Origin of the sequence: Paenibacillus sp. FSL R5-0908 (assembly GCF_038006245.1) — a bacterium.
In the GTDB taxonomy this organism is placed as follows: Bacteria; Bacillota; Bacilli; order Paenibacillales; family Paenibacillaceae; genus Paenibacillus_AQ; species Paenibacillus_AQ odorifer.
This window is the reverse complement of record NZ_JBBOUV010000001.1, coordinates 5,708,291-5,823,633: the sequence shown is the minus strand read 5'-3', so window position 1 is coordinate 5,823,633 and position 115,343 is coordinate 5,708,291. Positions and strand designations below refer to the sequence as shown.

Here is a 115,343-nt window from a genome sequence, read left to right as displayed (position 1 = left end):
GACGACGACACGGGTGTCTTGTTTTGCTTTTGTCATCGTAATCACCATTTCTGTACCCAAAATACCGGTCATTCATGGAACACCCGGCTCAAAATGTATTATAACATACCTGTCTACTCTAAACCTCTGAAATAAGAGACTGGAAACAACAAAATGTCCACCTGGGGTGAACATTCTCGTAAAATGTTTCGTTTACCATTTCATTTGTGACTTCGGATATGATAACATAAACTGAGAGTAATTATCGGAATACCTTGATATGACAATCCAAATGACTTGCCGAATCAATAGTATACAATAATCAGACATTAAACTGAAAGAGGTGCCCCTTTGAAAATATCAACTAAAGGTCGTTACGGACTAACAATTATGATGGAGCTTGCACTGAAATTTGGTGAAGGACCAACTTCACTTAAGAGTATCGCTGAGAAAAATGGTCTTTCCGAGCATTATCTGGAGCAACTAATTGCTCCTCTGCGCAATGCAGGGCTTGTAAAAAGTATTCGTGGAGCATATGGCGGTTACATTTTGTCGCGTGAGGCGAATGCTATCACTGCCGGTGATATCATCCGTGTGCTGGAGGGCCCAATCTCTCCTGTAGATTTCACGGAAGAGGACGATGCAGCGAAACGGGATTTATGGTTGCGTATTCGCGACAGCATTGCCGATGTGCTGGATTCCACAACACTTTATGACTTGATTAACTACAAAGAAGAGAGTTTGGCCGATAATTACATGTTTTATATTTAGATCTCCAATGAAAGATAACTCAACAGTATTATGAATCAACGTTTAGGCTCCCATTTGGGAGTCTTTTTTTATCTGTGATTCTATTTGTTCTTACGTTTATTAAGGTGCGCGATCCAGCAGCAAAAGGCTCCGATGAACGCTGCGAGAATCGGTATCCATTGATTAGTAGTTAAGTTAGCACCTCCACAGTACTTATAATTCTTTCGTCATAAAAACACTATAGGGGTCTTCAATGTAATCTGCAAACGGACTACAGTATTCAAAACCATATTGTTCATATAATTTTCTAGCCGCTTCGAACCCTTCAGTGGATCCGGTTTCCAAGCTCAGACGCCGATAGCCTTGTTGTTTAGCTTCTTTAATGATATGGGCAAGCATTTTAGATGCAATGCCCTTCCTAAGATGCTTGGTAGAAGTACGCATGGATTTGATTTCACCATGATGGCTACCCAGGTCTTTAAGAGCACCACAACCTAAGAGTTCGCCCTGCTCCCAGGCACTCCAAAAGGTGATTTCAGGTGTTTTTAATTTATCTAAATTCAATGCATGCACACTCTCTGGTGGAGATTGCTCAAACATGCTCTGAAGATGTTCACTGATCAATGCTATGATTTCGGTTCCGGTTAAGTTATCGATTCTAATCTCCATATTATTCACTCCCATTGATAAGATTATGGTTTGTTGTATATATCAGGTTTCTTTAGCGGAGTTCGCTGTTGTAAGTTGTAGCAATCGGTCCAAGGCTTTCTGTGTAAGGGGCATAAAGTAATTAAGAATTAAGCCGCCTAAACAAATGGTAAGTAGAGTGCCAATCCCAATGGGCCCATTGAAAATAATAGCGGCAAATAAGAAAACAAGATAAATGATTGTTCTAGTAAATAGTATACTAAGCTTAGTTATCGTTTGCAGTACTAATGTTAGCCGGTCCACTGGAATCGGTGCGAAATTTGCGTATAAATAAATGGATGTACCTAATCCAATTGCGATTAAGCCTAAACCATAAAAAGCAATTTTACTGATCCACAGATTAGGCTCGATCAGATGGTTAAACAAAAAAAGCCACATATCGATACCTATGCCTGCTATGAATGCAGTTACCAGCCCTAATAATTCCGGTCTTTGCTTGGATAAACATGAATTACATCCAATCAACAGGCATGCGATCAGCACTTCCCAACTGCCTACTGTAAGACCGACATTTTTGGATAGCCCGACTAAAAGTGCATCAAAAGGAGAAGCTCCAAGGTCAGAGATTATTGTTAGTGAAACGCCTAGGGTTAAGATGAAAATTCCGCAAGTGAAAATGGAAAACGTAGTTACACTAACCTTCTTCATTCTTTTGAAGCAGAAAGATCTTTAGTCATTAAAAGATGAGGGATGCCATCCTCCATAAATTCAGTAGATGAAGCCCGATAACCAAGTTTCTTATAGAAGCCCTCTGCCTGAGTTTGCCCGTGCAATTTAGCCTTTTGATATCCCTTTTCAACCACGATCTCTTCCAACGCGGAAATAATTTTTTTCCCAATTCCAAATTTACGGTAAGGTTCTAGGATGCAAATACGCTCTAACTTACCCATACCATCAAGAACGCGGATCCTTCCTGTGGCAACTGGTTGCCCATCATAATAGGCCAGGACATGTTCACATTCTCCATTCAGTGTATCGAATTCATCAAATTCATCATTAAGGGGTACGCCTTGTTCCTCAACAAATACTTTTTTTCTGATTGAAAATGCAGCTTCAAGTTCCTCGATTAGTGTAATTCTTTTAAGATTCATTCTTGCTTACTCCATTCTGTATTTGTTTTTTTTAGGAAAAACGTCATAATGAATTAACGACAATTATTAGTATATATATAATCAATATTGTTGTAAATACAACATTATTGGAACTGGCAGGTGATTGAATGAAGGAGATCCTTCGTGAAGTTGGAATGATAGCGAGGGCATTAGATTCCATAAGTAATATAGAGTTCAAGGAATTAGAGCTTACAAAGGGGCAGTATTTATATCTGGTCCGGATATATGAGAATCCGGGCATTATTCAAGAAAAGCTGTCGGAAATGATAAAGGTGGACCGAACAACAGCAGCGCGTGCGATTCAGAAGCTTGAAATCCAAGGTTTTATTGAAAAGAAAGACGATGAAACAAACAAAAAAATAAAAAGGTTATTCACAACTGAAAAAGGTAAACAAGCCTACTCTTTTCTGAAGAGAGAAGGGGACCATACCGACTTGGTTGCATTAGCAGGATTATCTGAAAAAGAAACGGAAGTCTTGTTTCAACTTTTGCAAAGAGTTAGGAAAAATGTTGAGGTTGAGTGGGAATACGTAAAGAAGGGAAATAAAAGAGAGTACTAAAATCAGCAATTGTTATTGAACTAACCCAACACGATCGCATAAAAAAATGCCTTGCTAGTGATATACTGGCAGGGCATTTTAATGAAAACGGAGCCGTGGAAATTGTGCGAGCGGAGAATAAAAAAAGAACACCCTAAAGTGTTCATTAAGGTTAATTAATGTTAATTATTGCTCTGCAGGTGTATTTCCCATTGCAATAGAAATTCTGTTCCAACTGTTGATTTGATTAATAATCAGCACAAGATCAACATATTGTTTCTCATCGTAATGTTCACGTACTTGTTTATATAGCTCATCCGGAACTCTTTTGGAAGGGATCAGCGTAATATGCTCAGCTAGTTCGAGAGCAACCTTCTCTTCAGATGTATAAAAAGTACATTCCTCCCAAACATTTAAACAATAAATTCGTTGTTCGGTTTCACCCATTTTACGAGCTTCAGATGTATGCATATCTATGCAGAAAGCACATCCGTTAATTTGAGAAACTCTGATTTTGATAAGTTCTCTTGTAGTCCGATTAATTGTAGATTTTTTGGTGTACATCTCCATATCCATCATGATTTTCATACCCTCAGGTGCAACTTCATTGTAGGCAACTCTTTGACTCATTAGGCAAGACTCCTTAGGCTTTAGTTTAGGAATAGTATAACTTTATTTTAACACTATTATTCTTTATATGCGAACGTTTGTACTTGTTTATTTGCTTGTGAGAAGGCAGAAATCACCCGATGACCTCTGCATTGGTTATTCCACGAGTTTCCCCGTCCTCTTGCCTCACAACTATCGGCTTCCTGGTGAATAAGTTGATAGAAACCAAGAGGAGGAGTGAGGAAATGCCTTATACAACAGGCCTTATTACAAATACAAGAGCCACAGGTACTGCAGCAAGTAATGTAGTAGTCAGTGTTCGTAACACAAGTAATGCGAGTGCAATGATGATCGTTGAAGTTTTTGGTGTTCCATATTCGATGCCAGCTCTTACCCCGATTTATGTCACAGGGTATTACGTTCCTGCTAAGAGTTCTGATATTAGAGAGTTTTTCATTGGCGGCAATTTGGCTTATGAGGTACAAATTAGTAGTCCTTTTCCTTTGGCAGAAGTAGTTACCTCCGTGTATGGGCTGGACGAGTTCGGAAATCTAGTTACTGATCAGCGAGTGCTTCAATCTGAATTGACGCAGATTACCGCATTATCTATCCCTATATAATAGTAACGTTTAGACCATTAAGCAGCAGTCGCTGAAAGAAATAGGGCGATTGCTGCTTTTTTAGGCGCAATAAAGTATTTTAGGGCATTCACACAATCATATGAGAGGAATCAAAATATACTGATTTTATACTCCAATGTAGAGAGAGGTAAAAATCATGGCGGATGTAGGGGTAGTTATGCCTGTGTATACCCAAAAGCCGGAGTTTCTGCGGCAAGCTCTGCAGTCTGTTCTGCACCAATCTTTTACCAATTTTCGGCTGGTTGTTGTGATCGATGGAGCACCAGATATGGAACCGCTCGTGAGATCCATTATAGTCGAAGATCCGAGGGTAACGGTTATCTCTTACGCACAGAACAGGGGTATAGCACATGCACTGAATACTGGCTTTGATCTTTTGTTTAGTGAGCCCAGTATTCAATATTTGAGTTGGGTTTCCAGCGACAATGTTTATGAACCCCGTTTCCTAGAAATCCTTCGTGGGGCGCTAGTTAGAGGTCCTCAGGAGTTAGGCATCGTGTACAGTTCTTTTCAAAGCATCGATAACGAGGGAAAGTTTCTTCACAACGAACATCAATTGGCTACGCAGCGTAATTATCAGTCACAGCCCAAAGAGAGATTGCTGGATTATTCACTCATTGGCGTATCTTTTATGTACAAAACACAGATTGCGAAGCTTGTTGGAGCTTATGGAATGGAACCGGTGGAGGATTATGATTACTGGCTGAGACTGGCTGAACATTGTGAGATTCGTTTTATACCGGTGGAACTGGTGAATTATCGTGTGGATTCTACCTTTAGTGTATCTGCCCAGTTACATTCGGTTGAAAATCATCGTAGATGGAGATATGCCTATCATTTGACCCGCCATCAGGCGCGGTTTCGCAGAGGGATTCCGGCGATGATTACCGTTTTATATCCTGTAGTGAATGCTTGTGCGGATGAAATAACGAGGATAGAGAATCTGTACGAACAAACGTATAGCAATTATGAATGCCGGGTGTTGGATTTATCAACTACACGTCAGCCATCAGCTCTATTGGAAACCATACCTCATCCTGCGACAGCGTTCGCTTGGCTGCCTGGAGCTGTGGAGTCACACGCGATTTGCAGTGCTATTGAGCAGCTATCCACCCCATTTACGATAGTTTTAGGTCCAAAGGTTTTTATAGGAGCGCTCGATATTGAGTACATGCTGGAAGCTTTGATTACTACGGGTGGGGATACGATCTCCAATTACTATACGGATGATCATAGCCTGATTGGATTTCGGCACAGACATGTCCCCTCAACTAAAGACCACTATTATAATGAGCTGTTTCGCAGCGCAGATTTGTATAATTTGTTGAAGACCTCTTTTACCTAAAATAATTTGCGAATGAGTGATCATGATGAAGATTTTGTTCACTTTTTATAACCCGAGTGGTGGTATGCAAACTCTGAACCGAGTTCGCTGCCAAGCTTTATATGCTCGCGGTGTAGAGTGCCATTTACTGTATACACACCATGGAAAAGGACAGCAGAATATCCGTAACATTCAAACACATATTACCAATAGTGATGACGAGATCAAGGCAATGCTTGCTCGGGAAGCTTTTGATTTAATTGTAGTGTGTACGGATATTAACTTAGCAGAGCGGATTCGAGGGTTTGGTTATAAAGGACCGCTTGTTTTTGAAGTGCAAGGTTTAGGTACATTAGATGAAGCTGAGCAGGTCGTTAATAATTTTACAGAGCGTATTTACAAGCTCACTGATGCACTACTGTATCCGGAAACAACCCATTTGCAGGCGCTTTTCAAAGGCGGATTTCCAACCATTCCACAATATTGTTTTGATGATCCGATCGATTGCGATCAGTTTGGATATACCAATTATCCCGCGAAAAGTTTCCCTATTCTCGGTTGGGTAGGACGCATTCAAACGAATAAGAATTGGCGGGAATTTCTGCAAATCGGGCAAAGGCTGCTGGCGATCCATCCCGAGCTTTATTTATGGATTTTTCAGGATGATACGTTGTTTGATCCAGAGCAAAAAGAAAGCTTTAATCAATTTGTAGCTGAGACGGGGATTTCTTCACGGCTAATTTCGTATTCCAATATCCCACATGAGCAAATGGCAGATTATATGAGCATTATTGGTGATTCGGGAGGATTGCTTCTTTCGACCTCGATTTTGGAAGGATTTGGATACGCGGTTGCTGAGGCGATGTTGTGCCGTTGTCCTGTACTTACTACAGATTCAGACGGCGTTCGAAGACTCGTCATTAACAATCACACTGGAAAAATATACACTAGAGGGCAGCTGGATGAAGCTGTGAATGCTGCTCTATCCTTGATGGATGATCCGGCACTGCGGGCCAGAATCAGGATGAATGGGGAATGGCATATCCGGACTAACCTGTCCTCCGAGCTGTATGCGGACAGATTTCTGCAGATGTATCATCAATTGATGAGACGCAGAATTCATATTGAGCGACGCTGGTCTTAACTCTGCGGTTAATCCGCAGGGTTAAGATGTTTTTTCATGGATTAACAACGAGGTCAGAATTAGTGTCAAAAACAGGGTGACAATCATTCCTACCATTTTGAATAATATTGTTTTCTATATCTCATTGATTAATTCCTTCGAATTATTCCGGACATTTCCCACAGCAGTGGAAACCGGATAGGCTCTCATTTGATGTTGATCATAGGGTTTAAGAAGCTTTATTAACGAAGTTGCGTCCTGATTGTTCCGGCTTAGCCATTCAGGCTCATCCTCAGGCTTCAAAATAACTGGCATACGGTTATGGATTTCAGCCATAAGTTCATTTGGGGTAGTCGTTATAATCGTGCAGGTACTTAATTTATTACCATCAGGGTCCATCCAAATATCATATAATCCGGCCATTGAAAAAATACCCCCATCGCGCATCACGATTCGCATGGGCTGTTTACTGCTGCCCTGTGCCTTCCATTCATAGAAACCATCAGAAGGGATGATGCAGCGGCGGGAGCTTACTAATCGCTTGAAAGAAGGCTTCTCAAGGAGTGACTCTGCCCGGGCATTGATCATTTTACTGCCGATTTTGTCATCTTTGGCCCATGAAGGAACCAGACCCCAGCGCAGTTCCCCAAGTTTATTGCTGGACCCGGTGTTAATGACTGCCGGAATTTGCTGCATGGGTGCTGCGTTATATGTTGGAGCATAGTGGATAATGGTAGAATCATTAGCAAAATATCTGACCATCAGCTCTTCCATGGTGACGGTTATCGTATATCGTCCGCACATTTTATACACTTCCCATTCGGTCGTTTTTGAGGCTAGATTTGTTTACAGCTTGTAATCAGCATGTTATGCTCGAAATATTTCTTGCAGGAACGGTTGTTGAGGGTTGTATCTTATTATAAACGAAGCACAATGAATGAAGAAAGCGGTGCATATAGGTGATTTTGGTAAGCTCTTGTTTAGCTGGCATGAAGGTAAGATATAATGGTACGGATTGTTTGGATGAGAAAATTCAGAAGCTTTTGAATGAGAATCAAGCTATTGCTGTGTGTCCGGAATTATTAGGGGGATTCTCTACGCCTAGAGAGCCAGCTGAAATTGTTGGCGGGGACGGTGAGGATGTGCTTGCAGGAACGGCAAAAGTAGTAGACCGGTCGGGCATAGATGTAACAGAACTATATTTAAAAGGGGCTTATATTACGCTTGAAAAAGCTCAAGAAGTTTCAGCCACGATGGTAGTCCTCAAGGAAAACAGTCCTTCTTGCGGCAGCACCATGATTTATAACGGAGAGTTCAAAGGGAAGAAGATCGCTGGCAACGGCGTGACTGCGGCTTTACTTAGAAAAAACGGCATAGAAGTTACCTCTGAAGAGAATTGGCTGTCATTATCCTAGCCTATGTAGGGAATTGATTACAATATTGTGTTCTTTAGTTTGTGGAAAACTAACTTCTCGCGCGGTATAATTTAATAGTTCTTAAAAACGAACTATTGTCCTATACCCTAGAAGTGGAGAAATGAATGATGAAAACCATCTATTTGGACCACGCCGCATCAACTCCGGTTCATCCCGAGGTGGCCAAGGTCATGCTGAATATAATGACAGAACAATATGGAAATGCGTCCAGTGTACATCAGTTCGGACGTTCAGCCAAGAAAATATTAAATGGGGCGCGCGATACTATCGCCGCCTTTTTAGGCTGCTCGCCGGAAGAGTGGGTGTTCACTGGAGGCGGAACCGAAAGCGACAATCTAGCCCTCTATGGAGCTGTCGCTGCTGTTGCCCAGAAAGGCAATCATATTATCACCTCTGCGATAGAGCATCATGCAGTGCTACATACCTGCGAAGAGCTGGAGAAGGAAGGCTATAAGGTTACTTATCTTCCTGTCGATTCTACAGGCCGAGTATCCGTTGCAGACGTAGAAGCAGCGGTGCAGGAAGACACGGTGCTAATCAGTATAATGTATGCCAACAATGAGGTAGGAACGGTTCAGCCGATTCAGGAAATTAGCCAGCTTGCCAGAGAGCGGGGAATTCTGTTCCATGTTGATGCTGTACAAGCTCTTGGTGCCTTACCGATCACACTGCGGGAGCTTCCGGTAGATTACATGAGCTTTACAGCTCACAAAATCAATGGACCCGGGGGGATCGGTGGCCTTTATGTGCGGAGTGGAGTACCGCTGCATCCAAGACTCCACGGTGGCCTTCAGGAACGCGGCAGACGAGCCGGAACAGAAAATCTAGCAGGTACTGCTGGATTTGCCAAGGCTGTTGAAATAGCAGTTACAGGTCTATCAGAACGTCGACAAAAAGTGCAGCTCCTGCGCAATAGACTACTTGAAGAGCTGGATGCGCTGATTGGCCGGGAAAGTTATTCGATTAACGGGAATACCGAGCATTTTTTGCCAAGTATACTGAATTTGAGCTTCCCGGGAGCTAGAACAGATGTTATGCTGATGAACCTGGATATGGACGGGATTGCGGCAGCAAGCGGTTCAGCCTGCACGTCAGGATCACTGGAAATATCCCATGTTCTGAGAGCAATGGAGCTTCCAGAAAATATTTTAGGGTCCGCGATTCGATTTAGCATGGGTTTGGGTAATACTACTGAAGAAATTGAGTACGTTGCTCGAAAAGTTGAAACCATTCTGAATCGGCTGCGTATCAGAGACTAGTTACTTCTAGGCTATGATAGGTATCCTGATCATTCGGGCTTTCACTTTTTGAGAACTCGTAATTACACTCAAAGTGAGGAGACCGAGCAGCCATGAAACTTCAAGATCTGATCGGCTTGGCTGTATATGAAGTTGAAGAGGGTAACGCAATCGGCAAAATTGTCGATATTTTGCTCGATTCAAACTGGAATATTACGGGTATAGAACTGGAAAGCAAATCTTTTTTTGGTGGCCATGTGAAATTTGTGGCATGGGAAGATATTGTGGCCTACGGCGAGGATGCTGTCATGATTCGTAGTAAAGAGTCGATTGATAAGATAGACGCCGATCATATACCTTGTACTTTTCTACTTGGAAAGAACAAACTTAAGGATTTAAAAGTGCTAACTACAACTGGAACTATACTCGGACGAATATCTGATGTTTATTTTGACCAAAAGTTGGGAAACACAATAGGAGCGCTGGAAATTAGTGACGGGCTTGTCACTGATTTGATCGAAGGCCGCAAATGGCTGCCTTGTTCTGACGAGATGTCCATTGGTGAGAATGCATTAATGGTTCCTGCGATGAGCGAAGAACGGCTACAAAAAGCCATTAATATTGTTAACGGATAGGTGGAATGTATTATATGAAGTGTCCAAACTGCAACTCCAAAGATATCGGAAAGATCGGTTCCCACCAGTTTTATTGCTGGGGCTGTTTCATCGAATTGACGGTAAATGGCGAAAAAATGTCGGTTTATCAAGTTGAAGAAGACGGCACACTAAGCTCACTAGACGACCTGTTCTCCGGGGATGATATGACTCAGGATTTCCCGCAAATTCATGCGTCTTCTTAACTATGAATCTTGCTATGTAAGCAAGACTGCTCTATGTACTTAAGCGTCAATTTCCTTTCAGCTGAAATCAGTTGCAAGGTTATTGACGCTTTTTTGTGTGTTTGATGGTTATTTTGCTGCGGCCATACATATACTTATTTACGAAGCTAGTCCAGGCTCTACCGCAGGAGGGTACTCTCATGGAACAATGGTCCCAAAGTAAATGGTTCCGCTGGATGATCGGAGTGCTGCTATCCCTGATCATTTTGTATTTTGTTTGGTTGCTTCGTCCGATGCTGCAGGGGATTTTTGTATTCTTAAAGGCAATCCTCGCTCCATTTCTGGCAGCTATGATTATTTCCTATGTGCTGAATCCCGTGGTTAGTATGCTGGCCGGACGGAAGATGCCGCGTAGCGTAGCTGTTCTACTTATATATGCAGTGTTTCTAACGGCGATTACTGTGATCGCCATCAACCTAATCCCGATGTTTATTGAGCAGCTTGAAGAGTTAAATGAACATCTCCCTGAGATCACACTGCAAGCCCAGGGGCTGATGAGCCATATGAATACAAGACTAATACCGCCTGGGGTTGAAATGGGGATGAACAACTGGTTTTTTCAACTGGAGAATCGTCTGGCCGAAGGGATTTCTCATTTTCTCGATAACATAGGGACCACGATTAACTTGCTGTTCAATGCTTTTATCGTGCCGTTTCTGGTGTTCTATATCCTGAAGGATTTTGACGTATTTGAACGGACGGTGGTCTCTTGTCTGCCCCGCGCACGCCGCAAGTCAATTGTTACTTTGTTAAAAGATATTGATGCCGCGCTCGGCAATTACATTCGCGGACAATTTCTGGTCTGCATCATTATAGGTGTGCTCGCCTACATCGGCTATGCCATCGTCGGAATGCCTTATGCCTTACTGTTCGCCAGTGTGGTGGCAGTGTTTAATATTGTTCCGTATATGGGTCCATTTCTAGGGGCTGCACCTGCCATTGTGATGGCTTCGACCGTCTCTTTTCGACTAGTTCTACTGGTTGCTGTGGTAAACACTTTATGCCAAATTGTGGAGAGCAATATTATTTCTCCACAGGTAGTAGGCAGGACGCTACATTTGCATCCGCTGCTTATTATCTTTGCATTGCTGGTAGGTGGTGAACTGGCAGGGATGATTGGACTGATCCTTGCTGTACCGTTCTTTGCAGCTGCAAAAGTCGTTATTCAACACTTTATGGCGTTTTTAATCAAACGAAAGCCTGTATAAAGGGATAATCATTGACTATTGATAACAGTTTTGTATATAATGTTGGGGAATATTACTGATGACTCAGTATATAGTTGTTCGATGATGAGGAGTATTAATTCTATACCGTTATTGCAGAGAGCCGGCACTAAGGTGCGAGCCGGTTAACGGAACAGAGTGAACTCACCTCGGAGTAACGGTGCAAGTTTACAGGATATCCATAAGAGATAATGGATGTCATGAATGAACCGCCGTCGCCTCACCCCCGCTAAAGGGTGCAAAGTGAGTGGCAGAATAAAGTATATTCAGCTGCTAACTAGGGTGGTACCACGGGAATTATAACCTCTCGTCCCTAGCGATAATACGCTAGGGATGGGAGGTTTTTTTGTAAATATAAGAGAGTATACGTTTCACGCAATACTTCATGTCTTATATTTCCCGCATAAACGCTTACCGTCCTTATAAGGACACCGAGGGCGTATATGCTTGGTTAAGAAATAAGAAATAAGAAATCTAAGAAGTAACACTCCAAGGAGGAGCAGACAATGAGCGACAATCAAACAAATAGCATACCGGCTACTGGTTACCGGGCGCAGGCTATTGAGCCGAAATGGCAAAAATTCTGGGATGAGAACAAAAGCTTTAAGACAGGAGAAGATCCTGAAAAACCCAATTTTTATGCACTGGATATGTTTCCGTATCCTTCAGGTGCAGGACTGCATGTAGGTCATCCAGAGGGTTACACAGCGACGGATATCGTTTCTCGCTACAAACGGATGCGCGGTTTCAACGTATTGCATCCGATGGGCTGGGATGCTTTTGGACTTCCGGCAGAGCAGTATGCGATGGATACCGGCCAGCATCCACGTGATTTTACCGATAAGAACATCGATAATTTCCGCCGTCAGATCAAATCGCTGGGTTTCTCCTACGATTGGGACCGCGAGATCAGCACGACAGATCCGGATTATTATAAATGGACACAATGGATTTTTATCCAGTTGTATAACAAAGGCCTGGCTTATGTAGCAGAAGTACCTGTTAACTGGTGTGAGGCACTGGGTACGGTACTTGCCAACGAAGAGGTTATCGATGGTAAAAGTGAGCGCGGAGGTCACCCGGTCGTGCGCAAACCGATGCGTCAATGGATTCTGAGAATTACAGAATACGCTGAGCGTTTGCTGGAGGATCTGGAAGAGCTGGATTGGTCCGAAAGCATCAAGGATATGCAGCGCAACTGGATCGGGAAATCAACAGGTGCAGAAGTGAACTTTAACATTGAAGGTCATGAAGCTAATCTGACCGTGTTTACTACACGTCCAGATACACTGTTCGGAGCAAGTTACTGCGTATTGGCACCAGAGCATGAGCTTGTTGATGTGATTACAACTGAAGCACAGCGTGCTGCTGTGGCAGAATATCGTGAAAAAGCTTCTCGTAAGAGCGATCTGGAGCGTACGGATTTGGCGAAAGAGAAGAGCGGTGTCTTCACAGGCGCATATGCAATTAATCCTGTGAATGGTGCGAAGGCGCCAATCTGGATTGCAGATTATGTGCTTGCTGGTTACGGAACGGGAGCAATTATGGCAGTTCCGGGTCACGATACTCGCGACTGGGAATTTGCTAAACAATTCGGCCTGAATATCGTGGAAGTCGTTCAAGGCGGCAACGTTGAAGAAGAGGCTTATTCCGGAGATGGCCCGCATGTCAATTCTGATTTCCTGAATGGACTCAAGAATGAAGAAGCGATTGCGAAGATGATTGCTTGGTTGGAAGAGAAGGGCGTAGGGAAAGGCAAAGTAACCTATCGTCTGCGTGACTGGCTGTTCAGCCGTCAACGCTACTGGGGAGAGCCCATTCCAATTCTACATTTGGAAGACGGCACAATGAAGACTGTTCCGGTTGATCAGCTGCCGCTGGTACTGCCAGATGTAGAGGCAATCAAACCTTCGGGTACAGGGGAATCTCCACTTGCGAATGTAACAGAGTGGGTGGAGACTATCGATCCTGAGACGGGCATGAAGGCTCGCCGCGAGACGAACACCATGCCGCAATGGGCGGGCAGCTGCTGGTATTACCTGCGTTATATTGATCCGAAAAACGATCAAGAGCTTTGCTCCCCTGAGAAGCAAAAAGCATGGCTTCCAGTAGATCTGTACATTGGTGGAGCGGAGCATGCCGTGCTTCACTTGCTCTATGCACGTTTCTGGCACAAGGTGCTTTATGATCTCGGCGTAGTTGAAACAAAAGAACCTTTCCATAAGCTGGTTAACCAAGGTATGATTCTTGGAAATAATAATGAAAAAATGAGTAAATCACGCGGAAATGTCATCAACCCTGATGAGATTGTAGAAGCTTTTGGTGCAGATACGCTGCGTGTTTATGAAATGTTTATGGGCCCTCTGGAAGCAACCAAACCTTGGAATGAAAAGGGTGTAGAAGGAGTTCACCGCTTCTTGTCCCGTGTATGGCGCCTGTTCGTGAGTGAAGAGGGTAAGCTGAGCACTAAAATCACAGCAGACGGTGGCACTGACGAGTTCAAACGCACTTGGCACAAGACCATTAAGAAGGTCACTGATGATTTCGAGCATCTGCGTTTCAATACCTCAATTAGCCAGTTGATGATTTTTATTAACGATGCTTATAAGCAAGAAACTTTGTCCCAGGAAGCTGCTGAACACTTCGTACAAATGTTGTCACCACTGGCGCCTCACATCGCTGAAGAGCTGTGGCAGCTGCTCGGTCACGAAGGAAGTATCAGCTACGTGGCTTGGCCAACATATGATGAAGCATGGACGGTGGATGCTGAGGTTGAAATCGTTATTCAGGTAAATGGTAAAATCGTACAACGTGCATTGATCCCGCAGGATATGGGTCAAGAAGAGATGCAAGCTCATGCGTTGTCACTCCCGAATGTGAGTGCAGCAGTAGAAGGTAAAACCGTACGCAAGATCATTGCGGTTCCTGGCAAGCTTGTAAATATCGTAGTGGGTTAAGCGAAGAACGCAATATTGCCCGCAGCAACGGAGAACTCCGTGCTGCGGGTTTTATTGTTTTCTAACGGTCTACGGGACTTTGAGTAATACCGTCATGCCCAAATAGCGCATCCAGCTTAGTGACATCTTCATCGTATTTATCATGCGTAGTCATGATGAGACGTTCGAATACGCCCTCAAGGCTAATGCGAAGATGGTTCAGTGCCTCTGCGGTAATCCCACCACGGACAGCGACACGTTCTTGGAGCTCTTGCGGGGTGAATTCTCCTTCTGTTAGCAGCTTACCTGTTCCAAGCAGCATTTCACCTGCAAGCCGGCTGATTAACGTCTCTTCAATCCCGGTAACCTCCACCGCAGCTTCAATCCAGCGTTCAATGAAATAGCTCAAGAACGCAGGTCCGCAGCTGGAGAAATCAGAAGCGATTCGGGTATGGGCCTCTTGAATTTCCAAAGGAACACCTATGAAAGACAACAGCTGCAGCAGCACAAGCCTGTCTTCTTTATTAAGCCTGCTGCCAAATATGCACAGTGATGTCCCGCTTTTGACACAGTGTGTAATGCTGGGGATAATCTTGGCTATTTTGGACGGCAAAGCGGATTCCAGATGTTGCAATTGAACGGGACTTGTAATGGATACGACGATTTGATCGCTGCGGAGATAAGGGCCGATCTCATCTGTTAAGGTTTTGAATTCCAGCGGTTTTACACATAAAAAAACAATGTCACTTCCAGTCGCTGTTTCACTATTGCTTCCGCATAAGTTTATGCCGGGATGACGATCTTCCAGCTCCAGCAGTTTATTCAGACTGCGGTTGCTGGCGAGTACATCGCACGGATTCAGGGCTCCGGAAGAAAGAAAGGCGTCAATCAGCAGGCTGCCCATGCTGCCTGTTCCGATAAATCCAACTTTCACCTGTGGTTCCTCCTTTCTAGCGTTGCTTATTTACTAACTGACATGAATGCTCTTCGTTATATGTATGCAGGATAGACTTGGACAGATGACAGGTTTTGTATGAATTATTAAAGGAGTTTCCAGCCGCAGGAATGTATGAAGATTCACAAAAAGGCATAAGAAGAATTTTTGTGAGGAGGAAAGTAATATGAATAAAGGAAGTATCGTACTCGGAGTGGCTGCTGCTGTAATAGGAAGTGGGCTTTTATGGGCGGCAGGGAGTAAAGGCGATTCCGGGATTGCCGGGTGGGAGACTTTGAATGTTGGTATGGAGCAAGCAGTTGGAATCGCTGAGTCTGGTGACGCTCCAGCTGCTGGTGGCAGTGAGGGAGGTCATCAGACGAAGGGAAATAAGCTGCATTTAGAGAAAGATGCAGGGCAGGGTGAAGCTGCTGGGAATGCTAAAGACGGTGAGAAGGTTAAGGTGGCTGCGCAAGCAGAACAAGCTGACCAAACTTCGGCAGCTGAAAAAGCTTCGACAGCTGCTGCGGGGGAGAGAGCAGAAGGAGCGGACCAAATGCCAATGGCAGAAGGCCAAACACCAGCAGGGGCAGAAGTTCAACCGCCAAACATTGCAGGGAAGCAAACGCCGGCAGGGGACAAAGTTGTTGCGGCTAAGGAGGTGACTGAGCTTTCCGCATCAGCAGCTTCACAGGAAGGTAAAATAAATGTGAATACTGCGGGTGTTAAGGAGCTGATGGATCTTCCGGGCATCGGAGAAAAGAAGGCTCAGGCAATTATGGATTACCGCAACCGTGAGGGTACTTTTCGCAGCCTGTCTGATCTGGGGAAGGTAAAGGGGATAGGACCTAAAATGCTGGAGAAGTTAAAAGCTTTAGTAATATTTTGAAGATAAATAAGAAATGAAGATCGTTGGAAGTACCACAACCGTTGTCCTAGTGAAAACTTGCGGGGATGTGCTACAATAGTTAACAACTATTTAGAAGGATATGGAGATTGATTATGACTACTGCCTATCGTAAAGACTGGGATACTTATTTCATGGACATTGCCTGTATGGTCTCAACTCGTTCACGCTGCTCACGACGACATGTAGGTGCTGTACTGGTGCAAGGCAAGAAGCTGCTTGGTACCGCGTACAACGGGGCGCCAATGGGCGTACCAGATTGCTCAGAGGCAGGTTGTATGCTCTCGGAGCAATATGAGATGGAGATCGTGGATGGCGTAGAGACTATGGTAAAGAAACAGCGCTGCATTCGCACGATTCATGCCGAACAGAATCTTTTGCTATTCACAGACCGGATTGACCGGGAAGGCAGTACCGTCTACGTGACGGATGAGCCTTGCTGGACCTGTGCAAATATGCTGGCTAACAGCGGTATTGTGGAGATTGTGTATTATCGTCCTTACCGTAAGGATATGGAAAAGGTAGAAGCAATGATGGCTGCCAAAGGCATCGTTTTTCGCCAATTGGAGAATTATGAGCCGCCAAGTGAAACGATGATTAAAGTAGCGGAGTAGCTGTATTGTACAACCCTAATTGAATAAGATGGCTTGAGGAAGAACCTCTCGTGCGCTTTTATGGCGTATGCAGAGGTTCTTTTTTTTATCTTGCGAAAGGAGGAGAATGGAGGCGTGAAGGAGAGACCCTTATTAGGTTTTACAGTGTGTTGGGTGGCTGGAAGTGCAGCAGCGTGTTTAGGCTCAGGGTTTAGATTGTGGTTAGCGTGGGCTGGTTTATTAATTTTACTGGTGAGTATGAGGGTTTGGGTGAACATAGGCTGGAAGCAGCTGGCGGTATTTTGTTTGGCGATTATTTTATCCGCTGGATATTGGGAATGGAATGAAGGCCGCAATGTAAGTCATCTGCCTGAAGTGTTGGGGAGATTATTGTCGGAGTTGAATGAGACTGCCGTGGAGGCTAAGGGGACGATAGTTTCCGTTGTGGAACGGGACGGGGACCGGGTTGATTTTACGATGAAGCTCTCAGAGTTATCGTTGATTACTGAGGGAGATGCCGCTTCGCCTGATCCGCGGGACGAACAAGATAAAAGAGTGCATGGGGAGTTAATTATGGTGCAGATCAAACTACTTGCCGAGCAAGAAATCGCTATTGCTGCGGAGTGGCGCAGAGGGGATCAGGTGTCGCTAAACGGTGTACTTGAAGAGCCAGCGACAGCGCGGAATTACGGAGGGTTTGATTATCGGGCCTATTTACATACGCAGAAGATTCACTGGCTTCTAAAGGGGCAGGGTGCAGAGAATGTGCAAGCAACCGCTCCAGATTCATGGAATCCGTTAATGATCTTACGCTGGAATGATGAAGCGCGGGCAGTTCTTGGAGCGGAGACGGATCGGCTGTTTCAAGCGCGCCATTCTGGATATATGAAGGGTTTGGTGATTGGGATGCAGGATGATCTCGATCCGGATACCTTTAAGCAGTTCTCACAACTTGGTTTGACACATATCCTCGCCATTTCAGGCATGCATGTTGCGGTGTATGTTGGTGTTCTTTTGTTTATATTCAGGCGCTTACGGATGACAAAAGAAACTACGCTAACAGTCACCTTAGTGCTCGTTCCTGTATACGTCCTGTTGACAGGTGCGGGTCCGTCTATCGTGCGTGCGGGATTAATGAGTATGATTGCATTGCTCGCTGCACGAGTTGGCATGCTGAAGGATGGACTGAATATTTTGGCTGCAGCGGCACTGGTTATGCTGATTTGGAATCCTTACATGCTGCTCAGTGTGAGCTTCCAGCTGTCGTTTCTGGTGACCTTAGGATTAATGGTCTACGTTCCGCTTATGGACCCTCTGCTGAGCGCACTGCCACGCTGGCTTAAAAGCGCCGTCTCTGTGACTCTAGTTGCCCAGTTGGTCTCATTTCCATTGACGATTTATTATTTTAATCAATTTTCGCTGCTGTCTTTAGTGGCTAATCTGGTTTTTGTGCCCTTTATTACTTTTATCGTATTGCCGTTAGGAACGCTTGCGCTACTGCTTGGACGATTGTGGGGAGATGCCGCGATTTTTTTGGCACATATTACGGAGCTGCTGAATAACGTTACTTTTTATGCGGTTGAATGGATTAATGGTTTTGCTGGCGGAGTTCTGATTTGGCGCTCGCCTTCACTGCTGTGGATCGGAGTGTATTATGTCTTGTTGTATGGGCTGTTGTATGCTGCCAAGCTAAGAGTAGAAGCCCGCGCAACACCTCAGTATATGGAGGATGAGACGAGGCCGTTAGCTGAGATTAGTCTACCTGTGAACAAGCATGGCGGGTTTGGGGGAGCGGGGAGCGCACAGTATTTTTTGGATGAATCTAAGATCGTACGTTGGAGCGGAGCGATTGTTCTACTATCAGCGGTTGGACTGGGTCTAATGCTGTACAAGGGGTATCAGTCAGAAAGTCAGGCGGGTAAAGGGACGATTAGTTACCTGGATATCGGGCAAGGCGACAGTATCCTCATCACTACACCAAAAGGAGCTCATATTCTTGTAGATGGTGGAGGAACGTTAAATTTCGGGCAAAAAGAAGAATGGCGCATTCGCCGCAGCCCGTTCGAGGTAGGGGCTAAAGTGTTGGTGCCTTTGCTTAAAAAACGTGGGATCCACCGTTTGGACGCGATTATTTTGACTCATGGGGATCAGGATCATGCCGGGGGACTCCAAGCTGTTATGGAGGCGATTCCGGTCTCGACATTGCTTTTTAATGGCACACTCGCTGACCGTGAATCTTATATGGAGATGATGCGGACTGCGCTGGAGAACAATGTTCAACTGTATGCCGTACATCAGGGAATGAGGCTTTCCCCGGATGATAAGACGGAGCTGTCCTTTTTATGGCCGGAAGAACAAGATAGAGAGGGAGCAGCGTCAGGTTCTTCTATGCTGAATAGCATCCCACTGCTGGAGGATCAGAACCACGATTCTGTAGTTTTTCGTCTAGAGATGAACGGCAGAAATTTTCTGTTTACTGGAGATATGGATCTGGAAGCGGAGGAGGAGATTGTGCAGCAAGCACTGCAAAAGGGCATTAACGCAGGGCCTTCCATTGACGTTTTAAAAGTAGCCCACCATGGGAGCAAAACTTCAACAGGCGAGTCTTGGCTGCAGTTCTGGCATCCAGCCGCTGCTGTAATTTCTGCAGGAGTAAATAATCTATATGGTCATCCGAAAGCTGAAGTATTGGAACGTTTGGAAGCTAATCAAGCTGCTATTTTTAGAACGGATCAGCAGGGAGAGATCCAGATGCGTGTGCGGGCCGACGGGATTATTGTGCGTCATAAGTTGGCGGAGGGAGCGGATTAAGGAAGGTAGTAGAGTAATGTGATTGAGTGCTGGGTGGTGTATGTTAATTTTCGCAGACTCTATAAAGCTCCTTTTAAGCTCCTTTCGTGGTATTGTACACCACTATAAAACCTATAACCTTGTTTAGTTGCACTTTGTGCAATAGATCGCACCTTAAAGTAGCTGGATCTTCATTTAGTTGCACTTTGTACACTTAAAATCTGGAAAAACGTCTATTTCTCTAATTTTGAGCAGAAATAGTTGCATGAAGTGCAACTAAATCACTTTATGAGCTGGAAAGATCTTTTTTAGTTGCACAAAGTGCAATTGAACGCTCCATATGAACATATCAAAGCGCCTCAGTTACATATTATCGTTGTAGCGATACTAACTTTCGCATAAGTTCCTGTTACTTGCTGATGATCCCAGTCCATTTGTTCTAGCACCAGCTGCTCTAATACTGTAACTGTTGTCCCTGTTCTAGCACCAACTGCACTAATAATGTAACTATTGTCCTTTCTAGCACCAGCTGCTCTAAGTATGTAACTGTTATGCTGTCTAGTACCTACTGCTCTAATGCAGTAACTGTTGTCCTTTCTAGCACCAGCTGCTCTAACGCAGTAGCTCCTTTCCCTATCTAGCGGCAGGTGCTCTAACACAGTAACTGCAGTCTCTGTCTAGTAACTATTGTCCTTTCTTGTACCTAATGCTCTAATCCAGTAGCTCCAGTAGCCGCCGTCCTCCTCCAGTAATTATTGCGTACGCATGCACAATCTATGTAAACGCTTTATAATAGAGATAGAAGATTCTGGCAAACTCTATACCTACTTAAACTATGTTGCAAAGTGCGGTGGTGAGAAGCTTGTGTGCTCCTTGTTTTGTAGCGAATTAGGAGATGAAGCGATAGTGAATACATATGCAGAATTTAGAGTCACAGCGGAAAGTGTATACGATGTTCAAGTGGAACGCAGTAATCCAATTGGACATGCTTGGCAGATGATCGCCAGGGATCATGAACAGGTGTTCGGAAAAGCTCCGGTACAAGGAGCAGCAGCTACTGTAATTATTCGCTATGCGACTGAGGATGATGGCTGCCCGGAATGGGCGGAGGGTTTTTGTTTGCGTTTTACAGGTGGTGAAGAGGATCGGATCTTGCATATTATCGGCCGTGATGAATTGGGCATTATTTATGGGATGCTTCATTATAGCCGCCACGTGCTTGGTGTAGATCCCTTCTGGTTCTGGGCGGAGCTTCCTCCTGCTAAGAAAGATGCGATCAATCTGCCTATTTCTGATTACAACAGCATTCAGCCAAAGGTGCGTTACCGAGGTTGGTTCGTGAATGATGAAGTGTGTCTTATCGGCTGGAAGGAGGATTATCCTCCGACGGCGGAGGTATGGGAGCCTGTTTTTGAAGCGCTGCTGCGCTGTGGTGGAAATATGGTAATCCCTGGTACAGATTTGCCGAGAGACGGAATTCATCATCAGCTTGCGGTGGATATGGGACTGTGGATCACACATCATCATGCGGAGCCACTTGGCGCGCAAATGTTCCTACGTGCTTTTCCGGGCAAGCAGGCTAGCTATAAAGAATATCCAGAATTGTTCGAACAACTGTGGAGAGAAGCCATCGAGCGGCAAAAAGATGAAAAAACACTCTGGGTGCTCTCCTTCCGCGGACAGGGCGATAAACCTTTTTGGGAGAATGATCCCTCTTTTGATACTCCGGAGAAACGGGGGGATTTGATCTCATTTGTGGTTCGCAAGCAATACGATATGATCTGTGAATATGTAGACCAGCCCGTCTGCTGTATGGCGATGTACGGAGAGATTGCAGAGTTGTATAAACAGGGAAAGATCGAAGTTCCAGAGGGTGTTATTAAAATATGGGCGGATAACGGATACGGCAAAATGGTGTCGCGACGACATGGCCATCTGAATCTGCGCGTGCCTGCTCTACCTGAGGCAGGAGATCAAGGCAAAAACGGGGTATATTACCACGTCACCTTCCACGACTTGCAGGCCTCCAATCATCTAACACAATTCCCAACGGATCCGTCCTTTATAGTGGAGGAATTACAGGGGGCATTTGCGGCAGGGGCTAGTGAATATCTGCTGGTGAATTCAGGGAATATTTTGCCTCATCTCTATACATTAGATCTGACAGCAAAGTTGTGGATGGATGGAACAGCAGATGCTGATGAGCAGCTTCAGACCTTCGTTAACCGTTTCTACACAGCGCAGCAGGAGCGAATTGTCCAATTGTACAAAAGCTACTTCAAAAACACCATAGTATATGGGCCTAATGCTGACGACCGCGCAGGCGATGAATTCTATCATCATCCGGCAAGGCAGATTATAGGGCATTGGCTGCAAAATAAGACGGAAAGCAATGAGCGACTGCGCTGGGCCGCAGGGGATGTTCCTTTTGTAGAACAGGTTCGATGGTTCAGGGATCGTGCTGAGCGAGTTGTACTAGTCTGGTATCTGCTGCGAAAGCAGTGCCAAGAGGTGATGGAACTTTTACCCGAAAAAGAGCGAAACAGGCTGCATGTTCAATTGCTAGTTCAAATTGAGCTGCATTGGAGCGGGTGCAGAGGGTTATCCTCTCTTTGCCAGGCGTATATGTGTTACCAAGAAGAGCGATTTCCAGAGGCGTTTATCGAAGCTTCTCATGCGGTTTGGGATTATAAGGAAGGACAGCAGGCTCTTTTACGGGCAGAGATCGGCCAGTGGAAGCATTTTTATCGGGCTGATTGGTTGACCAATATAGCCAACACTATAGATCACGTAGAAACGGCCCGTAAATTTTTGCGGATTCAGGGGGATAGTCCGGATATGTTTCTATGGTATAAGGATTATTTGATGCCCGAGACCGAAAAGCATATCTATCTGGAAAATACGCATCGTAATCCGTTACCGGACGATGAGCTTGCACGGCGTCTGGAGGAGAAATTCAGCTCTCTTTAAAAAATATCCGCACACCACTAGTGAACGCTTAAACGTTCATCGGTGGTGTTTTTTAATGAATGACCTATTTTTTTATTTTAGAGGGAACTTTTTCAAGTTTGGAAAGTCTTATTAGGCAAGGGGTGAGGCGAAATATGCTAAGCGAAGATATACCATATACAGCAGCGTACGCGCCCGCAATGAGTTTGCGGGAAATGATGGAGGCGTATGGCTCGGATGTGTGGAATTATGCTTTTTTCTTAACTAGAAGTCGAGAGCAGGCTAATGATATCAGCCAAGAAGTATTTTTGAAGGCGTATAAAAATGTTGGGAAATACCGGGGGCAATCTTCGATGAAAACCTGGCTGCTTACGATTACCAGAAATACGGCCTTCAGTTGGAGCAAAAATAGCTTTTGGCGCAGATTCATAGCTTTGGGTGATCAACCTACTACTGTTAATGCACCTTCTGCGGAAAAAGAAGCTCTTGGCAATCAGTATGCGAACCGTATCTGGGAAATTATAATGACCCTTCCAGAGAAGAACAGAGAGGTGCTTGTGCTAGATATTCAACATGGATTATCCATTGCCGAAATGTCAGATTTGCTGAATGTAGCACAAGGAACCGTGAAATCTCGGCTCGCGCGGGCGAGAGAGAAGGTTAAAGAGGCTATCCAGAAGGAGGAGCGGGAATGAAACGCAACGAGGATGATAGTAATCCAGTGATGATCGGGCAGACGGATTGGTATGCGCAAGCAGGCAAAAGACCTTTTATTGAAGATGGTTTTACGCCTGAGTTAATGATGCGGATCGAACAGGCTGCTGCGAATAAAAGTTCAGGTTACAAACGTTATTGGATGAATAAAAATGTGGTGTTGACCAGTCTGGTTACGATTTTGTTGATAGGTTCGCTTACCTTCCCTATGGGCATATGGAAAAACACAGGACCAGTCCATTCGTCATCCGTTCAGTCCCAAGGCGCAGGCATACTGCCTTCTTCTAGTCCTGCAACTAATGATAAAGCGTTAGAGCCTCCGACAAGTCCAGTAGAATTTGAGATTAACGGTAAGAAATACTATATGCCTTTGCCAATGAACAGAGATAAGAGCAAAGCGTATGCCGTTGAGACAACAGCGGGAATCCTTTGGTCGCCGCCACCCCCGATGGTGGACTACAAGAAGCCAAAGTACACACATCCTACAGAACCGTTCACTCTTTATCTGAGCTCTAAGGACCAGACGGAGCTATCGGCTTCTTCAGCTACTAGGATTTATACTTTACCTCTTTATGCAGGAGGGGCAAGTGCTTATCAATATTTGAGTGGATTTTTTGGAGCGGGCGATTACGCTCTGCTATTTACCTATACGAAGACTATAGGTTCAGGCATTATGGAGAATGGTAGATTTTTTATTCTAAATGTTAAAAAAGCAGCGACAGGAGAATCTGTGGTACCGAAAGAGCTTACTTCCTTTGATTGGGAGCTATTAGAATATAAGTCAATAATCGCAGTGGATAAGGAGCATGACCAGATCGTATTTAGTTACCTAGAATACCCGGTAGATAAGACATACCGAGACAAAACAGTGCTTTATGATATGGAGACCTTAAGCATTCAAACACCTGCATCGACCATTGGATTTAGAGACATTGATGGACAATCGTTAACCATGGAATATGAGATGAATGGGGAACTTTGTAAAGCAGATATTCTTACGAAAGGTGGACCAGGGTGGATAGATGAAGATTGGGCATTTTTATCAGAAGAGCGACAAAATGAGCTGTATCAGGAATTTTACAGTCAGACTCCCTAGTAGATAATTCACTAAATAAAAGCTATACTTTTTGATAAAGTATTTTCTTTTGAGAAGAGTGGAGCCGAAGCGATGAAGAAGTTAACGATTGATGATGTGGCTCAAAAAGCGGGAGTTTCGAAAAGTACGGTCTCCCAATTTTTGAACAAACGTTTTAAATATATGAGCGAAGCGACGAAAAACCGGATTGAGGCCGTAATTGAGGAGCTTAATTATCAGCCAAATGGTCTGGCGCGCAGTCTAAAGCAGAACCGGACGCATATGGTCGGGATCATTGTAGCCAATATTGACTACACACTGTCAATCCAATGTATCCGGGCGATTGAGAATGAGCTGCAGCATCACGGAATCCAAGTGATCATATGCAACGCAGATGAGAATGCGGAGAAAGAAAGCAAATATGTAGAAACCTTAATCGCTCGTCAGGTGGATGGGCTGATTATTTTTCCTACAGGGAATAACCCGTCTGCCTATAGTAAGCTGATAGAGGCTGATTTTCCGTTAGTCTTTATGGATCGCCTGGTAGATGGAATCACCACGCAGAGTCTATTGCTGGACAATGAAATGGCGGCAAAGATAGGCGTAGGGCAACTAATTCAGCAAGGCCATGAGCGGATTGCTCTGGTGTCCCTCCCAATTGGGGAGCATGCGATTACCCCTCGGAAAGAGCGGATAAGTGGCTACAAAAAAGCGATGGAAGAAGCGGGCATAACGCTGCGTGAGGAGTATATTTGCAGTGTATCCAAAGAAGAATTAGCTACGGGGCTGGAACACTTATTAGCACTGCCGGAGCCGCCGACTGCACTGCTGGCTACGAACGACATTACACTAGCGGAGATTCTAAAATATGCGAATCGAAATGCCATCTCTATTCCAGAACAGTTGTCGGTCATCGGGATAGATGATGCGGAATTCGCGCAAATTTATAATCCGGTCATTACGACAATTCGTCAGCCTGCTTACGAGATGGGGATGCAGGCTGCCAAGATTATACTCTCTTGTATCGAGGATAAGGGAGCTTCTGTTCCAATTACATATCGTTTCCCGCCGACCTTGCAGCAAGGGCAGTCGGTGAAGTCTTACAAATAAGTTTGAACTATAAAAAGGGGGAGTACCCAGCAGCTATTTCTTAGCTTGTCGGGTACTCCCCCTTTTATTGGACCTAACTTTATCTAAATACTAAACTTGGGTTTGATTGAGTAATATTTTCGCGCAGGAAGTCGCTATCGGACTCAGCTGATCTTATAAGCAGTATAATCCCATATTTGGAGTACTATCGGACCCCATCGCCGTTATCGGCATGGAAAACATGCTAAATGCCCTTTTTCATAAGGAATAGCGTCACTGGAGTCCGAAACTACGCCGCAAAAGTAAAAAAATTGCAAATAGCGTCTTCTGGGTCCGAAAGCCTCAAGGGACGTGATTACACTGCTGAAGCAATAGCAATAGCAATAGTAATAGCAATAGCATAGCAATAGCAGCCAATCAGCGACCCAAAAAGAGCAGCGCTCCTCCAATAACGGAGAATCGCTGCTCTTTTGCGATTATTAGACTTCTTGTTGCATAAACTTCGCAAGTTCCTCACGGGTGGGAAGTCCGTCCATATCGCCTGGCGACATGACGGCTAACGCACCGATCGCATTGCCGCGTTTGACGGCCTCAGCAATCGGAAGCTTTTCCAGCATCGCACTGATTACGCCAACCGCAAATCCATCACCTGCACCCACCGTATCAACAACCTGCTCGACCTTGAATCCGTCCACGTAACCTTCCCCGGCAGAGGATTTATAGTAAGCGCCTTCAGGGCCAAGCTTGATGACGACTAAGCTTACGCCACGCTCCAGGTAATAGTCTGCAATCTCTTCGGGTGTGCTCAGTCCGGTAAGGATTTTACCTTCACCGAGTCCCGGCAGGAACCAGTCGCAGCGTGTAGCCAGATCATTGATGGTACTCACCATTGTTTCTGTATCCGGCCATAAGCTAGGACGCAGATTAGGATCCAGAGAGATCGTCTTTCCTTTACTCTTCATAAATTCCATAGCGTGAATAGAAAATTCATGACAGCTCTTGGACAAAGCGGCGGAGATACTTGTAACATGCAGATGTCCTGCGGAATTGAAGTAGGCCTCGTCAAAATCCTCCAAACTAAGCGTGGAGGCCGCGGAGTTTTTGCGGAAGTATTCGACCTTTGGATCGCCGGTAACCACTTTCGATTTGATAAGCATACCTGTTGAATACTCTTTAGTAAAAGTAATATTGTCCGTATTAATGTTCTCATTTTTCATCGCCTGAGCAATGAATGCGCCAAAGTTATCTTCGCCAAGCTTCGTAACATAACCTGTAGGATGATTCAAACGCGACAAGCCTGTAGCCACGTTGCTTTCTGCACCTGCTAATGCTTTGGAGAACGAAAATACTTCATGCAGAGGACCGGCCTCATTCGCATAAAACATCGCCATCGGCTCCCCGAAAGTGACGGCATCCAGCTGTTTACTCATTTTTAGTTCCTCCTAGGGTAATGATTTTATCCCAGTATAATGATTTGTAATTTGAAATTATCACATAAATCGGTTTTGTACAATAAAAGAATGATTGTTAACCAAAAAACTTTTTTCGTGAAAAGAAAATAATATCTCCATAAACCCTTGTTGTATAAAGGTTTGTATTAGATTTTATTACTTGTTTTCACCTGATGTAATAAAAATGTATTGACTGTTAATCGTATTGTTATTACTATTTCCTTATAGAACAAAACGCAATAATTAGTAAATTTAATAAAAAAGTTTATCTAAAAAAGTATTTCCTGTTTATCTATGATCGTACCAAGAGAAAGGGAGTCTACTGATGAAGAAAATGAAAGTATTGCAGAATGTGGCATCCGTCGGGGTTGTAGCGGTTATTCGAGCAGATAGTGCTGAGGAAGCTTTTAAGATGTCCGTTGCTTGTATAGAAGGCGGTCTAAATAATATTGAGGTAACTTTTACTACACCAGACGCGGACGTGGCGATTAAGAGATTGGTTGCAGAGTACGGAAGTCGTGCGGTGGTCGGCGCCGGAACTGTCTTGGACCCATTGACAGCTAGAATAGCCATTCTTGCAGGCTCGGAGTTTGTGGTTAGTCCTTCTTTTGAAGTGGAGACAGCTAAGATGTGTAATCTTTACGGCATTCCCTATATGCCTGGTTGCATGACATTAAATGAAATGAAGGAAGCGCTGAAGTACGGCGTGGATGTGCTGAAGCTATTCCCTGGCAGTGCTTTCGGGCCGGATTATGTAAAAGCAGTTAAAGGTCCTATGCCACATGTGAATATTATGCCGACCGGTGGCGTGGATTTGAACAATATGGAGAAGTGGATTGCAAACGGATGCATGGCTGTGGGCATTGGTGGGAATTTGACTGCACCGGCGAAGAATGGCCGATACGATCAGATTACTGATCTTGCTGCCCAATATGTGGCGAAGTTTAAAGAGATAAAAGGGATTTAGTGTATAGTTTGAACGGAGATTGAAATCCTGATTTGCTTTTTATTTATAAGCTGTGTGGCTGACAGACGTTGGCCATGCAGCCTTTTTGTGTTGATTTTCTTTGAGCTGTCCATATTCCTTTTATTCTATGCTTTTTAGAAAGTATAGAATCGGGATAAAGATAATAAACTATATAATAGAAGAGTAGTGATACATGGACTGAACGTCAGGATCTATTATCCAGCCGGGAGTGAGTATATGCCTGCTTATAATGACAAAAAGCTGTATCAAGCAGCGGATGAAGATGATGCGGAGTACGTAGAAATTGAGTCGGCATTCCATGGTTGTAAGGTGACGGAAGGGCAGATCTACAGATTAGAGCGCAATTACAATAACCCTCAATTATTTGAGAATGGAGAAGCTTATGTGGTGGATGATGAGACTAGGGAAAACTACGCGGTCTTCATGCTCTGCAAAATTGCGCTCTATAAATAGAGTTTCTTACTCGATACCGGAGGGTAATATTTAAGACAGACGGCTTCATTTCCGACAAGGGGATAGGCCGTTTCTTTTGATGTCATTTTTGTTACTAAGATAGTGAAAAAGAGTATTTGAATGATTGTTGTTTCCCCTGTATGCTTAGTAGGAATTATTGGCTAAAAATATTAATTACACGGTTGCAACAAATTCGCAGTCTTGCGCGTCAGTAAGATTGCATAGAGAGGGGGAACCTTCGTGGTGGAGCAGGGACTCATCAGAGCCGCTCAAGCGGGCGATCGCGACGCTCTAATCACCCTATTGCGAGAAATTGAAGGACATGTATATAAAACGGCCTTCTACATTTTGCATAATGAACAAGATGCGTTAGATGCATCTCAGGAAGCCTTGATCCGGGTTTATACAAAAATCGGCTCATATGAGGAGAAGGCCCAGTTCAAAACGTGGGTTCAGCGAATCGTCACTAACATTTGCATTGATAAATTCAGAAGAACTAAACCTACAGTTTCTATTGATGAACATGAAATGGTGTTTCAGGATAAACACAATGTGGAACGTGAGGTTCTATCCTCTTATTTAGCTGAGGATATACGTGAAGCAATTGATCAATTGCCCGAGCATCATCGGACAGTCATCGTCCTGCGCTATTTACAGGATTTTTCTTACAACGAGATTGCAGATTGTCTGGATTTGCCCTTGAATACAGTGAAATCATACTTATTTCGGGCTAGACAGCAACTGCAGAACAGACTTCAGGAGTACCAGAAAGGTGGTGTATCGGGATGAAATGCGCGGAGGTGATGGAATGGATGCACCGCTATTTAGACAAAGATTTGAGTCAAGATGAGATTATTGAAATGTTCCGTCATATCGATAATTGTCCTTCCTGCGCGGAAGTCTTTGAGCGCCTGACACTTCTCTCCAATGAATTGGAGCAGTTGCCAGACGTGAAACCCCCGTTTAGTCTGGTTGACTCTATTTTACCTCAGCTTGCAGAATTGGATCGAAGCAGTCGTGAACAAAGTGCTGTGAGATCTGAGGAGCCGGTTGTCGTCCCATTTTCACGTGAAAGCTCCCGCGGTAAACCTTCCAAGGGAACCTCTATAGCAACACGGACAGGCATTGGAGCTATTGCAGCTGCCGTTCTATTAGGGATCGCAATATTTAATATGCCCGATAAAATGCCTGGCGCAGAAGTGGAACAAAGGATGCAGGATAGCGCTAAAACAGCCAGCGATGATACTAAGGATACAGCAATGGAATCACAAGCTTCTATTACTGCTAACTCTGATGGAGCTTCACCTGCCGCTGGTGGAGAGAACGAGGGCGCTGCGCAGTTTAAGACGGATGCACCGGAGATGAACGAAGATAACTCCGCTTTAGATAGAGCGACGGGACCAGTGGACCCTGCCTCGATGCCAAGTGCACCGGCGGATGCAGCTGATGCGGGAGCTGGAGCTGGAGGGCGGTCGATCACTGAACCGCCTCAAAGCGCAGATCCTAAGCCGACAGAAAAGATTGCTCCGCCAAGGCAGGATGTCGCCACGAAATCTCATAATTCAGATTCTAGCAACGCCAGTAGCAATCAGCTAAAGGTGGATAATAAGGAGCAAACTGCTGATATGAATTCAGACAGCGCAGCCGATTCTGCTCCGCTGATGGAGGATTCTTTAAAGATTCCTTATGACTATGGGCGGGAAGTTATGAGCTTAAGCAGTTCTGAAGATCCTAATGTGCAGACCTGGACTTCTCCTGATGGTCAGTATGCTATAGAATTTGTTGGGCTGCAGCTTGTGATTTATAAGAAGTCGCCAGAGGGCTCAGCGGAAGAACGGTTAGCCGTAAACTCTTATCCGTTAGAAGGAAATTGGATTTCTGGTGAATGGTCCGCGGACAGCTCGAAGTTTACGTATGTGACTGAAAAAGATGGTGTGAATGTAACCAAGGTGTACACTGTACAGGAAGCAGCTGCTGCTTCTTCAAGTCCGGCTGCATCCCCTGGAGCGACACCAACGAATACTCCAACCTCATCTTCAACAAATTAAAGTGGGGTTGGAACTTTTTTCGAAGTTTCTGAATATACTATATCAACAGGACAGGAACTAGAAAGTATAGGTTTTGCAGAACATCGGTATGACCGCCGGATGCGGAGTTTCTAGAGCTTCGCACTCCGTCGTTTATATAGATGCGCCGCTTAAACGGAGAGGCTTTGGCCATGGCTGCCAGAGTTTCTCCGTTTTTGCATGCATTTTTGTAGTTTTTTTTGCTACAATAGAACTCTGGACAAAATGGGCTAGATGAATGGAAAAGGAAGTGGCGGGATGGATGCCAAAACGGCGATAAAAGAAATCAAACAAGGGAAGATCTCACCGTTGTATGTTTTATATGGTAGTGAGAAATTTCGAATGAATGAATTCACGGCACTGCTGGAAGAACAGCTAATTGCTAAAGAAGATCGTGATTTCGCAGTTATTCCCTTTGATCTCTCTGAGACGCCGGTGCAGGCTGTGGTAGAAGAAGCGGAGACTGTGCCATTTATGGTAGAACGTAAATTATTGCTGGTGCGGGATGCCTCGTTATTTACAGCGGGCAAAGAAAATGCCAAACTGGAGCATCGTATAGATCTTTTAAGTGACTATTTGCAGCATCCTGTAGACTTCAGTGTAATCGTCTTTATGGTGAATAATGATAAGCTGGATGAGCGTAAAAAAATTGTGAAGACTGTCAAATCAGTGGGCACAGTGTTAGCCTTTAATCCGCTGGGAGCAGAAGAGCTGCTGCGCTGGGTGGAAAAAGGAATTCGTGAGCGGGGTTGTGTAATGGCACCTGGCACGGCAGAAATTCTTATAACGAATGCAGGTACAGGCTTGCAAGGTTTATCTGCAGAGATGGACAAGCTTTGTTTATTCGCTGGTAAGGGCGGCACTGTGGACGCGGGGGCCGTAGAGAGTCTGGTACACCGTGGAACAGAACAAAATGTGTTTACGCTTGTTGAGGATATCGCTAATCTGCGTCTTGATAAGGCGCTTGATACCTTATATGAGCTGCTGAAGCAGCGTGAGGAACCGATCAAGATCGCAGCGCTGGTTGCGCGGCAGTTCCGCATTATTTTGCAGGTTAAGGATTTATCAGCACATAGTTATTCGCAGGGACAGATTGCGTCACAGATCGGATTGCATCCTTATGCGGTTAAGCTTGCTGGGGAGCAGGCCCATAAGTTCTCCAGTGAACGATTGCGGCAAATCTTAAGTGCATTGGCGGATCTGGATTATAAAATGAAAACAGGGGCTATAGACAAAGTGCTAGGGCTGGAGCTGTTCATGCTGCGTTTAGGTGTCTGAGCTAAGAAGGGGAAAAGTATTGGAGATGATCTGACTATGAAAAGAATATTTCACTATTCGGCACTGCTTTTACTCGTTCTATTAATTACTTCTTGTGGCAAAACGGATACCAATTCCCCGTCAGGTTCAGCTTCTGAGTCGTCTGCGAATACGAATACCTCTGCAGATGCACCTTCTTATTTTGGGGAATGGAGTGTACAAAGTATAGTAGGTTCTACACCTGTCTCGGCAGCGGAGGATGAAAAGCTTATTGGCATGCGGGTAACTTATTCGATAGAAAAGGCCTCTTTTGATAAAGATGAAATTATGAGCCCTGAATATAAGGAAGAGAACATAACAAAGGATGACTTTTTTAACGATTACAGAAATGAATTAAGTGACCTTGGCATCGAAACGGAATCGGTTAAGACGGTATCTATAAATAATTGGACGAATCCCGGCAGCAGTTTTATTGTTAAAGACGATCAAACGATGATTTTTTTATGGGATGGTAACTATTATGAAATGAAAAAAGAGAATAAATAAATGAAAGAAGACCGCCTCTCTGAGGGGGTCTTCTTTCATTTAACAAAACATCTCTTAATAGTAACTAATACTACTTATATTAATTAATAGACACAAAAAAACCTAACCGTATGAAGCATAGCGGTCAGGTTCTTCAATTGCTCATTATGAATGTCGTCTTAGGCTTGAGCCGTAAGAGCGTTCAATTTCTTCGCCAAGCGGGATTTTTTGCGGGCAGCCGCATTTTTATGAACCAGACCTTTACTTACGGCCTTGTCCAGCTTTTTGGAAGCAGCTAGGAAAGCAGCTTGAGCAGTTTCTACTTCCGTACCAGTCAGAGCTACATCAGCAGTTTTCACAGCTGTACGAAGCGCGGATTTTTGGGAAGCATTCAGTGCACGGCGTTTTTCGTTCGTGTTTACGCGTTTAACCGCGGATTTAATATTTGGCATTGCATTCACCTCCTGTAAGACATTCGAAATCATTATCAAATGATTCACAACTTAAAATAGTTTAGCATGACCGGTAGCAAAAAGCAATACTTAAAGCTTTCAAATTAAACCTCCGTATCCTGCATAAACATTGGCTTTCTCTCGCACACTATCGACAAAAGAGCATAGGCAGAAGCTTGCCAAATGAGGATGAACTCATGGGAAGTGTATGCTTACAAAACTAAGCAGCCGCTTTCGAAGTGAGTTTTGTTCGAAGTAATTCATGGAAGTGTATGCTTACAAAACTTTTAGGAGGCTGGTACACAATGGAACCGGATCTGCAGCTATATTCTGTGCGCACCGATTTGGCATTAGAGGCAAAGGAAATGGCTCAAGGCCCACAAAGAACGCCGATCCCTGGTGTGAACGAAGAAGTGGAAGAGTCTGATGGGATTAAAGTGACCCGTCTTGGTGTAGCTAATGCTGCCGGATCACAGGCAATAGGACGCGCAATTGGCAACTATGTAACCCTTGAGGTACCCGCTCTGCGTGGCGGAGATACAGGCTTGCAGCAAAAGGTGGCAGAAGTTTTTGCCCGCGAATTTGAGGACTTTTTGATCAGAATTGGGATTGGCAAGGATGCATCTGTGTTGATTGTTGGTCTTGGTAACTGGAATGTTACACCGGACTCACTGGGTCCTTTAGTGGTGGAGAACTCACTCATTACACGGCAGTTCTATGAGCTGGTTCCGGATCAGATCTCCCCTGGTTATCGTAAGGTGAGCGCTATTGCTCCTGGAGTGCTTGGGCTGACTGGAATTGAGTCGAGTGAGGTCGTGCAGGGAATCGTGGATCGCACGAAACCTGAGCTTATTATCGCCATAGATGCGTTGGCATCCCGGTCACTGGAGCGTATCAATACGACGATTCAAATCGCCGACATTGGGATCCATCCCGGTTCGGGGATTGGCAACAAGCGACGTGGATTAACCCAAGAAATTCTGGGTGTTCCTTGTATCGCAATCGGAGTGCCCACTGTCTGCTATGCCTCAACTATTGTGAATAATGTGCTGGAGATGATGAAAAATCACTTCGGGCAAGGAGCAAACCATACGAAGGAAATCATGGGGATGCTGGATGATATCTCTGAGCAGGAACGCTTGTCATTAGTGAAGGAAGTGCTTGAACCCCTGGGGCACGATTTGATTGTCACTCCCAAGGAAATCGATGAATTTATTGAAGGGATCGCGAATATTGTGGCCAGTGGTCTGAATGCGGCTTTACATGATGCGGTTGATCCTGAGAATGTTGGTGCGTATACCCACTAATTGAATTATGGTTTGTTTAGCCCGGCGGGATGCTGAATTAAGGTATCCTGTACGGGCTTTATGTCTATTCTCTCATTTTCGGTTCTAGTATTGCTCTTGCACTCATAGATTTGGAGTATAAGAGATTACAGAGGGCTGGAGGAGGACATAACTACAATGAATAAAAAATGGTTTCAGCTTTGGAACATCGGCCGTTTAAGGGGAAAAATGCTGGATGTTTTATCGCTGGGGAGAACGATGCTGCTGTTGGCCGGAGGTTCGCTAGTATTTTTTATGCTGCTTGGAGCCGGTGGATTGGCCGGACAGAAGCTTAACTCTTCACCCATTCCTTCAATGAAGGGGCTTGCTGCCTCTCTGTCTAGTGGTTTTTTCATGGAACTGCTGGGAATGGAGGTGCCGCATTTACCGCAGGGTAAAGAGCCTTCCGCTTTTTCAGGTGAAAAGGTAACTTCTTTCGTATTTCAGTTGCTGACCAGCGTCAATCCAGGTGACCCTAAGAGTCTAGTTTCTCGTGAAGTGCCGGGGATGGCGGCGGATGATCCATTTCTTTTGCGAAAAGGTTCCGGTGGATCTACAGGAGCGCCAGTGGATTATCATCCTGGGACTGATGAGCTGGCTGAGGGTAGTGGTGATGCGGAAACTTCTGTTCCGGACGAAGGGGACAAGCATGGAGATACTACAACACAGCAGCCTGAAGCGACGGTTGCACCATCCCCTGATCCATCAGCGGAGGAAGGGACGGATAAGAGTGATCCGCAAAGCGGTACAGACAGCACTAAGGATACCTCGATCAAACGGATTCTAATCTATCATTCACATCCTAGAGAGGCCTACAACCCTCTGCTAGGGGCAGCAAATGAAAATCCCAGCTCCGGAGTTTCAACTAAAAATGTAATGCTGGTAGGATCATATATTACGAAAAGACTGGAACAGCTTGGGATTGGTACGGTTCATGCCAAAGAAGATTTTCCAACCAAAATAGCCGATTATAACTGGAACTTTTCCTATAAATATTCCCGCATCTTGGTTAAATCAGCACTCAGCGCAAATGAGGAAATGGATAGTTTTATCGACATTCACCGTGATTCGCAGCGTCATAGCAAAACAACAGCTGTTATTGACGGGAAAAGCTATGCACAGGTCTATTTTATCATTGGACATGCAAATAAAGACTGGAAGAAGAACGAAGAGTTTGCCAATAAGATTCATCAACAGCTTGAAAAGAATTACCCGGGAATATCTCGTGGGATATGGGGAAAAGCTGCGGGTAAAGGAAATAACGGGGAGTACAATCAGACCCTCTCTCCTAATAGTGTTTTGATTGAAGTGGGCGGAATTGATAATTCGGCTGAGGAATTAAAGCGGACGGCTGATATTTTGGCGGATGCTATCGCTGATGTTTACTGGAGCAGTCATGACGCTGAGAAGGTGAACGCACCTGAAAAAGTGGCGAATCCCACTACAACACCAAAGAAATCAAACGGAGCTTCTTAAAATAAATTACCAAGGATTAAAAAGGAGTGGTGTACATGTCGCGTTTCGGAAAAAAACTGGTTATGGTCGGGATTTGGGCAGGGATTGGCATCCTCTTAGGGATGCAGTTCGGCGGAAGTGGGGGGTCAACAGTCTCTAAGATTCTGCCCGGCTGGAATGCCAACCCGACTACACCGACCAGTCAAGTAACAGGCATGCAGCCACAGCCACAATTGCAAAAGAATGGTGTGACACAGGGTGGGCAGACTTATGTATATGTGCCAATGGTGATCGATCCTGTCACAGGTGCTTATACGGCCGTCTCTCCTTTGCCTCAAAATAGCAATACAACGCCAGCCGCAGATCCTCCTCAGCAAGTTGTGGATGATTATAGTACGAAATCTCCGGAGCAAATTCTAATTCCTGAGGAGCAAAAGCCTACGGTCGATGTTCTGGCAGATAAGACGGCAGGTCTCTTGCAGCAGGCTTCCCAGAAGGGAATCCGCTGGGTAGTTTCATTGTTCGCTTCGGCAGAAAATTAACAGCAAATTTAGAAGAAACGGTTATTTCACGGGATCGTGTATAGCTGTTTCTTTTGTTTTGGGCCAGCGCGGGATTGATGGAGTAAGCTTGTACTGTTATAATAAGTGGATTAATATCAGGCTGTCTGTGGGGGTAAGGAATGACTGACGTTCAGAAAAGACAACAACAAATTCGCAATTTCTCGATTATTGCACATATAGACCATGGTAAATCGACACTAGCTGACCGCATTTTGGAATACACGGGGGCACTAACCACACGTGAAATGCAGGAACAGGTACTCGATCAGATGGATCTGGAGCGCGAACGTGGTATCACAATAAAGCTGCAAGCCGTGCGTTTAACCTATCGTGCAGACGATGGTGTAGAGTATTATCTCAACTTGATTGATACACCGGGGCACGTCGATTTCACCTATGAAGTTTCCCGCAGTCTTGCAGCATGTGAAGGCGCACTGCTGGTCGTGGATGCGGCTCAAGGAATTGAAGCACAGACGCTGGCCAATGTGTATTTAGCACTGGATAATAATCTGGAAATCCTACCTGTGCTCAACAAAATTGATTTGCCAAACGCTGACCCTGACCGGGTAAAGCAGGAGATCGAGGATGTTATCGGGCTGGATACCAGTGAAGCGGTTATGGCATCTGCCAAAGCCGGTATCGGAATCAAGGAAATTCTGGAGCAGGTGGTGAAGCAGGTTCCTGCGCCATCCGGTAATTCAGAAGAGCCGCTTAAAGCATTGATCTTTGACTCTCACTACGATCCTTACAAAGGCGTTATCGTCTATGTGCGCGTAATGGACGGGAAGATCCGTGCGGGTTCGAAAATTAAGATGATGGCAACTGAGAAGACCTTCGAGGTCATTGAAGTTGGCGCATTTATGCCGCGTATGACCATTGTCGATGAATTGAACATCGGTGATGTTGGCTTTATCGTAGCTGGGATCAAGCATGTTGGAGATACCCGTGTCGGTGATACTGTCACTGACGCTAAGAATCCTACTGCTGAGCCGCTTCCGGGTTACCGTAAGATCAACCCGATGGTATATTGCGGGTTGTATCCGATTGAGACCTCCGACTATAACGATCTTCGTGAGGCACTGGAGAAGCTCCAGCTAAATGATGCTTCGTTAAGCTTTGAGCCGGAAAGTTCAAGCGCGCTTGGATTTGGTTTCCGTTGCGGTTTCCTTGGACTTTTGCATATGGAGATCATTCAAGAGCGGATTGAGCGCGAGTTCAATTTGCCGCTAATCACAACAGCACCGAGTGTTATTTACCGAATTATGCTGACCAATGGTGAAATGATCCAAATCGACAACCCGTCACATTATCCGGAGATCGGTACGATTGACTACATTGAAGAGCCGTATGTTAAAGCAGCGATCATTGTGCCTAACGACTTCGTGGGTACTGTAATGGAGCTGTGCCAGAACAAACGCGGCGAGTTCGTAAATATGGAATATCTAGATACTAATCGTGTAACGATTACGTACGAGATTCCGCTGTCAGAGATCGTTTATGATTTCTTTGATCAGTTGAAATCCGGTACGAAAGGATATGCTTCTTACGACTATGAAATTTGCGGATACCGTCGTTCGAATCTGGTCAAGATGGATATCTTGCTTAACAATGAGCAGGTCGATGCCTTGTCCTTTATCGTTCACCGCGATCGTGCCTACAACCGCGGACGTATCATTTGTGAGAAGCTGCGGGGGATTATCCCGCGTCAAATGTTCGAAGTGCCGATTCAAGCCTCTGTGGGTACGAAGGTAGTTGCGCGTGAAACCGTTAAGGCGATGCGCAAAAACGTACTTGCTAAATGTTACGGCGGTGATATTTCCCGTAAACGGAAGCTGCTGGAGAAGCAAAAAGAAGGTAAGAAACGCATGAAGCAAGTGGGTAGTGTAGAAGTACCACAAGAAGCGTTTATGGCCGTACTGAAGATCGACGAGTAAAAAATAGGTAGAGCCGGGAGAATATCCCGGCTCTATTTTTTTGAGCAGGAGCAGATTACAATAGGGGGAAGGATTGTAAGCACATACAAAGTGAGGAGAGTCCTCGTGAAGAGATTATATTTGAAACTTACACCAAGTACCTTTAAAAATCGGATTTTGTTAGCTTTCTTGCTGTTGGTACTAACACCCATTGCCATACTCGTTCTATATAACTTTAAAGAGACAGAACGAATGCTGCAGGATAATGCGGAAACGAAGAACATAGAGCAGCTTATTGGTATTAAGAATGGTTTTGTTGATCTCATGAGTCTCGTGATGAAAACAGGGTCATTACTCGAACAAGATACGACGATTTTATCGATCATGAAGAATCCCGAGCAATCTGATGAAATCACGAGAAAAAAACTCGTTGAAAACAAGTTTGGAGCGATTGAAAATACATTCTTCATGAGTGGAGCGACGGTGTATTATACTTTAATCGACCTTCATGGAAACGCATACACTTCCTTTATGCCAAAGGAAACCTTGAGCTACGACGAAATCCAATCGGAGGATTGGGTTCAAGCATTGAAGCGAGAAGGAACGAATCGATATATATGGAATCCGAATGACAAGAATAATGTGGTCCGGGAAAGTACAACAAGTAAGAAAATGCTTAGTCTCTATGAGGTTATGCGTGATAATGATTTGAATATTTATGCCTATGCAAGATTAAGTATCGATTATGAGGAGTGGTTTACTAGATCAACGTTAGGGAGTAAACAGGAAGGGGCTTTATTTCTACTCGATGCCTTGGGGGGAGTGATGCTTAATCCCCTTAAGGATGAGGCTTTTTCCTCTGATATTGCACAGAGTATCGTGAAGAGTGCCAACCAGCGGCAGACGGGGCGTGCTGCATCCATTGTCAACCCGAAGGAGGAAAGCTTATACACATACAGCTACATCGAGGAGTTAAATGGCTATGTTGTTAAAAAGGTGCAGCTAGCACAGCTTTTTCTTGAAGTAGACAAGCAGAAACGACGGTTTTTTGGTGGATTTGGAATCATTCTGCTGCTATTTGTTCTATTAACTTATTTCATATCATCGACGATTACAGTACCGCTTAAGAAGCTACAGAAGAAGATGGAAATGACCGCTAAGACGAATCTCAAAATGAAATTACCCGAGCAGGGACGGGGAGAGATTCTTGCCCTGACTCAGAGTTTCAATATAATGATCCATGATTTAAATGAATTGTTGCAGCGACTTCAGCTTGAAGAAAAACAGAAGCAATTCGTTCGATTTCAGGTATTACTTTCGCAGATGAACCCGCATTTTCTACTAAATACATTGAATACGATAAAGAGCATTGCCTTAGATAAAGATGATGATGAAATTTATGAAATTTGTGTTGCACTAGGAAAAATATTGGAGACTACCTTAAATACTGAAGTGGATTTGATCCTGTTAAAGGATGAAATCGTACTAATAGAATCTTACATGGAGATACAGCGGCAACGTTTTGGACATGGGATTGAAATTCAATATGATATCAACGAGGAGCTGCAATTCGCATTAATCCCTAAATTCTGTCTGCAGCCCTTAATTGAAAATAGCTTGATTCACGGCTTCGGTCAGTCTGTAAAACAAGGGAGAATTGATATTTCCGCTAAAGTGACTGAGCAACAGCTGTACCTGCAGGTTAGAGATAACGGCATGGGGATAGAAAGAGCACAGCTGAATAAGGCTACACGGAAACGTAAAGGAATCGGTGTTCAGAATATTAGGGAGAGCTTAGAGCTGTTGTTTAAGAATCAACGGACAGGTATGGACATCGTATCTTCGGATACAGGAACTGAAGTGACCATCCATTTTCCATTCCTTATTTCAAAACCTTACGATGGAGGTAAGCTCACATGTGGAGAACGTTAATTGTGGATGATGAACAACCTGCAGTTAAAAGTATACGGAAGCTATTCTTAAAGGCAGGAATTCCGTTTGAAATTATAGGTGAGGCGGAGAATGGAGAAGTAGGCTTGCAAATGATTCGTGAGCTTCAGCCTGATGTGGTAGTGACGGATATCAATATGCCGGTGATGGATGGGGTGAAGCTTCTTCAAATTGCGCGAGAGGAAGGCTTCGAATGCCGGTTTGTAATGTTGACCGCATTGAGTGAATTTGAATACGCCCGGCAGGCGCTCGTATTTGGGGCTTCGGACTACATTTTGAAGTTATCTTTAGATCTCCAAGGTTTGAAGCAGACCATGGGTAAGGTTCAGACCGAGCTGGAGCGTATGGTGAAGATGAAGAAGGCCGATAAATGGTTTCCTGAGAAGCAACAAACGGGACCGACAGATCATGTGGAGATGAACAAAATTATAGCTTATATTGAAGAACATTATGCTGAGGACATCTCGCTCAAATCCATGTCAGAGTTGATCCGGATGGATGCCAGCTATATAAGTGACTTATTCAAGAAAAAGACAGGGAAAACGTTGACCAATTATATTCAAGAGCGTCGGATTCAGGCTGGGAAAATGCTGCTTGCAGAAACGAAGCTAACAATTAGCGAGATTGGGCAGCAAGTAGGCTTTGAGAACGATAATTATTTTATAAAAATTTTCAAAAAGTGGTGTGGTGTCACGCCAAATGAATTCCGTAAAGAACCAAAAAACGTTCTATAAGTTCCCAAATGTAGTTCATCCCCCAGAATCCGCTCTGATGATAAAGTTATAGATGTAGAGCACAACACATAATCCTTCCAAGGGGGAAGCTATCTATGAAGAAAAAGTGGTATCCTGCAGTGCTTTCTGTCTTATTAGCAGGTACGATGCTGGCTGGTTGTGGGAGTGGTGGAAGTAATGAGGCGCAGGGCAGTGCAAATGGAGAAACAGCAAAGGAGAAAATAAAGCTCACGATGTGGGGGGCAGTTCCTGCCGAAGCCGGGCCTCAAGCTGTAATTGATAACTGGAATAAAGATCATCCAGACATTCAGGTCGAGTATATCCGTAATGTAAATGACGATGCAGGCAACTTAAAGCTAGACACTGCCTTGATGACCAATCAAAACATAGACCTTTTCATGAACTACGATCTTGCTCACTTACAGAAACGTATGGATGCAGGCGTTGCCTTGGATCTAAGCACGAAAACAGATTATGATATCGACAGCCAGATCGGCGAGGACGCAGCAATGTGGAAAATCAATGATAAGTACTATGGGATTCCTACAAAGAAAAACATGGCGTTTGTATGGTTGAACAAAGATATGCTGGATGCAGCAGGATTACCGATTCCTGCGGTGGACTGGACTTGGTCAGATCTTGAGGAGTATGCGAAGAAGCTAACAAAGCCGGGTGTGTACGGATTATTGCAGGCAGATTCCTCCTTCCCAACAACGATGGACGGTACGCTGGCTGGAATGGGTGTGAAACAGGCGGATGGTACCTCAAACTTTGGGAATGATCTCTGGAAACAGCACCTGGAAATATTGCATAACATGATGTTCGTAGACAAATCCACACCGGAATATGGGGAGCAGCTGACCAGTAAAATGCCGGTGGATACCATGTTCCTGCAAGGCAAAGCGGCAATGCTGGCAGCCGGTGAGTTTATTTTTAGAAATGCGAACAACTTGAAGGACTATCCGCATGATTTCAAAACCGCGTTCGCTGCAATTCCAAAAGTGAATAAAGATCAAAAGGATTATAAATATTCGGGCGGTGTGGGTGACATGCTTGCTCTTAATGCAAAGTCCAAGAACCTGGATGCAGCTTGGGAGTTCGCAAAATGGTATGCGGATGGCGGTATGCTGCCAATGGCAAGCGGGGGTCGTATTCCAGCCTCTAAGAGTGTGGACAGTAAGGAAGCGATGAGCCTTCTCTTGAATGGTGTAGAAGACAAATATGATACAGATTCAATGAATAATATTGTATTCGGCAAATTCCCATCCTTCCAGCTAAATGTACCTCAACAAGCCATTGATGCCCGTAAAGAAGAGTATGAAAAATACTTCTTAAATAAGCAAGATATTGATACCACGATGAAAAATATGCAAACCCGTTCGCAAGAGTTAATGAAATAAAGAAATAGCTGGCACAAAAGAGAAGGAGGAAGATCTCTTCGTTCTTCTCTTTCGTGTACCCATTTTTCAGCATACGAAAGGCGGCGATACCGTGAAGCGGAGAAGCTGGATGGACAGACAAGGCTGGATCGGCATGACTTTTATTCTCCCGAATATGATTGGTATTCTCTTATTCTTTGTGATTCCTGCAATCTTTTCCTTTGTCCTGATGTTTACGAACTATCAATTTTCAAATCCGAATTGGCAATTTACCGGGCTGGATAATCTCAAACGGTTGTTCCATGACGATAATTTCTATGCCTCGATCAAATATACGGTGATATTCCTGATATCGGTTCCAGTATCGATGGTGCTCGCTTTTATTGTGGCGCTATTTCTAAACCGCAGTGTGTATCTTAAAGGCGTATTACGTGGAATGTTTTTCTTACCGTATATCTCTAGTGGAGTAGCCGTTGCATTTGTCTGGATGCTGCTATTTCAGCCTTCACAGGGACCCATCAATGAACTGCTTCGCTGGATTGGCATAACATCGCCGCCAGGATGGTTTGCAGATACGGAAACCGCAATGTATGCCATTGATATCGTACAGATTTGGCTGATGCTTGGCTACAATATGATCATATATTTAGCAGCACTACAGGAAATTTCGACAGAACAGCTGGAAGCTGCCCGGATCGATGGTGCAAGCACATTCAAAACAACATGGAAAATTGTATGGCCTCTTGTTAGTCCAACAACTTTTTTATTAATGATTACCGGATTAATTATGACGATGAAATCGTTCTCGATTATTCAAGCCATTACGGCTGGAGGACCTAGCGGAAGTACGACGGTCTTATCACTATTCGTTTATAAAACAGCATTCAGTTATTACGATATGGGATACGCTTCAGTCATTTCATGGTTCTTGTTCGCCGTCATTCTCGTCATTACAGTCATTCAGTGGATCGGCCAAAAGCGCTGGGTTCATTACTAAATAACCCTACAAAGTGGAGCTTTGCGGGAGGCCCCGAAACCATAAATTAAAGGAGCAGGCGGTATGAATGAAAAAGCAGGAAACATGAAGGTGAAGCTGCCAGTGACGATCATCATGTTTGTTCTAGGACTATTTATGATTGTGCCTTTTCTATGGATGCTCAGCACATCTTTTCAGACACCTGCCGAGGTGTTTAACGAATGGCTGCCTTCATCTCTCAACTGGAGCAATCATATTCGGGTATGGACAGGAAGTTATGATTTTGTTCCGTATTATTTAAATTCACTTAAGATATCGATTATTGGAACTGCGGGAGCTGTGTTTCTATCTGCCCTTGCCGCTTACGGATTTTCACGTACTTCGTTTAAAGGGCGTGATGGCCTATTCGTCATATATCTATCCATGATGATGATTCCACCGCAGGTGCTTTTTGTTCCTAAGTTTATCATGTTTAACTGGGTTGGGATTTACAATACGCACTTGGCCCTAATCCTTCCAGCCATGTTCTCGATCTTCGGTGTATTTATGCTTCGGCAGTTCTTCATGGGTATTCCTAAGGAAATTACGGAATCTGCTTTTCTGGATGGAGCCGGGCATTACAAAATATTTTTCCGCTTAATTCTGCCATTAGCGAAGCCGGCAATCGCTACATTTGCTATTCTTGATTTCTCCTGGCAATGGAATGATTATGAGAATGCGCTTGTATTTTTGCAGAGCCCTAAGCTATATACCATTCCGCTTGGATTGCAGAATTTTATTCTTGAGAACAATGTGGATTACAACGGGATGATGGCCGCTTCGTCGGCTGCGATCATTCCAATGATTGTTATCTTCTTCATAGGTCAGAAATATATTATTCAAGGGATTTCTAGCTCGGCTGTGAAAGGCTAACTATAGGAGGGTACTGACATGAGAACAGAAACGGTTAAATCCGAGGTGACAGTGGTCGGGGGTGGACTTGCAGGGATGAACGCGGCGATTGCTGCAGCACGTCTTGGGTTAAAGGTAGCACTGGTACAGAATCGTCCTGTACTTGGTGGTAACTCGAGTTCAGAGGTTCGGGTATGGGTATGTGGTGCAACAGGACATGGTGTAAATCGTTATGCACGTGAGACAGGCATTATGGGTGAGCTGTTCATCGAGAATCAATACCGGAACCCGGAAGGGAATCCATATCTATGGGATCTAACCTTGCTCGAAGCGGTGAAGGCAGAATCGAATATCAGCTTGTTCTTAAATACCGATGTACGTGAAGTGGAAGCGGAAGGTGAGGCAGAGGAGCGTACGATTCAGAGTGTGACTGGCTGGATGATGGGATCTGAGCGTTTAATCACGTTCGAGAGCGGTGCTTTCATCGATTGTACGGGTGATGGTTTAGTTGGCTTCCTAGCAGGAGCGGATTTCCGATTAGGACGTGAAGCCCGTCATGAATTTAATGAGGAATGGGCACCAGAAGTGCCTGATAATATTACATTAGGCAGTACATTATTATTTTATACACAGGATACTGGAAAACCGGTACGTTATGTTGCACCCTCATTCGCTAAGGATATTACAACAACTTCTATCCCGATCCGCCGGGTTATTCGGAGTGGGGATTCAGGCTGTCACTACTGGTGGATTGAGTGGGGCGGCGAGCTTGATACGGTGGATGAGAATGAACGCATACGTGATGAGTTATCCTCAGTTATTTATGGGATTTGGGATTATATCAAAAACTCGGGCCATTTTGATGCCGAGAATATGACGCTTGAGTGGGTTGGCTCGATTCCGGGTAAACGTGAATACAGACGGTTTGTTGGCGATACGATTCTAACGCAAAATGATATTCTCGCGCAGCGTGAATTTGCAGACCGTATTGGATTTGGTGGCTGGTCAATTGATCTACATCCACCACAGGGGATGTACGCACAAGAGAGTGGCTCCAAGCATCTGCATGCGGACGGGATCTACCATATTCCATTTGGTTCGCTATATTCGAAGAATGTAAGGAATCTATTCTTCGCGGGTCGTAATATCAGTGCATCTCATGTGGCTTTTGGAACAACACGCGTTATGGCAACCTGTGCAATCATGGGTGAAGCAGCTGGAACAGGTGCCGCTTTATCCGTCATCAAAGGTGTGACCCCTCGTGAAATTCGCGAGCAGTATATGCATGAATTGCAACAGGTGATGTTAAAGCAAGATGCTTCGATTATTGGATTACGTAACGAGGATCCACTGGACCTCGCCAGAAAAAGCGAGATTCATGCATCCAGTACGATGAATGGTATCCTGCTAGACCGTCCAGCCGAAGCTTATGAGCTTTCTCATGATGTAGGGATTTTGTTTCCGGTTGAAGGAAGTATCCGTGGGTTAAGGCTGCTTGTATCAGCGAGTATTCAGACGCAGCTGACCGTGGAGATCTGGACGACTGGACGTGCGGAAAATTACGTGCCGGCGGAGTGCAAACAGGTTGATGTTATAACAGTACAGGCAGGAGAGCAGCAATGGATTGAAGTTCCGATACAAGAGGAGAAATGTAGTCCAATCGGCGAATGTAATATCTTCGCTATTATTCGAGCTAATGAACACCTTCAATTGCATATTTCAGAAACCCCAATCACTGGTGTCATTACATTTGAGCGAGGTGCTAAATCCGTTGTTGATTCATCGCTGGAGGATCATCAGCCAGATCAGCCGGTGATAGAGTGGAGCATGAAACAACTTGTACGCAGGCATTTCTGCTTTGCAGTAGAAACATCGGCATATGCTGCATCTAAAGTCATTGATGGATATGTTCGACCTTTCGCGGGACCGCATAGCTGGGTTTCTGAGCCGATGACCGCGGGTAGATCGGAGTGGGTAGAGGCGCGTCTCCCGGATGCTGCTCCAGTCTCCGAAATTCATTTCACCTTTAATGATGATGTCAATGAAGATCTCATCAACTTACATCACCATGAAACGCCATTTCTAGTGATTCCTGAACTGGTAAAGAACTATGATGTAGAGCTGCTCATTGATGGCGCGTGGCAAGTCATGCTCCGTGTCAAAGACAACCATCGCCGGAAGAATGTTCATCGATTAGAGAAGCCTGTCCTTACAGATGCTGTCCGGATCGTTATTCATGAAACTAACGGTGGAGTACATGCCGAACTTGTGGAAATGCGGATTTATCAAGAAGCAACGGCTTTGCCGACTTTATAGGGACGGTATCCGTTTCTGCGGGAAATACAAAATATATAGGATAACGTAAAACTTATACTTTCTTGTATTCTAAAATAGAGTTCATTTATAATTGAGCGCCCTCGAAGGGAAGCCGTCAGGCTTCCCTTTTCTTGTTTTTTAGATTACACTATTCAAACGATATTTTTATATAAAGGAGACAGCTAATGACAACGAAGACTAATGGCCGTCCCCCTGAGGCTGTATACATTCATATCCCTTTTTGTACCAATAAGTGCTTTTATTGTGATTTTAATTCCTATGTACTCAAGGATCAGCCAGTTATGGATTATCTCGAAGCTTTGGATCGGGAGATGGAGCAGACCGTCAAGAACACCCCTCCGGGTGTTATCAAAACGATCTTCGTCGGCGGAGGCACACCCACTGTTTTAAAACCTGATGAAATGGCTTATTTCTTAAAGTCTGTTCGTACGCATTTCCCAAACTGGGATAAAGATATTGAGTTCTCTATGGAAGCTAACCCTGGAACAACGGATCTGGACAAGCTGACGGTTATGAAAGAAGGTGGCGTGAACCGGGTGAGCTTTGGCGTTCAAGCATTTCAAAACGAGCTGCTCACAGGCATCGGCCGGATTCATAATGTAGATGATGTATACCGGAGCTTAGAGAATGCACGTGCAGTTGGACTTAATAATCTTTCGGTTGACCTGATGTTTGGGTTGCCTAATCAAACTGTGGAGATGTTGGGCGAAAGTATCCGCAAGGCGTTGGAGCTGGATCTACCCCACTATTCTATTTACAGCTTGAAGGTGGAGGAGAATACTCTTTTTCACACGCTGTTTAATAAGAACAAGCTTCCTCTTCCTAATGAAGAAGATGAATTACAAATGTACCTCCTGTTGATGTCCTCTATGAAGGAAGCTGGTTACAATCAATACGAGATCAGTAACTTCGCAAAACCAGGAATGGAGAGCCGCCATAATATCACCTACTGGCGTAATGAAGATTATTATGGTCTAGGAGCAGGAGCGCATGGATATGTGGGGCGTCAGCGGCATATTAATGTTAAGGGCGTAAATCCATATGTAGAAGCAACACGTAAAGGGCTGCCACGACTGGATGCATACCCAATCTCAGAAGCAGAAGCGATGGAAGACTTTATGATGGTCGGCTTGCGTATGCATGAGGGCGTCTCTAATGAAGCTTTTCAGGCGCAATTCGGGCGTTCAATAGAGGAAGTATTCGAGAAATCCTTGCATAAAATGCTGCATGCAGGGCTGTTGGAACAAGAAGCAGGAGTTTACCGACTCAGCAAGCAAGGAATCTTGTTTGGGAACGATGTTTTTGCTGAATTTGTAGGCGCCCTGACAGAAGTTTAATTTTAAAATACCCCTTGAATTGTAATTCACTCTGTTGTATATTTATTCATATTATCAACAGAGGGGTGAACCAAAGTGCTTGCCAAGACGGAAATGATTCGCCATTCGTCTCCAGCGGGAGACGCACAGGTGATTTGTAGAAATGCTGTGGTAGAAGACGTTGAGCCATTGTATCTAATGATAGAAGAGTATGCCCAGCGCGGCATCATGTTGCCCCGTTCCCGGCAGGCGCTGACACGCCAGATCGATCAATTCGTAGTTGCTGAAATCGAAGGCAGATTCGTAGGCTGTGGTTCACTTTTTAAACTCGGGAATGATCTCGTAGAGATTCGTTCGATTGGGTTGAATGATGAAGGTAAGGGTAAAGGCGTAGGCTCCATGATATTGGCGAAGCTGGTCGAGGAAGCTAGGAACCAGAAAATCCCAAAGGTTATGGCACTAACCTATGCTGTTGATTTTTTTCTTAGAAATGGATTTGAAGTCGTCCAGAAAGAGATTTTTCCTGAAAAAGTATGGACAGATTGCGTGAATTGTAAAAAGCAGCATGCCTGCGATGAAATAGCAGTGCTTAAGATACTGAACTGACTTGACAATGTCAATGTCAGTTTGGTATTTTTGTATTAGTGGTTAGCACTCATCTGAGTCGAGTGCTAACGAATCGGAGCCACAGCCGATAGGAGGGAATAACATGTTAACTGATCGCCAGAGAATGATACTAAATGCAATTGTGGATGATTATATTTCATCGGCAGAGCCAGTAGGATCTCGCAGCATTTCTAAACGGGGAGATGTAGGATACAGTCCGGCTACGATTCGAAATGAAATGGCTGACCTGGAGGATTTAGGTTATCTCGAGCAGCCTCATACATCGGCGGGAAGAATTCCTTCCCATAAAGGATACCGATATTATGTGGATCATTTGGTACCGTGGAATTCCGCCGAAACGGCAGAAATGGGCACGATCCGCGCTTTTTTTGCCGAGAAGCTAAATGCAATGGAGCAGGTAATCCAACATGCGGCGATGATTCTTTCCAATATGACGAATTATACTTCCATCCTGCTGGGACCGGAGGTTTTTCATACTTCATTGCGTCATTTTCAGTTGTTACCACTAGATGATTCAACCGCTGTGGCCATTATCGTCACAAGTACGGGGCAAGTTGAGAATCGTACGGTGAACATTCCGCCGGAGATTTCTGTTTCCGAGATGGAGAAAGTGGTTAACCTACTGAATAGTAAACTGGTCAATGTACCACTCTATAAGCTGAAGACTCGGCTCTATTCCGAGCTTGGCGAAGAAATGCAGCGTCACATCTCACATTATGAAGAATTAATGCAGGTGCTGGACACCGCGCTGGAAAGCGATCAAGAGCAGCGCATCTATCTCAGCGGAGCAACGAATATGCTGACACAGCCTGAGTTCAAAGATGTAGACAAGGTGAAGAGTATTCTTGATCTGCTGGAAGAGACACCGACACTGCTCAAAATGCTGGCCCCTACAGTGGGTGGCACAGGTATTCAAGTACGAATAGGAACAGAAAACAATCACGAAGCGTTCGCTAACTGTAGTCTGATCACCGCCACTTATTCACTTGATGGGCAGGCACTAGGCAGCATTGGAATCCTTGGGCCGACCCGTATGGAATATGCAAGAGTGATGGGGATCTTGGGCATTTTATCCCGAGATTTGACAGCGATGCTGGCGCACTGGTATAAGTGAACAGAGTCAACATGATTTCGTGAATGATTTTAAGGAGGTGAAGACAACTTGAAAAAGGAACAAGTTCAAGATTCTAATGAATTCAAAGAGGAATTGATCAATGAGGAGCCTGTGGCTGAAGTAGTCTCAGATGCCGACTCATTTACAGCTGAAAACGTTAGTGAAGGTGCTTCAGATACAGGTGCTGAGGTGAAACGCCTACAGGATCTTGCTGATGAATATCAAGGTCGTGCACTGCGTGCACAAGCTGATTTTGATAACTTCCGTCGTCGTACCCAGAAGGAAAAAGAAGAGTTGGCTCAATATGCTACCTCCAAGCTCCTGACGGAATTGCTTTCCGTGCTGGACAATTTCGAGCGTGCGTTAGTCACTACTCCAGCTAATCCTGAATCCGAAGCTTTCGCGAAGGGCGTTAATATGATTTTCCGTCAGCTGGATGGGGTATTGAAGGCTGAGGGGCTTACAGCTATGGAAACAGTAGGACAGCCTTTTAATCCTGAATACCATCAGGCTATTATGCAGGTTGAGAGCGAGGAGTACGAAGAGGGTATCGTTACAGAAGAGGTTCAAAAAGGATATCTTCTGAAAGATAGAGTTCTTCGTCCGGCCATGGTCAAAGTCAGCATGTAGTCTGTCTATATAGGACGGGCAGTTTCTGCTCGCCATAAAGCAGCAGTGCTTTTGCCTACTATTTATCCGATTGCAGGCTGTTGCCCGGATAGTTTATTATCAATCGAATTTTTTTGATATTTTTATAAATTTATTGAGCTTAGGCTCCATATAACTTTAGAGGAGGCAAATTATTGTGAGTAAAGTTATCGGTATTGACTTAGGAACCACGAACTCTTGCGTTGCCGTTATGGAAGGCGGCGAAGCCGTAGTAATTCCAAACCCAGAAGGCGCGCGTACAACCCCTTCGGTTGTAGGCTTTAAGAAAGACGGCGAGCGTATCGTCGGTGAAACGGCTAAACGCCAAGCGATTACTAACCCTGATCGTACGATCAGCTCTGTTAAACGTCACATGGGTACTAACCACAAAGAAAGCATTGATGGTAAAGACTACTCCCCACAAGAAATTTCGGCAATGATTCTGCAAAAACTGAAATCCGATGCAGAGGCTTATCTTGGCCAAACTGTTACTCAAGCAGTTATCACTGTTCCTGCTTATTTTAATGACAGCCAACGTCAAGCTACCAAAGATGCAGGTAAAATTGCAGGTTTGGAAGTTCTGCGTATTGTGAACGAGCCAACAGCAGCAGCTTTGGCATATGGTCTGGAGAAATCCGAAGATCAAACCATTCTAGTCTATGACCTTGGTGGCGGTACTTTTGACGTATCCATCCTTGAACTTGGTGATGGCTTCTTCGAAGTAAAAGCTACAAGCGGCGACAACAAGCTGGGTGGCGACGACTTTGACCAAGTGGTTATGGATTACCTGGTATCCGAATTCAAAAAAGAGCAAGGCATTGATCTGAGCAAAGATAAATCTGCTGTACAACGTTTGAAAGATGCAGCTGAAAAAGCGAAAAAAGAATTGTCAGGCGTACTGACAACAACTGTATCGCTTCCGTTCATCACTGTGGTTGACGGCGTACCTCAGCACTTAGAGATCAACTTGACTCGTGCGAAATTTGATGAACTGACTGCTGGTCTGGTAGAACGTACTTTGGGACCAACTCGTCAAGCATTGTCTGATGCTGGCATGACCCCTGCAGACCTTACTAGAATCGTTCTGGTTGGTGGTTCTACACGTATCCCAGCTGTACAAGATGCTATCAAAAAGCTTACTGGCAAAGAACCACACAAAGGTGTGAATCCGGATGAAGTAGTAGCTCTTGGTGCTGCTGTTCAAGCGGGTGTATTGACTGGTGATGTTAAAGACGTTGTATTGCTTGACGTAACTCCGCTTTCCCTGGGTATCGAAACTGCAGGTGGCGTGTTCACGAAGATGATCGAGCGTAATACTACGATTCCTACAAGCAAATCCCAAGTATTCTCAACCTTTGCTGACAACCAACCTAGCGTAGAAATTCACGTGCTGCAAGGTGAGCGTCAAATGGCAAATGGCAACAAGACACTGGGACGCTTCATGCTGAACGAGATTCCACCAGCACCACGTGGCGTGCCACAAATCGAAGTTTCTTTCGATATTGATGCCAACGGTATCGTAAATGTATCTGCAACAGATAAAGGCACGAACAAGAGCCAAAAAATCACTATCACTTCTTCCAGCGGCCTGAGCGACGCAGAAGTAGAACAAATGATGAAGGATGCCGAGCTTCACGCTGAGGAAGACCGTAAGCGTAAAGAACTGGTAGAAGCGAAGAACGGTGCTGACCAACTCGTGTATTCTACTGAAAAAGTAATTAAAGACCTTGGTGATAAAGCTGATGCTTCTGATGTTGAAAAAGCAAATGAAGCTAAAGATAAAGTTAAAGCAGCACTTGAAACTGACAATCTTGAAGAAATCAATGCAGCTACAGAAGCATTGACTGAGATTGTACAACAGTTATCCATGAAGCTGTACGAACAAGCTGCTCAAGCTGAGCAAGGTGCTGAAGGTGGCGCTGGAGCCGCTGAAGGCGCTCCTAAAAAAGATAATGTAGTTGACGCTGACTATGAGGTTGTTGACGAAGATAAGAATCAAGGGTAACCTTATACGATAAGTGTAATAGGAAACTGATAAATTCTTATATAGTGTAAGAAGGGAAGGTCAAAACCGGGTCATCCCGTGTTTTGACTTTCCTTTTGTAATATCAGATTGCACACTCTTTGCGAATGCGCCTTCTGATATTGTAAGAATAAACATCGCTGAATCTGGATGGTCAGATCCTGAGGTTTTATCGTATAATGGTTTGTTTGACAGGTAATAAGGAATTTGAGTATGTATGCACGGAGGTGAAAGCAGTGGCAGATAAACGCGATTATTATGAAGTGCTTGGCCTTAGTAGAGATGCTTCAGACGATGAGGTGAAAAAAGCGTACCGGAAATTGGCGCGCCAATATCACCCAGACGTGAATAAAGCAGATGACGCTGAAGCTAAGTTTAAGGAAGTAAAAGAAGCTTATGATGTTCTTAGTGATGGACAACAGCGAGCTAGATATGACCAATATGGCCATATTGACCCTAACCAAGGTATGGGCGGCTTCGGAGGCGGCGGTGGTGGCGACTTCGGAGGACTTGGCGATATCTTTGATATGTTCTTTGGAGGCGGCGGACGCCGTGATCCTAACGCACCGCAGCGCGGTGGGGATTTGCAGTATACCATGACCATTGAATTCAAGGAAGCGGTATTCGGCAAAGAAACCGATATTACTATTCCACGCACAGAAACTTGCGATACCTGCTACGGCTCCGGGGCTAAACCGGGCACTAAACCAGAGACTTGTTCCGTATGTCATGGTAGTGGACAACAGGAATTCGTACAGAATACACCGCTTGGACAGATGCGTAATCGTCGTCCTTGTTCACATTGCAGTGGTACAGGTAAGATTATTAAGGAAAAATGTACGACTTGCGCCGGACAGGGTAAGGTTAAAAAGCAACGCAAGATCCATGTGCGCATCCCTGCCGGTGTTGATGACGGTGCACAGCTGCGCATGACTGGCGAAGGGGAAGGCGGCTTACGCGGCGGTCCTGCTGGAGACTTGTATATTGTTATCCGTGTTAAATCGCATGATTTCTTCGTGCGTGAGAACGATGATATTATGTGCGAGGTTCCACTTACGTTTGCACAGGCAGCACTTGGTGATGAGATTGAAATTCCAACCTTAACCGAAAAAGTGAAGCTGAAGATTCCTGCCGGAACGCAAACAGGCACTTTCTTCCGCCTCAAAGGTAAAGGTGTTCCACGTCTGCGTGGATCTGGCCAAGGTGATCAGCATGTACGAGTAATTGTTGTGACACCTAGCAAGCTCAATGAAGAGCAAAAAGAATTGCTACGCCAGTTCGCTTCTCTGAACGGAGAAAACACACATGAGCACGAGCAGTCCTTCTTTGATCGTGTGAAACGTGCGTTTCGCGGGGACTGATAACCTAACTCATTCATTCAGTAAATGAATAGAAAAAGACAGCAGAGCAGCGATCCTCCCGTTATTGGGGGATCGCTGCTCTGCGTTTTTGTTTAGCATGAGATTATGGCAGGGCCATTTAACTTACCCCATGCAATTCTTTGGTTGAGCTGTAATGCTGGAACCTGCGGAATTCTGCGTGTAGGGCTAACTCGGCCAATCCCGTAACCCCGGCAAACCTGGTAAACCCGTTAAATTCGGTGACCCCGGTAAACCCTGGCAAGCCCGTCAACCTCGGCCGACCCGCGAACCGCGAACCGCGAACCGCGAACCGCGAACCGCGAACCGCGAACCGCGAACCGCGAACCGCGAACCGCGAACCGCGAACCGCGAACCGCGAACCGCGAACCCTTAACCTTGGAACACCCGACTGGTCTCCAGCTTTTTTAAACACACTATATGCTTTGAATTATCTACGTGGGCTTACGGACCCAGTTGACGCTATTTGCACATTTTTCTCCTTTTGAGCGAAGTTTCGGACTCCAGTGCAGCTATTGCTCAGAAAAGCGCTCATGATTGGTGTTTTACGTGCTAATAGTGACTATGGGGTCCGTTAGCATGGCAAATGTCGCATAATTCAGTGTTTAAGTGCAACTGAGTCCGATAGCGCTGAGAATAATCTTCTGCGTGGATAGGACCCGGAAGACGCTGGAGGCATACGGACCCAGTTGACGCTATTTGCACATTTTTCTCCTTTTGAGCGAAGTTTCGGACTCCAGTGCAGCTATTGCTCAGAAAAGCGCTCATGATTGGTGTTTTATGTGCTAATAGTGACTATGGGGTCCGTTGGCATGGCAAATGTCGTATAATTCAACGTTTAAGTGCAACTGAGTCCGATAGCGCTGAGAATAATCATCTGAGTGGATAGGACCCAGAAGATGCTGGAGGCATACGGACTCAGCTGACGCTATTTGCACATTTTTCTCCTTTTGAGCGAAGTTTCGGACTCCAGTGCATCTATTGCCTAGAAAAGTGCTCATATTTGGTGTTTTTCGTGCTAATAGCGACTATGAGGTCCGATGGCATGGCAAATATCGCATAATTCAACGTTTAAGTGCAACGGTGTCCGATAGCGCTGAGAATAATCATCTGAGTGGATAGGACCCGGAAGACGCTGGAGGCTTACGGACCCAGTTGACGCTATTTGCACATTTTTCTCCTTTTGAGCGAAGTTTCGGACTCCAGTGCAGCTATTGCTCAGAAAAGCGCTCATGATTGGTGTTTTACGTGCTAATAGTGACTATGGGGTCCGTTAGCATGGCAAATGTCGCATAATTCAACGTTTAAGTGCAACGGTGTCCGATAGCGCTGAGAATAATCATCTGAGTGGATAGGACCCGGAAGACGCTGGAGGCATACGGACCCAGTTGACGCTATTTGCACATTTTTCTCCTTTTGAGCGAAGTTTCGGACTCCAGTGCAGCTATTGCTCAGAAAAGCGCTCATGATTGGTGTTTTACGTGCTAATAGTGACTATGGGGTCCGTTAGCATGGCAAATGTCGCATAATTCAGTGTTTAAGTGCAACTGAGTCCGATAGCGCTGAGAATAATCATCTGAGTGGATAGGACCCGGAAGACGCTGGAGTCTTGTGGACTCAGCTGATGCTATTTGCAAATTTATCGCCTTTTGAGCGAAGTTTCGGACTCCAGTGCAGCTATTGCCCAGAAAAGCGCTCATGATTGGTGTTTTACGTGCTAATAGTGACTATGGGGTCCGTTAGCATGGCAAATGTCGCATAAATCAGCGTTTTAGTGCAACGGCGTCCGATAGTTGTCTCGTATGCGCCGCAGATGTGACCTTAAGACGAGAAAGCCCCAGCAGCCAAATGGCTGCTGGGGCTTTCTTTGAGAGTTCAACTAGATACTGTTTAAGAACGTAGGTCCTCAAACACGCGGCTCAGAATCGTTGCTGCTTGTGCACGAGTCAGAGTGCCTTGTGGATTGAAGTTGTCTGCACCAACGCCCTTGAGATAACCTTTGCTTACAGCATAGGCTACGGCGTTACGTGCTTCTGCAGCGATGTTGTCGGCATCCTTAAAGCTCAAAGGAGTCTTAGCTACTGTAAGATCAGCGCCTAGCGCCTCAGCAATGATAAGGGCTGCTTCTTCGCGAGTCAGCACATCGCGTGAACCACTTTGTTTGATACGTGCATTCCAAGTGTCACCTTTTCCGAGTAGACGGTCGAAGAGTGTTAGCAGTTCCGCTTGATTTAAGGTGTCAGCAGGCTTGAAGCTGCCATCGGTTCCTTTGCCGGCAATGATGCCATGAGCAGCAAGAACTTCGATATCGCCTTTAGCCCAGTGTATGCCGATATCCTTGAAGCTTACATTACGGGATGCCACGCTATAAGAGCCGTCACCAGTAACTGTAAACTGTAGAATACCTTCTTTAGAGAAAGATCCAGGTTGCAGATAGGACCATTTATGATCCTTTGTTTCTGCATAGGCGGCAGTTTTTCGAGCATCACGTAGACTGCTGTCTTTCAGATTAAGCTGAAGGGTAATCGGCTTTCCGGTTGTCCAACCATTTTTGATGGTAAGAATGGAAGAACCAATATTGATCGCAGCTGAGCTTCCTGATAACACTGCTGCATCACTAACATCAGCCAGACTTATCGTAAGCAACAAACCACTGCTGCTAATGAAATCCGGAAGGGTTGCTGCTGGAATAAGAACATTGAACCCATTACCGTTAAGGCTGAGTGCATTCTCCGATTTCTTCAACTGTTCAGCTTGCGCCGGGGTAAGCGTAATAACAACTTGGCTATACTTATTGAAATTCACATCGCTAAGATCAAGTACAGAAGTCTTATCTTTTGCATTCTGGATCGAATTTGTTAATGCAGCATCTAAGATGTTAAACACCGCTGAAGGTTTACCATCAGCTGGATCGGCTGTCTCTACTAGCTTCCCGGATTTCAAAGAAGATCCAGGAGTGGGAGTGCTGGTTGCTGTAGGTACATACGACTCAGAAGATGGAGACGATGTAGGCGATGGTGTTTCTGTTGGATCTGGCGATGGTGTCGGTGTTGGTGTTGGTGTTTCTGTTGGATCTGGCGTTGCTGATGGCGTTGGTGTTGGTGTCGGCGTTGGTGTCGGTTTTTCAGGTGTGCTTACAGTTACACTTACTGTTCTCAAACCAGACGGGATAGTTGATGTTGTGGCATCATTCCAAATCTGGACATCATATAGCTCAAAGGAATAATCTCCTGCTGTTGCTGGTTCAAAGGTTATTTGGGCTAGTGAGCCAGAGCCGTGATAAGCACCTCCTGACAGATTGACACTATATTGTGTCAGTTTGTGGCCGTCTCCAAGGTCATACGTTTGTGAATATTCTGTAAGTGGAACACTAGAGAAATGCTCCTCTTGATACGTAACCAGCTGTACGCTTGGCTGGATTACCGGTGTTTCAAGGGAATCATCGTATATGACACCGAATGAAGCCCCATAGACGCCATAAACCTCGTCTGTCACGGAATAATCTAAATCAACGGTCACAGATTGTCCTACTTCAATGGTGGATGCAGAAAGAGCCGGAGTTACTGTGAAAGTACCGTCCCCTGTGCTATAAAGCAGCCGCTGAACGTAATCATCGTCGTCTGCACCATTGCCAACTTTATCGACCACATGGACTTTGTACTCATTTAGCCCCTCGTTAACTGGAACATCAATGGTAAAGGCACCGTTATTTGCAATTACACCGCCAAATTTATAAGCATTCCCATCATAATGTTTGCCTTCGGCATATACGGTAAACCAGTTTCCAATAGGGTTTGTATTAGAAATATAATAGGCCATTAGGTCATCATCAATGAAACCACTAATTTGTGCCACGCCAGGATCGGTTGGCGCTTCGCGTTCATACTCCTCAATGGTGATGCCGGAAACTAGCGGCTTCTCGGTATCAATTGTGAACTCGGCCTTTTGTTTCTCGAGCAGCTGCCCATTGGGAAGCACAGGAATGATGTAGTAGTGACCATCTGCTAAAGTAGACTTGGCGGAGGTCTCCAGGTCTGTTAATGTTCCATCCCAATTTGGAACTTCGTATACACCACGATAGATCTTCTCATCGATCGCATAAACTTCACCTAAAACTGTTGCAGGAGCATCTTTTGAAGAGGCTACGAAACTTATGCCTTCCAGCTCTTCATTAACAGAAAAGGTAAAGGTGGTGTCGTCTGAGCGACCATCCCTATTAGGTGAAATTTGTGGACTTTCAAAAGAGAGCTGATTAATAGGTGCTACATTAAATTGGTCACCTACAACAACGTTAAATGGCAGACGAAGGGTTTCTGTACCAGAGGTAAGTAACAGGATGCCTTCATATGCGCCCTCTTTTGCTGTTTTAGATACATTGAGTGTAAATTGTGCATATTGATCTACACCTGAGGTAACGTTGTGTGGTGCAAAATCAATACTAATATCACTAGGCACTTCTGTCAGCCATTTGTTGGAAAGGGTGTATGTTTCTCCATTCCCTTTAAAGTCCTCTACATAGACAGCTTTCGTTACGGTAACACCCTTTGGCTGTAAGCCGAAGGATAAGGAACCTGTGTAATAAGGGATCTCAACAGTACCGGGAAGTCCACTATTAAGGATCTCACCGACTTTAGCGATGGATTTAGCGTTTATTGACTTCTCCAGATTAATTAAACCTGCACCTTGTTGGTACAAGGAGTAAGAATTCCCATCACGGTTAAAGATAGGATCAGCATTGTTCATCAGCAGGGCTTTAATTTCATTTGGCTTTAGATCAGAGTTTTTACTCAGTAACAAGGCCACAGCTCCTACAACGTGTGGAGTTGCCATACTAGTGCCATTTTTTAAGCCGAAAGCATGGTCATAGTTCCCATCCCAGCTAGGGATCGTCGAGTTGATATTGACTCCGGGCGCTACAACATCAGGTTTTATTAGATAATCGGGCATCCCCGGACCCATAGAACTGAAGTTTGCTAACTGATTTACTTCAAGCGCTATATAGTAACTGATTATATCTTTAGCAGCAGCGATCTGAGTTTTTATTTTTTTGCCATCGGCTTGACTGATTCCGTAGGTAGGAATGTAATCCCCAGGCGCACCAAGGGTGGGGCTGATTTCACCAGGCTCATTATTGGCAATCAGCAAAAGCTTCGCACCAGCAGCTTTGGCATTAAGAGATTTGTCTGAGAAGCTCAGCGAGCCACGATCAACAAGCACTACCTTATCTTTGACATCCAGATTTTTGTAATCGGAAGGACTTCCAAGACCAGCGAAAACGATCTTACTGCCAGCAATATTATCGATTAAATCTGGGGAGTAACTGGCTAATGTCCCGGGAATCTTTTTAACATCGCCAATATCAAAGAAAGGGGTATTTATCGGAGTAGTAGAAGCTCCAACACTAAGCGCGAGTTGGGCACCAGCGGGTTCGCCCAGTGTTCCTGCATCCGGTCCAGCGTTACCGGCGGCAACAATAACGTTCACGCCCGATTTTACGGTATTGTCTATCGCGATTGAACTCGCGGAATAGCTTTGGTTGACACTAGAGCCTAGAGAAAGGTTAATAACATCTGCTCCGTCATCGACCGCTTTCTCAATACCTGCAATTACATCTGCTGTGGAACCAGATCCATAGGGACCAAGTACGCGATACGCATACAATTCTACCTCAGGTGCCACATCTAAAATTGTCCCGGCAACGTGTGTACCATGCGAGGTTTCGTAAGGAGTGCCTGCTCTTGGAGGGAAGTTAGCATCAGGGGCTGTTTCAGCCGGATCATTATCCTGATCATATACATCATAGCCGCCCTTATAATTATCTTTTAACAAAGGGTGATTCTTATCAATACCAGTATCGACAACAGCTACCTGTACATCCTTGCCTGTGTACCCTAAATCATGTAGTTTGTCCGCGCCTATTAGCTTACCGCTGTCTGAATAGGAACGTGTAGCAGGTAATGTCGCCACTTCAACACTGTCTGCTAGTGCATGTACTTCTTCATTTGGATAGATAGCCGAAACGCCTGGAAGCTCTAACAGCTTGTTTACTTGATTGGCTGGCAGCGTAATGGAATACCCGTTAAAAATCTCACTGTATTCAAAACCGATATCGGCATCGATTTTCTGTGTTGAGGAAATAAAGCTTTTATGCTCTGAGATAATTTTACTGCGTTGTGAGGAGACTGAGGATCGTAAAGAATAAGTTTTTGCCTCATTTACATACACACTGACTGGTTTATTAGTCAATTCCACAATTACTGAAACTGGTGCTGAACCTTTGAGTACTCCAGCATAGTTATGAGGGGTTACACTTTGTGACTGTACATCCGTAACCAGGGTTGAAGATTCAAGGGATGAGTTCGCAAATGCAGCTGATGGAAAAAGAACAGACACAGCCAGTCCGAAGCTTGCCGCTCCAATACCAAATCTTTGAATAGAGTGTTTAAAGGTACGTTTCAAATAAGTTCATCCTCCCAAATGATTTTTTTTGTATTGCAATGTGTCTGTGGTTCTCCTCCTCAAAATAAAATGTAAAAAATTATGAAAATTAAATTTATTCTACAGCTATAACTTCAAATCGAATATACAACTTTAGTACCATATTGCAGCGAAGCGTTGAGGAAAATGTCGAATTCCCAGTAGATAAGTGGAATATAAGAAAATCAGAGCATAAAACAAGTGAAATTAAGACAATATAAATGAATGCAACAGATATCTGAATTTCAAGCGAGAGCGGGGATAAGATGTCGGAAAGATATATTTTGGCATATTTTAAAAGTCCAGAGGAAGCCGAAGGCGTCGCGCGCAAGCTTCGTGCACTTCGGGCCATTGAAGTTTCCATTGATCGCTTCAGTAGATATGGAGGTACCAGCTTTAGCTCAGGGGTAAATCCGGTGACAGGCAATGTGGCCAGAATGGACTCCATGACTGCTGAGCATGCACACACAGGCATACTTGCAGCTGCGGACACCAGCTCTAGCGGGATGAGTCATGGTGGTAACGGTGGTCCAACGGGGAGAGATATTTTGCTTACGGTTATTGTGCATACGGAGTCCTACGATCAGACTCTGCGCTTAATTGAAGAAGCAGGCGGGATGGTCTGATCAGGCACTTCATAAAGTAAGAAGAAAGGAGACGAACAATGGATAGAGAAAACTCACAAATCTTCTCCAAGACGGAGAAATTGAAAATGTTATATGAAGCTAAAGCGGAGGATGTAGAATTCTCGGCAGCGGAAGCCGATCTTGATGATATTGAAGCTCAGGATCGCGCACAAGAAGCGGACAAACGTCAGCTGAATGAGATTATGAAGAAAGAATAGCAGCTAAAAAAGCTAAGACGGATACCTCACTTTGTGGGGTATTTTTGCGTTTGGGCATGTATAATTAGGGCGAAGAGCTTAAGTGTGGGGGGAGAAGATGGATAACGTTATTTTGTGGACAGGATTAGCCTTATTGATCGCACTATTAACCTATTTGAACCAGAAGCAGTTGTACTCTCCAAAAGTAAAGCGGGCCTATCGTGAGTTGCGGGAGCTGACAGAGAAGGTTCGTATGGAGCGCTCTGAGGCGAGCGATTTGTATCGATGGGAAGCAGAATTAACCGAACTAGAGAATCATCCGAACGAACTGAATAAATTGGATGCCGAAATTAGGTTTCATCACGCATTTTTGTTATATCTTGAACGTCACTACCCTTCAGACCCAAGGATTATTGGTTTGAAGCAAGCTGACGCATATCAGAAGGATATGGTTTTGGGGATTAAAATAAAAGATTATAAATCCATTAAGTAAGATAATTTTGAATGTGTGTACAATGGGAAAAGGAAAATATCCGTACAGGTCGCAGACAATTGCTTCATGAGGCGAAGGTAAGCGTGGCTTGCTGCGCCGCAGTCTGGCTGGAGTGGATTTGATTCGGATGAACAGCCATACTTTGCTAAATGGATTGAGAATGAAAAAAAATGAAAATGAAATTGAGAGTTTGAACCCTAGCTGATATTTGCAGCTGGGGTTTTTGTTATGAGATCAGAAAAATGAACTAAGTTAGGCAAGTTTTTAGCTTATAAGTAAAGCTACCGCTAAGAAGAATTTGGGGGTCTCATAGTCGGGGTAGCTGTAGATACTTTTCTGTTGGAATCGGGTAACAATTTCGGCATGCTTGAGGTGGAAAATGATTAATTAGGGAAAACCTCCCTCGTTTTTTCTCTAAATGCTCGAAAAAATGAGTTTTTAGGGAAAACATCCCTGAAAATCCCCCAAAAAGATAGAAAAAGGCCTGATTTCATGAGTTTTTGGGGAGAATTTCCCTAAAAGATAGATCAACCTTCGAATCTTGCACATCATTAGGGATGTTTTCCCTAATCGTCATCACTTTCAAGTATATTAAGGTCTGCAGATGTTATAAATATTTTAAGTGAAATAGCTAATTTCACACTACAGATTAAGGATGTATAATTGTTCGAATATACTAACTACGACCAATCAACTATTGAATTTTTTCAGGGGGAATTAGAATGGGGCTGGTACACTCTCAAGGAGTTACTGATGAGCTTGTTGTTAGGTCTTTAGAAAGAAATTTAGCTATTATCCGGTTTGACCTTGATCGCCGAGTTGCTTATGTGAATGAGGTTTTTGCAAATTCCATGGGATATAAAAAAGATGAAATGTACGGAATGCATCATAAAGAGCTCTGTTTTCCACATTTCGCAGATAGCCCAGGTTACGAACGGTTTTGGCAGGATCTTTTTACAGGGAAGAGTTTTCAGGATAAGATCGAACGAATGGATTCGAAAGGAAATGCGGTTTGGCTTGAAGCTACCTACATGCCAGTGTTTGATGAAAGCAATGAACAAGTCATCGGAGTATCTAAAATAGCAACTAATATTACCCAAAGACAAAGTAACATGAGTAATGTTGTGCAACGGATGCAAGAGATGGCAGACAGCTTGAATCAAAGAGCAGATTTAGGTATTGAGCGCAGTCAAGAATTATTACGAAGCATCAACAAAATCGCCGAAGTATCGATAGAAAATACACAAACTCTAACTAATCTTGAAAAGCAAGCTGTAGCGATTCATAGCATCGTGCAAACGATTCGCGATATTGCTTCGCAAACGCAATTATTAGCCCTAAATGCTGCTATTGAGGCAGCGCATGCCGGGGAGTATGGGCGAGGTTTTGACGTAGTGGCAAAAGAAGTAAGAAAATTATCTTCCATGGTACAAGATTCGATCATAAAGGTACGGGATAGTGTAGATGCGATCACGCTGGAAATTGGAAAGATCTCTATAGGTACAAATCAAGTGCAAGAAAGTATAGAAGATAGTCAGCAGCAGGTTCTGGTGGCGTTGGAGGATTTTTCGAAAATTGCTTCTTCTGCACAAAATCTCGACACACAAGCGCGCGAGGTTATGGATATCCTTTAATTGTTAATATGTATGTTGATAGATTGAATATCAGCAAAAAAGGGTCGGTCTCCTACTTGCGAGAGATAGACCCTTTTAATTGTTGGTACTATCCGATTTTGTTAACAATCAATGTAGGAATTCATATATCTATGATTTATGATGACTCCGTTAACTCCGGTGTTACCAGAAGCACCAATCGCGCCCGTAGCTCCCGTCACTCCAGTAACTCCGGTTTCCCCAATCGCCCCATCAGAGCCAGTCCCACCTTTAGCCCCTGTCACCCCAGTCGCTCCAGTTGCGCCAGTTGCCCCATCATATCCAAGTAATTCTGCTGTAACTAATCGATGCGGGGCTACTAATTTCTCTGCACTGTCTTTACCCCAAAATGGATTTGGATTGGTTGATTTGGCATCACATCTAGCAGATCGCCTACATATTGAATTCTTTCTACATTCATGTAGTAGCCTTCGATCAGAACTGTGGAAGCAATCTGACCGCTAACATTAGCAATTTTGACAGTGACCTGTTGTGTAAGTCTTGTGTTGTTTTCTGAGTTAACATTGTTTTCTATCGGACCAGTAGTTAAAAGAGTCGTTGTCCTTCCTCCATTTGCTTCCTCCATTTGCTTCATTCAGATTATTAAGCCTGTTTGATTTTCTCTATGTCTTTAAGAGTAGCGATAGTTTATGCTCAGAAAAACGAACCTTTTCCAAGGATTGGTTGTCATATAGATATCTCAGTCAAGAAAGGAGGGCGTAAAATTTGGAGAGTAACCGGGAGTTATTTGAAACCTACAATAAAGATGTATACCGAACTTGCTACTATATGGTGCATGATGCGGCGGATGCAGAGGATTTGACTCAGGATGTCTTTATTACTGTATTTCGCAGTAATCGTGAGCACGTGGAGCATATCAAGGCTTGGATTATGAAAATAACGGTCAACCATTGCCTCAATCATTTGAAACGAAAACGGACATTACAACAGAAGATTACGGACAACCTTCATTTCTTTAATAAAACGGCAGAAACAGCTGTGGAGCAGCAGATTGAGCAGCGTGAGACGGAGGTCGAGTGGGCGCAATATATGAGCCAGGTCCCTATCAAACTTAGGATGGTGCTCACACTTAGGTATATGCATGATTTCAGTCTGGCTGAAATTTCGGATCTGCTGTCCATTCCACTTGGAACGACCAAATCTAGGCTGCATAAAGGGCTAACGGTAATGAGGAGAATCCTGCAGGAGGCTGGGGTTCAACTTGAACTAAAGGAGGGCGAAGCTTTTGAAAAAGTTAGAAAATATGCTGGAGCATCGTTTAAATGAAGATAGAGGCGTGCCTTATCCAGATTTTGAACGCATGTGGGGACGTTTAGAGCAAGAAAACAGTACAATGACTCCCCTACAACTTCGTATGGCCAATGGTAGTGAGAGCAGAGGGAGAAACTGGAGTAAAATAGCTGTGGTGGCTTCATTTTCAGTACTTATTGCAGCGGCACCCGTATATGCGGCAGTGCATTATGATTGGGATAATTTGCTCCATGGGAGAGGAGGCGTTCAAGCAGCGCTGGCCCAAAATCTCGGACAACAACTGAACCAGTCGGTGACGCAGGATGGAGTAACTCTGAAGCTACATACAGCGATTGTGGATGAGAATCGGACGGTTATCTTATTCACTTTGGATGTAGGAAAACGCTTGGAAAATGAAAATTGGAATGTTAAAGGAATGACTTTAAAGGGCGCAGATGGGGCGAATAGTCCTAGTGAGTTCAGTTATGTATTATGGGATGAGAAAACTCAACATTACAACGGATATTTCGAGAGTGATTGGACACCGAAAAAGGACACTGTGAATGTGCAACTAGTTGCAGATAATCTGCAAGCCTTTAGCACACAGGAGTTAGATTTACCGCTGGATATCCAATCGCAGGAGACACAAAAGTTTCCTATTGGACAGGAAGGGATGCGCAGCATAGAGGTGAAACCTTTTACCCAAGGGCAAGAAAAAATATTATTCTCTTCAGCGATCATTTTTGATCAGCCAGAAGCAAAAGAATGGGCCTTTCCAAATATTGTTGCATACAAAAACGGAACGCTCATAAATTCGCTGACTGGAGGTACTTTTGGTACACCGGGAGAAAACGGGGAATATACGTCCCAGCAATATTTTAAGGCGGCTGATATTTCCAGCGGAGAAGTGAATTACAAGCTGCAGTACATGAAACAAGAGAAAAAGGTTGAGGGGCCCCTAGCTTTTGATCTTCAATTAAGCAAAAAGCAGATGGAGAGCGGAACCATAAATACTTCATTGAATCTGCCGCTAGAAGAGGGCGAATCTAATTACACGCTGGAGAAAATGGTAGTGACGCCTACTCAAATTCGAATCGCTATTAGAAGTAAAGAGAAAGGCAACAATTTTCCGTATCAAAAGTCTACTCTTGAAGTAGCAGGCAAGACACTGGAGGGCAATTTCTGGAGATCTCCAGAAGGCGAGCCTGAATTAACAGTGCTTCGTTTTGAGCGGCCAGTTGATCTTGAAGTCACAGAAGAGACGCCAATTACTTTTGTTGCTAAATACAAGGTGACTCAGCACGGCAGCTATAAAATTAACAAGGACGAAAAAACACCGCTTCTGTTGACGAATATATCTGAAAAGAAACAGACGCTAATCCAGCAGCTTAGCGGATACCCGGTAAAATGGACGTACTATATGCAGGGTGCCGATCTTTATGTAGAAACTGAAAGTGAAGATGCTCGCTTCGGTGGAATTAACCAGACCCATATCGGACTGGGGAAAGAGCGTATTTTAGGTAAACCTCTGACCGTTAATTTCACTGGGGATGGAAACAATAAGGCCATTGATGTTTACAAGGGTTTCAAAGGTACAGAAGCTTCTATTTATATATTCTTCTATACAACTGACGATCCGGATAAAGAAACAAGAGTGCAGCTGCGGCCATAGAAAATCTTTTTTAGGGAGGAACCTTGTGTTCTTCCCTTTTTTTCGTTTACAGTGAGTAGATGCTGAGTGGACTCAGCGAGGATTAGCGTAAAGGAGAGAACAGGATGGAAATCACTCGCTGTGCTTGGGTTAATGAGGATCCTTTATATATCGCCTACCATGATGAAGAGTGGGGCAAACCTCTGTATGATGACCGGAAGCTGTTTGAATTACTTATGCTCGAAGGCATGCAGGCAGGGTTAAGCTGGTACACCGTCTTAAAAAAGCGGGCACATTACAGAGAGGTATTTGATGGATTTGATCCGGAAAAGATTGTGCATTATGATGAGCCGAAAATTGCTGAGCTGATGAACGATCCCGGGATTATTAGAAATCGCTTAAAGATTGATTCTATCATTCGTAATGCAAGCGTATATTTGCAAATTAGTGCGGAAACAGGCAGCTTTGCAAATTATCTCTGGAGTTTTGTGGGGGGTGCACCTGCGATTAACCATTGGAAGACACGTGCGGATGTCCCTGCTTCGACGGCTCAGTCTGACGCAATGAGTAAAGCATTAAAAAAGCGAGGTATGAAGTTTGTCGGCTCTACCATATGTTATGCTTTTATGCAGGCATCGGGGATGGTAGATGATCATTCGCTCGATTGCTTTTGCAGGAGCAGCACGGGCATGGCAGAGCGTTGATCTGTAGTTTGGCGTTACCCCAAGAAGAAATGTTATACTATGAAGCGAATGCTCACAAAACTAAGCCTATGCTTACGAAGCCAGTTTTGCACGAAGTCAATCAATGAAGCTAACGCTCACAAAACTTTAGGAGGATCACATAAAGATGTTATGGCATGAAGTGACGATACATACAACAGAAGATGCACAAGAAATGATTTCGAATTTTTTATATGAAGCAGGAGCGGGTGGGGTTTCTATTGAAGAATCCGGAACACTCAGTAAAGAACGGAATACGCGTTACGGTGAATTATACGACCAACCCTTGAATGATATCCCCGAAGGGGAAGCGGTAATCAAAGGTTATTATGCCGATTCCACGGATATGGATGCTGTTATAGAAGAACTGACTCCACGGGTAGCAGAATTGCGTGAGTACGGCATTGATCCGGGCAAATCTCTGATTTCTTGGAAAACCGTAGATGAAGACGAATGGGCGCATGCTTGGAAGCAATATTTTAAACCGCTCAGGGTATCGGAGCGTCTCACGATTAAACCAACTTGGGAGGAATATACGCCTGAGAGCCCAGATGAAGCAATCATTGAGCTGGACCCTGGTATGGCATTTGGTACAGGGACTCACCCTACAACAGCTTTGTGCCTGCGTGCGCTTGAAAAGAATATTAACGGCGGCGAAGAAGTAATCGATGTTGGTACGGGTTCAGGAATATTGGCTGTAGGTGCGATGCTGCTCGGTGCGAAATCCGTGCTGGCGCTAGATTTAGACCCTGTAGCTGTTGAAAGTGCGCGTGAGAATGTAGCACTGAATAAACTTGAGAAGTTCATTACGGTAAAAGAAAGCGACCTGCTCTCCTTGCTAGGCGGTGAAGGCGTAGCTGACACGGTTGCTGGAGAAATGTGGCCATCCGCTAGACCGGGTCACACTCTTGAGGGAACACCTGCTGAGCAAGGAACAGAGGATAGTCTCGGCGTTACACTCCCAGTTAAGATTGTAGTTGCGAATATTTTGGCAGAAATCATCGTATTGTTTACGGATGACGTGTATCGTGCACTTCAGCCAGGAGGCTTGTATATTACCTCTGGTATTTACAAGGATAAAGAAGGACTTGTGGCTAACGCACTACAAGAGTCCGGCTTTGAGATTATGGAAGTATCCCGTGAAGAAGATTGGGTGGCATTTACAGCCGGAAAGAGGTAAAAATGGATATATTGCAAAGTATAATACGTGTAGATTTGGATCAGCTTCCTTTTCTGCTCATTACGATTTTAATTGCTTTTACAGTACATGAATTCAGTCATGCTTATTTCGCAAATAAGTTCGGTGACCCTACCGCTAGATTATTAGGACGTATGACGCTTAACCCTGCTGTACACTTCGATTTTTTTGGTATTTTACTGCTGCTGGTTGCTGGTTTCGGGTGGGCGCGTCCAGTTCCTGTAAACCGTGATAACTTTAGCCGCCCCCGTCTGATGGGAGTCATTGTGTCTGCTGCGGGCCCAATCAGTAACCTGTTATTAGGGATTATTGGTGCTTTAATATATGGGGTGCTTGCGGCAACCGGTGTATTAGAGTCGATCTCCAATGACCGTGTTTTAGAGGCAGTGTATTTGTTCTTTGGCACCTTTATTCAATGGAACTTCTTTTTATTCTTGTTCAATCTGATTCCATTGCCTCCGCTCGATGGTTACCGGATTGTGGAGGATATTGCTCCTCGCTCCATACGGGGCAGATTACAGCAATTTGAGCAATGGGCTGTATTTATCTTTTTATTAATTCTGTTTATTCCAGGGTTACGAACCTATACCATCGATCCTCTTGGCCATTGGGCTAGTGAAATGTCGAGAACATTTGTGCAGCTATTCCTAAGAATGTTTGGCAGCTAAGGTATGGACTGAAGTCTGGTCAACCCTGCTTAAACATTGTATTATGTAATTTGTTGAAAAGTAGGATAGTTAAATTTCGCCTGATCCATAGTTATATTTCTCTAAGAAACGGGTGACGTCTTTATTAAGGCGTCTTTACCGTTTCTTCTTACTGAATTCATGAACAGGATGATGAAGAGATGCAGCGATATTTTGTTACACCGGAGCAGTTTGGTGCAGATAACGTTAGAATTGACGGGGAAGATGCAAGGCATATTGCCAAAGTCATGCGCGGTAAGGCTGGGGACAAGCTTATTGTCAGCGATGGCGTCTCCCGTGAAGCGTTAGTGGAGATTGCTCAGATCGAAATAGGGGAAGTGACAGTGAACATCCTGGAAACCCTAGAGATGACGCATGAACCGCGGATAAAAATCACAGTGGCTCAGAGCTTACCCAAGGCTGATAAGATGGAAACTGTCATTCAAAAGTGTACAGAAATTGGAGCCGTTGGTTTTATTCCTTTTCTGTCGGAGCGCACGATTGTACAATACGATGAACGCAAGGAAAGTAAGCGGCTGGACCGCTGGCGTAAAATTTGTAAAGAAGCTGCCGAGCAGGCACACCGGAACATCGTTCCGGCTGTAGGCTCACCGTTATCCTGGAAGCAGCTGCTACAGACTTTTAGTGAGTATGATGCTGTTTATTTCTGTTATGAAAAAGAAGAAGGCTTGCAGCTTCGCAGCAGTGTTGCCCCTTGGTTATCCTCGCTTTCACCGCAGGCTGGTGGGAAGGTACTGATTGTAGTAGGTCCTGAAGGGGGCTTTACACCAGAGGAATGCCAAAAGGCAGAAGAAGCTGGTGCGGTTTCCGTAGGACTAGGACGGCGTATTCTGCGCTGTGAGACAGCGGGCATGGTTGCCGCTGCTTGTATTTTATATGAATCGGGAGAAATGGGAGGAGCTTAAGAGATGCCATCCGTAGCATTTTATACTTTAGGTTGTAAAGTGAATTTTTATGACACCGAAGCCATCTGGCAGCTATTCAAAAATGAAGGTTACGAGCAGGTCGATTTCGAGGGACCCGCCGATGTATATCTGATTAATACTTGTACTGTAACTAATACAGGTGACAAAAAAAGCCGTCAAATGATTCGTCGTGCCGTTCGCCGCAATCCGGAAGCTATCGTGGCGGTTACTGGCTGCTATGCGCAGACCTCTCCTGGTGAGATTCTTGATATTCCTGGTGTCGATCTTGTTATTGGTAACCAGGACCGCGATCAGATCATGACGCATGTGAAAAACATTGAAGCCTCACGTCAGCCGGTCAACGCTGTTCGTAATATTATGAAGACACGTGAATTCGAAGAGATGGATGTACCTGGCTTTGCGGATCGGACGCGTGCTTTTATGAAGATTCAGGATGGCTGCAACAACTTCTGCACATTCTGCATCATTCCATGGTCGCGTGGACTTTCCCGCAGCCGTGATCCCAAAAGTATCGTAACCCAGGCACATCAATTAGTAGAAGCAGGGTATAAGGAATTTGTTCTCACGGGTATTCATACCGGCGGTTACGGTGATGATCTTGATAATTACCGTCTAGCCGATTTGCTGTGGGATCTGGATAAGGTGGATGGACTGGAGCGGGTACGTATCAGTTCTATCGAAGCTAGCCAGATCGATGAGAAGCTGCTGGAGGTGCTGAACCGTTCCTCTAAAATGTGCCGTCATCTGCATATCCCGCTGCAAGCCGGACATAATGATGTGCTGAAAGCGATGCGCCGTAAATATACGACAGAAGAATATTACGCCAAAATGCAGCTGATCCGTCAGGCGATGCCGGATGTCGGGATTACTACGGATGTTATCGTTGGATTCCCGGGGGAGACCGATGAAATGTTCCGTGCCGGCTACAACTTCATGAAAGCTATTAATTACTCCGAGATGCACGTATTCCCTTACTCCAAGCGGACGGGCACTCCAGCAGCGCGGATGGAGAATCAGATCGACGAAGAAATCAAAAATGTACGCGTGCAGGAATTGATTGATCTTTCGGAAGAAATGCAAATAGCTTATGCTCGCAAATTTGTAGGCCAGACGCTTAGTGTGATTCCGGAAAGAGCCGCCAAAGGTGCTCCGGGCCGCAATATCCAGCATGGATTTAGCGACAACTATTTGCAGGTGTTCTTCGATGGAGAAGATTCACTCCAAGGAGAACTTTGTCAGGTGAAGATAACGGAAGCTGGCGTGAACGAATGCCGTGGTGAGTTGATCGGGATTAGTCAGACTGGGCTTCAGCAGGCTGTCCGTTAAGCAATTGATATCCGTTAAGCAATAGATATTAGTAAAAAGACAACAGAGCAGCCATTTTCCCGTTAGCGGGGAAGGGCTGCTCTGTTTTTTTAGTTGCTGCTGTCTAGATCACCAATTCATAACAATCTCCTGATGCTATCAGACCCAGATGGCGTTATTTGCAATTTTTTTGCTTTTTATGCTTTGTTTCGGACTCCAGCGCAGCTATTCCTCAGAAAGTGGTTCATAAAAGGTGTTTTTCATGACAATAGCAACTATGGGGTCCGTTAGTGTTCCAAAAGTGGGATAATGCTGCGAATAAGGTCAACTGTGTCCGATAGTGACTTCATATGCGTAGAAGTGGATCAAAAAAACATCCGTAGGATCATGATTGAAACAATTCCCGCCAGTACAGTGCCTAGCAAGCTCCGGGTTTTTATCGCAACCAAAAAAGTAGGCAATGCTGCAAAAAGCTCAATGTTATTAGCTAAAGACGAAAATTTCCCATCATTCAAAAATATCTCCTGACCTATTAATGCCGCCATAACAGAGATAGGAACATAATTTAACCAGCGCATTCCCCATTCTGGCAATTCAAACCGGCTAAGGATCATGAGGGGAACCACCCTGGGAATAAAGGTCACAAAAGCTGCTCCTAGAATGATCAGAAATACATCCCATCTCACTTCCATTTTTCAAACACCATCCCTATCGTTGACGCAATGACTGTAGCGATAATCACTCCAACACTGCTGGAGAATAGGAAGGAGCTTCCTACTGCTATGATCACGGCAAGGATTGCGACAACCAAATCTAGTTTGATTTTATTACGGTCAATCATGGAAATTACAAGAATGCCAATAAACATCGCAGGTAAGGCAAACTGTAAACCGAATTGATCAGGGTCTGAGATCCACTGGGCTAAAAAAGCACCCGCTACATTCGCAAGAAACCAATTTAAATAAGCTGTGAGATTTAGACCGTGCATCCATTTTTCACTGATTTGCTGCTTATTCAAAGCTTGATTGATGGCAACTCCAAAGGTCTCATCAGTCAATAAAGAACCAACCAGCATATTTCTCAGCGGGGAAAGATGGCGGAAATAAGGTGAAAGAGCTGCACTAAGCAAAATATGGCGAAGATTCACGATAAATATCGTAATAATAATGGCCGCAGGCGAGCTGCTAACAGCTATCATTCCAGCAGCTATAAACTGAGCGGAGCCCGCGTAAAGAATCAAGCTGATTAAGGCAATCTCAGCAATGCTGAGCCCGGCTGTCTTTTGAACAACGCCTGCTGCAAGTCCGATGCTTAAGTAGCCTAGTAGTGTGGGAATACAATCTTTTACCCCTTTAAGGAAGCTATCTTCCTGTTTAGGAGACGGGATTGCTTCTAGTTGGACGTTCTCTGCACTCATCGTAGCCCCCTTGTTTCAAGAAAGAATTTAGTAGTTAGCATATTACTTCCTAATATTTTGATCAACCTTTACCGTATTATCTAGTCTGAAAGTCCCGAATTTCGCTTTATAGAGCCAGGGGGTAAACACTTAGGGTACAATTGTCGATATAAGTAAAAGAGTGTGGGGATAAACCACCGAACGACATTATAGCCTAAGGGAGAGAACAAATGACTGTGTACAGGAAAATGACGAAAATGCTCCTCATCATGATATTGTTAGCTACTGCGGTTTTTCCGGTAAGTGTCTTTGCAGCGACCGGCGATATCAACTCGATTGAATTCGAAAGCTCCGCTAAAGTAGAGCTTACGGTTGGACAAACGCCAAAGCAACTTAAGGTATATGCGAATGTGGAAGGGTCCTCATCTAAAAGAGATGTGACAGGTGCAGTTGTATGGAATTCTTCTAACACAAACGCTGTAAAGGTAGTAAATGGCCTATTGACTCCGATTGACAGTGGCAAAGCTATTATTACAGCGACTTATAATCATGCACTTGCTACCATTGAAGTTGAGGTAGCCCATCCTGTTAAAGAACTGAAGCTCGAATATAGTTCTGAAGGGAACTACAAATTGGGTGATGATGAGGATAAACTGCTGGTCAAAGCCAATGCGATTGGTGGAGAAACAGCGACTTCTGCTAAGGATGTAACGGCTGATACTACTTGGAGCAGCTCCAACACAAGCGTGTTGACCATTGCAGAAGGTAAGATCACTTTGGCTGGTGAAGGTACAGCAACGATCACTGCCAAATACAAGACCTTAACAGCAACCTTTAAGGCTGTAGTGAAATTACCTTATTCTGAAATTGAGCTTAAACATGACGACAAAATCGTTAAAGAACTAGAGATGCTAGTTGGAGATGCACCTTTGAAATTGGTTGCAGAGACTAAAGAAACTACAAAATCCAGCGCAAATGATATTTCAGAGAAAGCGGAATGGTCCTCTTCTAGTGCTAGTGTAGCTACAGTAGACAAAGGCGAGATCAAAGTGTTGTCTGCTGGTAAAGCTGTAATTACAGTATCCTATCTGGGGATTACACAAACAGTAGACGTATATGTACGTGCTCCTTATGAAGCGCTACTACTTACTCCTACAGGAGATCAATTCCTGTTTATGGGCGAAACCCTGAACGTTAAGGCTGAGGTTCGCGATGCTGCGAATTCTACTCCGAACATTTCAGGCAGCGCAGTATGGACTTCGGATAACCAATTGGCGGCAACCGTTACGCCTGGTAGCGATACTGCGGCAGTGACTGCTAAAGCTGTGGGAACTTCGGTCATTAAAGCAGAGTACAGAGGAATTAATAAAAGCTTTAAACTGACAGTGTATCCTACGATCACAGAACTGGCAGCCGACAAGACGGAATTGGAGCTTTACACAGATGACACCGTAAGCCTTCCAAAAGTAAATGGTACAAAGCTTGACGGAACAAAGCTAGATCTTAGCAGTGATATTGAGTGGACCTCTGCGGATGATGAGATTGCCACCATTAAAGACGGCAAGATTGTAGCTGAATCGGCAGGTATTGTGAAGGTTATCGGTAAAATAAAATCAGAAAACCCAACGACTTCAAAAACTGCTGTAAGAGAAAAAAGTGTTGAAGTAAAGGTTACAGTGAAAGATAAAGTCCTTGTCTTGCTTGGACCAGAAGAAAACCTGGTGATTGTTACTGGTGAAGAGAAGGCTGTTCCTGAAGTAAAAGCTGTGATGGAAAACGGCAGTGAACTTGATGCTACTGCAACTATGGAATGGGAGCTTACCGGTACGAATGCGATTATCAAGACTACAACTTCCGGTAAAGTAATCAAAGGACTGGTGAAGGGTTCTGCTACTTTAAAGGGAACTTACGCCAATAAAACCATCAGCATTCCAGTTACCATTGAACAAAAGGTTACTAAGCTTGTTGTAGAACCTACTGCTATCGAAATGAACATTAAAGGCTCTAAAGCGATAAAGGTAACGGCTTATTATTCTAATGGTAAGACAGGAAATGTCTCCAGCAGTATGAATTGGGAGTCCTCGAACGAGGCGGTTGCTACGGTTAAAGCAACAACCGTTAAAGCAGTAACAGAAGGTACTGCTACGTTGACAGGATCTTACCAAGGGATTGCTGCTAGTGTCAAAATTACTGTAGTTCCTAAATTAACAAAGCTGACCGTTAATGAGAGCAGACTGAAAATGGCTCCGGGAGCCGTTCAGAATGTAGTCGTGACTGCACAGTATGATACTGGTAAGACTGCTGTTGTTACTGGAAGTGCGGTATGGACCAGCTCCAAGCCTTCTGTAGCGAGAGTATCTGCAAGTGGTCAGATTGTAGCTGTGAGTAAAGGAACGACATCTATTAAAGGAAAGCTAGGCGGCAAAACAGTTACAGTATCAGTGACAGTGAAGTAATAGAGAATAGGATCTGAATTATCAACTATGAATCTGCAAAGCCAACATTATGTTGCTTTGCAGATTTTTTTATTTGGATTCTATAGTAATTCCGACTATTCCGATGTATAATCACATAAAACATAATAGATGCGTTGGGGGAGATGAAAAACATGGCAAAACAAAAGGTGTTGTCGATCAAGACGATTGTAGCGATTGGTATTGGTTCTGCTTTATTCGTTATATTGGGGAGATTCGGCTCGATTCCTTCGGGTATTCCAAACACTAACATCGAGACTACATACGCATTACTGGCATTGTTCTCCCTATTGTACGGCCCGTTTGCCGGATTATTTATAGGCCTGATCGGGCATACCCTGAAGGATACGATATCTTATGGATCGCCATGGTTCAGTTGGGTCATATCATCTGGAATTGTAGGGCTCGTTATTGGCTTGTTAGTAGCTAGAATCGCTATTCATGACGGGGAATTCGGACGGAAGGAAATAATACGCTTTAATCTGGCTCAGATTGCAGCGAATGCTGTAGCTTGGTTCCTTGTAGCCCCAGTGTTGGATATTCTGATCTATGCAGAACCCGTGAATAAAGTATTTACGCAAGGACTGACCGCAGGTGCATTAAATATAGCTTCGGTGGCAGTGATCGGATCTTTACTAGCCATTGCGTATGCTAAGACAAGAACAAAACAGGGCAGCTTGACTAGAGAAGCTTGAGTGGAATACAAATCCAAGCTAAAAAGCCGGTGGAAATCACCGGCTTTTTTCTCTTCACATTAACCCAGAGGAAGGTCTCAGATGAAAAAAGTAATGATTGAATTTAAGGATTTCAGCTTTCAATATCGGGCGCAGCAGGAACCCACACTACAGGGGATTAACTTAACGATTGTTGAAGGGGAGAAGGTGCTTATCGTGGGACCCTCAGGTTCTGGGAAAAGTACACTGGCTCATTGCATTAATGGTCTCATCCCTTTTGCTTACAGAGGGGAAATATCAGGTTCATTGCGGATTTTAGGCCAGGAGCAGAAGGATCTGAGTATCGCAGAGCTGTCCAATCAGGTAGGTACCGTATTGCAGGACCCGGATGGACAATTTGTAGGATTAACGGTTGGTGAGGATATCGCCTTCAGTCTAGAGAACCATGTGGTTCAGCAGACAGAAATGATGAGCAAAGTGGCGGTTGCCGCAAGAGCGGTGGATATCCACGAATTTCTGGCCTCTTCTCCTCAGGAGTTATCGGGTGGACAAAAGCAAAAAACGACCCTGGCAGGTGTTCTGGTAGGTGATGTGGACATCCTGCTCTTTGATGAACCACTGGCAAGCTTAGATCCTTATACCGGTACAAAAGCGATTGAGCTTATTGATCGAGTGCATAAAGAGACAGGTAAAACCGTTATTATGATCGAGCATCGTCTTGAAGAGGTGCTGCATCGGGCGGTGGATCGTATTATTGTGATCCATGAAGGACGTATTGCGGCGGATATGCCGGCTGCAGAACTGTTGAGCACAACGTTGCTTTCAGAAGTGGGCATTCGGGAACCTCTTTATTTAACGGCTTTGAAGTATGCCGGATGTTCGATTACAGCAAATATGAATCCGCAGCATGTGAACGATATAGAGTTGGAGGCGTGTTCTAATAAACTAAAGATCTGGTATGAGTGCAATCAGTCACGCCAGGATAAGCTGGAGAGCCCACCCATCCTTGAACTGCAAGATATTTCTTTTGGATACGAAAAAAATCAGCAGGTGCTGAATAAGCTCAATCTCTGTATTCATAAAGGAGAGATGGTCTGTATAGCGGGGCGAAATGGGGCTGGGAAATCCACAGTTTCCAAGCTTATTTGTGGCTTCTATAAACCTACTTCCGGATCAATACGGATGCATGGGCGTGATATTGCTCAGGACACGATTAAGGAGCGGGCTGAGCGGATTGGTTTTGTTATGCAAAATCCCAATCATATGATTTCTAAGACACTTTTATATGATGAGGTTGCCCTAGGATTAAGACTCCGAGGTTGCCCTGAGGAGCTCGTTCGTGAACGCGTCCATCAAGTCTTGAAGGTGTGCGGACTTTATGTTTTTCGCAGCTGGCCGATCTCGGCGCTCAGTTACGGCCAGAAGAAACGGGTCACGATTGCCGCCATTCTGGTACTGGAGCCGGAAGTGATCATTTTGGATGAACCGACTGCTGCTCAGGATTACAGGCATTATAACGAAATGATGGAGTTTCTCTTGACGCTACGTGGGCAGGGGATGACGGTCATTATGATTACGCATGATATGCACTTGATGCTGGAATATGCCGATAGAGCTATAGTGTTAGCTGATGGCGTGAAGCTTGCGGATGATAGCCCTGAGCGAATATTAACGAATACTGATGTGGTGAAAAAAGCAAACTTGAAGGAAACCTCGCTTTTTGCCCTAGCTATAAAAGCTGGATTGAAACAACCGCAGGCGTTCGTTAGAAGGTTCATTGCGTATGATAGGAGGAGCCGAGGCGGATGAAGGCCAAAATGTTAACTTTTACGAAGCAGGATTCACCTATTCACCGTCTTACCGGCGCTACTAAATTGATTTTATTTGTAGTGTGGTCTGTGACGGGGATGATTACATATGATACAAGATGTCTAATGGTGATGCTGTTATTTAGTTTGCTTGCCTTTAGAATTTCCAAAGTTCAATTTCAGGATTATGCTTTTGTATTATATTTTATCTTGATTTTCTTTTTGCTTAATCATATAGCTATCTTTATCTTTTCACCTTTGGAGGGCGTACGTGTTTACGGGACACGTCATGATATTATGCATATTGCAGGCCGGTATACGGTAACTTGGGAGCAGCTATTTTATCAATTCAATATTGCCCTGAAATATGCGGTGGTCATTCCTATGGCATTATTATTTCTTCTAACGACCAATCCCAGTGAATTTGCAGCATCCTTAAATAGAGTTGGAGTGAACTATAAAATTGCATATTCTGTATCGCTGGCACTGCGGTACATTCCGGATATTCAACGAGATTATGAGAATATATCGTTTTCTGCTCAAGCAAGGGGAATAGATATTTCTAGAAAAGAAAAGCTGCCTAAGCGGCTAAAAAATATCATTTCGATTCTGATGCCCCTAATTCTGACTAGTATCGAGCGAATTGAAAATATCAGTACCGCTATGGAGCTGCGCGGTTTTGGCACTGAGACCAAACGAACTTGGTATAGCAGTCGCCCGTTCACGAGAGACGATTATTTTGCATTGGCTTTGTTTGCGCTGATTGGAATTTTCTCGACGGTGATCACTTTTTACGACGGTTCGCGGTTTTATAATATTTTCGATTGAAGTATAATAATACAGTTGTGGAAAGCTGGGATTATAATAAACGGCACCTTTTTGTTAAGACTGAAGACGTTTCTCCAGTTTTGACCATATAGGCAGGTAGCATAATGGCAGTGCTAGAAGTGAGCAGACTACGTTGAAAATGGTCTGGGCGTGGGCGATTTGTGAAGCAGGGCCTCCACCAATCCATGCAGCACTTGCTTGTAGCAGCCCGATCATGGGCAAGAATAGTAGTGCACCGCCTACATTAAGCGCAACATGGGACCAAGCGACGAAGACGCCGGATGACGTGCCGCCGATGGAAGCGATGACTGCTGTAACACAGGTGCCCACGTTGGCACCTAGCACAATGGCTATACCTAGCTCAGGCGGCATGGCACCCGAGGCGGCAATGCTCATAGCCATAGCTATGACAGCAGCGCTGCTATGGAGCAGGGCTGTTAGGCACGCTCCAGCGGCGAGCCCCCATATAGCACTAGTAGCGGCGTGGTTTAGGAACCAGAGGAATAAGCCACTTTCCTGAAGTATTCCGCCGATAGACTGCATGACAGCGATGCCCCATAGGACGAGGGCGAAGCCTGATACAGCCAGACTGATAAATTGCAGCGGCGGGGATATTTTGTGGCAGAGCTCTGCCACTCGCGATGTAGGCGGCAGTTCGCCTGCAATAACTGCCGCTGCCCACAGACTGAGCGAGGCTGCCAGCAGGGGCGTGGCCATGGTATTGATCTGAAGTCCGATCAATTCTGTAGTTAATGTGGTGCCGATGTTGCTGCCCAGGATAATGCCAAGTGTGCGGGCATAAGTGAGCAGGCCGGCATTGACCATGCCGATTGTCAACACCGTTACAGCAGTACTGCTCTGGAGTAAGGCGGACAACAGGCTGCTGGCAATCATTCCTTTAATAGGTGTTGAGGTAGCTCTATTTAGGCTTGTAGTTAATAGAGGGCCCGCTAGCTTGGACAACGCCGTTTCCATCAGCTTCATGCCGGCTAGAAAGATAACAAGACCATATATGATAGGGAACAGCAAATCACTGAACATAGGGCATACTCCTTTGGACGAGGGTTGTACACCAATATATGAATGTATTGCATGGGACATGTATAAAAACATTTTTAGAAAAACAGGGAGTTGAAGTCATTGCCATCGGTTATTTTAGAACGCAATCGCAAAAAAAGACTGGAACAGGGCCATCCATGGGTCTATGCAGGTGAAGTAGCATCAGTAGAAGGGAATCCGGAAGCAGGGGGACTAGTAGATGTCCTTAATCATCAGGGCCGATTTTTGGCCGTAGGATATTACAATCCAGCGTCACAGATTCGGGTAAGAATTGTATCGCAGGGACCCCTTGCGATCATGGATACAGCTTTTTTTGCAGAACGGTTCGCGAATTGTCTGCAACACAGAAATCGGTTCCTTCCGGGTGCGGATGCTTATCGCTTGGTTTATGGTGAAGCGGACTTTTTGCCGGGGCTCATTGTAGATCGATTCGGTGATATTTTAGTTGTACAGCTGCTTACCCTCGGAATGGACAAGCGGCGTGCAGAAATCGTCGAAGCATTGGTGCAGGTTATGGCACCGCGCGGAATCTATGAGCGCAGTGATGTTAGTGTGCGCGAGCTTGAAGGTATGGAGCAGACAACGGGTGTGCTGTACGGGGAATGTCCAAGGCATGTGACCGTGAGTGAGAATGGCCTGAAGCTGGTCGTTGATATTGAAGAAGGCCAGAAGACAGGTTACTTCTTTGACCAACGTGAGAATAGAGCTTCCATTGCTCCGCTCATGAAAGGCTGGGGAGGACGAAGCGGCATTACGCTACAGGAAATTGAAACTGAGGATGGTTCACTACAGACCTTACCAGTTAATAAGAGCGGCAAACATGTAACGTTCCCTTATTGGGACGGTGCGACAGTGCTGGAATGCTTCTCGCATACGGGCAGCTTCACGCTGCATGCCTGCAAGTATGGCGCGAAAAAAGTAACCTGCCTTGACGTTTCAGCTCACGCCATTGAGAGTGCCAAAGTGAATGTGGAGCTGAACGGCTTTAGCGATCGTGTTGAATTCGTAGTGGATGATGCTTTTGCATATCTACGGAATCAGGTTAAAGGACTAGAGGAACGTTCTGAACGGGCGACAGTTGCAAGTGGAACAGAGACGGCAGCAGCTGCTACAAATCCTAAACCCGGAGGCAAAACAGCCAAAACCGACACATCCAAGCCGATGACGGCAGGTGGAGGAAGAACTTGGGATGTAGTCATCCTGGACCCTCCGGCGTTTGCCAAAACCAAAAGTGCAGTAGCTGGCGCTTGCCGTGGTTACAAGGATATCAATCTGCACGGGATGAAGCTGGTGAACGAAGGCGGCTATTTGGTTACCGCAAGCTGTTCTTACCATATGCAGCCAGATCTGTTCCTCGAAACGATTGCCGATGCAGCTAAAGATGCTGGCAAGGTGTTGAGACTTGTGGAATGGCGGGCCGCAGGCAAAGACCACCCACAAATACTTGGCGTTAACGAAGGACACTATCTGAAGTTTGCGATTTTTGAAGTGCGGAGTAAAAAATAAGCCTGAAGGTCAAAAAGGTTTACAGTGCCGAGTAACAAGTAGGATAAAAGGGCTGGTCGTAGGGTGGCCGTGAGTCGACTGTAAGGCAAGGAGTTGCCAACGGACTCAGATGACTCTATTTAGCGTAAACAGCCTATTATTGAATTCTTACGGACCCCAAAGGCGCTATTGCCCCAAAAACACCCGTTATGCAACACATTTTCAAAGAATAGCGTCAGTGGGGTCCGAAAAGTTTCCAAAACAGCACTGAATCCACGAATAACGGCTCCTGGGTCCGTAAGTACTTAATGAAACAAGCCTAGCCGAAAATGTGGAATTTGAACGCTGAACAGTCTAACATTTACCCTATGCTCCGACATTGGCAGCTCCAATCTAACGTTGCACATCTGGCATTAACAACAAAACTAAACACCCTAAAAAGCAAGCCGCCAAAATCCGGAGGTTTGCTTTTTTATATCTGTACTCGTGGCTGTTTATCCCTTGTAAAACATTAGAAAATACTAGCAAACACATGTTCCGATTAGTGTGGTTATGATATACTGAGGGGACGAGGAATCACTGAACTTTTTTAATTGGAGTGTAATCAATGGGTGGATATTTCACCTTGTATTCTATATATTTTCTCCGCTACGGAAGGAGTCTATCATTTATGCCGGTAACCTTTTTACTAGGCCGCTCGGGCAGTGGCAAGACAACAAAAATATGGGAATCTATCTCTTCTTCCTTAGAGAAGGAACCGCTTGGTGCGCCGATTATTATTCTTGTGCCAGAGCAAGGTTCTTTTGGAGCAGAACGGGGGCTTCTGACCGCAGGGAATGTGAAGGGAAGCCTTCGGGCGCAGACACTGAGTTTTTCGCGGCTGGCCTATCGTGTGAAGCAGGAAACTGGTGGCAGTGCAAGCCTGCCAATCAGTGAAGAAGGTAAGAAAATGTTGATTTACAAAATCATCAGTCGTCGCAAAGAGGAACTGAAATTGTTCGGTGCCTCAGCAGACAGACCGGGTTTTGTGGAACGTCTGAACCAACTGCACACGGAGATGAAGCGTTGCTGTTTGGGTTCCACTGATTTAGAAGAGCAGTTGTCCGCTATGCGAGGAGCTATTGCAAGAAGTCCTATTCTTGAGGGGAAGCTGGATGATTTGCAGCTGGTATTTAGCGATTTAGAGAAGGAAATGTCCCGTCTCTATATCGATGAAGAGGATCGTTTAGCAGAACTGGCTGAGCATATTCCAGATTCCTCCTACATTCGCGGGTCAGAGATTTGGGTAGATGGGTTCCATGGATTTACTCCGCAGGAATTCGTAGTGCTTCGAGAATTGATGCAGCAAGCTTCGAAGCTGACGGTTTCACTTACAATTGATCGTCCTTACCCATATGGAGATGAGTTGAATGAGCTTGAATTGTTTCACCCAACTGCGGTTACTTACATTAAACTGCGTGGAATTGCTGAAGAGCTAGGCATTGATGTATGGGACGAGCTGTTGGAGCCAACGGTTCTGCCGCGTTTTGAAGAAAGTCCAGTACTTGCTCACCTTGAACGGGGATATGATCGCCGGAAGGCCTGGATAGGTGCGGATGAACTGGCAAGAGAGGCTATATCTATAGGCGCCGCAGTTTCGCACAGAGCAGAGGTTGAGGGAGCCCTGCGCGAAATGACTAGACTGGTGCGGGATGAAGGTGCAAAATATGGCGAAATGGCCGTATTGATGCGTAATATTGGCGATTACGCGCAGCTGGTTCAGCCGTTGTTCCAAGATTATGGAGTGCCATTTTTTCTGGACCAGAAGGTGAACGAACTGCATCATCCGCTAGTGGAGTTTATACGTTCCGCGTTGGATGTAGTGCGTCGTCGCTGGCGTTACGAGGATGTATTCCGTTGTGTAAAGACGGAGCTTCTGCTTCCGCTAGACGGTAGTATTACGCGTGAGGATATGGATGCTTTAGAAAACTATGTGCTGGCTTGTGGGATTCAGGGGTACCGCTGGACAGATGGGCGCTCCTGGAAAGGTATTCCTAGCTTGTCGCTGGAAGGCGGCAGACAGATGGATGATGAACTGCTTGCTACTATGGAACGATGCCGTGCTAGTATAACAGGTCCATTATTTGCTTTTGAGAAACGAATCCAGAAAAGCCGAATCGGCCTTGAACTATGTACGGCAATGTACAAGCTGCTTGAAGAGACGGATGTTGCACGGAAGCTGGAGAAACTCAGTGTTAAGTCTATGGAGAAGGGCCAACCCGAGAAGGCTAGGGAACATAGCCAGTTGTGGGGTGCGGTACTTGATCTGCTAGATCAGATAGTAGAAATGATGGGCAATGAAAGACTTGAGTTTGAAGTGTTCACTGGCGTTCTAGAGACAGGACTTGCTGAACTTAAAATGGGACTAGTTCCGCCCGCACTGGATCAAGTATTGGTCGGCAATATGGATCGGACTCGCCCAACGGGGGTCAAATACGCTTTTTTGCTTGGATTTAATGAAGGTGTTGTGCCTGCGCAGTTTAAGGAAGATGGAATTCTCTCGGAAGGTGAACGCTCCGTACTAGAGAATGCTGGAATGGAGCTTGCTCCCGGCGCTTCTCGTAAACTGCTGGACGAGCGGTTTCTGATCTATAATGCACTAACGACAGGAAGCCGAAAGCTCTGGATTAGCTACGCTACAGCGGATGATGAGGGCAAAGCGCTCCTTCCCTCTGAGGTTATCCGGCATTTGCATAGAATGTTCCCAAGGGTTCAAGAGCTTAGCTTGTCAGCACTTCCCCCTGCGGGACTACCGGCAGAAGTCGGAGATCCTATTCATCTCGGTTTCATTGGTCAACCAGAACAGAGTCTTCGCGCATTGATTATGCAGCTGCGGCAGTGGCGCCAGGGGACAGAAATTCCGGAGCTATGGTGGGATGTGTATAACTGGTTTACTAAGAACGAAGATCGTAAATTTCAATTGGAACGTTTGCTAAGCTCACTGTTCTATCGTAATGAGGGAACGAAGCTCAAGCGTGGCACAAGCCTCAGATTGTATGGTGGCTCAACACTGCGGGGCAGTGTATCCCGGATGGAGAAATTTGTTGCGTGCTCATTTTCCCATTTTGCGTCCTACGGACTAAGACTGAAAGAGCGCCAGTTATATAAGCTGCAAGCACCTGATATTGGACAGCTGTTCCATGCTGCGTTAAGTGATATGGCGATAAGACTGAAACAAGAGGGACGGGGTTGGGGCAGCTTGTCTCCGGATGAATGTCGGCGTGAGGCCAGTGAGACAGTAGAACGGCTATCTCCGATGTTGCAGGGTGAAATTCTAATGAGCTCCAAACGTTACGGGTACATCTCCCGTAAGCTTAAGAATATTGTTGGACGTGCTTCTGTGATTCTGGGCGAGCACGCCCGCCGGGGCAGCTTTGAGCCAGTAGGGCTGGAGCTGGATTTTGGACCGGATAAGGAGTTGCCGCCTTTAAGAATTACGCTGCCGAATGGCTGTGTGATGGAGGTCGTTGGCCGGATTGACCGTGTAGACATGGCTCGTGGAGAGAACGGCATTCTTCTGCGGGTAATTGATTATAAATCGAGTCAAAAGGATCTCAAGCTGCATGAGGTGTATTATGGATTGTCGCTGCAAATGCTGACTTATTTGGATGTGCTGCTGACATATTCGGAGCAATGGCTGGGGCAGCAGGCACTTCCAGCAGGTACACTTTATTTCCATGTGCATGATCCGTTGTTAACCTCATCCAACGGGATGAACAAGGAACAGGCTGAGCAAGAGCTGTTAAAACGCTTCAAGATGAAAGGACTGCTTACAGCAGATCGTGAGGTTGTTTCCCTGATGGATACCACTTTAGACAAAGGGTATTCTTCTATTGTGCCTGTAGCAGTAAAAGCTGACGGCAGCTTTTATAGCAGTGCTTCAGTAGCTACACCAGAGCAGTGGGGCCATTTATTATCCTCCGTTAGAGGGACGATCTCTGATATCGGGACACGGATTACAGAGGGGGATGTGGCGATTGAGCCGTACCGAATTGGGCAGGAGACCGCCTGCACGTTCTGTTCGTTTAGACCTGTCTGCCAGTTCGATGAAGCTGTGGAAGGTAACAGCTATAACAATCTGGGTAAGCCAGGGAAGGACGTTATATGGGATCTGCTGTCCCGCAAAGGAGGAACTACACCTTGAGTATGAAGGCTGAAATAGAAGCGAAACCGGAAGGAAGTATATGGAGTGATGACCAGTGGCGCGCCATTGCGGAGAGCGGTGATGACATCCTCGTTGCTGCGGCAGCAGGTTCCGGTAAGACGGCGGTGCTGGTAGAACGGATTATTCGAAAGATCAGTAAGGAAGAGAACGGCTTCAGTGTAGACAGGCTACTCGTAGCCACGTTTACCAAAGCTGCGGCTGCCGAAATGAGGCAGCGGATCAGGGAAGCCCTTGATCGGGAGCTGGAGGAGAATGGCGAGAACGACCATTTGCGCCGTCAGCTATCCCTGCTGGGCAAAGCTTCGATTACAACGTTACACTCCTTCTGTCTGGAAGTGATCCGGCGTTATTATCAAATGATTCCGATTGATCCGGGTTTCCGCATATTAAATGAGCATGAAGCGGAGATGATGCGGCAGGAGCTGCTCGAAGAGTTGCTGGAGGAAAAGTACGGTGAGGTAGGTGCGGATGGTGAGGATAGCATATTTGTGCAGCTAGCTGATTGGTTCAGTGGTGAACGCAGTGATGATGCAGTGCATGCGCTCATACAGCGATTGCATGATTACGCCCGCAGCCATCCTTGGCCCGCGCAATGGCTCCGTGATACTGCAGCTGATTTCTCATTGCCGGACACCGATAGTCTGGGTGGAACGCCATGGGTGCTGAGCATTCTTGAAGAAGCGAAGCTGACCCTTGCAGGCGCAGCCAGTCAGCTGATTCAAGGCCGGGAGATTGCACTGCAGCCGGGCGGTCCGGCACCCTATGCTGAGAATATAACCGCAGATCTTGAGATGGTAAATGCACTGCAGGATGCCGTAAACGAACGACCTTGGGCAGAATTATATGATATTTTCATGGAAGTATATTTTGGGAAATTAAAGGCTTGTAAGAAGGATTCGACAGATCCTGGACTGCAGGAGATGGTGAAGGAACTGCGCGACAGTGTGAAGAAGAGTATTTTAGATCTTCAGAAAGCATTGTTTGGGCGTCCGTCCGAGGTTTTTTTGAAAGAGCTGAACGAAGCGGCTCCACTGATGGCAGAGCTTGCAGAGACAGTGATAGCATTCGGTGAACGTTATAGAATTGAAAAAGCAGGAAGAGGTCTAGTCGACTTCAGTGATTTGGAGCACTATTGTCTGCAAATTCTACGCCATCCGGACTCTACGCCCGGTCATTCCCTGCCTTCTGATGCAGCTATGGAATACCGTGCTCAATTCGATGAGGTTCTGCTGGACGAATATCAGGATACGAATAGTGTGCAAGAGGAGATTGTGCGGCTAATATCCCGTGAAACACCCGGTAACCGGTTTATGGTCGGAGATATGAAGCAAAGTATCTATCGATTCCGTCTGGCGGAGCCGGGGCTATTCCTGGATAAATACCGCAGCTTTGGCTCACACCCAAGCGATCCATCTGAAATTACTAATGAATCGTCTAGCGGTTCGGTCATCGATCTGGCCCGTAATTTTCGCAGTCGCATGGAGGTTGTGAATGCCGTTAATATGATCTTCCGGCAGATTATGAATGAGACGGTAGCGGAGATTAATTATGACGAACGCGCTGAGCTTGTTTACGGAGCGAATTTCCCAGGTGCAGCAGAGAAGGGTCCCGATACCTTTTTTGCACCGGAGTTATTATTGATAGATCGTGGTTCAACAGCAGGGAAGTCAGAAGAGACTTCTGAAGACGGTGAGGCGCCACTTCAGGAGAGTGAAGCCATTGAGAGCGAGACGGCGCAGCTGGAAGCACGGGCAATTGCCCGGCGTATTTCACAAATGACGGGGATGACCGGTGGATCGCCGCTGCTTATCTACGATAAAGGACTCAAGATTATGCGCCCGGTTATTTACGGCGATATCGTGATTCTGCTTCGCTCGGCAAGAATCTGGACCCCTTTAATCATCGAAGAGCTTCGGATGGAAGGAATCCCTGCTTATGGTGATCTGAATAAAGGTTATTTTGAAGCTACAGAAGTGGAAATTGCACTTTCCCTCTTAAAAATAGTTGATAATCCTCTGCAGGACATTCCGCTGGCTGGCGTACTTCGTTCACCTGTGGTCGGATTAACGGAAGAAGAATTGGCTACGGTGCGTATGTGTAGTCAGGGTCCTTTTTTTCAAGCAGTACAGATGGCCGTGGATATGCATGATGCAAAAGAGGCTGAAGAAGAGTATGACCTCTTCTCGGCTCATGTGATTGAATCCGCAAGCACCGTCGAAAATAATGTCTTACCTGATAAAGATCTGCCGCAGATCAGTCCAGAACTGAAGCGCAAGCTTAAACATTTCCTGGAACAGCTGGAAAGCTGGAGAAATGCGGCTAGACAAGGTAGTCTCAGTGAGCTGATCTGGCGTATCTATGGGGAGAGCGGCTATCTGGAATGGGTTGGAGGACTGCCTGGAGGCTCGCAGCGCCAGAACAATCTTAAAGCTTTGTATGATCGGGCTGTGCAATTTGAGAATGACACCGCAGCGCGTGGATTGTTCCGTTTTCTGGTGTTTATTTCACGGCTTCGTGAGAATGGCGGAGATCTGGGTGTAGCTGGCGGTGGCGGTGAAGAAGGCAATGGCGTCAGAATCATGACCATTCATAAATCCAAAGGTCTGGAGTTCCCTGTTGTTTTTGTAGCCGGGATGGCAAAACAGTTCAATCGACAAGATTTGCATTCGCCATTTCTTATGCACAAAGAGCTTGGCTTTGGGCCGCGTTTTGTGGAACGGGAAACGCGAGTTAGCTATCCAACACTTCCTTATCTGGCTATTAACCGGCGTACACGGCTTGAGTTATTAGCTGAGGAAATGCGTGTATTATATGTAGCGTTAACTCGTCCGAGAGATAAAATGATTCTAGTAGGCACTGTAAGAGATTTGCCGCGTAAAATCGCTAGCTGGAGCAGCGTGCAGAACCGGGATGAGCTGCTGCTTGCAGATCATCTGCTGGCCCGAGGGCGCAGCTATTTGGACTGGGTTGGACCGGCATTGATCCGGCACCCTGCGGCGGCGATTCTTCGTAAGCTGGGCGGTTCAGAAGGTAGCGTCTCCACGGTGCTGCACAACGATGTCTCCAATTGGAGCATCAGTGTGCAAAATGCTTCCGAACTTAATTCTGGGGCGTTCCTGCCAACGGATCAGACTGAGGATAAGGTAGAGGAACGGCAAGCTGTACTCGAAGCACTGCATAAGGGTGAAGCTGTAAATATATATGGAACAGAGACTAGCGATGAAATTGCTAGAAGACTGGAATGGAATTACCCGTATGCGGCAGCCTCAGGTATTCCGGCTAAAACTTCTGTTACGGAGTTAAAAGCGTTGTTGTCGTTGCAGGAGCAGCCCTCTTTTGATCTGCTGGAAGAAGGCAATTCTCCAACCTCAATAGAAAACGATAAACGTCCAAGTGTTGCAGGTGCGGACAGTCTTCATTTGCGGCGCCCGAAATTTATGGAAAAACGCAGTCTAACCCCAGCGGAACGCGGGACAGCATACCATACAGTCATGCAGCATATTCCGCTGGAGGGTTCAGTTGATCCTATGGTTGTGGAAGAAACCTTAGCCCGACTCCAGAGAGTGGCTATTCTAACTGCTGAGCAGGTGGAGGCTGTAGCTCCCGATCAGATAGAAGCTTTTTATACTAATGAACTTGGACGTAGATTAGTAGCTTCTTCTTGGAAGCTTAGAGAAATGCCGTTCAGTTATATGGTTCCCGCAGGTGAGGCTTATCGAGGGCTCGATTATATGAATAAAGCCGTCTCGGAGCTTTCCCCTGAGAACAATAAGGAAGGCTTTAGTGAGGCTGTACTGATTCAAGGGGTCATTGACTGCCTGTTCCGAGAAGAGGACCGGATTATTCTGCTAGACTATAAGACGGACTCCGTGTTAGAACATCAGGGCGGCTTAGAAGCACTTAAAGAAAAATATCGTTTTCAGCTAGAGTTATACAGCAAGGCATTACATGATATTTTGGGAGAACCGATCAGCGAGATTTGGCTGTACTTTTTTGACGGCGATCATGCTGTGAAATTATAAATTATTCATTGCCGCATAGGAGCGGGGAAAGAGGACGAAGATGCGGATATTGCATACGGGGGATTGGCACTTGGGCCGTACGCTGGAGGGAAGAAGCCGCCAGAAGGAGCAAGAGCAGTTCATAGATGAATTGGTGGAGATCGCCGATTTTCATAAGGTGGATTTGATTATGATGGCGGGAGATGTGTACGATTCCGTTAATCCACCAGCGGCTTCGGAGCAATTATTCTATGAGGCTGCTGCCAGGCTGACTTCAGGGGGCAGGCCCCTTGTGGTGATTGCCGGCAATCATGACCAACCGGAGCGCGTATCTTCTGTCTCCCCGCTTGTATTAAGGCAGGGGATTACCTTGGTAGGACTTCCAACCTCAGAGCCAGTGACAGTTCATGCTGCGCGCACAGGTGAGATTGCCAAAATCGCAGCCCTTCCCTATCCCTCTGAGGCACGTCTCGGTGAGTTGCTTGCTGGGGACAGCGGGGAAGAGGAGCTTCGACTAGCTTACAGCGCACGGGTAGGCAAACTTATGCAACTGTTGGGACGGGAATTTACGCCACAAACCGTGAATTTGGCGATGAGCCATATTTATGTGCTTGGAGGTGTAGAGAGTGATTCGGAACGCCCAATTCAGGTGGGCGGGGCTTACACTGTAGATCCTTCTGCTTTATCCTGTGGAGCGCAATATACTGCACTAGGCCATCTTCATCGCGCTCAGCGTGTTAAAGGGGAAGGGATGATCCGTTATAGCGGATCTCCGCTGGCATATAGCTTTTCGGAAGCAGGACAAGCCAAGTCGGTGACGCTGATTGATGTTGCGCCGGGCGGTGAGCCGACCTTCGAAGAAATCTATCTTCGCTGTGGGCGTCCACTTGTAAGATGGAGCTCAACGGGGGGATTGCAAGAGGTATATAACTGGTTGGATGAAGGTAGAGATGCTTCCGCTTTTATAGATTTGGAGATTCGGCTCAGTGAAGCTATGTCGATGAATGATATTCAGCGCCTGCGTAAATCACGTGAGGGAATCATTCATATTCGTCCGATTTATCCGCAAATGGAGCTGGAGCTCGAACAGATTTCCCGTTCACGTATGCCTGTACAAGAATTGTTCCGTAAATTCTATCAGCGCCAGACGGGCGGGGCGGAGCCGGAGGATCGTTTAATTGAGCTGTTCTTACAGCTAACCGAAGAAGAACGGCAGCAGCCGGAGGAAGGAGAGGAGAACTAAGGTGAAGCCTATTTTATTAAAAGTTGCAGGATTGCAGAGTTATAGAGAAATGCAGGAAATAGATTTTGAAAGTCTGTGTGAGACTGGGCTGTTTGGGATTTTTGGACCTACGGGCAGCGGCAAGTCCAGTTTGCTGGATGCTATTACTTTGGCGATGTACGGCAAAGTGGAGCGCGCCGTTAATGGAACACAGGGGATTATGAATCACTCTGAGGATTCACTCAGCGTGGCGTTTACCTTTGAGCTCACTTCTTCCGCTGGGGCACATCGTTATCGTGTTGAACGTAAGTTCAAGCGGACAGGTGAGCAAACAGTCAGCAACACCATTAGCCGTTTCATTGAAGTCACACCTGACGGGGATAACGTTATGGCGGATAAACTCGCAGATGTTACACGTTGTGTGGAAGAGCATATTGGGCTCAAAATGGATGACTTCACGCGAGCAGTTGTATTGCCGCAGGGGAAATTCGCCGAATTTTTATCGCTTCGGGGCGTAGACCGCCGACAAATGCTGCAGCGCCTGTTCCATTTGGAACAGTATGGCGATCAGCTTGCGTTGAAGCTTAGCCGGCGGGTGAAGGAGAATGAGGCCGCGCTCCGCGCGCTCGAAGCGGAGCAGCAGGGGCTTGGCAGCGCAGGCAAAGAGGATGTAGAGGCAGCGGCGGAGCGCCTCGAACAAGCAGCCCAACATGCTGCGGAATGCCGCCGCAAGCTGGAGGCGGCGCTGCAGGTCGCGGAGCGTTTCACGCGCATTCGCGAGCTGCAAGAGGAACGGACCCGCCGCGAATTGCAGCGGCAGGGACTGCTCTCCAAGGAGGAGGAGATTCTCCTCCTTGAACGGAAGCTCGGCCAAGCTGACGAGGCCGAGGCTAGGCTTCCCGCGCTGAAAGCATGGCGAAGCGCGGAAGATGCCTTCAAGAGCCGATTGACCCGCGCGGAGGGTCAAGAGGTGCTGGCCGCCGCTGCTGAGCAGGAGGCGGCGCGTGCCGCTGCGGCCGCGGCTGCTGCGCAGGCCGCGCTTGCGGCGGAAGAGCCGGCCCTCCGGCAGGGGGCCGACACCTACCGCCGCGCGCTCGAGCTCGAGTCCGAGCTCGGCGCCCTGCGGCGCGAACTCGCGGCTCTGCGCGAGCGCCGCGAAGAGGCCTCCCGCAAGCTGGCGGAGCTGCGGGAGGGCATGGCCCGGGAGCGTGAGCTTTTGGCCAAGGGCCAAAAGCGCCAGCAAGAGCTGCAGCAGAGCTTGCAGCCGCTCGGTGTCCGCTCCCAGGAGCGGCAGTCTCTGCAAGAAGCGATGCAGAGACTGCAAGGGCTGCACTCCGCCGAATCCCAGTGGGATATGGCGGAGAAGGAGCGCCGCGAGCGTGCCGCTGCACTCGCGGCTGCGCAGGCGCGCCTCGCGGAGGCCGAGGGCCGTCGCGAGCAGCAGGAAGCTTCTCGCGGGCAGCTGATCCGCGAGGCGGCGCTGCATCAAGAGAAGCTGCTGGCGACAGAAGAAGCTGCGTGCACCGCAGCAGAAAGTCTGGAGCAACATATCAGCTCTTTGGAAGCGGCCCTCAAGGGGCATGAGTTGCACAGACTGTCGCTTGGATTGGCTAAAGAATTGGAAGCGGGACAACCTTGCCCTGTATGTGGCAGCGAACACCACCCGGCCCCTGCTGTATTGCAGGATAACGTAGAGCAGCAGGAACTGGAGTTAAAGCTTCAACAGGCGCGTGTGTTGTCCAGACGTGCTTTGGAAGCACGCCATATGTTCCGTGGTCTGCGGGAGCAGGACCTGGTTTGGCTGGAGCAGGTGTTTGGTGATGATGCTTTTGATACGGTAAATCATCCTGCAGCGGCAGGTTCAGAAGTCAGCACTACCGAGGTTTCCTCTACCGATATGTCCATCCCAGATGAAAAAGCTTTGGCAGAACTTGATGCTGCATTTTTAGCATTAAAAAGCCAGTCTGGAGAGCTGCGCCGTACAGCGATACAGTGGCAGCAATCGATGCAGGAAGTTCAGCAGCTATGCCTCAAAGAAGCGGCGGGTGCCGAAGGTGAGCGAAGCTGGGTAGAAGGCCTTACCGCCAAAGCCGAGGAACTGGGTGGCCAACTAACCGCTTTGCGGCAGAACTGGGTACAGCAGTTCCCTGATTTGGCACCGGAAGAGGTGGAAAAAGCTTATCGTGAGCTGTTAGCCAAGGATGCTCAAGCTGAGGAAATTAGATCCCGACTGGAAATCAGTGTCAAGTTTTTGGATGAGAAAAGCGCTTCGGTACAGAATCTTCAGGAGACCATCACCGGACTCGATAAAGAGCTTACTCAGTGGAATACACAGATGGAAGGCAAAGAAGAATTGCAGCGTGAAAAAGAACGGCGTCTTCTAGAGTGGACTAACGGCCGCGCTGCTGCCCCTCTTCTAGCAGAGTGTGAGCGTCGTCTGCAGGAATTGTTAGCAGCTGTGGAGACCAGCCAACGATTACATCTCACGGCAGCGGAAAAAGCGCAGCATGAGATCAAGGAGGCAGCGATTACCCGCCAGGCGGCAGAATCTGCTCGAGAGCATTATGTGACTTCAAGCCATCTGTGGGAGCAAAGCTTAACCTCTTCACCGTTTAGTTCGGCCGCTGAGGTTGAAGGAGCAGCTCTCGCACCTGAAGAACGGGAAATTTCTTCTTCTCGGGTACGTGCCCATCGTGCTGAAGAAGCTGAAGTCTCATTGCAGCTGCGCAATATTGAAGAGAAGCTTGACGGAGCCAGCTTAAGTGAAGAAGAGTGGCAAGTTAGCCAAGAGAGCTTAAGCGTGTGTAAATCAGAGGATGAGATGTCGCTGCAAGCAAGAGCGCGCGCGGAGCGAGATCTAGAGGATCTGCGGCATCGGCATATTCGCTGGATGGAGCTTGAAGCCCAGCGGCTAGAACATGCTTCTCTACAGGATCATTTGTCCAAATTGCAGACGGTTTTACGTGGAAATGCTTTTGTTGAGTATATTGCGGAGGAACAATTGATGCAGGTGTGCCAGTCTGCTTCTCAGCGGCTTCGTTTCCTGAGCAAACAGCGTTATGCGCTGGAGGTTGATTCGGGCGGTGGCTTTGTAATCCGTGATGATGGAAACGGTGGTGTAAGAAGACCGGTCTCTACGCTTTCCGGCGGAGAGACGTTCTTAACTTCCTTGTCACTTGCACTTGCTCTTTCGGCACAGATCCAGCTGCGGGGGCAGTATCCATTGCAATTTTTCTTTTTGGACGAAGGCTTTGGTACACTGGATCCGGAATTGCTTGATACGGTAATTACCTCACTGGAAAGATTGCATAACGACCAACTGTCTGTCGGCATTATCAGCCATGTTCCAGAGCTTCGGGCACGACTGCCACGCAAGCTGGTAGTCGTACCTGCTGAACAGGGTGGAGGGGGATCTCGGATCCTTTTGGAAAAAATGTGAAGATCTACAATGTGTGTGATTCTTATCACAGATACAGTATCAACGCGCTGTTATAATACAGCTAAGCCGACATTACTTTAGAAACACCTCGGCGGACGTATGGCAGGGAATGAACTCCTTTTCATACGTCCGCCGCCGAATCAGCTTTATAAGCTGTGAAGGGTGTTTCTCTTTTTTTTGTCTTTTTTAGGCCTAACGGTGTTGATATATTTATTTAATGGTTCATTCTGTAACAGATACAGATTAGGGCGGATTATGCTGAGTTTGCTTGCTGCTTTCGTATTTGATGATTATCCTGTATGATTATCTTATGATGAAGTGGAATTTCACCAATTTTTAGGAGGCAAGCACTCTATGGAGACCGTGTTTAGCAAAATTATTGAGGGTACTATTCCTTCCAAAAAAGTATTTGAGAATGAACGTATTCTTGCATTTTACGACATCGAGCCGGCTGCACCGGTACATGTGTTGATCATTCCCAAGAAGTTCATTGCTTCAATGAATGATGTTACACCTGAGGATCTTCCGCTAATTGCTGAAATCCACAGTGTAGCCCAACAGATCGCCAAAGACCTTGGAATTGCTGAGTCTGGTTATCGTTTAATCAATAATTGCGGACCTGATAGTGGACAAGCTGTGCCTCATCTTCATTATCACCTGCTGGGTGGAGCCAAGCTGGGTGCGCTCACTGGAAACTCAGCTTCGCACGCATAGCATAAACATTTAATGTTGAAGAACTTGCCAGAAAAAAGAATAGCACGAAGGTTGACACGTTATTTCCGTTTGACCTATAATGGAGTTTGATAAACCGTGTTATGCTCTTGGACGGTATGGTCGGAGGGAGGGGAAACCTGTGTCTGAAACGAAAGTTCGCAAAAACGAGACAATTGATGCTGCACTTCGTCGCTTTAAACGTTCCATCGCAAAAGATGGTGTCTTGGCTGAGGTGAAGAAACGCAAACATTACGAAAAGCCGAGCGTTAAGAAAAAGCTGAAGTCTGAGGCTGCTCGTAAGAGAAAGTTTTAGGAGGATTACCCACGCATGAATCTTAGCGAGAGATTGAACGAAGATATGAAGCAAGCGATGAAGAGTAAGGACAAGTTCACGCTCTCCACGATTCGAATGGTTCGTTCTACAATAAAGTATCTTGAAATAGATCTGAAGAGAACATTGGACGACAACGAAGTGCTTGATATCCTTAGTCGTGAAATCAAACAGCGCAAAGATGCCCTCCAAGAATTTGAATCAGCGGGTCGCGACGAGCTTGCCGCGAGTACAAAAGCAGAAATCGAGATTATTATTAAATATCTTCCCGAGCAACTTTCCGAAGAAGAAATTAAAGTAATTGTACAGCAGACCATCCAGGAAACCGGTGCTTCTTCGAAGAGCGAAATGGGGAAGGTCATGAGCGCACTGATGCCTAAGGTCAAAGGTCGCGCTGATGGTAAACTCGTGAACCAGGCGGTTCTGCAATTTCTGCAATAATATAGCACTAGCACCCCTTGCAAAAGGGGTGCTTTTCTATGTAATGAAACGTAAATCCAATTTCAGCGTATTAAGGGTTATGAGTTCTGGGTCAAGCTAAAGAAGGGAGGTAAAATCATTGAGAAGATTACGGAAAATATTGTTAGCTAGCATTCCTGTGGTCCTGCTGTTACTCCTCCTGACACCCTTTGCAACGAATGTAAGCGCTGACGGGGCAGCCCCGAAAACACCGGGGGTTACGAACAGTGAGCTGAAACAAGGTCCCGTGTTTATTATTCCGGTAGATCAAAAGATTGAACGGGGTTTGCAAAGCTTTTTGGAAAGAGGATTTGAAGAAGCCGCTAATTATGGAGCAGTCCTTATTCTACTAGAGGTCGATACACCTGGAGGGCTGGTGAAATCGGCAGAAGAGATTGGGACGATGGTAAGAGAGAGTGAAATACCAACAGCTGCCTATATTAAAGGTGATGCCGCTTCTGCAGGCAGTTACATAGCACTTAATGCAGGTGCAATAATCATGAAGCCGGGCAGTATGATCGGTTCCGCTTCCTTGGTAGACATGAATGGTCAAAAAGTAGATGATGCCAAAATGATATCCTACTGGAGATCTAAAATGATCGGTGCTGCTGCTCTGAATGAGCGTGATCCAGACATTGCCGCTGGTATGGTGGATAGTAATTTGGTCGTGGATAAGCCAGAGCTTGGTGTGACTAAGACACAGGGAGAAATCATTGCCTTGTCTAGTGAAGAAGCTTTAAGAGCTGGTTACGCTGATCAAATTACAGATACCCCAGAAGAAGCAATTCATTGGCTTGGATATACTACAGACGACATTTTTCGCGTAGAGCATACCGGTGCGGAAAAAATGTCGCAATTTCTGACCAATCCGATTATTATGACGATTCTGCTGTTCATTGGGATTACAGGCGTTGTAATTGAATTGATTGTTCCAGGCTTTGGTGCGCCAGGAATTATCGGGACGTTGGCTTTTGTGTTATATTTCTTCGGCAACTATGTTGCAGGATTCGCCGGAGCGGAAACTTGGCTCTTGTTTATCATTGGGCTTGTCATGCTCGTGCTGGAGCTCTTTGTGCCTAGCTTCGGAATATTGGGGCTGCTCGGCTCTGTTAGTCTTGTAGCGGGTGTCGTACGAGCTGCTTACAGCTATAAGCATGCACTGCTCAGTCTAGGTATTTCTTTCGTAGCTGCGACTATAGTTGTAGTAATTGTTGCGGTCATATTTAAAGAACGAGGGATCTGGAACAGATTTATTTTGAAGGAAAGTCTTACTAAAGATCAGGGATTTGTACCTGTAGAAGAGAAGCTTAGCTTATTAGGCGCTACAGGAACCAGTATTACTCCACTTCGTCCATCAGGAACGGCTATGATAGGCGGCGAACGTGTGGATGTTGTTACAGAAGGTAGTTTTATTAGTGCTAATGCACCGGTCTCTGTTATTAAAGTAGAGGGCGGACGGATTGTTGTGAAAGAAATCAAGGAATAAGGTAAACACTGGAACCAATAATAGTTCTACAATAAATTTACGGAGGTTATATAGTATGGGTGAAGCATCTTTGATTCCTATTCTGTTCATCGCGGTAGTGGTGATTATTGTATTGAGCGTGTTTTTAAGTTTTTTCCCGGTTATGCTCTGGATTTCTGCATTAGCATCGGGCGTTAGAATCAGTATTATTACGCTGGTGGCGATGAGACTGCGTCGTGTAACCCCAAGTCGTATCGTTAACCCAATGATTAAAGCGACTAAGGCAGGTCTTGGACTGAACATTAATCAACTGGAGAGTCACTATCTCGCAGGTGGTAACGTTGACCGCGTTGTTAATGCGCTTATTGCAGCACAACGTGCAGATATTCCTTTGGAATTTACTCGCGCAGCAGCCATTGATCTTGCAGGACGTGATGTGCTGCAGGCTGTGCAAATGAGCGTTAACCCTCGTGTAATTGAGACACCAGTTGTTGCGGCTGTTGCTAAGAACGGGATTGAAGTTAAGGTAAAAGCGCGCGTTACTGTTCGTGCCAATATCGACCGCCTCGTGGGTGGTGCGGGTGAAGAAACGATTATTGCCCGTGTTGGTGAAGGGATTGTAACGACAGTAGGTTCGAGTGATTCCCATAAAGATGTCCTTGAGAACCCGGATTTGATTTCGCGGACGGTATTGTCCAAAGGTCTGGACTCAGGTACTGCTTTTGAGATCCTCTCCATTGATATTGCGGATATCGATGTAGGCAAGAACATCGGTGCTTATCTACAAACCGAGCAAGCAGAAGCAGATAAACGCATTGCCCAAGCTAAAGCGGAAGAACGCAGAGCGATGGCTGTCGCTCACGAGCAAGAGATGAAGGCGCGCGTAGTAGAGATGAAGGCGCTTGTTGTGGAAGCTGAATCTCAGGTGCCTATGGCGATGGCTGAGGCGCTCAGAAATGGCCAAATCGGCGTGATGGATTATATGAATATCAAAAACATCGAGGCAGATACCCAAATGCGGGGCTCTCTCGGCAAAATGAATGATCAGGACGACAATAACCGTCCTAACAATAATAAATAAAAGGGGATGTGAATCTCCATGAGCTGGATCTATATTATTGCGGTTATTATATTCGCGATCGTGTCCAATGTGAATAAAGCAACTAAAAACAAGCCCAAAGGAGCTCCTCGCGGGGGGATGCCCACTTTTGGGGGCGGAGAGGATTCGCCGCTCCGCCGGGTAAAACGCCCGGATATCGATGGAGGGCGCCAAGTTGAGTCTGGCAGTGGATTTCCTACTCCTGTTAGCACCTCTTCCCGGCAGTCGATGTCAGAGGATAACCGGGAATATGATGCCTCTCCTGCCTTTCCAGAACCCGCGTATATACCCACTCCAGATTATTCTACTGGAGAAGGAATGTCTTTGGAGCATGCCGATGACGGAGTTGAATTACGCACACAAAGAATGCAAGAAGAGGTGCGGCGTCTTCAATCTGCTTTTGACGGGATAGCGGGTGCAGATTCCAAAAGATCAAATAAGACTAAGAACACAAACTCACCCTCTGCGGCAGACCAGACACATGGAACAGGGAGTCGTGACGACCTGCGCAATGGTGTAGTTTGGGCAGAGATTCTGGGACCACCGCGTTCTCGTCAGCCGCATTCTACCCGAAGATAATATTTATTGGATCATAGTAACAGAAAAGCCCCGGCAACCTATCTTTACGATAGGTTGCCGGGGCTTTTTTTGCTTTTTTCACACTAGAAAGGTCCTCCTTTGTTACTTCTTCTCATAAAAAAAAGCGTTGCCGCATAAGGTGTACAGAAGGCAGGAAGGGGGAACGTCTACTTATGACCCGTATTGGCCGCAGGCTGCGGGGATGGACAAACGGGGTACTGGATCTACCACAGGACTTATTACAGGAAATGCCCCGGATCACCCTGATCGGCAATAAGGAACTGCATATTGAGAACCATCGCGGCGTGCTGCATTTTTCCTCTGGTCAGCTTAAGCTCGCGTTAGCTAAAGGATCGCTTGAAATCACAGGCGAGGGACTTGTCATCCGAAATATTCTAGGCCAGGAATTGGCTGTAGAAGGCGTTATCGGGGAGATTAGATATAACGAAAGCGAGGAGAGATCATGAAGGAGCCACCTCTGTCATCACTGCGGGGGTTCGTTACACTGCATGTGACGGGACCTCAGGTGGAGCGATTTATTAATTTCATTTCTGAAGCAGGAATCATGATTTGGGATGTGAGGCCCGCTGAGGGCGGCGCTTCCCTTAAGCTGCTTCTGGATGATTTTTATGTCCTCCGGCCGATTTTAAAAAAGACAGGCTGTCGTATGCACGTTACCGGTAGAAGCGGACTTCCATTTCTTATGGCGCGGCTGTGGAAAAGGAAATTTTTTGGCATAGGTATTTTGATGTTTGGAATTACACTTTTTATGTTATCTACGATGGTATGGAGTATTAGAGTCGAAGGGAATGAAAAAATTGCCTCTGAGGATATATTGGCTGCTGCTCGCCAAGAGGGTGTGTACCCTTTTCAGTGGATATGGCGTCTGGAGGAGCCGGACAAGCTCTCTAAGGGGCTGCTGGCCCATTTACCGGGTGTTTCTTGGATAGGGCTGCAACGGACGGGGACGAGCATCAAAATTCAAGTTGTAGAGGCTAAACAGCCCGACATCAAACCTTTGCTGAGTCAGCGCCATTTAATTAGCCGAACAGATGCGGTGGTAACAGAAATATATGCGGAGCAAGGCAGACCGGTAGTAGCGCGTAATTCGCGTGTGAAAAAAGGGGATATCCTGATTTCCGGTGCTCTTGGAGACGAAGAAAATGTAGAGTATGTAGTAGCAAAGGGTGAGGTTAAGGGGTTGGTTTGGCATGAGTACAATATCGAGGTTCCGCTTGAAACAACCAATAGCACCTACACTGGGGAGCGTAAGGATCGCACCTATCTCGTGTTGGGGAAATGGGCTATTCAGCTGTGGGGTTATGGTAAATCCTCCTTTGAGAATTCAAAGACGCTCACAGAGCATGATCCGCTGTCTTGGCGCTCTATTGAGCTGCCGCTGGGCCTGATGACTGAGAAGGAAATGGAGATCAATGAAACGAATGATACGATAACTCCAGAAGCTGGAATTGCGAGGGGAATTGAGCGGGCAAAGAATGATATTTTAGCTCGATATGGTGTTGATAGCGTCATCAAAAGTCAAAAAGTTTTGCATGAGAAGAAAGAGAATGGTAAAGTTTATATGAAAGTGATCTTTGAAGTAGAAGAAAAAATTTCCGAAGAACTGCCAATAGTAAACAATTGAGGAGAATGAGGCTACTTGTCAGAACAGACTGCAAGCATTCGTATATCTTTGCAAAATGCGGGAGAAGCGCAATCGCTGTTTGGCCCGCAGGATGGATTCTTAAAAATCATCGAGAGTGAAATTCCCGCCATTATTGATTCGCGTGAAGCAGAGCTAACGATTCGTGGAGCTGAGCGGGAAGTAGACATGCTGGGGCAATTGTTTAATGTGCTGTTGTCTCTCATTCGGAGCGGTTACATACTTACTGAACGTGATGTGCAGTACGCTGTGGAGCTGGCGAAAGATTTTCGTGCTGATCAATTGCTCGATTTGTTCAAGGGAGAAATTACTACAACTTTTCGCGGAAAGCCTATCCGTGTCAAAACGGTCGGCCAGAAGCATTATGTGACAACGATCAAGAAGCGTGATATTGTATTCGGAATCGGTCCTGCAGGAACGGGGAAGACCTACTTGGCAGTGGTGCTTGCAGTTACGGCACTGAAAGAAGGTTCGGTTAAGCGTATTGTTCTTACGCGTCCCGCAGTAGAAGCAGGAGAGAGTCTAGGATTCCTTCCAGGGGATTTGCAAGAAAAGGTAGATCCATATCTGCGTCCGCTTTATGATGCGTTATACGACGTTATGGGGCCCGACCAGGTAGCTAAGGCGCTTGAACGGGGATTGATTGAGATTGCTCCGCTGGCTTATATGCGCGGACGTACATTGGATGATTCATTTATCATCCTGGATGAAGCGCAGAATACAACACCTGAGCAAATGAAAATGTTCCTGACCCGACTCGGCTTCGGGTCCAAAATGGTGATTACAGGTGACGTTACCCAGATTGACCTGCCCCGCGGCAAGAAATCCGGTTTGATTGAAGCCAAAGCGATTTTATCCGGCATAGAAGAACTTGGCTTTGTCTACTTCGCGGAACAGGATGTAGTACGGCATTCCCTGGTGCAGAAAATTATCGTTGCCTATGACCGCTCTGCCGAAAACCTCCAATAAAGGGGATTGTCTTCATGGCTTCAAAGCAACCATCTAAATTAAGCGGATTTGTATATACGAACAACGGATGGAAGTATAGCGCAGTGACACGCTATGCTCTTTTCCTGTTACTCGGACTAGTGTTCTACTTCAGCTTGTCGCCAGAATTGCTACCTAAGAAATATGATATTAAAGAGAATACTTACAGTGCAAAGGAAATAACGGCACCGAAACAAATTAAGGACACCAAAGCTACGTTAAAAGCGGCTGAGGAAGCGGCCGAAAGCGTATCTCCTAAGTACAAAATTATCCCGATGAGGGCAGACAACCTTGTGACCTCGCTGCTGGACCGGATAGATCGCCTCAATCAGGATGATCTGATTTCGCAAAGCGATAAGACGGGGATTTATCGTGATGAAATTCCGCAGAGAGCCAGCGATTTCATCTTGAATTTCGTAGCTTCCAATCGGGGCAGCGCTACATATTCAGATCACCTTTTGGATGAAATGCAATCTGTCATCAAAGAGCAGACCTATGTTATTCCGGAAGAGACTTACATTAAGATTCCGCGTCTGACCTCTCAGGACATTATCGAGATGAAGCCTGTCGCCCGAGATATTGTAACTAGGCTGATGAATGATCAGATTACGGATGCACAGACTGCTCGCGCCAAGGTAGCGGAACAGGTCAGTATTAGTTCTCTAAGCCAGCGTACAGCGCGTGAGGTTGTTCAGGAGCTTGTGCGTCTTGTGATCACAAGTAACAAGTTCTACGATGAGGATGCTACCAAGGAAGCGAAGGTACAAGCCCGGGAGAACACACCTGATGTGTTCATCGAGCAAGGGGACACGCTTGTTGCTAAGGGGCAGCTAATTACTCCAGAGCTCTACACTCTTTTGGATGAGAATGGCCTACTAAGCAATGAGGTGAATTATTGGCCACAATTAGGCCTATTGATTCTCTCTGCGATGCTCTCCGTCGGTTTGCTTGCGTTCATTCGTTATTCTGGCGGTACCTCAGGCTTTAAGTACAACAATTCCCAGCTATTGATGCTGGTGCTTGTATTTGTTATTACTATTATCTCCATGCGGTTGGCCGCTGTTTTGCAGACCGATGTCCGATCTTATATCGGATTCCTGGCACCAGTGGCGATTGGCGCAATGTTAATTGCAATGCTTCTGGACATGCCTTTGGCCTATTTCTGCTCCATTCTATTCAGTGTACTGGCGAGTGTTATTTTGAATGTGCAGCAGAACTCAATCTTCGATTTTAACTTTGGTTTCTTTGCCATCGTGGTTTCTTACGTGGCTATCTTTGCGACTCACCGTGCGGGTCAACGCTCCACGCTCCTTAAAGGCGGGATTATGGTATCGCTTTTTGGCTGTCTGACAGTCTTTATGCAGATACTGCTAGGTGGAGGGGCATGGAAAGAGGTAGGTACCTTGTATTCGGTTGGTTTTGCTTTTGCAGGGGGGCTATTGACGGCTGTGCTTGTGATTGGGCTAATGCCTTTCTTCGAAGCAACCTTTGGTATTCTATCAGCATTGAAGCTGGTAGAATTGTCTAATCCCAACCACCCGCTGCTGCGCAAGCTGCTTACCGAAACCCCGGGAACCTATCACCATAGTGTAATGGTAGGTAACCTGTCGGAGGCTGCCGCGGAAGCGATTGGAGCAGATGGCTTATTATGCCGGGTAGGATCGTATTATCATGATATTGGCAAAACAAAACGTCCGTTTTATTTTATCGAGAATCAGAATAATATGGAAAACCCACATGACTCTATTGAACCGAAGCTTAGTAAATCTATCATCGTTGCCCACGCCCGTGACGGGGTGGAAATGCAACGAGAATATAAGCTGCCAAAGCCAATCCGTGACATTGCGGAGCAGCATCATGGAACAACGTTCCTGCATTATTTTTACCATAAGGCACTGAAGCTGGCGGAAGAAAAAGGTGTCGAGGCTGATTTTACCGAGGAAGATTTCCGTTATCCTGGACCGAAAGCCCAGTCGAAGGAAGCAGCCGTTGTGGGAATTGCTGACAGTGTCGAGGCTGCAGTGAGATCATTGCGTAAGCCAACTGTTCTGCAGGTGGAAACGATGATTGAGAAGATTATTAAAAGTCGACTGGATGATCATCAGTTTGACGAGTGTGATTTAACGATTAAAGAATTGGATATTATTGCACGGACTCTGAAGGAGACGGTTATGGGAATTTTCCATTCACGGATCGAATATCCAGAAGATGTGCGTAAGCCGAAAAAAGAGGAAGGGGCACCTAACCCATGAGTTTGGAGATCGTTTGGGATAACGAGCAGGAAGAATACGAGATAAAGGACGATCTCATTACGCTGCTGGAGAATATTTTGCAAAAAGCAGGTGAAGCGGAAGGGATCGATCGGGGAGAGGTAGCTCTTACTTTTGTCGATAACGTTCGTATACATGAGTTGAATTTGGAATATCGGGGAATTGACCGTCCGACGGACGTGCTTTCTTTTGCTATGAATGAAAGCGGAGAGGACGAGCTGGACATTATATACGAGGTAGAGGAAGGCGAGGCGCTGGAAGATGTTCCAGACGTACTTGGGGATGTAATCATTTCCGTAACTCGCGCGCAGGAGCAGGCGCTGGAATATGGTCATTCACTGGAACGAGAGCTTGGTTTTCTTTTCGTTCACGGATTTCTGCATTTGTTAGGATATGATCATCAGGATGAAGCCTCAGAAGCAGAGATGATGTCCAAGCAAGAACAAGTACTATCTCAGGTTGGGTTGACGCGCTAATGGTGAAGAACACGGCGGTAGGGCACAAGAAGTTCTGGCACTCTTTTCGGTTTGCATCGCAAGGCTTAGTGTCGGCATTCAAATCCGAGCTTAACATGAAGGTGCATTGCTGTTTAGCGGTGGTTGTGCTAGTAGCCGCTGCCGTGTTCAGACTTCCGCTGGCCAGTTGGATGTTGCTGCTGTTCTCGATCACGCTTGTCCTAACTGCCGAACTGCTCAATACGGCAATTGAAGCGACGGTTGATCTGATCTCGCCAGAGGTTCATCCACTGGCTAAGAGAGCAAAAGATACCGCCGCAGGAGCTGTGCTTCTCACGGCGGTGTTTGCTGTCTTAGTCGGGATCTATGTTTTTTACCAGCCTGTGATGGACTGGATTAGCGGACTTATGTCATAATCAGGATACAAAATCAATTCAGGGGAGAGGCGGACCCGCGTTTTGCGATTCCGCCTCTTTCGTTACTGAATAAATTCGAAGTGAGTTATGTATCCGAATATATCTCATGAAGTTCGCTGATAAAATTTAGTGCACGCTGAGAAAATAACGATAAACGAAACTAATTAGATGTTTACGAAGTGCGTTTTATCGAAGTAATAACAGAAAGTAACCTAAATAAAACAGAGCGTATGCTTACGAAGTGAGTTTTGTGCTAAAAAAAATCAATGAAGTAACTACCCACAAAACTATAGGAGGTCAAAATATGGAGTCTACTCTTCTTATGCAAGAGGCGATTAAAGCACGTGCAAAAGCTTACATTCCATATTCCCGATTCGGAGTAGGAGCTGCCCTTCTTGATCAGGATGGTCATATTCACCACGGCTGTAATGTGGAAAATGCTGCTTTTGGCCCAACCAACTGTGCGGAACGAACAGCACTATTCCGTGCGATTGCGGATGGACACGCTGTTGGTTCTTTTAAAGCAATTGCCGTAGTAGCTGACTCTGACGGCCCCGTTTCACCTTGCGGTGTGTGCCGGCAAGTAATGATTGAGTTGTGTTCACCGGATATGAAGGTTATTCTTGGGAACATGAAGGGTGATATCGTTGAGACTACGGTGGGAGAATTGCTTCCAGGCGCTTTTGGTCCCGTAGATCTGAAGCAAGGACAAGCTCCAGAATAAAATGAGGTTTTGATTTAATGCCTGTGCCTGTTTAAAGGCAAATCAGGCATAGTTAGACGTAGGGTGCTATTTTAATTGCACAATGTACAGTTAAACTGCTACTCTTTCGCACAAAAATGAATTTAGTTGCAGATAGTACAATTAAATTTATGATAAAGTCCATATTTGGCTCTTAAGACAGGATTTAATTGCACAGAATACAACTAAAACACCGAAACCATAAACTCAAACTAAAATTAGTTGTACAAAGTACAATTAAAAGTGTTCTAGTTCTACCAAGTTAGGCTAAACTGGTGCAAACTATGTGTTTTTAGAGTAACATTACGAGGTAAGCGCCGCGGCAAAAGCCGCCAGCGATTCTTTGCACATCGTAACTTGAAACCCTGCCTGTAAACTGCAACTCAGTAATCTTTATCCATGGTGAGCTTAATGCGAACCGTGTTAATAAGCGACAGTGAAGCGTGTCCCCACCAGGGGACATAAGCGCTCATGCACGACTGTCCCTCTAATCCCGCCGGACGTTGCAGGTGCGCCTATTTCCGTGAGCCCAGAGGGCCGGCGCCGTCTGGGATCCCCCTTGCTAAGGGGGATTCAGGGGGATCGAAAAGGCTTTTGAAAAAAGATTGAATGATTGAAAAAGATTGAACTAGAAGGTAAGTATGGAAGGAAGATAATATGAAATTCAAATCAGGCTTTGTCGCAATTATCGGCAGACCAAACGTAGGTAAATCAACACTCATGAACCAGGTCATTGGCCAGAAGATTGCCATCATGTCGGATAAGCCACAGACAACCAGAAACAAAATCCATGGTGTTTACACAACAAACACTTCACAAATCGTATTCCTGGACACACCGGGGATTCATAAAAGACAGTCCAAGCTAGGCGACTACATGAACCAGACTGCAATGAGTACACTGGGTGAAGTAGAAGCTGTGTTATTCCTTGTGGATGCGTCAGAGGGCTTGGGCGGTGGAGACCGTTACATTGCCGAGCAATTAAATGGTCTGAAGACACCGGTGATTCTGGTGCTAAACAAGATCGATAAAATAGAGCCGGAAGCTCTGCTCCCGCTTATGGCCCAATATAACAAGCTGCATGATTTTGCCGAAATTATTCCGATTTCTGCGAAGATGGGCAGCAATGTTAACACGCTGTTAGAGCAGGTTGCCAAGTACTTGCCGGAAGGCCCTCAGTATTATCCGGAAGATCAAATCACGGATCACCCCGAGCAATTTGTCTGCGCGGAATTAATCCGGGAGAAAATTCTACATTTGACTCGTGAAGAAGTGCCGCACTCTATAGCTGTAGCCATCGAAGATATGAAGGTTGAGCCTAATGGAGTGGTGCATGTTTCAGCTGTTATTTTTGTTGAGCGTGATTCGCAAAAGGGAATTATTATCGGCAAGCAAGGGGCAATGCTGAAAGAGGTCGGCAGACGGGCTCGGACAGATATTGAGAACCTGCTGGGTTCGAAGATTTTTCTGGAGCTATGGGTAAAAGTGAAAAAAGATTGGCGCAATCAGGACCGCGTTCTGCGGGATTTGGGCTTCCATAAAGACCTATAAGTAATTCCGTTATTCCTCGTTTGGTAGGAATTGCAAGGATAGAACCTGCTCCATCGCACCATCCTAATTCTTGATAAGAGACATCGTCTTTCCCAAGAAAGGATGAATACGAATGCGAAACTTTTCGTGGAAGTATTTTGCAATGACAGGAGACGTCGATGCTTACCTGCTGTATAAGGAAGCTGGCCATCCGCTTGAAGATAGTGGATTACAGCTAGTGGAGGAAGAGAAGGCCTGTGATGAAGAAGCGCAATAAGGACTGGTTGCTTGCCGAATGGTTGGGGGAAGAGGCATGCTACACAGGGTGGAAGGGATCGTCATCCGCAGCATGGACTACGGCGAGGGGAACGCAATTATTACGCTTTGCACCGAGAACGCGGGAAAAGTAGGGGTTCTGGTGCGTGGCGCAAAGAAGGTCAAAAGCCGCCATGCTGCATTGATCCAACTGTTCACCGTTGGGGAATTTGTTTTTTTTAGAAATAACGGAGGACTTGGGACACTGAATTCTGGCGAAATTACGAAGTCTCACCATCCGCTGCGTGAGGATTTGATCAAAGCTGCTTATGCGTCTTATGCGTGTGAACTGCTTGATCGTGTTCTGCATGATGAGGAAACGGGAAGCTTTTGGTTTCGCCAGCTTACGGCCTGTCTTAATGCACTTGAAGAGGACAAGGAACCCGGCGTTATCATAAATGTCTTTGAAATGAAAATCTTACAGGCAGCCGGTTATGGTCCTGAATTCGATTCTTGTGTAATTTGTGGTGCCGAGAAGCCGGATGATCAACTGCTGGTCAGTCCTCGCCTTGGTGGAGCACTGTGCCGCAGTTGTAAACATAATGATCCTCCAGCCATGGAGGTCTCTGCTCGTGCGCTGAAGCTGCTGCGATTATTCGCCAGACTTGACCTAACTAGACTAGGCAATGTGGATGTAAAGGAAAGCAGCCGGGATGAGCTGAAAAAAATTATGCGGGCCTTTATGGATGTGCAACTCGGATTAAAGCTGAAGTCACAAAGTTTCCTAGACCAGCTCGACAAGTACAAGATTTGACGAAAGCTGATTTTTCCGTTACTATAGGATCAGTTTATTATATGATCGCCGTTATGCTCCAATTGGGGAGAGGCGTGCATTGATCGGGAAAGTAGTGGACTGTATTGTCGTTATTCAGCGAGCTGGGGGCAGTGGAAGCCCGGCGGGACAGCGTTCATGAACATGGCACCCGGGAGCACGAATGCGGCGAATGAAAGTGGATTTCGTTCTTGTCTTGGCAGCAAACTTGCTCATACAAGGTATGAAATCAAGTAGGGTGGAACCGCGGGAGAATAAGGTAAGCTCTCGTCCCTATGTCTGTTAATCAGGCATGGGGGCGGGGGCTTTTTGTTGCTGTCAGGAGCTAAAAGTGCCGCCTCCATGGTAGAAAGTTTTAGGCAAGCTGTTGTAAAAAACTTGTAAAGCGAAGGAGACGGTATTATGAACTTCCAGCAGATGATTTTGACACTGCAGCAGTTCTGGGCTGAACAGAACTGTATCATCGTACAGCCTTATGACACAGAAAAAGGCGCCGGCACGATGAACCCTATGACTTTTTTACGCTCGCTAGGTCCTGAGCCATGGAGAGTGGCTTACGTAGAGCCTTCACGTCGTCCCTCCGATGGTCGTTATGGAGAGAACCCGAACCGTCTGTATCAGCATCACCAATTCCAAGTAATCATCAAACCCTCACCAGATAACATTCAAGAGATTTATTTGGATAGCTTGAAAGCCCTCGGTATTGATCCGCTCTTGCATGACATCCGTTTTGTTGAGGATAACTGGGAGAATCCGTCGCTGGGCTGTGCAGGTCTGGGATGGGAAGTATGGCTGGACGGTATGGAGATCACTCAATTTACTTACTTCCAGCAGGTAGGTGGCATCGAAGCCAACCCTGTTGCTGTAGAAATCACTTATGGAATGGAGCGCTTAGCCTCTTACATTCAGGATAAAGAAAATGTGTTCGATCTTGAATGGGTAAGCGGTATGACTTATGGTGATGTTTTTCATCAGCCGGAGTTTGAGCATTCTACCTACACTTTTGAAGTATCGGATGTAAAAATGTTATTCTCGCTGTTCAACATGTATGAAGAGGAAGCGCGTAGAGCGATGGAGAAGCATCTTGTGTTCCCAGCCTACGATTATGTGTTGAAATGCTCACATAGCTTTAATCTACTCGATGCACGAGGAGCAATTAGTGTAACTGAACGGACTGGATTTATTACCCGAGTGCGTAATCTTGCCCGCTCCGTAGCGGCAACATATCTTGAGGAACGCGAGAAGCTTGGCTTCCCGCTGCTGAAGAAAGAAGGTGCTGACCGTGTCTAAAGATATCCTGTTTGAGATCGGTCTGGAGGAAATTCCTGCACGTTTTATCCGTGCTGCGATGGAACAGCTGCAAGATAGAATGTCCAAGTGGTTGGATTCTGCACGTATAAACCATGCTGGAGTTACTGCATATGCTACGCCGCGTCGTCTCGCTGTATTTGTTAAGGATGCGGCTGAGAAGCAAGAGGATATTAGTGAAGAGGTCAAAGGACCTTCACGCAAAATCGCGCTGGATGCTAACGGCGACTGGAGTAAAGCTGCACTAGGATTTGCCCGCAGTCAGGGTGTATCTCCAGAGCAATTTACGTTTAAAGAGCTAGCTGGCGTGGAATATATTTATGCCACAAAAAATAGTGCGGGTGTAGAAACTGCTTCTTTGCTCACAGAAGGACTTCTGGGTATTGTAAATGCGATGACTTTTCCGAAAAATATGCGCTGGGGAGCTTACGATTTTAAATTCGTTCGTCCGATTCGCTGGATGGTTGCTCTTTTTGGTAAAGAGATCATTGATTTGGAGATTACGGATGTAAAAGCGGGTAATGTGAGCCGTGGACATCGTTTTCTGGGTACAGAGACTGTAATCTCGGAGCCTGCACAATATGTGGAGAGCATGCGCGCGCAGCATGTACTTGTGGATGTGAAGGAACGGGAAACGCTTATCCTGGATCAAATCAACAAATTGGCTGAAGAGAAAAGCTGGACGATTGCGATTAAAGAAGATCTTTTGGAAGAAGTACTGTTCTTGGTAGAAACGCCAACCGTGCTCTTTGGAACCTTTGATCCATCTTTCTTAGAGATTCCTCAGGATGTGCTGATTACCTCGATGCGTGAGCATCAGCGTTATTTCCCTGTTTTTGATGCAGCTGGCAAGCTACTTCCATTCTTTGTAACTGTACGAAACGGGAATGCAGAATCCTTGGATGTTATCGCTAAGGGAAATGAAAAAGTGCTTCGTGCTCGTCTATCAGATGCCAAATTCTTCTATCAAGAAGATCAAAAGATGAAGATTGACGATGCGTTAGCCAAGCTTGAGAACATTGTTTACCATGAAGATTTGGGCAGCGTAGGGGATAAGGTGCGCCGTATTCGCCAAATCTCTGATCGTCTGGCTGTGAAGCTTGGACTGTCAGCTACTGCTGTGTCCGAAGTAAGTCGCACTGCGGATATTTGTAAATTTGATCTTGTAACTCAAATGGTTTATGAATTTCCTGAGCTGCAAGGAACAATGGGTGAAGATTATGCACGTAAAGCAGGCGAGGCTGAAACTGTGGCAAAAGCGATCTTCGAGCATTATCAGCCACGATTTGCAGGAGATGCTGTACCTTCAACAGAAGCAGGTTCAGTAGTCAGCATAGCAGACAAAATTGATACGATTGTTGGCTGCTTCTCCATCGGCATCATCCCGACAGGATCTCAGGATCCATATGCGCTGCGCCGTCAGGCTGCAGGAATTGTTCAAATTGTGCTTGAGCATAAATTGCCAATTACGCTGCGTGAAATTTTTGAAGCGGCGATTGAAATTCATGAAAATTCAGGAAATACGAAACATTCTGGAGATGAACTACGTATAAACCTGTACGAGTTCTTCGGTCTGCGTGTAAAACGTCTTTTATCTGACAATGTACGCTATGATGTTGTGGACGCTGTTACAGCGGCTGGTTTTGACGACGTAGTAGATGTTGTGGGCAGAAGTCGTGCTCTTATGGCTGCTGTGTCCGACCAAGCAGATTTCAAGATTACCGTAGATTCGCTTACTCGTGTCAGTAATTTGGCAAGTAAAGCAACCAGTGAAGTGATTGATCCTGCTTTACTTAAAGAAGATGCTGAAATGCAGCTTTTCAATACATGGCAGGAGCTTCACACACCTTACCTTGAAGCTATGGCGGCAAAAAATGCCGAAGAAGCACTTCGGATTCTTTCGGGTCTAAAAGACGCCGTTACAACATTTTTTGATTCCGTTATGGTTATGGCGGAGGACGAGCAAGTGCGTGCTAACCGTTTGGCTCTGCTTGCTGGTATTGATGCTGACTCCAAGTCGTTCGCTGATTTCGCGAAGCTTGTCTGGTAATTTTAATCAAGAAAATTTGAATCTTATGGTATAGAATGTTGGTTTGGGGTATAAATATACGGAACGGTGCCAATGCGTCATTTGACATCCGTTCCGTATTTATGCTTAGAAAGAAGGATTTCTTGCGGAGAGGGCGTATATATATTACACGGGAAATTGGTGATGATCATGGAGAAGTCCCAGTCTAGAACGATAGTGGTGGATGGGGATGCTTGTCCGGTCAAAAAAGAGATCGCTGAGGTAGGTCGCACCTTTGGTGTTCCGGTACTTATGGTATCTTCTTATGACCATGCACTGAAAGCTGAAGAGGGTGTAACGGTTGTGCAGGTGGATCGAGGAGATCAGAGTGCCGATCTATATATTGCCAATCATATTACTGCAGGAGATGTGGTATTGACTCAAGATTATGGTCTTGCGGCACTTGCACTAGGTAAACGATGCAGTGTGCTTTCATTTCGTGGTCAGGAATACGACAATTTCAAGATGGATTTTATGTTGGAGGGAAGACATGCGAGGGCCGTGGAACGAAGACGGGGACATTATTCCAAGGGTCCAAAACCCATAACGGCAGAAGAAAAAACTTATTTTCAACATAAACTGACAAAACTTTTAATACTTTTGCAGGAGAATGTGGAGCAATAGCGAATTATATTTATTTGTTAAGAGATGAAGGTGGTTGAAGTGGCTAGCGGACACGGCAATATTCCGGAAGAGGTTATCGAAAGCGTGCTTGCGCGTCATGATATAGTCGATACAGTCGGTAAGGTTGTTCATTTGTCCAAGCAGGGGAAATATTTATGGGGCCTCTGCCCGTTCCATTCGGAGAAAACCCCTTCCTTTACTGTTACCCCCGACCGGGGAGTATTTCATTGCTTTGGCTGCGGTATGGGTGGAAATGCCATCAAATTTAGGATGGAAATCGAAGGATTAACCTTCCCCGAAGCTGTCAGAATAATGGCTGAAGAAAGTGATATTCCCGTTCCAGAAGGTAAGGGAGGTATGATGTCTCCCCCTGATCCGGAACGCGACCGGTTGATTCAAGCTTATGAATGGTCGGCAAAGTTCTATCATTACTTGCTGAAGAACACGGAACACGGCAAAGCCGCTATGGACTATTTAAGAGGCCGGAACTTCAGTGATAAAATGATTGACCAGTTTCAGATCGGATATGCTCCGGACCGCTGGGATACTTTGCTGCAGTTTTTGGAAAAACGAAATTTTGACCTTGCGGAAATGGAGAAAGGCGGACTTCTGTCAGCCCGCGGTGAGGGCAAAGGCTATTTGGATCGTTTCCGTGGCCGGATTATTTTTCCGATTGCCAACCGTACAGGCAAGGTAATCGCATTCGCCGGAAGAATACTTGGAGAGGGTCAACCTAAGTATTTAAATTCTCCGGAGAGTAGATTGTTTAACAAAAGCCGGATATTGTACAATTTGCACCAGTCCAAAGCATCCATTCGCAAAACTCGACAAATCGTCCTGTTTGAAGGATACGGAGATGTCATCTCATCCTGGGAAGCGGGTGTGCATAACGGCGTAGCAACGATGGGAACATCCTTGACGGAAGGTCATGTGGCACTGATGAAGAGCCTGGCTGATGAAATTATACTGTCTTACGACGGTGACCGGGCGGGACAAGCAGCAGCCATGAAGGCCATTCCGATGCTTGAAGGCAGCGGCCTGCGTGTAAAGATCGCCTTACTGCCAAGCGGGGTGGATCCGGATGAATTTATCTCCAAGCATGGAGGAGAAAGATTTAAAGATCAGGTTATTGATTCAGCAGTTTCATCCATAAAATTTAAGCTTATATATCTGAAAAAAAACCATATACTCCTAGAGGAAGATGGCAAAATCGCCTATGTCAAGGAAGCCTTAGAAGTTATTGCTTCACTGCATTCCTCAACAGAGCGAGAGGTTTATCTGAAGGAAATCGCTGCTGAACTCGAACTTTCATATGATAGTTTGAAGCAGGATTGTAATTTACTTAGGGCATCGATGCAAAAAAACATCCCTGAAGGGGATAATAACGACAAAAGGTGGAATAATGGTAGGCATAAAAAAGGGCAGGTGCAGACACCGACCTTACTACCCGCTTATCATGTCGCGGAACGGCGTCTATTGTCCTTTATGATTCAGGACCCGGAAGCCGCCACGTATGTGGGCGAACGCCTCGGAGAAGATTTCAACATCGTTGATCATGCGGCAATTGCTGCTTATCTATATGCCTATTACGCACAAGGCAAACCACCCGGCATTAGTCGGTTTCTATCATCACTTCAGGATGATCGTCTGGAGAAAACTGCGACATCAATATCCATGATGGATACCCCTCCGGACTGGAATATGCAGGTTCTAGATGATTGTATTCGTGAAGTGCGGAAATACCCACTGCAACGCAAAATGGAACAGAAGCGTGAAGAGATGATTCAGGCTGAAAAGTCAGGTGACTTTTTGCGTGCGGCACAAATAGCAAGTGAGATTATAGCCCTAGAGAGACAATGACATGTTGACAGGATGTACCTAGGGAGGAGGGAGTCGAATTATGGCGAACGATCAGCATACTGAATTGGAAGCAGAATTTACTTTGGATCAGGTGAAGGATCAGCTCATTGAGCAAGGTAAGAAAAGATCATCATTAAATTACAAAGATATTATGGAGAAATTATCGCCGTTTGATCAAGACCCCGAGCAAATGGAGGAGTTCTACGAGCAACTCAGTGATTTGGGAATTGAGGTTGTAAACGAGAACGATGAAGAGGTTAACAGCCTACGACCAAGTGAGGATAATGAGGATAAAGACAGCGATGATTTCAGCTTTGATGACGATCTGTCACTGCCACCAGGGATCAAGATTAATGACCCTGTCCGTATGTATCTAAAAGAAATCGGACGCGTTCCTTTGTTGTCGGCTGACGATGAAGTTGAGCTTGCTATGCGGATTAAGAATGGCGATGAAGAAGCTAAACGCCGTCTTGCAGAAGCGAACCTGCGTCTCGTAGTAAGTATCGCAAAACGTTATGTCGGACGCGGTATGCTGTTCCTGGATCTGATTCAGGAAGGTAATATGGGTCTGATCAAAGCAGTAGAGAAATTTGACCATAACAAGGGATTCAAATTTAGTACGTATGCTACTTGGTGGATTCGCCAGGCCATCACTCGTGCGATTGCGGATCAGGCGCGTACCATTCGTATTCCTGTACACATGGTGGAAACGATCAACAAGCTGATTCGGGTTTCTCGCCAATTGCTGCAAGAACTGGGACGTGAACCTTCCCCAGAGGAAATCGCGGCTGAGATGGAACTGACGGTTGAGAAAGTTAGAGAGATCATGAAGATTGCCCAAGAACCTGTATCCTTGGAAACACCAATTGGTGAAGAAGATGACTCTCATCTAGGAGACTTCATTGAGGATCAGGAAGCATTGGCTCCTGCGGATGCAGCAGCTTATGAACTCCTGAAGGAACAGCTGGAGGATGTGCTGGACACGCTCACGGAGCGTGAAGAGAATGTACTTCGCCTGCGTTTTGGCCTTGATGATGGACGGACAAGAACGCTTGAAGAAGTCGGCAAGGTGTTTGGTGTTACCCGGGAACGGATTCGCCAGATTGAAGCCAAGGCATTGCGCAAACTTCGTCACCCTAGCCGCAGTAAACGGCTTAAGGATTTCCTAGAATAGTATTTCATGAACTGGACCTTCTGCTGCTCAGTGGCAGGAGGTTCTTTTATTTGAATTTACGCTGGTAAAAAATGTGTTGACCTTGTGTATCTGGAAAGAAGGAAAAGCCAGTGAATTTGGAAAAACGCGATATCATTATAAAAGAGATTCAGTATTGGAGAAAAAGCAGGTTGCTGCCAGAGCAGTATTGCGATTTCTTAACCAATCTGTATGACGATGAGGATGCGAATAAGGATAACAATCCAATTTCGCTGAGAAATTTACAACAGGGAAGCATCAAAATTTGGCTGTTTTCTTTTGGAATTATTTCCTTGATTTTCTTGATTAGTCTTTATTTTAGCGTTTTTCCTTGGCCTTTGCAACTTGCAACCGCACTATCTGTATTAATTATTTGTTATGGATACTCCGCCGTTTATAAGGACCGGAACAATGTTATCAGCCTTATCCTAGCGGGGCTGGGCAGTGTTTTAACGCTTGGTTTTGGGCTATGGCTGATTGATTTGCATGATCTGGATCCTCAGCTCTGGAGGCCTATTCTGATTGGGTGCTGCGGCTTGTTATGGTGTATTTTGGGATTTTTACTTCGGATAGGTTTGTTGCAGTACTGTGGTTTTGCTTTTTGGGCATTACTGTATGCAGGGTTCTTCGGTGGAAGAAGCCCGGAGGCCTCTATATTTGAACTGGAGTTCCTGTGGCTGCCATTGTGTGTGCTGATGGTATGGTTAAGCTGGCTTTTGCATCATAAGGTAAAAGGTGTTGCCAGTGTTTATTTTGCAGTGGGAGTATCGCTTTGGATCATGCCAGAGCTTGACGCTCTTTTATTAAGACAGGATTATCCGCAGTGGATTTCATTGATGCTGATCCTAAAGATTGCAGCAGGGTTAGCTTTGTTGTTTGGGTTTCGAAAAAAATGGATAACGTGGGTGGCAACATGAACAATGTTAAATTATCAGATCGGCTTCAGCAATTGCTGGAGCAAATTCCGCAAGGAAGCAGATTAGCAGATATCGGTTCCGATCATGCCTTGCTTCCTGTGGCTGCTGTCGAAAGCGGTAAGGCTGTGTTTGCAATTGCAGGTGAAGTAAACCCGGGTCCCTTTGATGCTGCTTGTAAGGGCGTTGCAGAGGCTGGGCTAGGAAAGGTGATCTCGGTGCGCCGTGGAGATGGCCTTGAGGTTCTGGAACCTGGTGAAGTCAATTGTATCACGATTGCTGGCATGGGAGGCGCATTAATTGCCGCGATTCTGGACCGGGGTCAAAGCCAAGACAAGCTAAAAGATGTTACAACCCTTTTGCTTCAGCCGAATGTAGGCGAGGATATCTTGC

Annotated in this window: 98 protein-coding genes (2 of these 98 running past the window's edge); 83 read left to right on the top strand and 15 right to left on the bottom strand. The window is 45.6% G+C overall.

Going from position 1 to position 115,343, the window contains the following annotated elements; translation table 11 throughout:
• Nucleotides 1–36, bottom strand: the 5' portion of a protein-coding gene (mnmA, locus tag MKZ09_RS26540; RefSeq protein ID WP_076137460.1) for a tRNA 2-thiouridine(34) synthase MnmA. Its footprint begins 1,086 nt before the window's first position; 36 of the gene's 1,122 nt are visible here — the first part of the coding sequence; its start codon is at nucleotides 34–36; its stop codon lies off the left edge, out of view.
• 294 nt (nucleotides 37–330) lie between these two features.
• On the opposite strand from mnmA, the gene cymR reads away from it, so the two are divergent.
• Nucleotides 331–750, top strand: a complete 420-nt coding sequence (gene cymR, locus MKZ09_RS26535; RefSeq protein WP_036677599.1) for a cysteine metabolism transcriptional regulator CymR — start codon at nucleotides 331–333, stop codon at nucleotides 748–750.
• A 192-nt stretch (nucleotides 751–942) separates the two neighbouring features.
• Here the strand turns inward: cymR and MKZ09_RS26530 are convergent, their stop codons facing one another.
• From MKZ09_RS26530 to MKZ09_RS26520, 3 genes are read right to left on the bottom strand one after another with little or no spacing between them, the layout of a single operon-like run.
• A complete protein-coding gene (locus tag MKZ09_RS26530) occupies nucleotides 943–1,398 on the bottom strand; it encodes a GNAT family N-acetyltransferase (RefSeq protein ID WP_036677596.1) in 456 nt (151 codons plus the stop codon).
• 42 nt (nucleotides 1,399–1,440) lie between these two features.
• Nucleotides 1,441–2,085: a YczE/YyaS/YitT family protein gene (locus MKZ09_RS26525; RefSeq protein WP_076137410.1), complete on the bottom strand. Its 645-nt coding sequence runs from the start codon at nucleotides 2,083–2,085 to the stop codon at nucleotides 1,441–1,443.
• Nucleotides 2,082–2,528 carry a GNAT family N-acetyltransferase gene (locus MKZ09_RS26520; RefSeq protein ID WP_076137408.1) on the bottom strand — a complete coding sequence of 149 codons (447 nt, stop codon included), beginning with the start codon at nucleotides 2,526–2,528 and terminating at the stop codon, nucleotides 2,082–2,084. The genes MKZ09_RS26525 and MKZ09_RS26520 overlap by 4 nt, the downstream gene beginning before the upstream one ends.
• Nucleotides 2,529–2,656: 128 nt before the next feature.
• Between MKZ09_RS26520 and MKZ09_RS26515 the strand changes: the two genes are divergently transcribed.
• Nucleotides 2,657–3,109: a MarR family winged helix-turn-helix transcriptional regulator gene (locus MKZ09_RS26515; protein ID WP_076105880.1), complete on the top strand. Its 453-nt coding sequence runs from the start codon at nucleotides 2,657–2,659 to the stop codon at nucleotides 3,107–3,109.
• Between the two features lie 165 nt (nucleotides 3,110–3,274).
• Here the strand turns inward: MKZ09_RS26515 and MKZ09_RS26510 are convergent, their stop codons facing one another.
• Nucleotides 3,275–3,718, bottom strand: a complete 444-nt coding sequence (locus MKZ09_RS26510; RefSeq protein ID WP_076137406.1) for a carboxymuconolactone decarboxylase family protein — start codon at nucleotides 3,716–3,718, stop codon at nucleotides 3,275–3,277.
• 224 nt (nucleotides 3,719–3,942) lie between these two features.
• On the opposite strand from MKZ09_RS26510, the gene MKZ09_RS26505 reads away from it, so the two are divergent.
• From MKZ09_RS26505 to MKZ09_RS26495, 3 genes are all read left to right on the top strand, one after another.
• Nucleotides 3,943–4,317: a hypothetical protein gene (locus MKZ09_RS26505; RefSeq protein ID WP_076137403.1), complete on the top strand. Its 375-nt coding sequence runs from the start codon at nucleotides 3,943–3,945 to the stop codon at nucleotides 4,315–4,317.
• Nucleotides 4,318–4,474: 157 nt separating this feature from the next.
• The gene (locus MKZ09_RS26500; protein WP_076137401.1) at nucleotides 4,475–5,683 is read left to right on the top strand and encodes a glycosyltransferase family 2 protein; all 1,209 of its coding nucleotides are present in this window, start codon (nucleotides 4,475–4,477) and stop codon (nucleotides 5,681–5,683) included.
• 22 nt (nucleotides 5,684–5,705) lie between these two features.
• Nucleotides 5,706–6,806 carry a glycosyltransferase family 4 protein gene (locus tag MKZ09_RS26495; RefSeq protein ID WP_256719243.1) on the top strand — a complete coding sequence of 367 codons (1,101 nt, stop codon included), beginning with the start codon at nucleotides 5,706–5,708 and terminating at the stop codon, nucleotides 6,804–6,806.
• Between the two features lie 114 nt (nucleotides 6,807–6,920).
• On the opposite strand, the gene MKZ09_RS26490 is transcribed toward MKZ09_RS26495, so the two are convergent.
• On the bottom strand, nucleotides 6,921–7,589 hold the full coding sequence (locus tag MKZ09_RS26490) for an SOS response-associated peptidase (protein WP_076206446.1): 669 nt from the start codon (nucleotides 7,587–7,589) through the stop codon (nucleotides 6,921–6,923).
• Nucleotides 7,590–7,744: 155 nt separating this feature from the next.
• Between MKZ09_RS26490 and MKZ09_RS26485 the strand changes: the two genes are divergently transcribed.
• The 6 genes from MKZ09_RS26485 (at nucleotide 7,745) to leuS (ending at nucleotide 14,540) form a co-directional block, all read left to right on the top strand.
• A complete protein-coding gene (locus MKZ09_RS26485; protein ID WP_076206444.1) occupies nucleotides 7,745–8,200 on the top strand; it encodes a DUF523 domain-containing protein in 456 nt (151 codons plus the stop codon).
• Between the two features lie 128 nt (nucleotides 8,201–8,328).
• A complete protein-coding gene (locus MKZ09_RS26480; RefSeq protein ID WP_076206442.1) occupies nucleotides 8,329–9,480 on the top strand; it encodes a cysteine desulfurase family protein in 1,152 nt (383 codons plus the stop codon).
• A gap of 92 nt (nucleotides 9,481–9,572) precedes the next feature.
• The gene (locus MKZ09_RS26475; RefSeq protein WP_036677560.1) at nucleotides 9,573–10,094 is read left to right on the top strand and encodes a PRC-barrel domain-containing protein; all 522 of its coding nucleotides are present in this window, start codon (nucleotides 9,573–9,575) and stop codon (nucleotides 10,092–10,094) included.
• A gap of 14 nt (nucleotides 10,095–10,108) precedes the next feature.
• A complete protein-coding gene (locus MKZ09_RS26470) occupies nucleotides 10,109–10,318 on the top strand; it encodes a hypothetical protein (protein ID WP_036677557.1) in 210 nt (69 codons plus the stop codon).
• A gap of 179 nt (nucleotides 10,319–10,497) precedes the next feature.
• Nucleotides 10,498–11,565 carry an AI-2E family transporter gene (locus MKZ09_RS26465; RefSeq protein WP_036677553.1) on the top strand — a complete coding sequence of 356 codons (1,068 nt, stop codon included), beginning with the start codon at nucleotides 10,498–10,500 and terminating at the stop codon, nucleotides 11,563–11,565.
• A gap of 524 nt (nucleotides 11,566–12,089) precedes the next feature.
• Nucleotides 12,090–14,540, top strand: a complete 2,451-nt coding sequence (gene leuS / locus MKZ09_RS26460) for a leucine--tRNA ligase (protein ID WP_076206440.1) — start codon at nucleotides 12,090–12,092, stop codon at nucleotides 14,538–14,540.
• A gap of 61 nt (nucleotides 14,541–14,601) precedes the next feature.
• On the opposite strand, the gene comER is transcribed toward leuS, so the two are convergent.
• Nucleotides 14,602–15,453: a late competence protein ComER gene (gene comER, locus MKZ09_RS26455; RefSeq protein ID WP_076206438.1), complete on the bottom strand. Its 852-nt coding sequence runs from the start codon at nucleotides 15,451–15,453 to the stop codon at nucleotides 14,602–14,604.
• 187 nt (nucleotides 15,454–15,640) lie between these two features.
• On the opposite strand from comER, the gene MKZ09_RS26450 reads away from it, so the two are divergent.
• The 7 genes from MKZ09_RS26450 to MKZ09_RS26420 all read left to right on the top strand — a co-directional run bounded on the left by MKZ09_RS26450 (nucleotide 15,641) and on the right by MKZ09_RS26420 (nucleotide 25,591).
• On the top strand, nucleotides 15,641–16,342 hold the full coding sequence (locus MKZ09_RS26450; protein ID WP_076137390.1) for a ComEA family DNA-binding protein: 702 nt from the start codon (nucleotides 15,641–15,643) through the stop codon (nucleotides 16,340–16,342).
• Between the two features lie 113 nt (nucleotides 16,343–16,455).
• Nucleotides 16,456–16,974, top strand: coding sequence for a deoxycytidylate deaminase (locus tag MKZ09_RS26445; protein ID WP_076137388.1), 519 nt, complete (start codon nucleotides 16,456–16,458; stop codon nucleotides 16,972–16,974).
• Between the two features lie 114 nt (nucleotides 16,975–17,088).
• Nucleotides 17,089–19,764: a ComEC/Rec2 family competence protein gene (locus MKZ09_RS26440; RefSeq protein ID WP_076206480.1), complete on the top strand. Its 2,676-nt coding sequence runs from the start codon at nucleotides 17,089–17,091 to the stop codon at nucleotides 19,762–19,764.
• 885 nt (nucleotides 19,765–20,649) lie between these two features.
• Nucleotides 20,650–22,713 carry a glycosyl hydrolase 115 family protein gene (locus MKZ09_RS26435; protein WP_256719241.1) on the top strand — a complete coding sequence of 688 codons (2,064 nt, stop codon included), beginning with the start codon at nucleotides 20,650–20,652 and terminating at the stop codon, nucleotides 22,711–22,713.
• Nucleotides 22,714–22,847: 134 nt separating this feature from the next.
• Nucleotides 22,848–23,387 carry an RNA polymerase sigma factor gene (locus MKZ09_RS26430; protein ID WP_076105892.1) on the top strand — a complete coding sequence of 180 codons (540 nt, stop codon included), beginning with the start codon at nucleotides 22,848–22,850 and terminating at the stop codon, nucleotides 23,385–23,387.
• Nucleotides 23,384–24,502 (top strand): hypothetical protein, encoded by a 1,119-nt coding sequence (locus MKZ09_RS26425; RefSeq protein WP_076206434.1) that lies wholly within the window; start codon nucleotides 23,384–23,386, stop codon nucleotides 24,500–24,502. Before MKZ09_RS26430 ends, MKZ09_RS26425 begins: the two co-directional genes overlap by 4 nt.
• A 72-nt stretch (nucleotides 24,503–24,574) precedes the next feature.
• On the top strand, nucleotides 24,575–25,591 hold the full coding sequence (locus MKZ09_RS26420) for a LacI family DNA-binding transcriptional regulator (RefSeq protein ID WP_076206432.1): 1,017 nt from the start codon (nucleotides 24,575–24,577) through the stop codon (nucleotides 25,589–25,591).
• Nucleotides 25,592–26,049: 458 nt separating this feature from the next.
• Here the strand turns inward: MKZ09_RS26420 and MKZ09_RS26415 are convergent, their stop codons facing one another.
• Nucleotides 26,050–27,000, bottom strand: coding sequence for a sugar kinase (locus tag MKZ09_RS26415; RefSeq protein ID WP_076206430.1), 951 nt, complete (start codon nucleotides 26,998–27,000; stop codon nucleotides 26,050–26,052).
• A gap of 346 nt (nucleotides 27,001–27,346) precedes the next feature.
• On the opposite strand from MKZ09_RS26415, the gene MKZ09_RS26410 reads away from it, so the two are divergent.
• The 6 genes from MKZ09_RS26410 to MKZ09_RS26385 all read left to right on the top strand — a co-directional run bounded on the left by MKZ09_RS26410 (nucleotide 27,347) and on the right by MKZ09_RS26385 (nucleotide 32,331).
• Complete coding sequence (locus MKZ09_RS26410) at nucleotides 27,347–27,988, top strand: bifunctional 2-keto-4-hydroxyglutarate aldolase/2-keto-3-deoxy-6-phosphogluconate aldolase (RefSeq protein WP_076206428.1); 642 nt, start codon at nucleotides 27,347–27,349, stop codon at nucleotides 27,986–27,988.
• A 237-nt stretch (nucleotides 27,989–28,225) separates the two neighbouring features.
• The gene (locus MKZ09_RS26405; RefSeq protein WP_038572950.1) at nucleotides 28,226–28,462 is read left to right on the top strand and encodes a hypothetical protein; all 237 of its coding nucleotides are present in this window, start codon (nucleotides 28,226–28,228) and stop codon (nucleotides 28,460–28,462) included.
• 240 nt (nucleotides 28,463–28,702) lie between these two features.
• Nucleotides 28,703–29,251: an RNA polymerase sigma factor gene (locus MKZ09_RS26400; RefSeq protein WP_036677530.1), complete on the top strand. Its 549-nt coding sequence runs from the start codon at nucleotides 28,703–28,705 to the stop codon at nucleotides 29,249–29,251.
• Nucleotides 29,248–30,510, top strand: a complete 1,263-nt coding sequence (locus MKZ09_RS26395; RefSeq protein WP_076206426.1) for an anti-sigma factor family protein — start codon at nucleotides 29,248–29,250, stop codon at nucleotides 30,508–30,510. The genes MKZ09_RS26400 and MKZ09_RS26395 overlap by 4 nt, the downstream gene beginning before the upstream one ends.
• Nucleotides 30,511–30,786: 276 nt before the next feature.
• Nucleotides 30,787–31,806, top strand: coding sequence for a DNA polymerase III subunit delta (gene holA, locus MKZ09_RS26390; protein ID WP_036677525.1), 1,020 nt, complete (start codon nucleotides 30,787–30,789; stop codon nucleotides 31,804–31,806).
• A 36-nt stretch (nucleotides 31,807–31,842) separates the two neighbouring features.
• The gene (locus MKZ09_RS26385; protein ID WP_076206424.1) at nucleotides 31,843–32,331 is read left to right on the top strand and encodes a hypothetical protein; all 489 of its coding nucleotides are present in this window, start codon (nucleotides 31,843–31,845) and stop codon (nucleotides 32,329–32,331) included.
• Between the two features lie 158 nt (nucleotides 32,332–32,489).
• Here MKZ09_RS26385 and rpsT read toward each other — a convergent pair whose 3' ends face one another.
• A complete protein-coding gene (gene rpsT / locus MKZ09_RS26380; RefSeq protein WP_036677521.1) occupies nucleotides 32,490–32,762 on the bottom strand; it encodes a 30S ribosomal protein S20 in 273 nt (90 codons plus the stop codon).
• Nucleotides 32,763–33,067: 305 nt separating this feature from the next.
• On the opposite strand from rpsT, the gene gpr reads away from it, so the two are divergent.
• From gpr to dnaJ, 16 genes are all read left to right on the top strand, one after another.
• Nucleotides 33,068–34,069: a GPR endopeptidase gene (gene gpr, locus MKZ09_RS26375; RefSeq protein ID WP_036677518.1), complete on the top strand. Its 1,002-nt coding sequence runs from the start codon at nucleotides 33,068–33,070 to the stop codon at nucleotides 34,067–34,069.
• A 156-nt stretch (nucleotides 34,070–34,225) separates the two neighbouring features.
• Complete coding sequence (locus MKZ09_RS26370) at nucleotides 34,226–35,563, top strand: stage II sporulation protein P (protein ID WP_076137378.1); 1,338 nt, start codon at nucleotides 34,226–34,228, stop codon at nucleotides 35,561–35,563.
• A 35-nt stretch (nucleotides 35,564–35,598) separates the two neighbouring features.
• The gene (locus tag MKZ09_RS26365) at nucleotides 35,599–36,084 is read left to right on the top strand and encodes a hypothetical protein (protein WP_076137377.1); all 486 of its coding nucleotides are present in this window, start codon (nucleotides 35,599–35,601) and stop codon (nucleotides 36,082–36,084) included.
• A gap of 140 nt (nucleotides 36,085–36,224) precedes the next feature.
• Nucleotides 36,225–38,039, top strand: a complete 1,815-nt coding sequence (gene lepA, locus MKZ09_RS26360; protein ID WP_036677511.1) for a translation elongation factor 4 — start codon at nucleotides 36,225–36,227, stop codon at nucleotides 38,037–38,039.
• Between the two features lie 105 nt (nucleotides 38,040–38,144).
• Nucleotides 38,145–39,950 (top strand): sensor histidine kinase, encoded by a 1,806-nt coding sequence (locus MKZ09_RS26355; RefSeq protein ID WP_232061439.1) that lies wholly within the window; start codon nucleotides 38,145–38,147, stop codon nucleotides 39,948–39,950.
• The gene (locus MKZ09_RS26350) at nucleotides 39,935–40,702 is read left to right on the top strand and encodes a response regulator transcription factor (RefSeq protein WP_076137373.1); all 768 of its coding nucleotides are present in this window, start codon (nucleotides 39,935–39,937) and stop codon (nucleotides 40,700–40,702) included. The genes MKZ09_RS26355 and MKZ09_RS26350 overlap by 16 nt, the downstream gene beginning before the upstream one ends.
• Before the next feature lie 95 nt (nucleotides 40,703–40,797).
• Nucleotides 40,798–42,102, top strand: coding sequence for an ABC transporter substrate-binding protein (locus tag MKZ09_RS26345; protein WP_076137371.1), 1,305 nt, complete (start codon nucleotides 40,798–40,800; stop codon nucleotides 42,100–42,102).
• 91 nt (nucleotides 42,103–42,193) lie between these two features.
• Nucleotides 42,194–43,078, top strand: a complete 885-nt coding sequence (locus MKZ09_RS26340) for a carbohydrate ABC transporter permease (RefSeq protein WP_232061438.1) — start codon at nucleotides 42,194–42,196, stop codon at nucleotides 43,076–43,078.
• A 63-nt stretch (nucleotides 43,079–43,141) separates the two neighbouring features.
• The gene (locus tag MKZ09_RS26335) at nucleotides 43,142–43,969 is read left to right on the top strand and encodes a carbohydrate ABC transporter permease (RefSeq protein ID WP_076105906.1); all 828 of its coding nucleotides are present in this window, start codon (nucleotides 43,142–43,144) and stop codon (nucleotides 43,967–43,969) included.
• 18 nt (nucleotides 43,970–43,987) lie between these two features.
• Complete coding sequence (locus MKZ09_RS26330) at nucleotides 43,988–46,264, top strand: FAD-dependent oxidoreductase (protein ID WP_076137370.1); 2,277 nt, start codon at nucleotides 43,988–43,990, stop codon at nucleotides 46,262–46,264.
• A gap of 185 nt (nucleotides 46,265–46,449) precedes the next feature.
• The gene (gene hemW, locus MKZ09_RS26325) at nucleotides 46,450–47,622 is read left to right on the top strand and encodes a radical SAM family heme chaperone HemW (RefSeq protein ID WP_076105910.1); all 1,173 of its coding nucleotides are present in this window, start codon (nucleotides 46,450–46,452) and stop codon (nucleotides 47,620–47,622) included.
• 93 nt (nucleotides 47,623–47,715) lie between these two features.
• A complete protein-coding gene (locus MKZ09_RS26320) occupies nucleotides 47,716–48,207 on the top strand; it encodes an N-acetyltransferase (protein WP_051490987.1) in 492 nt (163 codons plus the stop codon).
• A gap of 103 nt (nucleotides 48,208–48,310) precedes the next feature.
• Entirely contained in the window at nucleotides 48,311–49,342 is a 1,032-nt protein-coding gene (gene hrcA, locus MKZ09_RS26315) for a heat-inducible transcriptional repressor HrcA (protein ID WP_076137368.1), read from the top strand.
• A gap of 48 nt (nucleotides 49,343–49,390) precedes the next feature.
• Nucleotides 49,391–49,972: a nucleotide exchange factor GrpE gene (gene grpE, locus MKZ09_RS26310; RefSeq protein ID WP_036677491.1), complete on the top strand. Its 582-nt coding sequence runs from the start codon at nucleotides 49,391–49,393 to the stop codon at nucleotides 49,970–49,972.
• A gap of 175 nt (nucleotides 49,973–50,147) precedes the next feature.
• Nucleotides 50,148–51,995 (top strand): molecular chaperone DnaK, encoded by a 1,848-nt coding sequence (gene dnaK / locus MKZ09_RS26305; RefSeq protein ID WP_036677488.1) that lies wholly within the window; start codon nucleotides 50,148–50,150, stop codon nucleotides 51,993–51,995.
• A gap of 254 nt (nucleotides 51,996–52,249) precedes the next feature.
• Nucleotides 52,250–53,374 (top strand): molecular chaperone DnaJ, encoded by a 1,125-nt coding sequence (gene dnaJ / locus MKZ09_RS26300; RefSeq protein WP_036677487.1) that lies wholly within the window; start codon nucleotides 52,250–52,252, stop codon nucleotides 53,372–53,374.
• Between the two features lie 1,908 nt (nucleotides 53,375–55,282).
• Here dnaJ and MKZ09_RS26295 read toward each other — a convergent pair.
• Entirely contained in the window at nucleotides 55,283–59,851 is a 4,569-nt protein-coding gene (locus MKZ09_RS26295; protein WP_076205241.1) for a S8 family serine peptidase, read from the bottom strand.
• Nucleotides 59,852–60,135: 284 nt separating this feature from the next.
• Between MKZ09_RS26295 and MKZ09_RS26290 the strand changes: the two genes are divergently transcribed.
• The 4 genes from MKZ09_RS26290 to MKZ09_RS26275 all read left to right on the top strand — a co-directional run bounded on the left by MKZ09_RS26290 (nucleotide 60,136) and on the right by MKZ09_RS26275 (nucleotide 62,819).
• Nucleotides 60,136–60,495 carry a hypothetical protein gene (locus MKZ09_RS26290; protein ID WP_076205238.1) on the top strand — a complete coding sequence of 120 codons (360 nt, stop codon included), beginning with the start codon at nucleotides 60,136–60,138 and terminating at the stop codon, nucleotides 60,493–60,495.
• 38 nt (nucleotides 60,496–60,533) lie between these two features.
• Nucleotides 60,534–60,713, top strand: a complete 180-nt coding sequence (locus MKZ09_RS26285; protein WP_036683923.1) for a YfhD family protein — start codon at nucleotides 60,534–60,536, stop codon at nucleotides 60,711–60,713.
• A 97-nt stretch (nucleotides 60,714–60,810) separates the two neighbouring features.
• A complete protein-coding gene (locus tag MKZ09_RS26280) occupies nucleotides 60,811–61,185 on the top strand; it encodes a hypothetical protein (protein WP_076136607.1) in 375 nt (124 codons plus the stop codon).
• 722 nt (nucleotides 61,186–61,907) lie between these two features.
• Nucleotides 61,908–62,819, top strand: a complete 912-nt coding sequence (locus MKZ09_RS26275; RefSeq protein WP_076136605.1) for a methyl-accepting chemotaxis protein — start codon at nucleotides 61,908–61,910, stop codon at nucleotides 62,817–62,819.
• 101 nt (nucleotides 62,820–62,920) lie between these two features.
• Here the strand turns inward: MKZ09_RS26275 and MKZ09_RS26270 are convergent, their stop codons facing one another.
• Both MKZ09_RS26270 and MKZ09_RS26265 read right to left on the bottom strand, forming a co-directional pair.
• Nucleotides 62,921–63,082 (bottom strand): hypothetical protein, encoded by a 162-nt coding sequence (locus tag MKZ09_RS26270; RefSeq protein ID WP_218643118.1) that lies wholly within the window; start codon nucleotides 63,080–63,082, stop codon nucleotides 62,921–62,923.
• 74 nt (nucleotides 63,083–63,156) lie between these two features.
• Nucleotides 63,157–63,432 carry a hypothetical protein gene (locus MKZ09_RS26265; RefSeq protein ID WP_076205235.1) on the bottom strand — a complete coding sequence of 92 codons (276 nt, stop codon included), beginning with the start codon at nucleotides 63,430–63,432 and terminating at the stop codon, nucleotides 63,157–63,159.
• A 131-nt stretch (nucleotides 63,433–63,563) separates the two neighbouring features.
• Between MKZ09_RS26265 and MKZ09_RS26260 the strand changes: the two genes are divergently transcribed.
• From MKZ09_RS26260 to mtaB, 7 genes are all read left to right on the top strand, one after another.
• Entirely contained in the window at nucleotides 63,564–64,124 is a 561-nt protein-coding gene (locus MKZ09_RS26260) for an RNA polymerase sigma factor (RefSeq protein ID WP_076128962.1), read from the top strand.
• A complete protein-coding gene (locus MKZ09_RS26255) occupies nucleotides 64,084–65,760 on the top strand; it encodes a DUF4179 domain-containing protein (protein WP_143767328.1) in 1,677 nt (558 codons plus the stop codon). The genes MKZ09_RS26260 and MKZ09_RS26255 overlap by 41 nt, the downstream gene beginning before the upstream one ends.
• A 104-nt stretch (nucleotides 65,761–65,864) precedes the next feature.
• Nucleotides 65,865–66,443 carry a DNA-3-methyladenine glycosylase I gene (locus MKZ09_RS26250; RefSeq protein ID WP_076205232.1) on the top strand — a complete coding sequence of 193 codons (579 nt, stop codon included), beginning with the start codon at nucleotides 65,865–65,867 and terminating at the stop codon, nucleotides 66,441–66,443.
• 145 nt (nucleotides 66,444–66,588) lie between these two features.
• Nucleotides 66,589–67,641 (top strand): 50S ribosomal protein L11 methyltransferase, encoded by a 1,053-nt coding sequence (prmA, locus tag MKZ09_RS26245; RefSeq protein ID WP_076205229.1) that lies wholly within the window; start codon nucleotides 66,589–66,591, stop codon nucleotides 67,639–67,641.
• A gap of 2 nt (nucleotides 67,642–67,643) precedes the next feature.
• A complete protein-coding gene (locus MKZ09_RS26240; RefSeq protein WP_076128966.1) occupies nucleotides 67,644–68,327 on the top strand; it encodes a site-2 protease family protein in 684 nt (227 codons plus the stop codon).
• A 179-nt stretch (nucleotides 68,328–68,506) separates the two neighbouring features.
• Complete coding sequence (locus tag MKZ09_RS26235) at nucleotides 68,507–69,271, top strand: RsmE family RNA methyltransferase (protein WP_076136594.1); 765 nt, start codon at nucleotides 68,507–68,509, stop codon at nucleotides 69,269–69,271.
• 3 nt (nucleotides 69,272–69,274) lie between these two features.
• Nucleotides 69,275–70,618: a tRNA (N(6)-L-threonylcarbamoyladenosine(37)-C(2))-methylthiotransferase MtaB gene (gene mtaB, locus MKZ09_RS26230; RefSeq protein ID WP_076136592.1), complete on the top strand. Its 1,344-nt coding sequence runs from the start codon at nucleotides 69,275–69,277 to the stop codon at nucleotides 70,616–70,618.
• A 344-nt stretch (nucleotides 70,619–70,962) separates the two neighbouring features.
• Here mtaB and MKZ09_RS26225 read toward each other — a convergent pair whose 3' ends face one another.
• On the bottom strand, nucleotides 70,963–71,289 hold the full coding sequence (locus tag MKZ09_RS26225; RefSeq protein ID WP_036683900.1) for an AzlD domain-containing protein: 327 nt from the start codon (nucleotides 71,287–71,289) through the stop codon (nucleotides 70,963–70,965).
• On the bottom strand, nucleotides 71,280–72,014 hold the full coding sequence (locus MKZ09_RS26220; protein WP_036683898.1) for an AzlC family ABC transporter permease: 735 nt from the start codon (nucleotides 72,012–72,014) through the stop codon (nucleotides 71,280–71,282). Before MKZ09_RS26220 ends, MKZ09_RS26225 begins: the two co-directional genes overlap by 10 nt.
• 209 nt (nucleotides 72,015–72,223) lie before the next feature.
• On the opposite strand from MKZ09_RS26220, the gene MKZ09_RS26215 reads away from it, so the two are divergent.
• The 4 genes from MKZ09_RS26215 (at nucleotide 72,224) to MKZ09_RS26200 (ending at nucleotide 77,777) form a co-directional block, all read left to right on the top strand.
• Complete coding sequence (locus tag MKZ09_RS26215) at nucleotides 72,224–74,449, top strand: Ig-like domain-containing protein (RefSeq protein WP_076128972.1); 2,226 nt, start codon at nucleotides 72,224–72,226, stop codon at nucleotides 74,447–74,449.
• Nucleotides 74,450–74,601: 152 nt separating this feature from the next.
• On the top strand, nucleotides 74,602–75,162 hold the full coding sequence (locus MKZ09_RS26210) for an ECF-type riboflavin transporter substrate-binding protein (RefSeq protein ID WP_036683889.1): 561 nt from the start codon (nucleotides 74,602–74,604) through the stop codon (nucleotides 75,160–75,162).
• Between the two features lie 81 nt (nucleotides 75,163–75,243).
• Complete coding sequence (locus tag MKZ09_RS26205; RefSeq protein WP_076136590.1) at nucleotides 75,244–76,950, top strand: ABC transporter ATP-binding protein; 1,707 nt, start codon at nucleotides 75,244–75,246, stop codon at nucleotides 76,948–76,950.
• Nucleotides 76,947–77,777, top strand: coding sequence for an energy-coupling factor transporter transmembrane component T family protein (locus tag MKZ09_RS26200; RefSeq protein WP_076136588.1), 831 nt, complete (start codon nucleotides 76,947–76,949; stop codon nucleotides 77,775–77,777). The genes MKZ09_RS26205 and MKZ09_RS26200 overlap by 4 nt, the downstream gene beginning before the upstream one ends.
• Nucleotides 77,778–77,831: 54 nt before the next feature.
• Here MKZ09_RS26200 and MKZ09_RS26195 read toward each other — a convergent pair whose 3' ends face one another.
• Nucleotides 77,832–78,818 carry a Na/Pi cotransporter family protein gene (locus tag MKZ09_RS26195; RefSeq protein ID WP_076136586.1) on the bottom strand — a complete coding sequence of 329 codons (987 nt, stop codon included), beginning with the start codon at nucleotides 78,816–78,818 and terminating at the stop codon, nucleotides 77,832–77,834.
• 99 nt (nucleotides 78,819–78,917) lie between these two features.
• Here MKZ09_RS26195 and MKZ09_RS26190 point away from each other — a divergent pair, with 99 nt between their 5' ends.
• The 28 genes from MKZ09_RS26190 to MKZ09_RS26055 form a co-directional block, all read left to right on the top strand.
• Nucleotides 78,918–80,342 carry a class I SAM-dependent rRNA methyltransferase gene (locus tag MKZ09_RS26190; protein ID WP_076205226.1) on the top strand — a complete coding sequence of 475 codons (1,425 nt, stop codon included), beginning with the start codon at nucleotides 78,918–78,920 and terminating at the stop codon, nucleotides 80,340–80,342.
• A gap of 649 nt (nucleotides 80,343–80,991) precedes the next feature.
• Nucleotides 80,992–84,504, top strand: coding sequence for a helicase-exonuclease AddAB subunit AddB (gene addB / locus MKZ09_RS26185; protein ID WP_076205222.1), 3,513 nt, complete (start codon nucleotides 80,992–80,994; stop codon nucleotides 84,502–84,504).
• A gap of 2 nt (nucleotides 84,505–84,506) precedes the next feature.
• On the top strand, nucleotides 84,507–88,547 hold the full coding sequence (addA, locus tag MKZ09_RS26180) for a helicase-exonuclease AddAB subunit AddA (protein WP_076205254.1): 4,041 nt from the start codon (nucleotides 84,507–84,509) through the stop codon (nucleotides 88,545–88,547).
• A 40-nt stretch (nucleotides 88,548–88,587) separates the two neighbouring features.
• A complete protein-coding gene (locus MKZ09_RS26175) occupies nucleotides 88,588–89,769 on the top strand; it encodes an exonuclease SbcCD subunit D (RefSeq protein ID WP_076136581.1) in 1,182 nt (393 codons plus the stop codon).
• Nucleotide 89,770: 1 nt separating this feature from the next.
• Nucleotides 89,771–93,187, top strand: a complete 3,417-nt coding sequence (locus tag MKZ09_RS26170; protein ID WP_076136580.1) for an AAA family ATPase — start codon at nucleotides 89,771–89,773, stop codon at nucleotides 93,185–93,187.
• Between the two features lie 354 nt (nucleotides 93,188–93,541).
• Nucleotides 93,542–93,901: a histidine triad nucleotide-binding protein gene (locus MKZ09_RS26165; RefSeq protein WP_036683863.1), complete on the top strand. Its 360-nt coding sequence runs from the start codon at nucleotides 93,542–93,544 to the stop codon at nucleotides 93,899–93,901.
• A 139-nt stretch (nucleotides 93,902–94,040) separates the two neighbouring features.
• Complete coding sequence (rpsU, locus tag MKZ09_RS26160) at nucleotides 94,041–94,214, top strand: 30S ribosomal protein S21 (RefSeq protein ID WP_036657994.1); 174 nt, start codon at nucleotides 94,041–94,043, stop codon at nucleotides 94,212–94,214.
• Between the two features lie 15 nt (nucleotides 94,215–94,229).
• Nucleotides 94,230–94,673: a GatB/YqeY domain-containing protein gene (locus MKZ09_RS26155; protein ID WP_036683862.1), complete on the top strand. Its 444-nt coding sequence runs from the start codon at nucleotides 94,230–94,232 to the stop codon at nucleotides 94,671–94,673.
• 118 nt (nucleotides 94,674–94,791) lie between these two features.
• Nucleotides 94,792–96,177 (top strand): NfeD family protein, encoded by a 1,386-nt coding sequence (locus MKZ09_RS26150; protein ID WP_076136578.1) that lies wholly within the window; start codon nucleotides 94,792–94,794, stop codon nucleotides 96,175–96,177.
• Nucleotides 96,178–96,232: 55 nt separating this feature from the next.
• A complete protein-coding gene (gene floA / locus MKZ09_RS26145) occupies nucleotides 96,233–97,237 on the top strand; it encodes a flotillin-like protein FloA (RefSeq protein WP_036683849.1) in 1,005 nt (334 codons plus the stop codon).
• Between the two features lie 18 nt (nucleotides 97,238–97,255).
• Nucleotides 97,256–97,834 carry a hypothetical protein gene (locus MKZ09_RS26140; protein ID WP_076205219.1) on the top strand — a complete coding sequence of 193 codons (579 nt, stop codon included), beginning with the start codon at nucleotides 97,256–97,258 and terminating at the stop codon, nucleotides 97,832–97,834.
• Between the two features lie 173 nt (nucleotides 97,835–98,007).
• Nucleotides 98,008–98,301, top strand: coding sequence for a sporulation protein YqfC (gene yqfC, locus MKZ09_RS26135; RefSeq protein ID WP_036683844.1), 294 nt, complete (start codon nucleotides 98,008–98,010; stop codon nucleotides 98,299–98,301).
• Complete coding sequence (yqfD, locus tag MKZ09_RS26130; protein WP_076136574.1) at nucleotides 98,298–99,479, top strand: sporulation protein YqfD; 1,182 nt, start codon at nucleotides 98,298–98,300, stop codon at nucleotides 99,477–99,479. Before yqfC ends, yqfD begins: the two co-directional genes overlap by 4 nt.
• 15 nt (nucleotides 99,480–99,494) lie before the next feature.
• Nucleotides 99,495–100,466, top strand: coding sequence for a PhoH family protein (locus MKZ09_RS26125; protein WP_036683834.1), 972 nt, complete (start codon nucleotides 99,495–99,497; stop codon nucleotides 100,464–100,466).
• Between the two features lie 14 nt (nucleotides 100,467–100,480).
• Nucleotides 100,481–102,736 carry an HD family phosphohydrolase gene (locus MKZ09_RS26120; RefSeq protein ID WP_036683831.1) on the top strand — a complete coding sequence of 752 codons (2,256 nt, stop codon included), beginning with the start codon at nucleotides 100,481–100,483 and terminating at the stop codon, nucleotides 102,734–102,736.
• Complete coding sequence (gene ybeY, locus MKZ09_RS26115; RefSeq protein WP_076205216.1) at nucleotides 102,733–103,230, top strand: rRNA maturation RNase YbeY; 498 nt, start codon at nucleotides 102,733–102,735, stop codon at nucleotides 103,228–103,230. The genes MKZ09_RS26120 and ybeY overlap by 4 nt, the downstream gene beginning before the upstream one ends.
• A complete protein-coding gene (locus MKZ09_RS26110) occupies nucleotides 103,230–103,625 on the top strand; it encodes a diacylglycerol kinase family protein (RefSeq protein ID WP_076136570.1) in 396 nt (131 codons plus the stop codon). The genes ybeY and MKZ09_RS26110 overlap by 1 nt, the downstream gene beginning before the upstream one ends.
• A gap of 262 nt (nucleotides 103,626–103,887) precedes the next feature.
• On the top strand, nucleotides 103,888–104,349 hold the full coding sequence (locus MKZ09_RS26105) for a cytidine deaminase (RefSeq protein ID WP_256715165.1): 462 nt from the start codon (nucleotides 103,888–103,890) through the stop codon (nucleotides 104,347–104,349).
• A gap of 675 nt (nucleotides 104,350–105,024) precedes the next feature.
• Nucleotides 105,025–105,918, top strand: a complete 894-nt coding sequence (gene era, locus MKZ09_RS26100) for a GTPase Era (RefSeq protein WP_036683823.1) — start codon at nucleotides 105,025–105,027, stop codon at nucleotides 105,916–105,918.
• Nucleotides 105,919–106,030: 112 nt separating this feature from the next.
• A complete protein-coding gene (locus MKZ09_RS26095) occupies nucleotides 106,031–106,174 on the top strand; it encodes a YqzL family protein (protein ID WP_076098533.1) in 144 nt (47 codons plus the stop codon).
• Nucleotides 106,175–106,210: 36 nt separating this feature from the next.
• Nucleotides 106,211–106,966: a DNA repair protein RecO gene (recO, locus tag MKZ09_RS26090; protein WP_036683821.1), complete on the top strand. Its 756-nt coding sequence runs from the start codon at nucleotides 106,211–106,213 to the stop codon at nucleotides 106,964–106,966.
• Nucleotides 106,967–107,386: 420 nt separating this feature from the next.
• A complete protein-coding gene (gene glyQ, locus MKZ09_RS26085) occupies nucleotides 107,387–108,274 on the top strand; it encodes a glycine--tRNA ligase subunit alpha (protein ID WP_036683820.1) in 888 nt (295 codons plus the stop codon).
• A complete protein-coding gene (glyS, locus tag MKZ09_RS26080) occupies nucleotides 108,267–110,342 on the top strand; it encodes a glycine--tRNA ligase subunit beta (RefSeq protein WP_076205212.1) in 2,076 nt (691 codons plus the stop codon). The genes glyQ and glyS overlap by 8 nt, the downstream gene beginning before the upstream one ends.
• Nucleotides 110,343–110,504: 162 nt before the next feature.
• Nucleotides 110,505–110,984, top strand: a complete 480-nt coding sequence (locus MKZ09_RS26075) for a YaiI/YqxD family protein (protein ID WP_076103766.1) — start codon at nucleotides 110,505–110,507, stop codon at nucleotides 110,982–110,984.
• Between the two features lie 39 nt (nucleotides 110,985–111,023).
• Entirely contained in the window at nucleotides 111,024–112,844 is a 1,821-nt protein-coding gene (gene dnaG, locus MKZ09_RS26070) for a DNA primase (protein ID WP_036683805.1), read from the top strand.
• A gap of 40 nt (nucleotides 112,845–112,884) precedes the next feature.
• A complete protein-coding gene (gene rpoD, locus MKZ09_RS26065; RefSeq protein WP_036683799.1) occupies nucleotides 112,885–114,018 on the top strand; it encodes an RNA polymerase sigma factor RpoD in 1,134 nt (377 codons plus the stop codon).
• Nucleotides 114,019–114,128: 110 nt separating this feature from the next.
• Nucleotides 114,129–114,953 carry a hypothetical protein gene (locus MKZ09_RS26060; RefSeq protein ID WP_076136564.1) on the top strand — a complete coding sequence of 275 codons (825 nt, stop codon included), beginning with the start codon at nucleotides 114,129–114,131 and terminating at the stop codon, nucleotides 114,951–114,953.
• Nucleotides 114,950–115,343 carry the 5' portion of a tRNA (adenine(22)-N(1))-methyltransferase gene (locus MKZ09_RS26055; RefSeq protein WP_076136562.1) on the top strand. The gene runs 386 nt beyond the window's last position, so 394 of the gene's 780 nt are visible here — the first part of the coding sequence; the start codon lies at nucleotides 114,950–114,952; its stop codon lies beyond the right edge, outside the window. The genes MKZ09_RS26060 and MKZ09_RS26055 overlap by 4 nt, the downstream gene beginning before the upstream one ends.

Coding starts and splice junctions, on each gene's coding strand:
- MKZ09_RS26395 (WP_076206426.1), top strand. CDS start 29,248: ATGAAATGCGCGGAGGTGATGGAATGGATGCACCGCTATTTAGACAAA.
- mtaB (WP_076136592.1), top strand. CDS start 69,275: ATGCCATCCGTAGCATTTTATACTTTAGGTTGTAAAGTGAATTTTTAT.
- MKZ09_RS26480 (WP_076206442.1), top strand. CDS start 8,329: ATGAAAACCATCTATTTGGACCACGCCGCATCAACTCCGGTTCATCCC.
- MKZ09_RS26205 (WP_076136590.1), top strand. CDS start 75,244: ATGAAAAAAGTAATGATTGAATTTAAGGATTTCAGCTTTCAATATCGG.
- MKZ09_RS26265 (WP_076205235.1), bottom strand. CDS start 63,432: ATGAAGCAAATGGAGGAAGCAAATGGAGGAAGGACAACGACTCTTTTA.
- MKZ09_RS26225 (WP_036683900.1), bottom strand. CDS start 71,289: ATGGAAGTGAGATGGGATGTATTTCTGATCATTCTAGGAGCAGCTTTT.
- MKZ09_RS26175 (WP_076136581.1), top strand. CDS start 88,588: ATGCGGATATTGCATACGGGGGATTGGCACTTGGGCCGTACGCTGGAG.
- MKZ09_RS26465 (WP_036677553.1), top strand. CDS start 10,498: ATGGAACAATGGTCCCAAAGTAAATGGTTCCGCTGGATGATCGGAGTG.
- MKZ09_RS26445 (WP_076137388.1), top strand. CDS start 16,456: ATGACTACTGCCTATCGTAAAGACTGGGATACTTATTTCATGGACATT.
- rpoD (WP_036683799.1), top strand. CDS start 112,885: ATGGCGAACGATCAGCATACTGAATTGGAAGCAGAATTTACTTTGGAT.
- MKZ09_RS26200 (WP_076136588.1), top strand. CDS start 76,947: ATGAAGGCCAAAATGTTAACTTTTACGAAGCAGGATTCACCTATTCAC.
- MKZ09_RS26275 (WP_076136605.1), top strand. CDS start 61,908: ATGGGGCTGGTACACTCTCAAGGAGTTACTGATGAGCTTGTTGTTAGG.
- MKZ09_RS26405 (WP_038572950.1), top strand. CDS start 28,226: ATGCCTGCTTATAATGACAAAAAGCTGTATCAAGCAGCGGATGAAGAT.
- MKZ09_RS26505 (WP_076137403.1), top strand. CDS start 3,943: ATGCCTTATACAACAGGCCTTATTACAAATACAAGAGCCACAGGTACT.
- yqfC (WP_036683844.1), top strand. CDS start 98,008: ATGACCCGTATTGGCCGCAGGCTGCGGGGATGGACAAACGGGGTACTG.
- MKZ09_RS26320 (WP_051490987.1), top strand. CDS start 47,716: ATGATTCGCCATTCGTCTCCAGCGGGAGACGCACAGGTGATTTGTAGA.
- prmA (WP_076205229.1), top strand. CDS start 66,589: ATGTTATGGCATGAAGTGACGATACATACAACAGAAGATGCACAAGAA.
- MKZ09_RS26370 (WP_076137378.1), top strand. CDS start 34,226: ATGAATAAAAAATGGTTTCAGCTTTGGAACATCGGCCGTTTAAGGGGA.
- lepA (WP_036677511.1), top strand. CDS start 36,225: ATGACTGACGTTCAGAAAAGACAACAACAAATTCGCAATTTCTCGATT.
- holA (WP_036677525.1), top strand. CDS start 30,787: ATGGATGCCAAAACGGCGATAAAAGAAATCAAACAAGGGAAGATCTCA.
- hrcA (WP_076137368.1), top strand. CDS start 48,311: ATGTTAACTGATCGCCAGAGAATGATACTAAATGCAATTGTGGATGAT.
- MKZ09_RS26165 (WP_036683863.1), top strand. CDS start 93,542: ATGGAGACCGTGTTTAGCAAAATTATTGAGGGTACTATTCCTTCCAAA.
- MKZ09_RS26385 (WP_076206424.1), top strand. CDS start 31,843: ATGAAAAGAATATTTCACTATTCGGCACTGCTTTTACTCGTTCTATTA.
- MKZ09_RS26220 (WP_036683898.1), bottom strand. CDS start 72,014: ATGAGTGCAGAGAACGTCCAACTAGAAGCAATCCCGTCTCCTAAACAG.
- MKZ09_RS26500 (WP_076137401.1), top strand. CDS start 4,475: ATGGCGGATGTAGGGGTAGTTATGCCTGTGTATACCCAAAAGCCGGAG.
- MKZ09_RS26235 (WP_076136594.1), top strand. CDS start 68,507: ATGCAGCGATATTTTGTTACACCGGAGCAGTTTGGTGCAGATAACGTT.
- MKZ09_RS26495 (WP_256719243.1), top strand. CDS start 5,706: ATGATGAAGATTTTGTTCACTTTTTATAACCCGAGTGGTGGTATGCAA.
- MKZ09_RS26195 (WP_076136586.1), bottom strand. CDS start 78,818: ATGTTCAGTGATTTGCTGTTCCCTATCATATATGGTCTTGTTATCTTT.
- MKZ09_RS26240 (WP_076128966.1), top strand. CDS start 67,644: ATGGATATATTGCAAAGTATAATACGTGTAGATTTGGATCAGCTTCCT.
- hemW (WP_076105910.1), top strand. CDS start 46,450: ATGACAACGAAGACTAATGGCCGTCCCCCTGAGGCTGTATACATTCAT.
- floA (WP_036683849.1), top strand. CDS start 96,233: ATGGGTGAAGCATCTTTGATTCCTATTCTGTTCATCGCGGTAGTGGTG.
- recO (WP_036683821.1), top strand. CDS start 106,211: ATGCTACACAGGGTGGAAGGGATCGTCATCCGCAGCATGGACTACGGC.
- MKZ09_RS26525 (WP_076137410.1), bottom strand. CDS start 2,085: ATGAAGAAGGTTAGTGTAACTACGTTTTCCATTTTCACTTGCGGAATT.
- MKZ09_RS26155 (WP_036683862.1), top strand. CDS start 94,230: ATGAATCTTAGCGAGAGATTGAACGAAGATATGAAGCAAGCGATGAAG.
- MKZ09_RS26515 (WP_076105880.1), top strand. CDS start 2,657: ATGAAGGAGATCCTTCGTGAAGTTGGAATGATAGCGAGGGCATTAGAT.
- glyQ (WP_036683820.1), top strand. CDS start 107,387: ATGAACTTCCAGCAGATGATTTTGACACTGCAGCAGTTCTGGGCTGAA.
- MKZ09_RS26365 (WP_076137377.1), top strand. CDS start 35,599: ATGTCGCGTTTCGGAAAAAAACTGGTTATGGTCGGGATTTGGGCAGGG.
- MKZ09_RS26350 (WP_076137373.1), top strand. CDS start 39,935: ATGTGGAGAACGTTAATTGTGGATGATGAACAACCTGCAGTTAAAAGT.
- ybeY (WP_076205216.1), top strand. CDS start 102,733: ATGAGTTTGGAGATCGTTTGGGATAACGAGCAGGAAGAATACGAGATA.
- MKZ09_RS26215 (WP_076128972.1), top strand. CDS start 72,224: ATGACTGTGTACAGGAAAATGACGAAAATGCTCCTCATCATGATATTG.
- MKZ09_RS26470 (WP_036677557.1), top strand. CDS start 10,109: ATGAAGTGTCCAAACTGCAACTCCAAAGATATCGGAAAGATCGGTTCC.
- addA (WP_076205254.1), top strand. CDS start 84,507: ATGAAGGCTGAAATAGAAGCGAAACCGGAAGGAAGTATATGGAGTGAT.
- MKZ09_RS26510 (WP_076137406.1), bottom strand. CDS start 3,718: ATGAGTCAAAGAGTTGCCTACAATGAAGTTGCACCTGAGGGTATGAAA.
- MKZ09_RS26280 (WP_076136607.1), top strand. CDS start 60,811: ATGGATAACGTTATTTTGTGGACAGGATTAGCCTTATTGATCGCACTA.
- MKZ09_RS26110 (WP_076136570.1), top strand. CDS start 103,230: ATGGTGAAGAACACGGCGGTAGGGCACAAGAAGTTCTGGCACTCTTTT.
- MKZ09_RS26075 (WP_076103766.1), top strand. CDS start 110,505: ATGATCATGGAGAAGTCCCAGTCTAGAACGATAGTGGTGGATGGGGAT.
- MKZ09_RS26345 (WP_076137371.1), top strand. CDS start 40,798: ATGAAGAAAAAGTGGTATCCTGCAGTGCTTTCTGTCTTATTAGCAGGT.
- MKZ09_RS26120 (WP_036683831.1), top strand. CDS start 100,481: ATGGCTTCAAAGCAACCATCTAAATTAAGCGGATTTGTATATACGAAC.
- MKZ09_RS26250 (WP_076205232.1), top strand. CDS start 65,865: ATGGAAATCACTCGCTGTGCTTGGGTTAATGAGGATCCTTTATATATC.
- yqfD (WP_076136574.1), top strand. CDS start 98,298: ATGAAGGAGCCACCTCTGTCATCACTGCGGGGGTTCGTTACACTGCAT.
- MKZ09_RS26430 (WP_076105892.1), top strand. CDS start 22,848: ATGCTAAGCGAAGATATACCATATACAGCAGCGTACGCGCCCGCAATG.
- MKZ09_RS26290 (WP_076205238.1), top strand. CDS start 60,136: ATGTCGGAAAGATATATTTTGGCATATTTTAAAAGTCCAGAGGAAGCC.
- MKZ09_RS26285 (WP_036683923.1), top strand. CDS start 60,534: ATGGATAGAGAAAACTCACAAATCTTCTCCAAGACGGAGAAATTGAAA.
- gpr (WP_036677518.1), top strand. CDS start 33,068: ATGGAACCGGATCTGCAGCTATATTCTGTGCGCACCGATTTGGCATTA.
- MKZ09_RS26095 (WP_076098533.1), top strand. CDS start 106,031: ATGCGAAACTTTTCGTGGAAGTATTTTGCAATGACAGGAGACGTCGAT.
- rpsT (WP_036677521.1), bottom strand. CDS start 32,762: ATGCCAAATATTAAATCCGCGGTTAAACGCGTAAACACGAACGAAAAA.
- MKZ09_RS26335 (WP_076105906.1), top strand. CDS start 43,142: ATGAATGAAAAAGCAGGAAACATGAAGGTGAAGCTGCCAGTGACGATC.
- addB (WP_076205222.1), top strand. CDS start 80,992: ATGCCGGTAACCTTTTTACTAGGCCGCTCGGGCAGTGGCAAGACAACA.
- MKZ09_RS26415 (WP_076206430.1), bottom strand. CDS start 27,000: ATGAGTAAACAGCTGGATGCCGTCACTTTCGGGGAGCCGATGGCGATG.
- MKZ09_RS26420 (WP_076206432.1), top strand. CDS start 24,575: ATGAAGAAGTTAACGATTGATGATGTGGCTCAAAAAGCGGGAGTTTCG.
- MKZ09_RS26530 (WP_036677596.1), bottom strand. CDS start 1,398: ATGGAGATTAGAATCGATAACTTAACCGGAACCGAAATCATAGCATTG.
- MKZ09_RS26475 (WP_036677560.1), top strand. CDS start 9,573: ATGAAACTTCAAGATCTGATCGGCTTGGCTGTATATGAAGTTGAAGAG.
- MKZ09_RS26450 (WP_076137390.1), top strand. CDS start 15,641: ATGAATAAAGGAAGTATCGTACTCGGAGTGGCTGCTGCTGTAATAGGA.
- MKZ09_RS26520 (WP_076137408.1), bottom strand. CDS start 2,528: ATGAATCTTAAAAGAATTACACTAATCGAGGAACTTGAAGCTGCATTT.
- MKZ09_RS26330 (WP_076137370.1), top strand. CDS start 43,988: ATGAGAACAGAAACGGTTAAATCCGAGGTGACAGTGGTCGGGGGTGGA.
- MKZ09_RS26410 (WP_076206428.1), top strand. CDS start 27,347: ATGAAGAAAATGAAAGTATTGCAGAATGTGGCATCCGTCGGGGTTGTA.
- era (WP_036683823.1), top strand. CDS start 105,025: ATGAAATTCAAATCAGGCTTTGTCGCAATTATCGGCAGACCAAACGTA.
- MKZ09_RS26210 (WP_036683889.1), top strand. CDS start 74,602: ATGGCAAAACAAAAGGTGTTGTCGATCAAGACGATTGTAGCGATTGGT.
- leuS (WP_076206440.1), top strand. CDS start 12,090: ATGAGCGACAATCAAACAAATAGCATACCGGCTACTGGTTACCGGGCG.
- MKZ09_RS26490 (WP_076206446.1), bottom strand. CDS start 7,589: ATGTGCGGACGATATACGATAACCGTCACCATGGAAGAGCTGATGGTC.
- MKZ09_RS26140 (WP_076205219.1), top strand. CDS start 97,256: ATGAGCTGGATCTATATTATTGCGGTTATTATATTCGCGATCGTGTCC.
- MKZ09_RS26425 (WP_076206434.1), top strand. CDS start 23,384: ATGAAACGCAACGAGGATGATAGTAATCCAGTGATGATCGGGCAGACG.